The organism is Bacillus sp. 105MF (assembly GCF_000374885.1).
GTDB classification, from domain to species: domain Bacteria; phylum Bacillota; class Bacilli; order Bacillales; family Bacillaceae_G; genus Bacillus_A; species Bacillus_A pseudomycoides.
The window spans coordinates 173,014-288,356 of record NZ_KB895567.1 but is presented as its reverse complement, the minus strand read 5'-3'; the positions used below and the strand labels follow the sequence as shown (position 1 = coordinate 288,356).

At 35.6% G+C, this 115,343-nt stretch carries 117 protein-coding genes and 1 riboswitch (1 of these 118 running past the window's edge); of the genes, 86 read left to right on the top strand and 31 right to left on the bottom strand.

The window, feature by feature from the left end; translation table 11 throughout:
• On the top strand, positions 1–978 hold the 3' portion of the coding sequence (locus C564_RS0106740; RefSeq protein WP_018764807.1) for a glycoside hydrolase family 13 protein. 699 nt of this gene lie to the left of the window's left edge; only the last 978 of its 1,677 coding nucleotides appear in the window; its start codon lies beyond the left edge, outside the window; it ends in the stop codon at positions 976–978.
• Positions 979–1,019: 41 nt separating this feature from the next.
• Here C564_RS0106740 and C564_RS0106735 read toward each other — a convergent pair whose 3' ends face one another.
• Entirely contained in the window at positions 1,020–2,780 is a 1,761-nt protein-coding gene (locus tag C564_RS0106735) for an alpha-glycosidase (protein WP_018764806.1), read from the bottom strand.
• 317 nt (positions 2,781–3,097) lie between these two features.
• Between C564_RS0106735 and C564_RS0106730 the strand changes: the two genes are divergently transcribed.
• From C564_RS0106730 to malR, 4 genes are all read left to right on the top strand, one after another.
• Positions 3,098–4,357 carry a sugar ABC transporter substrate-binding protein gene (locus C564_RS0106730; protein ID WP_006095831.1) on the top strand — a complete coding sequence of 420 codons (1,260 nt, stop codon included), beginning with the start codon at positions 3,098–3,100 and terminating at the stop codon, positions 4,355–4,357.
• Positions 4,358–4,434: 77 nt separating this feature from the next.
• Positions 4,435–5,736 (top strand): sugar ABC transporter permease, encoded by a 1,302-nt coding sequence (locus C564_RS0106725; RefSeq protein ID WP_006095830.1) that lies wholly within the window; start codon positions 4,435–4,437, stop codon positions 5,734–5,736.
• On the top strand, positions 5,737–6,579 hold the full coding sequence (gene malD, locus C564_RS0106720) for a maltosaccharide ABC transporter permease MalD (protein ID WP_018764805.1): 843 nt from the start codon (positions 5,737–5,739) through the stop codon (positions 6,577–6,579). It begins immediately after the preceding gene.
• A gap of 276 nt (positions 6,580–6,855) precedes the next feature.
• On the top strand, positions 6,856–7,878 hold the full coding sequence (malR, locus tag C564_RS0106710; RefSeq protein WP_018764804.1) for a maltose operon transcriptional repressor MalR: 1,023 nt from the start codon (positions 6,856–6,858) through the stop codon (positions 7,876–7,878).
• 13 nt (positions 7,879–7,891) lie between these two features.
• Here the strand turns inward: malR and C564_RS0106705 are convergent, their stop codons facing one another.
• Both C564_RS0106705 and C564_RS0106700 read right to left on the bottom strand, forming a co-directional pair.
• A complete protein-coding gene (locus tag C564_RS0106705) occupies positions 7,892–9,055 on the bottom strand; it encodes an aminotransferase A (RefSeq protein ID WP_003199898.1) in 1,164 nt (387 codons plus the stop codon).
• Positions 9,056–9,155: 100 nt separating this feature from the next.
• Positions 9,156–9,356 (bottom strand): hypothetical protein, encoded by a 201-nt coding sequence (locus tag C564_RS0106700; protein WP_003199899.1) that lies wholly within the window; start codon positions 9,354–9,356, stop codon positions 9,156–9,158.
• A 310-nt stretch (positions 9,357–9,666) separates the two neighbouring features.
• On the opposite strand from C564_RS0106700, the gene C564_RS0106695 reads away from it, so the two are divergent.
• The gene (locus tag C564_RS0106695; RefSeq protein WP_003199900.1) at positions 9,667–10,941 is read left to right on the top strand and encodes a sensor histidine kinase; all 1,275 of its coding nucleotides are present in this window, start codon (positions 9,667–9,669) and stop codon (positions 10,939–10,941) included.
• 293 nt (positions 10,942–11,234) lie between these two features.
• Here C564_RS0106695 and C564_RS0106690 read toward each other — a convergent pair whose 3' ends face one another.
• Positions 11,235–11,978, bottom strand: coding sequence for a DUF3967 domain-containing protein (locus C564_RS0106690; RefSeq protein ID WP_018764803.1), 744 nt, complete (start codon positions 11,976–11,978; stop codon positions 11,235–11,237).
• A 239-nt stretch (positions 11,979–12,217) separates the two neighbouring features.
• On the opposite strand from C564_RS0106690, the gene nucA reads away from it, so the two are divergent.
• The gene (gene nucA, locus C564_RS0106685; protein ID WP_026008482.1) at positions 12,218–12,652 is read left to right on the top strand and encodes a DNA-entry nuclease; all 435 of its coding nucleotides are present in this window, start codon (positions 12,218–12,220) and stop codon (positions 12,650–12,652) included.
• Positions 12,653–12,670: 18 nt separating this feature from the next.
• A complete protein-coding gene (gene comJ, locus C564_RS0106680; protein WP_026008481.1) occupies positions 12,671–13,060 on the top strand; it encodes a competence protein ComJ in 390 nt (129 codons plus the stop codon).
• A 320-nt stretch (positions 13,061–13,380) separates the two neighbouring features.
• Here the strand turns inward: comJ and metE are convergent, their stop codons facing one another.
• The 3 genes from metE to C564_RS0106665 form a co-directional block, all read right to left on the bottom strand.
• On the bottom strand, positions 13,381–15,669 hold the full coding sequence (gene metE / locus C564_RS0106675) for a 5-methyltetrahydropteroyltriglutamate--homocysteine S-methyltransferase (protein ID WP_018764800.1): 2,289 nt from the start codon (positions 15,667–15,669) through the stop codon (positions 13,381–13,383).
• A gap of 129 nt (positions 15,670–15,798) precedes the next feature.
• A riboswitch (cobalamin riboswitch) is annotated at positions 15,799–15,987 on the bottom strand.
• A 273-nt stretch (positions 15,988–16,260) separates the two neighbouring features.
• A complete protein-coding gene (locus C564_RS0106670; protein WP_018764799.1) occupies positions 16,261–16,818 on the bottom strand; it encodes a PadR family transcriptional regulator in 558 nt (185 codons plus the stop codon).
• A 92-nt stretch (positions 16,819–16,910) separates the two neighbouring features.
• Positions 16,911–18,446 carry an MDR family MFS transporter gene (locus tag C564_RS0106665; protein WP_018764798.1) on the bottom strand — a complete coding sequence of 512 codons (1,536 nt, stop codon included), beginning with the start codon at positions 18,444–18,446 and terminating at the stop codon, positions 16,911–16,913.
• A gap of 564 nt (positions 18,447–19,010) precedes the next feature.
• Between C564_RS0106665 and C564_RS0106660 the strand changes: the two genes are divergently transcribed.
• Positions 19,011–19,526, top strand: a complete 516-nt coding sequence (locus C564_RS0106660; protein WP_026008480.1) for a hypothetical protein — start codon at positions 19,011–19,013, stop codon at positions 19,524–19,526.
• Between the two features lie 29 nt (positions 19,527–19,555).
• On the opposite strand, the gene C564_RS0106655 is transcribed toward C564_RS0106660, so the two are convergent.
• The gene (locus C564_RS0106655) at positions 19,556–19,789 is read right to left on the bottom strand and encodes a phage holin (RefSeq protein ID WP_003199911.1); all 234 of its coding nucleotides are present in this window, start codon (positions 19,787–19,789) and stop codon (positions 19,556–19,558) included.
• Between the two features lie 792 nt (positions 19,790–20,581).
• Between C564_RS0106655 and C564_RS0106645 the strand changes: the two genes are divergently transcribed.
• Together C564_RS0106645 and C564_RS0106640 are read left to right on the top strand one after the other, a co-directional pair.
• Positions 20,582–21,400: a peptidoglycan-N-acetylglucosamine deacetylase gene (locus tag C564_RS0106645; protein ID WP_018764795.1), complete on the top strand. Its 819-nt coding sequence runs from the start codon at positions 20,582–20,584 to the stop codon at positions 21,398–21,400.
• Positions 21,401–21,455: 55 nt separating this feature from the next.
• Positions 21,456–22,076, top strand: a complete 621-nt coding sequence (locus tag C564_RS0106640; RefSeq protein WP_050775696.1) for a YkyA family protein — start codon at positions 21,456–21,458, stop codon at positions 22,074–22,076.
• 30 nt (positions 22,077–22,106) lie between these two features.
• On the opposite strand, the gene C564_RS0106635 is transcribed toward C564_RS0106640, so the two are convergent.
• Entirely contained in the window at positions 22,107–22,565 is a 459-nt protein-coding gene (locus tag C564_RS0106635) for a YkyB family protein (RefSeq protein ID WP_018764794.1), read from the bottom strand.
• 179 nt (positions 22,566–22,744) lie between these two features.
• Between C564_RS0106635 and C564_RS0106630 the strand changes: the two genes are divergently transcribed.
• Positions 22,745–24,283 (top strand): Ppx/GppA family phosphatase, encoded by a 1,539-nt coding sequence (locus tag C564_RS0106630; protein ID WP_018764793.1) that lies wholly within the window; start codon positions 22,745–22,747, stop codon positions 24,281–24,283.
• 123 nt (positions 24,284–24,406) lie between these two features.
• Positions 24,407–26,506: an RNA degradosome polyphosphate kinase gene (locus C564_RS0106625; protein ID WP_371410353.1), complete on the top strand. Its 2,100-nt coding sequence runs from the start codon at positions 24,407–24,409 to the stop codon at positions 26,504–26,506.
• A 360-nt stretch (positions 26,507–26,866) separates the two neighbouring features.
• On the opposite strand, the gene C564_RS0106620 is transcribed toward C564_RS0106625, so the two are convergent.
• Entirely contained in the window at positions 26,867–27,088 is a 222-nt protein-coding gene (locus C564_RS0106620; RefSeq protein WP_003199917.1) for a hypothetical protein, read from the bottom strand.
• Between the two features lie 99 nt (positions 27,089–27,187).
• A complete protein-coding gene (locus tag C564_RS0106615) occupies positions 27,188–28,045 on the bottom strand; it encodes a metallophosphoesterase (protein WP_018764791.1) in 858 nt (285 codons plus the stop codon).
• A 458-nt stretch (positions 28,046–28,503) separates the two neighbouring features.
• On the opposite strand from C564_RS0106615, the gene fadH reads away from it, so the two are divergent.
• The 3 genes from fadH (at position 28,504) to C564_RS0106600 (ending at position 31,433) form a co-directional block, all read left to right on the top strand.
• The gene (gene fadH, locus C564_RS0106610; RefSeq protein ID WP_003199919.1) at positions 28,504–29,268 is read left to right on the top strand and encodes a 2,4-dienoyl-CoA reductase; all 765 of its coding nucleotides are present in this window, start codon (positions 28,504–28,506) and stop codon (positions 29,266–29,268) included.
• A gap of 264 nt (positions 29,269–29,532) precedes the next feature.
• Positions 29,533–30,750 (top strand): EAL domain-containing protein, encoded by a 1,218-nt coding sequence (locus tag C564_RS0106605; protein ID WP_003199920.1) that lies wholly within the window; start codon positions 29,533–29,535, stop codon positions 30,748–30,750.
• A 182-nt stretch (positions 30,751–30,932) separates the two neighbouring features.
• The gene (locus C564_RS0106600) at positions 30,933–31,433 is read left to right on the top strand and encodes a DUF3993 domain-containing protein (RefSeq protein WP_003199921.1); all 501 of its coding nucleotides are present in this window, start codon (positions 30,933–30,935) and stop codon (positions 31,431–31,433) included.
• A 12-nt stretch (positions 31,434–31,445) separates the two neighbouring features.
• On the opposite strand, the gene C564_RS0106595 is transcribed toward C564_RS0106600, so the two are convergent.
• Complete coding sequence (locus C564_RS0106595) at positions 31,446–31,688, bottom strand: glutaredoxin family protein (RefSeq protein ID WP_006095818.1); 243 nt, start codon at positions 31,686–31,688, stop codon at positions 31,446–31,448.
• A gap of 233 nt (positions 31,689–31,921) precedes the next feature.
• Here C564_RS0106595 and C564_RS0106590 point away from each other — a divergent pair, with 233 nt between their 5' ends.
• From C564_RS0106590 to C564_RS0106530, 12 genes are all read left to right on the top strand, one after another.
• Complete coding sequence (locus C564_RS0106590; RefSeq protein ID WP_000055151.1) at positions 31,922–32,158, top strand: YkuJ family protein; 237 nt, start codon at positions 31,922–31,924, stop codon at positions 32,156–32,158.
• 214 nt (positions 32,159–32,372) lie between these two features.
• Positions 32,373–32,522, top strand: coding sequence for a hypothetical protein (locus C564_RS36680; protein WP_042511459.1), 150 nt, complete (start codon positions 32,373–32,375; stop codon positions 32,520–32,522).
• A gap of 75 nt (positions 32,523–32,597) precedes the next feature.
• On the top strand, positions 32,598–33,116 hold the full coding sequence (locus C564_RS0106580) for a ribonuclease H-like YkuK family protein (protein ID WP_003199924.1): 519 nt from the start codon (positions 32,598–32,600) through the stop codon (positions 33,114–33,116).
• Positions 33,117–33,197: 81 nt separating this feature from the next.
• On the top strand, positions 33,198–33,389 hold the full coding sequence (gene abbA, locus C564_RS0106575) for an antirepressor AbbA (protein ID WP_018764790.1): 192 nt from the start codon (positions 33,198–33,200) through the stop codon (positions 33,387–33,389).
• A gap of 249 nt (positions 33,390–33,638) precedes the next feature.
• Positions 33,639–34,082: a cyclic-di-AMP-binding protein CbpB gene (gene cbpB / locus C564_RS0106570; RefSeq protein ID WP_003199926.1), complete on the top strand. Its 444-nt coding sequence runs from the start codon at positions 33,639–33,641 to the stop codon at positions 34,080–34,082.
• Positions 34,083–34,297: 215 nt separating this feature from the next.
• A complete protein-coding gene (locus C564_RS0106565; RefSeq protein ID WP_003199927.1) occupies positions 34,298–35,155 on the top strand; it encodes a LysR family transcriptional regulator in 858 nt (285 codons plus the stop codon).
• 71 nt (positions 35,156–35,226) lie between these two features.
• Complete coding sequence (gene dapD, locus C564_RS0106560; RefSeq protein ID WP_003199928.1) at positions 35,227–35,949, top strand: 2,3,4,5-tetrahydropyridine-2,6-dicarboxylate N-acetyltransferase; 723 nt, start codon at positions 35,227–35,229, stop codon at positions 35,947–35,949.
• Positions 35,950–36,103: 154 nt separating this feature from the next.
• The gene (locus C564_RS0106555) at positions 36,104–37,234 is read left to right on the top strand and encodes an N-acetyldiaminopimelate deacetylase (RefSeq protein WP_003199931.1); all 1,131 of its coding nucleotides are present in this window, start codon (positions 36,104–36,106) and stop codon (positions 37,232–37,234) included.
• A gap of 208 nt (positions 37,235–37,442) precedes the next feature.
• Positions 37,443–37,991 (top strand): peroxiredoxin, encoded by a 549-nt coding sequence (locus tag C564_RS0106550; RefSeq protein ID WP_003199933.1) that lies wholly within the window; start codon positions 37,443–37,445, stop codon positions 37,989–37,991.
• Between the two features lie 74 nt (positions 37,992–38,065).
• Positions 38,066–38,524, top strand: a complete 459-nt coding sequence (locus tag C564_RS0106545; protein WP_003208302.1) for a TlpA disulfide reductase family protein — start codon at positions 38,066–38,068, stop codon at positions 38,522–38,524.
• 351 nt (positions 38,525–38,875) lie between these two features.
• Positions 38,876–39,742 carry a cytochrome d ubiquinol oxidase subunit II gene (locus C564_RS0106535; protein WP_016116081.1) on the top strand — a complete coding sequence of 289 codons (867 nt, stop codon included), beginning with the start codon at positions 38,876–38,878 and terminating at the stop codon, positions 39,740–39,742.
• 87 nt (positions 39,743–39,829) lie between these two features.
• A complete protein-coding gene (locus tag C564_RS0106530) occupies positions 39,830–40,495 on the top strand; it encodes a potassium channel family protein (RefSeq protein ID WP_003199938.1) in 666 nt (221 codons plus the stop codon).
• 53 nt (positions 40,496–40,548) lie between these two features.
• On the opposite strand, the gene rnjA is transcribed toward C564_RS0106530, so the two are convergent.
• Both rnjA and C564_RS0106520 read right to left on the bottom strand, forming a co-directional pair.
• On the bottom strand, positions 40,549–42,216 hold the full coding sequence (rnjA, locus tag C564_RS0106525; RefSeq protein ID WP_003199940.1) for a ribonuclease J1: 1,668 nt from the start codon (positions 42,214–42,216) through the stop codon (positions 40,549–40,551).
• Between the two features lie 3 nt (positions 42,217–42,219).
• Complete coding sequence (locus tag C564_RS0106520; protein ID WP_003199941.1) at positions 42,220–42,432, bottom strand: DNA-dependent RNA polymerase subunit epsilon; 213 nt, start codon at positions 42,430–42,432, stop codon at positions 42,220–42,222.
• 594 nt (positions 42,433–43,026) lie between these two features.
• Between C564_RS0106520 and C564_RS0106515 the strand changes: the two genes are divergently transcribed.
• Positions 43,027–43,800 carry a Cof-type HAD-IIB family hydrolase gene (locus C564_RS0106515; protein ID WP_018764788.1) on the top strand — a complete coding sequence of 258 codons (774 nt, stop codon included), beginning with the start codon at positions 43,027–43,029 and terminating at the stop codon, positions 43,798–43,800.
• A 67-nt stretch (positions 43,801–43,867) separates the two neighbouring features.
• Here C564_RS0106515 and def read toward each other — a convergent pair whose 3' ends face one another.
• Positions 43,868–44,422 (bottom strand): peptide deformylase, encoded by a 555-nt coding sequence (def, locus tag C564_RS0106510; protein WP_003199945.1) that lies wholly within the window; start codon positions 44,420–44,422, stop codon positions 43,868–43,870.
• 192 nt (positions 44,423–44,614) lie between these two features.
• Positions 44,615–44,764: a YjcZ family sporulation protein gene (locus tag C564_RS0106505; protein ID WP_018764787.1), complete on the bottom strand. Its 150-nt coding sequence runs from the start codon at positions 44,762–44,764 to the stop codon at positions 44,615–44,617.
• 513 nt (positions 44,765–45,277) lie between these two features.
• Between C564_RS0106505 and pdhA the strand changes: the two genes are divergently transcribed.
• The 4 genes from pdhA (at position 45,278) to lpdA (ending at position 50,165) form a co-directional block, all read left to right on the top strand.
• Positions 45,278–46,393, top strand: a complete 1,116-nt coding sequence (gene pdhA, locus C564_RS0106500) for a pyruvate dehydrogenase E1 component subunit alpha (protein WP_000536894.1) — start codon at positions 45,278–45,280, stop codon at positions 46,391–46,393.
• Positions 46,394–46,396: 3 nt separating this feature from the next.
• A complete protein-coding gene (gene pdhB / locus C564_RS0106495) occupies positions 46,397–47,374 on the top strand; it encodes a pyruvate dehydrogenase complex E1 component subunit beta (RefSeq protein ID WP_003199951.1) in 978 nt (325 codons plus the stop codon).
• A gap of 92 nt (positions 47,375–47,466) precedes the next feature.
• Positions 47,467–48,747: a pyruvate dehydrogenase complex dihydrolipoyllysine-residue acetyltransferase gene (pdhC, locus tag C564_RS0106490; RefSeq protein WP_018764786.1), complete on the top strand. Its 1,281-nt coding sequence runs from the start codon at positions 47,467–47,469 to the stop codon at positions 48,745–48,747.
• 5 nt (positions 48,748–48,752) lie between these two features.
• Positions 48,753–50,165, top strand: a complete 1,413-nt coding sequence (gene lpdA / locus C564_RS0106485) for a dihydrolipoyl dehydrogenase (RefSeq protein ID WP_003208305.1) — start codon at positions 48,753–48,755, stop codon at positions 50,163–50,165.
• Positions 50,166–50,512: 347 nt separating this feature from the next.
• On the opposite strand, the gene C564_RS0106480 is transcribed toward lpdA, so the two are convergent.
• Complete coding sequence (locus C564_RS0106480) at positions 50,513–51,730, bottom strand: DHHW family protein (protein WP_018764785.1); 1,218 nt, start codon at positions 51,728–51,730, stop codon at positions 50,513–50,515.
• Positions 51,731–51,743: 13 nt separating this feature from the next.
• Positions 51,744–53,138: an MBOAT family O-acyltransferase gene (locus tag C564_RS0106475; RefSeq protein WP_018764784.1), complete on the bottom strand. Its 1,395-nt coding sequence runs from the start codon at positions 53,136–53,138 to the stop codon at positions 51,744–51,746.
• Between the two features lie 271 nt (positions 53,139–53,409).
• On the opposite strand from C564_RS0106475, the gene C564_RS36675 reads away from it, so the two are divergent.
• Positions 53,410–53,646: a hypothetical protein gene (locus C564_RS36675; protein WP_018764783.1), complete on the top strand. Its 237-nt coding sequence runs from the start codon at positions 53,410–53,412 to the stop codon at positions 53,644–53,646.
• Here the strand turns inward: C564_RS36675 and C564_RS0106465 are convergent.
• A complete protein-coding gene (locus C564_RS0106465; protein WP_018764782.1) occupies positions 53,643–54,035 on the bottom strand; it encodes a DUF1885 family protein in 393 nt (130 codons plus the stop codon). The two genes, C564_RS36675 and C564_RS0106465, sit on opposite strands and share 4 nt — an antisense overlap.
• Before the next feature lie 135 nt (positions 54,036–54,170).
• Here C564_RS0106465 and C564_RS0106460 point away from each other — a divergent pair, with 135 nt between their 5' ends.
• The 4 genes from C564_RS0106460 to C564_RS0106445 all read left to right on the top strand — a co-directional run bounded on the left by C564_RS0106460 (position 54,171) and on the right by C564_RS0106445 (position 55,175).
• Complete coding sequence (locus C564_RS0106460; protein WP_003199960.1) at positions 54,171–54,467, top strand: DUF3055 domain-containing protein; 297 nt, start codon at positions 54,171–54,173, stop codon at positions 54,465–54,467.
• Between the two features lie 193 nt (positions 54,468–54,660).
• On the top strand, positions 54,661–54,789 hold the full coding sequence (locus tag C564_RS0106455; protein ID WP_003199961.1) for a GapA-binding peptide SR1P: 129 nt from the start codon (positions 54,661–54,663) through the stop codon (positions 54,787–54,789).
• Between the two features lie 61 nt (positions 54,790–54,850).
• Entirely contained in the window at positions 54,851–54,982 is a 132-nt protein-coding gene (locus tag C564_RS0106450; protein WP_018764781.1) for a GapA-binding peptide SR1P, read from the top strand.
• A gap of 64 nt (positions 54,983–55,046) precedes the next feature.
• Complete coding sequence (locus tag C564_RS0106445; RefSeq protein ID WP_006095810.1) at positions 55,047–55,175, top strand: GapA-binding peptide SR1P; 129 nt, start codon at positions 55,047–55,049, stop codon at positions 55,173–55,175.
• Positions 55,176–55,210: 35 nt separating this feature from the next.
• Here the strand turns inward: C564_RS0106445 and C564_RS0106440 are convergent, their stop codons facing one another.
• Positions 55,211–56,041 carry a protein-glutamine gamma-glutamyltransferase gene (locus tag C564_RS0106440; RefSeq protein WP_003199676.1) on the bottom strand — a complete coding sequence of 277 codons (831 nt, stop codon included), beginning with the start codon at positions 56,039–56,041 and terminating at the stop codon, positions 55,211–55,213.
• 75 nt (positions 56,042–56,116) lie between these two features.
• The gene (locus C564_RS0106435; RefSeq protein ID WP_016116071.1) at positions 56,117–57,589 is read right to left on the bottom strand and encodes an aminotransferase class I/II-fold pyridoxal phosphate-dependent enzyme; all 1,473 of its coding nucleotides are present in this window, start codon (positions 57,587–57,589) and stop codon (positions 56,117–56,119) included.
• Between the two features lie 686 nt (positions 57,590–58,275).
• Here C564_RS0106435 and C564_RS0106430 point away from each other — a divergent pair.
• A complete protein-coding gene (locus tag C564_RS0106430; protein WP_003199680.1) occupies positions 58,276–58,545 on the top strand; it encodes a UPF0223 family protein in 270 nt (89 codons plus the stop codon).
• Positions 58,546–58,625: 80 nt separating this feature from the next.
• Here C564_RS0106430 and C564_RS0106425 read toward each other — a convergent pair whose 3' ends face one another.
• The gene (locus C564_RS0106425; RefSeq protein WP_018764780.1) at positions 58,626–59,252 is read right to left on the bottom strand and encodes a YktB family protein; all 627 of its coding nucleotides are present in this window, start codon (positions 59,250–59,252) and stop codon (positions 58,626–58,628) included.
• Between the two features lie 207 nt (positions 59,253–59,459).
• Between C564_RS0106425 and C564_RS0106420 the strand changes: the two genes are divergently transcribed.
• Positions 59,460–59,648: a hypothetical protein gene (locus C564_RS0106420; RefSeq protein WP_001250169.1), complete on the top strand. Its 189-nt coding sequence runs from the start codon at positions 59,460–59,462 to the stop codon at positions 59,646–59,648.
• 88 nt (positions 59,649–59,736) lie between these two features.
• Positions 59,737–60,528 (top strand): inositol monophosphatase family protein, encoded by a 792-nt coding sequence (locus tag C564_RS0106415; RefSeq protein WP_018764779.1) that lies wholly within the window; start codon positions 59,737–59,739, stop codon positions 60,526–60,528.
• 44 nt (positions 60,529–60,572) lie between these two features.
• Here the strand turns inward: C564_RS0106415 and C564_RS0106410 are convergent, their stop codons facing one another.
• On the bottom strand, positions 60,573–60,752 hold the full coding sequence (locus C564_RS0106410) for a DUF5325 family protein (protein WP_000400124.1): 180 nt from the start codon (positions 60,750–60,752) through the stop codon (positions 60,573–60,575).
• A gap of 140 nt (positions 60,753–60,892) precedes the next feature.
• Here C564_RS0106410 and typA point away from each other — a divergent pair, with 140 nt between their 5' ends.
• The 3 genes from typA (at position 60,893) to C564_RS0106395 (ending at position 63,579) form a co-directional block, all read left to right on the top strand.
• Positions 60,893–62,737 carry a translational GTPase TypA gene (typA, locus tag C564_RS0106405; protein WP_006095807.1) on the top strand — a complete coding sequence of 615 codons (1,845 nt, stop codon included), beginning with the start codon at positions 60,893–60,895 and terminating at the stop codon, positions 62,735–62,737.
• 249 nt (positions 62,738–62,986) lie between these two features.
• Positions 62,987–63,289 (top strand): YlaH-like family protein, encoded by a 303-nt coding sequence (locus C564_RS0106400; RefSeq protein ID WP_018764778.1) that lies wholly within the window; start codon positions 62,987–62,989, stop codon positions 63,287–63,289.
• A gap of 14 nt (positions 63,290–63,303) precedes the next feature.
• Positions 63,304–63,579, top strand: a complete 276-nt coding sequence (locus tag C564_RS0106395) for a hypothetical protein (RefSeq protein WP_018764777.1) — start codon at positions 63,304–63,306, stop codon at positions 63,577–63,579.
• 36 nt (positions 63,580–63,615) lie between these two features.
• On the opposite strand, the gene C564_RS0106390 is transcribed toward C564_RS0106395, so the two are convergent.
• Positions 63,616–63,816 (bottom strand): YlaI family protein, encoded by a 201-nt coding sequence (locus tag C564_RS0106390; RefSeq protein WP_016116066.1) that lies wholly within the window; start codon positions 63,814–63,816, stop codon positions 63,616–63,618.
• A 142-nt stretch (positions 63,817–63,958) separates the two neighbouring features.
• On the opposite strand from C564_RS0106390, the gene C564_RS0106385 reads away from it, so the two are divergent.
• Complete coding sequence (locus tag C564_RS0106385) at positions 63,959–64,414, top strand: pyridoxamine 5'-phosphate oxidase family protein (protein ID WP_003199697.1); 456 nt, start codon at positions 63,959–63,961, stop codon at positions 64,412–64,414.
• Between the two features lie 277 nt (positions 64,415–64,691).
• Positions 64,692–66,020, top strand: coding sequence for a PhoH family protein (locus C564_RS0106380; protein ID WP_018764776.1), 1,329 nt, complete (start codon positions 64,692–64,694; stop codon positions 66,018–66,020).
• Positions 66,021–66,151: 131 nt separating this feature from the next.
• Here C564_RS0106380 and C564_RS0106375 read toward each other — a convergent pair whose 3' ends face one another.
• A complete protein-coding gene (locus C564_RS0106375; RefSeq protein WP_006095802.1) occupies positions 66,152–66,649 on the bottom strand; it encodes a hypothetical protein in 498 nt (165 codons plus the stop codon).
• Between the two features lie 153 nt (positions 66,650–66,802).
• On the opposite strand from C564_RS0106375, the gene C564_RS0106370 reads away from it, so the two are divergent.
• From C564_RS0106370 to pyc, 3 genes are all read left to right on the top strand, one after another.
• A complete protein-coding gene (locus C564_RS0106370; protein ID WP_003199704.1) occupies positions 66,803–67,090 on the top strand; it encodes a YlaN family protein in 288 nt (95 codons plus the stop codon).
• Between the two features lie 123 nt (positions 67,091–67,213).
• A complete protein-coding gene (locus C564_RS0106365) occupies positions 67,214–68,392 on the top strand; it encodes an FtsW/RodA/SpoVE family cell cycle protein (RefSeq protein WP_018764775.1) in 1,179 nt (392 codons plus the stop codon).
• Positions 68,393–68,721: 329 nt separating this feature from the next.
• Entirely contained in the window at positions 68,722–72,168 is a 3,447-nt protein-coding gene (gene pyc / locus C564_RS0106360; RefSeq protein ID WP_018764774.1) for a pyruvate carboxylase, read from the top strand.
• A gap of 75 nt (positions 72,169–72,243) precedes the next feature.
• Here pyc and C564_RS0106355 read toward each other — a convergent pair whose 3' ends face one another.
• The gene (locus C564_RS0106355) at positions 72,244–73,191 is read right to left on the bottom strand and encodes a COX15/CtaA family protein (protein ID WP_018764773.1); all 948 of its coding nucleotides are present in this window, start codon (positions 73,189–73,191) and stop codon (positions 72,244–72,246) included.
• A 500-nt stretch (positions 73,192–73,691) separates the two neighbouring features.
• On the opposite strand from C564_RS0106355, the gene cyoE reads away from it, so the two are divergent.
• The 6 genes from cyoE to ctaG all read left to right on the top strand — a co-directional run bounded on the left by cyoE (position 73,692) and on the right by ctaG (position 79,614).
• Positions 73,692–74,615: a heme o synthase gene (cyoE, locus tag C564_RS0106350; protein WP_018764772.1), complete on the top strand. Its 924-nt coding sequence runs from the start codon at positions 73,692–73,694 to the stop codon at positions 74,613–74,615.
• A 96-nt stretch (positions 74,616–74,711) separates the two neighbouring features.
• Positions 74,712–75,761 carry a cytochrome c oxidase subunit II gene (gene coxB, locus C564_RS0106345; protein WP_018764771.1) on the top strand — a complete coding sequence of 350 codons (1,050 nt, stop codon included), beginning with the start codon at positions 74,712–74,714 and terminating at the stop codon, positions 75,759–75,761.
• Between the two features lie 60 nt (positions 75,762–75,821).
• On the top strand, positions 75,822–77,657 hold the full coding sequence (ctaD, locus tag C564_RS0106340) for a cytochrome c oxidase subunit I (RefSeq protein ID WP_179877643.1): 1,836 nt from the start codon (positions 75,822–75,824) through the stop codon (positions 77,655–77,657).
• Positions 77,657–78,280, top strand: a complete 624-nt coding sequence (ctaE, locus tag C564_RS0106335; protein ID WP_003199716.1) for a cytochrome c oxidase subunit III — start codon at positions 77,657–77,659, stop codon at positions 78,278–78,280. Before ctaD ends, ctaE begins: the two co-directional genes overlap by 1 nt.
• Positions 78,281–78,283: 3 nt before the next feature.
• Positions 78,284–78,622 carry a cytochrome c oxidase subunit IVB gene (gene ctaF, locus C564_RS0106330; protein WP_003199718.1) on the top strand — a complete coding sequence of 113 codons (339 nt, stop codon included), beginning with the start codon at positions 78,284–78,286 and terminating at the stop codon, positions 78,620–78,622.
• 86 nt (positions 78,623–78,708) lie between these two features.
• Entirely contained in the window at positions 78,709–79,614 is a 906-nt protein-coding gene (gene ctaG, locus C564_RS0106325; RefSeq protein ID WP_006095795.1) for a cytochrome c oxidase assembly factor CtaG, read from the top strand.
• Between the two features lie 32 nt (positions 79,615–79,646).
• On the opposite strand, the gene C564_RS0106320 is transcribed toward ctaG, so the two are convergent.
• Complete coding sequence (locus C564_RS0106320; RefSeq protein WP_018764769.1) at positions 79,647–80,012, bottom strand: YugN family protein; 366 nt, start codon at positions 80,010–80,012, stop codon at positions 79,647–79,649.
• Positions 80,013–80,217: 205 nt separating this feature from the next.
• Between C564_RS0106320 and C564_RS0106315 the strand changes: the two genes are divergently transcribed.
• The 6 genes from C564_RS0106315 to C564_RS0106290 all read left to right on the top strand — a co-directional run bounded on the left by C564_RS0106315 (position 80,218) and on the right by C564_RS0106290 (position 83,641).
• Positions 80,218–81,255, top strand: coding sequence for a CAP domain-containing protein (locus C564_RS0106315; protein ID WP_018764768.1), 1,038 nt, complete (start codon positions 80,218–80,220; stop codon positions 81,253–81,255).
• An 89-nt stretch (positions 81,256–81,344) separates the two neighbouring features.
• The gene (locus C564_RS0106310) at positions 81,345–81,758 is read left to right on the top strand and encodes a YlbD family protein (protein ID WP_006095793.1); all 414 of its coding nucleotides are present in this window, start codon (positions 81,345–81,347) and stop codon (positions 81,756–81,758) included.
• A gap of 11 nt (positions 81,759–81,769) precedes the next feature.
• Positions 81,770–82,015: a YlbE-like family protein gene (locus C564_RS0106305; protein WP_006095792.1), complete on the top strand. Its 246-nt coding sequence runs from the start codon at positions 81,770–81,772 to the stop codon at positions 82,013–82,015.
• A 77-nt stretch (positions 82,016–82,092) separates the two neighbouring features.
• Positions 82,093–82,665 (top strand): histidine phosphatase family protein, encoded by a 573-nt coding sequence (locus tag C564_RS0106300; protein ID WP_018764767.1) that lies wholly within the window; start codon positions 82,093–82,095, stop codon positions 82,663–82,665.
• Positions 82,666–82,784: 119 nt separating this feature from the next.
• Entirely contained in the window at positions 82,785–83,237 is a 453-nt protein-coding gene (locus C564_RS0106295) for a YlbF family regulator (protein ID WP_003199733.1), read from the top strand.
• Positions 83,238–83,374: 137 nt separating this feature from the next.
• Positions 83,375–83,641 carry a YlbG family protein gene (locus C564_RS0106290; RefSeq protein WP_016116052.1) on the top strand — a complete coding sequence of 89 codons (267 nt, stop codon included), beginning with the start codon at positions 83,375–83,377 and terminating at the stop codon, positions 83,639–83,641.
• A gap of 68 nt (positions 83,642–83,709) precedes the next feature.
• Here the strand turns inward: C564_RS0106290 and C564_RS0106285 are convergent, their stop codons facing one another.
• The gene (locus C564_RS0106285; protein WP_018764766.1) at positions 83,710–84,099 is read right to left on the bottom strand and encodes a DUF7147 family protein; all 390 of its coding nucleotides are present in this window, start codon (positions 84,097–84,099) and stop codon (positions 83,710–83,712) included.
• Positions 84,100–84,668: 569 nt separating this feature from the next.
• Here C564_RS0106285 and rsmD point away from each other — a divergent pair.
• Both rsmD and coaD read left to right on the top strand, forming a co-directional pair.
• On the top strand, positions 84,669–85,235 hold the full coding sequence (rsmD, locus tag C564_RS0106280) for a 16S rRNA (guanine(966)-N(2))-methyltransferase RsmD (RefSeq protein WP_003199738.1): 567 nt from the start codon (positions 84,669–84,671) through the stop codon (positions 85,233–85,235).
• The gene (gene coaD / locus C564_RS0106275; protein ID WP_018764765.1) at positions 85,232–85,723 is read left to right on the top strand and encodes a pantetheine-phosphate adenylyltransferase; all 492 of its coding nucleotides are present in this window, start codon (positions 85,232–85,234) and stop codon (positions 85,721–85,723) included. Before rsmD ends, coaD begins: the two co-directional genes overlap by 4 nt.
• Here coaD and ylbJ read toward each other — a convergent pair.
• Complete coding sequence (gene ylbJ, locus C564_RS0106270) at positions 85,715–86,947, bottom strand: sporulation integral membrane protein YlbJ (RefSeq protein ID WP_006095788.1); 1,233 nt, start codon at positions 86,945–86,947, stop codon at positions 85,715–85,717. The genes coaD and ylbJ overlap by 9 nt on opposite strands.
• Before the next feature lie 114 nt (positions 86,948–87,061).
• Between ylbJ and C564_RS0106265 the strand changes: the two genes are divergently transcribed.
• Positions 87,062–87,853, top strand: coding sequence for a patatin-like phospholipase family protein (locus C564_RS0106265; protein WP_016116047.1), 792 nt, complete (start codon positions 87,062–87,064; stop codon positions 87,851–87,853).
• Positions 87,846–88,871 (top strand): SepM family pheromone-processing serine protease, encoded by a 1,026-nt coding sequence (locus C564_RS0106260; protein WP_018764764.1) that lies wholly within the window; start codon positions 87,846–87,848, stop codon positions 88,869–88,871. The genes C564_RS0106265 and C564_RS0106260 overlap by 8 nt, the downstream gene beginning before the upstream one ends.
• A gap of 24 nt (positions 88,872–88,895) precedes the next feature.
• Here C564_RS0106260 and C564_RS0106255 read toward each other — a convergent pair whose 3' ends face one another.
• Positions 88,896–90,137 carry a nucleotidyltransferase gene (locus C564_RS0106255; RefSeq protein ID WP_081621450.1) on the bottom strand — a complete coding sequence of 414 codons (1,242 nt, stop codon included), beginning with the start codon at positions 90,135–90,137 and terminating at the stop codon, positions 88,896–88,898.
• 153 nt (positions 90,138–90,290) lie between these two features.
• Between C564_RS0106255 and C564_RS0106250 the strand changes: the two genes are divergently transcribed.
• The 3 genes from C564_RS0106250 (at position 90,291) to C564_RS0106240 (ending at position 91,678) form a co-directional block, all read left to right on the top strand.
• The gene (locus C564_RS0106250) at positions 90,291–90,791 is read left to right on the top strand and encodes a YceD family protein (protein WP_018764762.1); all 501 of its coding nucleotides are present in this window, start codon (positions 90,291–90,293) and stop codon (positions 90,789–90,791) included.
• 61 nt (positions 90,792–90,852) lie between these two features.
• Positions 90,853–91,026 (top strand): 50S ribosomal protein L32, encoded by a 174-nt coding sequence (rpmF, locus tag C564_RS0106245; RefSeq protein ID WP_001984764.1) that lies wholly within the window; start codon positions 90,853–90,855, stop codon positions 91,024–91,026.
• Between the two features lie 130 nt (positions 91,027–91,156).
• Positions 91,157–91,678: an RsfA family transcriptional regulator gene (locus tag C564_RS0106240; RefSeq protein WP_003199749.1), complete on the top strand. Its 522-nt coding sequence runs from the start codon at positions 91,157–91,159 to the stop codon at positions 91,676–91,678.
• A 28-nt stretch (positions 91,679–91,706) separates the two neighbouring features.
• On the opposite strand, the gene C564_RS0106235 is transcribed toward C564_RS0106240, so the two are convergent.
• Positions 91,707–92,180, bottom strand: coding sequence for an N-acetyltransferase (locus C564_RS0106235; protein WP_003199752.1), 474 nt, complete (start codon positions 92,178–92,180; stop codon positions 91,707–91,709).
• Positions 92,181–92,486: 306 nt separating this feature from the next.
• Here C564_RS0106235 and C564_RS0106230 point away from each other — a divergent pair, with 306 nt between their 5' ends.
• From C564_RS0106230 to sigG, 18 genes are all read left to right on the top strand, one after another.
• Complete coding sequence (locus C564_RS0106230; protein ID WP_026008477.1) at positions 92,487–93,374, top strand: 2-dehydropantoate 2-reductase; 888 nt, start codon at positions 92,487–92,489, stop codon at positions 93,372–93,374.
• A 79-nt stretch (positions 93,375–93,453) separates the two neighbouring features.
• The gene (gene bshC / locus C564_RS0106225) at positions 93,454–95,070 is read left to right on the top strand and encodes a bacillithiol biosynthesis cysteine-adding enzyme BshC (RefSeq protein ID WP_003199757.1); all 1,617 of its coding nucleotides are present in this window, start codon (positions 93,454–93,456) and stop codon (positions 95,068–95,070) included.
• 370 nt (positions 95,071–95,440) lie between these two features.
• The gene (gene rsmH / locus C564_RS0106220; protein ID WP_026008476.1) at positions 95,441–96,373 is read left to right on the top strand and encodes a 16S rRNA (cytosine(1402)-N(4))-methyltransferase RsmH; all 933 of its coding nucleotides are present in this window, start codon (positions 95,441–95,443) and stop codon (positions 96,371–96,373) included.
• Positions 96,374–96,388: 15 nt separating this feature from the next.
• Positions 96,389–96,757: a cell division protein FtsL gene (gene ftsL / locus C564_RS0106215; RefSeq protein WP_006095779.1), complete on the top strand. Its 369-nt coding sequence runs from the start codon at positions 96,389–96,391 to the stop codon at positions 96,755–96,757.
• Positions 96,758–96,778: 21 nt separating this feature from the next.
• The gene (locus C564_RS0106210) at positions 96,779–98,926 is read left to right on the top strand and encodes a penicillin-binding protein (protein WP_018764759.1); all 2,148 of its coding nucleotides are present in this window, start codon (positions 96,779–96,781) and stop codon (positions 98,924–98,926) included.
• Positions 98,927–99,026: 100 nt separating this feature from the next.
• Positions 99,027–100,943, top strand: a complete 1,917-nt coding sequence (locus tag C564_RS0106205) for a stage V sporulation protein D (RefSeq protein ID WP_003208238.1) — start codon at positions 99,027–99,029, stop codon at positions 100,941–100,943.
• 282 nt (positions 100,944–101,225) lie between these two features.
• Positions 101,226–102,701, top strand: a complete 1,476-nt coding sequence (locus C564_RS0106200) for a UDP-N-acetylmuramoyl-L-alanyl-D-glutamate--2,6-diaminopimelate ligase (protein ID WP_018764758.1) — start codon at positions 101,226–101,228, stop codon at positions 102,699–102,701.
• 22 nt (positions 102,702–102,723) lie between these two features.
• Positions 102,724–103,698: a phospho-N-acetylmuramoyl-pentapeptide-transferase gene (gene mraY, locus C564_RS0106195; protein WP_018764757.1), complete on the top strand. Its 975-nt coding sequence runs from the start codon at positions 102,724–102,726 to the stop codon at positions 103,696–103,698.
• A complete protein-coding gene (gene murD, locus C564_RS0106190; RefSeq protein ID WP_003199773.1) occupies positions 103,699–105,051 on the top strand; it encodes a UDP-N-acetylmuramoyl-L-alanine--D-glutamate ligase in 1,353 nt (450 codons plus the stop codon). It abuts the gene before it with no gap.
• A gap of 84 nt (positions 105,052–105,135) precedes the next feature.
• Complete coding sequence (spoVE, locus tag C564_RS0106185) at positions 105,136–106,233, top strand: stage V sporulation protein E (protein WP_018764756.1); 1,098 nt, start codon at positions 105,136–105,138, stop codon at positions 106,231–106,233.
• Between the two features lie 107 nt (positions 106,234–106,340).
• Positions 106,341–107,444, top strand: coding sequence for an undecaprenyldiphospho-muramoylpentapeptide beta-N-acetylglucosaminyltransferase (gene murG / locus C564_RS0106180; RefSeq protein ID WP_003199778.1), 1,104 nt, complete (start codon positions 106,341–106,343; stop codon positions 107,442–107,444).
• A gap of 50 nt (positions 107,445–107,494) precedes the next feature.
• Positions 107,495–108,400 (top strand): UDP-N-acetylmuramate dehydrogenase, encoded by a 906-nt coding sequence (gene murB / locus C564_RS0106175; protein ID WP_018764755.1) that lies wholly within the window; start codon positions 107,495–107,497, stop codon positions 108,398–108,400.
• 98 nt (positions 108,401–108,498) lie between these two features.
• The gene (locus tag C564_RS0106170; RefSeq protein ID WP_003199783.1) at positions 108,499–109,269 is read left to right on the top strand and encodes a cell division protein FtsQ/DivIB; all 771 of its coding nucleotides are present in this window, start codon (positions 108,499–108,501) and stop codon (positions 109,267–109,269) included.
• A 401-nt stretch (positions 109,270–109,670) separates the two neighbouring features.
• Positions 109,671–110,972: a cell division protein FtsA gene (ftsA, locus tag C564_RS0106160; protein ID WP_003199785.1), complete on the top strand. Its 1,302-nt coding sequence runs from the start codon at positions 109,671–109,673 to the stop codon at positions 110,970–110,972.
• A gap of 39 nt (positions 110,973–111,011) precedes the next feature.
• Positions 111,012–112,169, top strand: coding sequence for a cell division protein FtsZ (gene ftsZ, locus C564_RS0106155; protein ID WP_003199787.1), 1,158 nt, complete (start codon positions 111,012–111,014; stop codon positions 112,167–112,169).
• A 493-nt stretch (positions 112,170–112,662) separates the two neighbouring features.
• On the top strand, positions 112,663–113,580 hold the full coding sequence (gene spoIIGA / locus C564_RS0106150; RefSeq protein ID WP_018764754.1) for a sigma-E processing peptidase SpoIIGA: 918 nt from the start codon (positions 112,663–112,665) through the stop codon (positions 113,578–113,580).
• Positions 113,581–113,599: 19 nt separating this feature from the next.
• Positions 113,600–114,319 (top strand): RNA polymerase sporulation sigma factor SigE, encoded by a 720-nt coding sequence (gene sigE, locus C564_RS0106145; protein WP_003199790.1) that lies wholly within the window; start codon positions 113,600–113,602, stop codon positions 114,317–114,319.
• A gap of 194 nt (positions 114,320–114,513) precedes the next feature.
• Complete coding sequence (gene sigG / locus C564_RS0106140) at positions 114,514–115,293, top strand: RNA polymerase sporulation sigma factor SigG (protein WP_003199794.1); 780 nt, start codon at positions 114,514–114,516, stop codon at positions 115,291–115,293.
• Positions 115,294–115,343 lie beyond the last annotated feature (50 nt).

Here is a 115,343-nt window from a genome sequence, read left to right as displayed (position 1 = left end):
CATGCATACTTACATGAAATGAATCAGAAAGTATTGTCGAAATACGATATTATGACTGTTGGTGAAATGCCGGGTGTAACAACAGAGGAGGCTAAACTATATACAGCTGAAGAACGTCAAGAATTACAAATGGTATTTCAGTTTGAACATATGGATTTAGATTCTGGAAAAGGAGGAAAATGGGACGTAAAGCCATGCTCACTCTTAACGTTAAAGCGTAATCTAACAAAATGGCAGAAAGCGTTGGAACAAACAGGATGGAATAGTTTGTATTGGAACAATCATGACCAGCCCCGTGTTGTCTCACGCTTTGGTAACGATAAAACATACCGCATAGAATCAGCGAAAATGTTAGCGACGGTACTTCATATGATGAAAGGTACTCCTTATATTTACCAAGGAGAAGAAATTGGGATGACAAATGTTCACTTTGATTCGATTGATGAGTACCGAGATATTGAAACGCTGAATATGTACCGTGAAAAAGTAATAGAGCGTGGTGAAGATGAAGAAAAAGTAATGCAATCGATTTATATAAAAGGGCGAGATAATGCTAGAACACCAATGCAATGGGATGATGGAAAGCACGCTGGATTTACAGCTGGAGAACCATGGATTGCATTAAATTCTAATTATAAAGAAATTAATGTGACACAAGCGTTGCAGGATAAAAATTCTATTTTTTATTACTATAAAAAATTAATTGAACTTCGTAAAAAACATGAAATCATTGTGTATGGAACATATGATTTAATTTTTGAAGAACATCCATCTGTTTTTGCCTATATGCGGACATGGAAAGATGAGAAAGTACTTGTCATTGCGAACTTTACTGAGAATGAGTGTGTATTTGAAATGCCAGAAGAGGTAAATTATAATAGTTCAGAATTATTGATACACAATTATGATGTACAAAATGAAACAAGTAAGAGTATCGATTTACAGCCATATGAAGCGAGGGTATACAAGTTAAAATAATGAAAAGCCTTGGGTCAGAAATGACACAAGGCTTTTATATTTTACCATTTCAAAATTGAAAATCCATATGGTGGAAGTGCAACCTGTAATGAGTCTGCTTCTGCTGAAAATTCTTCGTTTGTATATAAATTTACAATTTTTTTACCGGTGATATCAAAAGGTATAGGAGCTGAAATTTCTTGGTTTGTTGGATTTAAAACAAAAAATATCGTTTCTTCTCCGTATGTTTTCGTATAAGAAATGTAACCTTGTTCATCGTTTGCTTCAATACATTGGAATAATCCATGTCCACCAAATGCTTTATATTGTCTTCGTAATGAAATTAATGTTTGTATATGCTTAAATAATACTGTATCTTGCTTATCTTCATCCCAGACCATACATTTCCGGCACCCAGGATCCATTCCGCCATCCATACCGATTTCATCACCGTAATAAACGCATGGTGAACCGATGAAAGAAAGATGGAATACATAAAGTAGTTTTACTTTATTTTTATTTCCTTTACAGGTTGTTAAAATTCTCGGTGTATCATGACTGTCTAATAGATGAAAAGCAGCTTTGTTTACGTTCATGGAATAAGAGTGAAGAGAAGCTGTAATTTGTTCCATAAATTCACTTGCCCCAATTGTTTCGTTTGCAAAGTAAGAATGCAGGGCATTTGTAATAGGATAGCTCATGACGGCATCGAATTGATCACCTTGTAACCATGGCTGAGCATCATGCCAAATCTCTCCTAAAATATAGACTTCAGGGTTAATTGCTTTTATTTCACTACGGAATTCTCTCCAAAAGCTATGATCAACTTCGTTTGCTACATCGAGGCGCCAGCCATCAATGTGAAACTCTCGTACCCAATAACGCCCTACTTTGAGTAAGTATTCTTTTACATCTGGATGGGCTGTATTTAATTTAGGCATATATGGTGTAAAGGCGAAGGTATCGTAGTTCGGAAGTGGCTCTGTTACAATTGGAAATTCGTGAATATGAAACCAGTTGGTATAGCGAGATTGCTTTCCTTTTTTGAGAACATCTTGAAATTTATCAAAGAAATATCCGCTATGATTAAAAACGGCATCTAGCATTACTTTTATACCTCGCTTGTGGCAGGCGTTAACAAGTTTTTTAAAAGTTTCCTTCGTCCCAAATTGCGGATCAATTTCCATGTAATCAATTGTGTCATATTTGTGATTAGAGTGTGCTGTAAAGATTGGAGTGAAGTAAATTCCGGAAATACCAAGTTTTACAAGGTAATCAAGGTGCTGGATAACTCCAGCGAAATTTCCGCCAAAAAAGTTAGTAGTTGTTGGATCAGTGCTCCCCCAAGGAAGAGTATCAGCTGGATTACATGAAGGATCTCCATTAGCAAAACGTTCTGGGAAAATTTGATACCACACTGTATCTTTTATCCATGAAGGAGTTCTAAAAACATCCTGTTCATGAATAAATGGAAAGCAAAAAAAGTTGCCAACATCATCATTGGGTGTTTCAGGGAAAAAGCCGCGTTCTGTATAGACGATCGTTTCTGTATTGTTTTTTAGTTCAAATCCATATCGTAAGCGCTTAAAGTTCGGTTCGATTGAAACGAACCAATAATCAAATAAATCTGTTGAGCCGCTCTTTTTCATCGGTATGTTTGCTGTGATCCACTTCCCATCTTGCCATTCATAAGGATCGCCATGAATGAGTGAGGCGATATCTACATCATTTTTTTTTGTGCGCAATCGAATATGGAGCGTTTTTTCATCGTAAGCGTATGCGTAATTATCTTTCGGTCTATGGTATATTGCTTCTTTAAACATATAGAAAATCCCCCTTTGATATCTCAATAAATAATAATATATTGCAAACGATTGCTTTTTATATAACTTCAATATTGCTTATAAGAGTAGTATTCATTTTATATAAAGTCAATGGATATAAAGAAAGACTTCATGAATTTTTTGAAAAATACATAAAGAAAATATTTGCAAAATATATAAAAGAATGTATAATGATAGACAAATAGCGCAAACGTTTTCATAGATTAGAAGATTGTTTGCGCTTCTATAAAACTTGTAAGTGCAAACGTTTTCATTTTAGTCGATTATTACATATATAACTTAGGGAGGTTTTGAGGGTGAAGAAAGCATTATCATTATTAACAGTTTCAGCTTTGACAATTGGTATGTTATCGGCATGTGGTCCGAAAGATTCAGGAAAAAAGGAAGCGAGTAAAGAGAAGAAAGATTATGACCTTCTTGTTTGGGAAGATCTTAAAAAAGGTCCTGCATTAGAACCAGCAGTAAAAAGCTTTGAAAAAAAATATAATGTAAAAGTAAAAGTGGCCGAAATTCAAATGACAGATCAAACAAAAAAACTACGTTTGGATGGTCCAGCAGGTACCGGACCTGATGTTGTAACATTACCGCATGATCATATTGGAAATGTTGTTACTGAAGGGTTAATTGATGAAGTAAAGGTTGATGATGCTGTAAAGAGCAAATTTACCGATTTATCTATAGAAGCTCAAACATATAAAGGGAAATTATATGGTTTGCCAAAGGCGATCGAAACACCTGTATTTATTTATAATAAAAAGCTTATGCCAAAGGCACCAGAAACAATGGATGAATTATATAATTTCTCGAAAGATTTCACAAAAGATGGTAAGTACGGATTTTTAGCACTAGGAGATAATTTATATTTTGCAAATGCATTTATGGCTGGTATGGGAGGGTATGTATTTGGTGAGAAAGATGGAAAACCGAATACAGCCGATATCGGATTAAATAGTAGTGGCGCGGTACAAGGGATGGAATATATTCAAAAATGGTACAAGGAGAACTTGTTCCCAAAAGGTATTATTGGTGAGTCTGGTGGGGCAGCTGCAGATGGATTGTTTAATGAAGGAAAAGCTGCATCCATTATGAATGGTCCATGGGCATTTCAAGCTATGGAGAAAAACGGAATTGATTATGGTGTAGCACCGATGCCAAAATTACCAAATGGTCAACCGATGAAAACTTTTGTTGGTGTAAAAGGATGGCATGTAACAAGCTTTTCAAAAAATAAAGATTTAGCAACGAAATTTGTTGATTGGGTAACAAATGAAGAAAATGCAAAAATTCGTTATGAAAAATCAAAAGAAATTCCGCCTGTAAAATCATTAATGGAAGATCCAATGATTAAAGACAGTGAAGCTGCAAAAGCAATAACGAAACAGGCTGAAACAGGTATTCCAATGCCGAATATTCCAGAAATGCAAGAAGTATGGGAGCCTGCAAGATTTGCATTAGAGTTACTTGCAGCTGGAAAACAAGAACCAAAACCAGCACTTGATGAAGCTGTGAAACAAATTAAAGGAAACATTGAAGCAAACCATAGTAAGCAAAAATAAGACGGAATTCGTATCTCTTATAAAGAAGGGATACGAATTCTCCTCCTTCCAAGGGGAAGAAAAAAGGGGGAAGAAATATGCAAGCATCCATTGAACCAATGCAAGAGGTAAATGGTTCAAAATACCGCAAAACAGCCGCGATGTTGTCAATCATTCCAGGCGTTGGTCAAATATACAATAAACAATATGTAAAAGCTCTTATCTTTCTTGTATTAACAGGTTCATTTATCGTAGCGTTTGCGGATTTGTTAAATATGGGATTGTGGGGAATTGTTACACTTGGTACAGAGGTTCCTCGGGATCATTCTATCTTTCTATTAGTAGAAGGTATTTTAGCACTAATTGTTATTGCGTTTGGACTAGGAATATATGCTTTTAATTTATATGATGCCTATCAAAATGGGAAAAAACGTGATATAGGAATACCGTTAAATTCTGTGAAAGAACAATACCGTAATTTATTAGATCAAGGTTTTCCATATTTGATGGTTTCTCCGGGATTTCTGTTATTGATTTTTGTAGTTGTGTTTCCAATTATTTTCGTATTCTTAATTGGATTTACAAACTATGATTTATATCATTCTCCACCAGCGAAATTAGTCGAGTGGGTTAGTTTTAAAAACTTTACTGATATTTTCACATTACCAATGTGGAGGGATACATTCTTAAGTGTATTCTCTTGGACTGTGATTTGGACATTTGTCGCGACTACTTTACAAGTAGCACTTGGAATTTTCTTAGCAATATTAGTGAATCAACCTGGTATTAAAGGGAAAGCAGTGATTCGTACAATTTTTATTTTACCGTGGGCAGTTCCAGCATTCGTATCCATCCTTGTCTTTGCTGGTATGTTCAATGAATCATTTGGAGCAATTAATAATCAAGTGTTAGCGCTATTTGGAATTGAAAAAATTGCTTGGATGACAGATCCATTTTGGGCAAAAATTGCTTTGATTTTTATTCAAACATGGCTTGGTTTTCCATTTATTTTTGCAATGACAACAGGTATACTGCAATCGATTCCAGGAGAATTGTATGAAGCTGCTACAGTAGATGGAGCAACGGCATGGCAACAATTTCGTAAAATTACATTGCCGCTTGTTCTATATGCAACAGCACCAATCTTAATTACACAATATACATTTAACTTTAATAATTTCAGTATTATTTACCTATTTAATGGCGGGGGGCCTGCTGTTTCGGGACAAAATGCAGGTGGAACAGATATTTTAATTTCCTGGATCTATAAATTAACAATGACATCAGCGCAATACGGAAAAGCAGCGGCACTTACGATGATTTTATCGTTAATTGTTATTTCTGTGGCGTTATGGCAATTTAAAAGAACAAAATCATTCCAAGAAGAGGATATGATGTAAATGAATATAAAACGACAGAAGATGTTACGTCTTTCATTAAGTTATTTCGTCATTTTCATAATGTGTGTCATTATTTTCTATCCATTACTATGGATTGTTGGTTCATCGTTTAATCCAGGAGATAGTTTATCAGGATCAAGTATTATTCCGAAAAATGCAACGTTAGATCATTATCGAGACCTACTTAATCTTGATAAGAGTAATTATTTACTTTGGTATAAAAATACACTGAAAGTCAGTGTATTAACGATGATTTTCTCGGTACTATCCATTAGTTTCACTGCTTATGCTTTTTCAAGGTATCGTTTTGTCGGAAGAAAGAATGGATTAATAACGTTTTTAATTCTACAAATGATACCGAACTTCTCAGCGTTAATCGCACTCTATGTATTAGCGCAGTTGACAGGATTAATTGATACGCATCTAGCATTAATTTTAATTTATGTGGGCGGAGCAATTCCAATGAATACGTGGCTTATGAAGGGTTACTTTGATACGATTCCAAAAGAATTAGATGAGTCGGCTCGTATGGACGGGGCAGGGCACTTCCGGATTTTTTGGCAAATTATTATGCCGCTCGCAAAACCAATTGTGGCAGTTGTAGCTTTATTTACCTTTATTGGTCCGTTTACAGATTTTATTTTAGCAAGTATCATTTTACGGACACCAGAAAACTATACATTAGCTGTTGGATTATATGAAATGGTAGCGAAGAAATTTGGTAATGAATTTACAACATTTGCAGCGGGTTCCGTATTAATTGCTATACCGATTTCAATTTTGTTCTTATCATTGCAAAAATATTTTATTTCTGGTTTAACAGCTGGAGGTACGAAAGGATGAAAATGGGACATTATGTCCCGTTTCTCTTTTTTAGGGAGAATTTCGATTCATATGACATTGTAAGGGGAAAGATGTGAAAAAAATAGTATATTATAGTATAGGAAAATAAGCTTGTATCCCTTACAATACATGAAGAGGGAGAATATTAGTTTACATTAATATAATTTTTTGAGGAATGAAATAAAGTAATGGCGGCTTTCGTTTTCTCCTACTATCTGTAGAACTGCAGGATAAAAATAGATATGAATGAAGAATTAGAAGAGAGGAGGAGATTTTATGACAGTTACAATTAAAGATGTAGCGAAAAAGGCAAATGTTGCACCTTCCACTGTTTCTCGTGTAATTGCTGATAATCCAAGTATAAGTGAAAAAACAAAGCGCCGTGTCCGTAAAGTAATGAGCGAACTAGGGTATCATCCAAATTTAAATGCGAGAAGCCTTGCGAATCAAACAACAAAAACAATCGGTCTTGTTATGCCGAGTTCTGCAAGTAAAGCATTTCAAAATCCATTTTTCCCAGAAGTAATTCGAGGGATTAGCTCGTTTGCACATGTCGAAGGTTATGCGTTGTATATGTCAACTGGTGAAACAGAAGAGGAGATTTTTAATGGCGTTGTGAAGATGGTACAGGGTCGTCAAATCGGCGGAATTATTCTTCTTTATTCACGTGAGAACGATCGTATTATTCAATATTTACATGAACAAAATTTCCCATTTGTTTTAATTGGAAAACCATACGAAAGAAAAGATGAAATTACATATGTAGATAATGATAACTATACAGCTGCAAGAGAAGTAGCGGAATACTTAATTTCACTTGGACATAAACAGATAGCGTTTATTGGCGGTGGTTCTGATTTACTTGTTACGAAAGATCGTTTAGCTGGAATGAGCGATGCTTTAAAACTAGCTGACATTATGTTGCCAGATGAATATATTTTACATTTTGATTTTTCAAGAGAGGGTGGTCAGCAGGCTGTAGAAGAGTTAATGGGACTTGAAAAGCCGCCGACGGCAATTATGGCAACAGATGATTTAATCGGTCTTGGGGTGTTAAGTGCGCTTGCCAAAAAAGGGCTTGCTGTACCAAAAGATGTTTCAATCGTGAGCTTTAATAATGCTTTATTATCTGAAATTGCGAGCCCACCGCTTACAACTGTTGATGTGAATATTTATCAATTAGGGTATGAGGCTGCAAAAGCGTTAGTTGATAAGGTGGAGCATTCCGAGTCCACTTCAAAATGCATTATTATTCCGCATAAGTTACTGAAGCGCCAAACTTGTGATCATTATGCGTAAAAAGCTAAGAGTGTCATCTCTTAGCTTTTTGTTTTAAAAATTCTTCTAAACGATCGCAGCCTTCTTTTAGTGTTTCCATACTATAAGCGTATGAAAGACGAATATACCCTTCACCATACTCTGAAAATGCTGTTCCTGGAACAACAGCGAGTCTAGCTTCTTTAACAAGATCAATGGCAAAATCAAATGATGAGGATGTAAGATTTCCAACGTATGGGAATAAATAAAAGGCACCAGTTGGTTTCTCAACAGTTAAGCCCATTTGAATCAGTCTGTTGTATACGTAATCACGGCGTTTTTTATATTGATGACGCATCATTCGCGGTGCATCTTTTGCTGCTGTTAACGCTTCGATTGCAGCGTATTGTGCGATTGAAGTTGCACATGTAACGTTGTATTGATGAACTTTCAAAATATGCCCTGCTAAATAGCTTGGAGCAAATAAAAGACCGATGCGCCAGCCTGTCATTGAATGTGATTTTGATAGTCCATTAATGACGATTGTTTTATCACGCATTTCTGGAAAATGAGCGATGGATGTATGACTATCTTCATATACAAGCTCACTATAAATTTCATCAGAAAGAACGAAAATGTTTTTATCTTTTAAAACAGATACAATATCTGTTAGTTCTTCTTTTGACAGTGTAACACCAGTCGGATTAGAAGGATAAGGTAAAACGATGCATCTTGTTTGATCTGTAATTGCATTTTGAATCGCTTCTGCTGTTAATCGAAATCCAGTTTCACGAACATCTACAAACACAGGGATTGCCCCGCACAGTCTAATAATGGGTTCATAGCCTGGATAAATAGGAGCTGGTAAAATAACTTCTGTTCCAGGTTCTAAAATAGTACGAAATGTAACATCGATCGCTTCACTAGCACCGATTGTAACGATGGTTTCGTTTTCAGGTGAATAGTGTAAATCGTAATTTTCCTTTAGAAAATGACAAGCTGCATTGCGTAATTCTAATAGGCCGGCGTTGTGTGTATAACTCGTATAGTTTTCTGTAATCGCTCGTTTAGCAGCTTCTTTGACTAAAGAAGGAGTTGGAAAATCGGGTTGTCCAATTGTTAAAGAAATGAGATTATCATAGTTTTGAATCATATTAGAGAATTGACGAATACCAGAAATTTGGATATCCTTCACTCTAGGATTAATGAATTGTTCCATTTTGTCTCCCTTTCTTCCGTTTACAAAATTTCTTTTATTTTATCATAAATTTTATATTTTCGCTTTGGAGCGCAAAAAAAAAGCCGCTTAAAGCGACTTTTTAATACCCATATTCCCAATCTATTTCATCTTCATTCCAAAGAACTGAAGAAACTTTTCCAAGGTGTACCACAGATTCATTCACAGCGCATGTACAATTTTCTTCCCCAGCTTTGTCTTGCAATTCTTCGTATACTGATTTATCCACATTTTCGAGAACGACCAAATTCTCCTCTTTTAAAACAAGCGTAGTTCCTGTCATAGTTATCATCCTCCTACTAAAATAATAATCACTTCTTTGTACACGTAGATAGTATGGATTATATGCTGTATGTTATTATAGTTGTCTGTTTATTGGACTATGTTTTATTTTATTTGTTAACCCGTATTCATTGTATACTGCATCATGGTAGTTTGGTACAGGGTTTACAATCATTTCGGAAAGTTGTAACATTTCTTAACGTTTATTCACAAATAATTTACAAATATGTTAAGAAAAATCTAAATTTTAAAACAAAAACAACTGTAAAATGATATAATCATATCAAAATACATATAGGGGATGAGAGGCTATGGAGCTAATTCGTGACTTAATGATCCAAGTCGCGATCATTATTTTGCCACTGTTTTTATATGAAGCGATTCGTCTAAACCGTTATCAAGATATGCTTCCAAAGCCCAATCGCTATTTTATTATGTTCTTATCTAGTATTACGCTCGTTCTCTCTATGACGTATCCGATTTGTTTTGTCGATGTTTGTAGTTACAATTTCCATGCGATTCCGATTATGAGTGCTTTTTTGTATGGTGGGATTGTAGGGATTATCCCAGCTTGTATTTTTATTGTATACGAATGGTTTTTGAATGGTTTACAGTGGTTTCGGATAATAGAAGTTTTATGTCTTGCAATCATTCCTTTCCTGCTATCAAAAAAGTGGTCTGTTTTTCCGAGAGAAAAAAAACTTATTGTGGCCCTTATTGTTTCATCTTTGTATGTTCTTGTCGGTTTAGTGTGTAGTATGTTTGGGATTTTACTGAGAGTAGGCTTTACGCCACCTATGTCGCATTTATATAGTGGATACATATTTGCTTCCTTTATTATGGTTATGACAATGGTATTTCAAGTGTATTTAACAGAGTATTTAAATGAAAATGCATTGTTACGTACAGAAATGCAAAAATCTGAAAAGTTAAACATTGTAAGCGAGCTAGCGGCAAGTGTAGCACATGAGGTGCGAAATCCCCTCACAGTTGTTCGAGGGTTTATTCAGCTATTAGAGAGTACAGAAGATATGAAGAATAAGGACTATATGCGTCTTGTACTAGCTGAGCTTGATCGGGCCGAACAAATTATTTCGGATTACTTAAATTTAGCTAGACCGCAAATTGAAAAAAAGGAACATATATGTTTATCAGCGCAGCTCATAGAAATGACTACTTTAATGTCTTCATTTGCGGCTATGCAAGGCGTTTATTTACAAGTTGAAATTTCTGAGAGCCTTTATACGATTGGTGATAAGACAAAGTTAAAGCAAGCGATTATGAATATCGTTAAAAATGGAATTGAAGCGATTCAAGAAAACAAAGGGTATTTAAAAGTAACCGCCATTCAAAAAGATGATGTGATTATAGTGCGAGTAAAAGATAGTGGCGTTGGAATGACGAAAGAACAGCTAGCAAGGCTGGGACAACCGTATTATTCATTAAAAGAAAAAGGAACGGGTCTAGGGCTTATGGTTACCTTTAGTATTTTACAAGCACATAATGGTACGCTGGAATATAAAAGCGAGAGTGGAAAAGGAACGGAAGCAATTATTACATTACCAGCAGTTAGAAATAAGGAATAAAAGTTACCGATATAAGGTAACTTTTTTATTTATCTATATAAATTCAAGTTGAAAAAACGACATAAACTCCTTCATTTTAGTTGGGAGAGAGGATCCAGCCATGCATAGAAGCGGTTAGAGCCTTTTCCTGCCCCATGCCAAGTAAAAATAGAAAGAGAAAACAACTAACGGTTACTTTTTCTGCTTCGCGTGAGCGACTTATATGTCGAAAAACTAAAATAGATTTATATACGTGAAAATGAAAGGCTTGAAAAGCTTCTACCTTGGATGATGAAAAGCTAACGATGAAGGTTTTATTCATTTGTTTTTTCTGGTTTGACTCGAATAAATAAATTTTTAAATGATTGAAATAAGCTTTGCTCCTTTGAGGCGGCGATTAGTCGTTTTGTTTCTTGAATTTCACGAATGACTTGCATAAGCTGTGTATCTCGATTGTTGTCTTTATTGTAAACGTGATTGACAAGCTTGTTCATTTTTTCTTCTTGCTTTGATTCACGCTTATACATATGATTCATCAATAAGTCCATTTTTTCTTTTTGTAGGGCATCTGTTTGAGCTGCGTGATCAATAAGCTCTTGCAGCATTTCTTCTTGTGTAGCTTCTTTTACATAAACTTGTTGCATTAATTCATCTAGTTTTTCATCTTTTAAGCGGTTTTGTGTAATTAAGGTAGAGTTTTGATGAATAATTGCTTCGTTTAATTGGGCGAGCATCTCAAGTTTTAACATGAATTCTTCAAAGTTTCGGTCTTCTTCTTTCGCATGTACTTCTTGATTTTGTTTTAACATCGGTACAGGTGGACTGTCTTTTTCTTTTAAAATGATAGGAATTGTTTCTGTAATATCTTCTTGTAAAGTGGCTGCTCGTTCGTGAATTGATTTTAAAAGCTTCATATCATCCATTTTATATATACGAGCATCAGCGGTTTTTGCAATCATATAACCATGTTGTTCTAAAAGTTGACTATATTTTCGAACTATGTGTTTCGGGATTCCTGTTTTATTTGTAACATCCTTCGTTTTATATGTCGCCTCCATAACATTTCCTCCCCAAAAAGTATCGTATATACAAATTCCATCTTTTATTTAGACTTCCTTTGAAAAAGAATGTCGGAAGTCTAGAAGTTTTCTACATGATTAGCGAAAAGTTGCATAAAAATGAATGTTTTTGGCGTAAAGGGGAGGAAGGGATAAAATAATGTCTGAAAACATATATGGAGGAAGTTTGTTATAATAGCCTAGGAAAAGAAATTGGGTCGAAAAACGGAGGTACATATATGAAACAATTAAAAGGCATTATCATTTCGATTATTGCTATTCTTTCTATTTTAGTTGCTGTCTATGAAGCGTTTATACCAACAGAACCAAAGAGTAAGAAAGAAGTTACATATGATCAATTTCTAGAATTTCCAAAAGAACGTTATCCAGAGACGGGGAAACATATTGCAGATGCGATTAAAGAAGGGCATTCTAAAGTATGTACGATTGATCGAAGTGGTGCAGCTGATAGAAGAAAGTTGTCTCTAGCTCCATATCCAGCAAAAAAAGGGTACGATCGTGATGAATGGCCAATGGCAATGTGCAAAGAAGGTGGAAAAGATGCGCATATTGAATATATTAACCCTGCTGATAATAGAGGCGCAGGTTCATGGGTGGGAAATAAGCTAGATAAGTACCCAGATGGGACACGTGTGAAGTTTGAGGTTAAGTAGTAGAAGGGAATGGTGCTTGTGGAATTAACAATTTCCTACTCACAATTAATCGTGATGAATTATGATGGGGAACAGCCTTATGTAGACTGGACGAATGAAGATTTTGAGAGGGGATACGCTGAAGCAGAAGGAGTAATTATTTTTGAGGCACTTTCTGATTATACCTGTGAAATCAAAGCAACAGTTGGGAAGCGTATTGAGAAAGAAGAGACAATGAGAACGATATCAGTCCCTTTTAGGGTGGGGCACGAAGGAGTTTTTGTAAGGAGTATTCTTTCTGACAAATTTCCCATTTCAATTCCAAAAGGTGATTATCTGTTGGTACTACAAGCAATACCGCTTGAGGAACCAACAGATGATGAATTGTACAAGATACAATATGAATTGTTTTTTGAAGAGAAAGAGTAAAAAAAAAAGGCCACGGTATCGTGGCTTTTTCTTTTAAACTTCGTTACAATGAAGAACGGAAGAAGGTGTAAATATACGCCAAGTTTGCGGCGTAATGTTATCATTTATTGGATCGGCTGCTTTTCAACATCGTGCGGATTAAGTGTGGTTATTCTATTTGTGTTTCTTTATATAGAAGAACTAGGAATTGATGATGTGAATAAATTAGCGTAATTGTCAGGAAGTTCATTTTATTTTTATTTGTACCACCTTGTTATTGGCGATGAACGCTAGTTGAAATATAGAATAAGGGTATCCTTTTAAAGGACACTCTTATTTCCTTATGCGTTTGTTTTTAGAAGAGAGCGGGCCTCTTTAGCAGCTTGAACCATATGCTCTAAAGCAGGTATAACTTCTTCTGTTCTTCTTGTTTTTAAACCACAGTCTGGGTTAATCCAGAAGTATTTTGGATCACATACTTTTAAGGATTGTTCTACAATTGTATACATTTCATTTTTACTTGGAACACGAGGGCTATGAATATCATAAACTCCTAAACCGATCCCTTTTTCATATGTTGTATGTTCTAATGTATGAATGAATTCGCCATGACTTCTTGATGTTTCGATAGAAATAACATCGGCATCTAATGCACGAATTGCATCTACGATATCTTCGAAGTTACTGTAACACATATGTGTGTGAATTTGTGTTTCATTCGCTACAGAAGAAGTTGCTAGAAGGAATGATTGAACAGCCCATGTAATATATGTGTTCCAATCTTTTTCTTTTAGCGGCATTCCTTCGCGAAGTGCTGGTTCATCGACTTGAATAACACGGATACCGGAAGATTCAAGCAATTTAATTTCATGACGAAGTGCTAATGCGATTTGGTAAGAAACTTCTTTTCGTGAAATATCATTCCGAACGAATGACCAGTTTAGAATGGTCACAGGACCTGTTAACATGCCTTTTACAACTTTATCTGTAAGGCCCTGGGCATATGCGGTTTCTTTAATTGTCATCCCATTAATAAAGGCAACATCACCATAGATTACAGGTGGTTTTACACAGCGGGAACCGTATGATTGAACCCAACCATTCTTAGTGAAAGAGAAACCAGCAAGTCTTTCGCCAAAGTATTCTACCATATCAGTTCGCTCAAATTCACCATGAACGAGCACATCAAGGCCGATTTCTTCTTGATATCGAATCCATTTTTCAGTTTCTTTTTCAATAAATTGTTCATATTGTTCATTTGTAATGTCACCGCTTCGCCATTGTTTACGCGTTTGACGAACTTCAGTAGTTTGCGGGAAGCTACCGATTGTTGTTGTTGGAAGTAGCGGTAACTGTAATGCTTCTTGTTGCAAAGCATAACGTTGTTCAAATGGAAGAGGACGAGAGAAATCTTCTTCTTTAAGAGTTGCTCTTGCTGTTTGTACATCTTCACGATTACGTGCAGCTGAAGATCGAATTGCTTCATGAGCGCTACGGTAAGTAGCTAATTCCGTACTAACACTTTCTGCACCCTCAGAAAGCGCGCGTTTAATAAGTGTAAGTTCTTCTAATTTTTGATTTGCAAATGCAAGGGCATCAAATAGTTCTGTTGATAAGTGTGTTTCTTCCGTTTTATCAATTGGAGTATGTAATAAGCTACATGAAGGCTGAACGATCCACTCTTTCGGTGTAATGTGATCTTGTAATGTTTTAAATAAAGAAAGGACTTCGTCAAGATCAGCTCTCCAAATGTTACGGCCATCTATACAACCGACTGCTAAAATTTTATCGGATGGGAATCCATACTCTAAAACTGTGTTTACATTACCTTCTTTACCGTGAACAAAGTCCAATCCAATGCCGGATACAGGGAATGTAATAATTTCTTCATAGTTCTCTTCTACACTATCAAAATAAGTTTGTAAGATAAGAATTGCATTTGGAACGCTTTTACGAATTGTCGCGTAAAGTTCTTTCGCCTCTGCTATTTCTTCTTTTGTTAAAGATGCAAAAATTGGTTCATCAATTTGGATGAATTTTGCACCAGCTTCGTGTAATTCAGTTAATAGCTGTACATAAGGAGCAACTAGTTGATTTAAAATAGTAGCAAATTGCTCTTGTTTATATCCTTTTGCTAATTTTAAGAATGTATAAGGTCCTAATATAACTGGTTTTCCATCAACGCCTAATTCTTGTTTTGCTTCTTCGTATAAGCGAAGTGGTCGATTGTCTTTTAAAGAAATCTCCAATCCTTCTTCATATTCTGGAACAATATAATGATAGTTTGTGTTAAACCATTTTGTCATTTCGGAAGCAACGTGATCTTTAGAGCCACGTGCCATTGCAAAATATACATCAAGATAAGAAGTGAACTCTGAAAAACGAGATGGAATAAAGCCAAGCATGTAGGCTGTGTCCAGCACATGATCATAATATGTAAAGTCGCCAATTGGAACTAAATTGATTCCTTTTTCTTGCTGAGCTTTCACATGTTGAAGACGAATTTCTTTCATTGTTGTTGAAAATTGCTGCTCATCAATCTTATTTGACCAAAAAGCTTCCAACGTTTTTTTCCATTCTCTGTGTAACCCAATTCGTGGATACCCTAAATTACTTGTTTGAATTGCCATTTAAAATTCCTCCCTAATTGAAAGTAAGCATTTCCGTTTACTCGGAAATGCATGTAACGAAAAGTATAAAGGTACAGAAAATAGCCCTCTCTTCTCGTTCATAACACCTAATCATCATCCGTGAGTCTATCAGTGTTGTTAAAATAGGCAGGTCTCCTGGCTTATGCTTCATATGACTTCTTTCACCTTCCCGTTTTCACAGTGGTATAGAAAAGAAGTCTCTGCACTTACAGTGGCGGGACCGCGTTGGAATTTCACCAAACTTCCCTTTTCAACACGAACTCAGAAATGTCGTGTACCTATTTTCCTTTTGAAAGGAATTTAACAAGCGAATATGATATTGAAACAAATTCTAACATAATTTTTTGAATTTTGTCTACTGTTTTAAAATAAGAATATTTATAAAATTATAATTTTCATCATTATGAAAATTATGATTTTATAAATGGGATGGAATCAAAGGTTCTATGTTTTTTTTCAACATGAATGATGAGGATTTATGTCTAAATAAGAGAGAAGAAATAATAAAGAGCATAAGGCGGTGGATGGTAGGGAGAATGATCAGTGAGGAAAATCCCCACTGATAAAGTGTCAATTTCCATTCATTCCTATTTCTGAAAGGCGACCAGCACTTGCATCTTTATGGAGTTCATTTAACCAACGTAATTCAACAGTAATATGGTCAATAACACTGTTTAAAATATAAAGCTGTGCACGCGGAACATTTTCCTTGCTATGTTCGTATATGGATTGCATCGTATGTAAATATTGAATTGTGTCATCTCTCTTTTTTTCTAAAATAGGAATGATTGTTTTTTCATCACCAAAGTGAGAGAAGGATAGTGCTGAATAGATTGGTTTATATATTTGGTTTTTTGCCTCGAATTGCTTTAAAAGCAGTGTGTGGAAAAATTCTCTTCCAGTTTCAGTTATATGGAAAATTGTCTTATCTGGTCGATTGGTATCTCGTACAACATTTGTAACCGCAATTGCCTCTTGTTTCTCCAATTGTTCAAAGGCGTAATAGAGGGATCCTTTTGCGTATTTAATATAACAATTCATTTGTCGTTCTTTCATTATATGCTGCACTTCATATGGATGTTTATCTCCTTCGAGTAGCAAGCCGAGAATGACTAATTTCATGCTCACGCTGTCTCAACTCCTGTAATATAAACTTTATACATATTATAAACGGTATATCTCTTTATCGAAAGAGATATACCGTTTCATTTTGGCGTGTATTAACTTACCTGTTTCTGTTTTTTCTTTGTTCCCGTTAAGAGACGTTCTTTACCCATCAGTATAATACAGATAATACTTAGAACAGCTGGGATAAGCGCCCAGCAAAATGTATCGGCAATAGATGTCCCAAGTGCTTGTTTAATTCCATCCAATATTTGAGGTGGAATTTTTTCAGTAGCATGTGGTGACAATAAAAAGCTTGTGTCTCCACCTGTTGGTACCATTTTTGCTAATTCTGGAGGGAAAACAGCTTTTAATTTATCAGTGAAAATCTGATTTTGAATCGTACCGAAAATTGTCACACCAAGAGTCATTCCAAGAGAACGGAAGAAAGAGTTTGTTGATGTAGCAGAGCCGCGATCTCTCATTTCTAAATTGTGAATAGAAGACATACTTAAAATAGAGAATGAGAAGCCAACTCCAAGCCCAGTTAGAATCATAAAGGTTGTTACGAGTGTACGTGATGTTTCTAGTGTTAATGTGCCAAGTGAATAAATCCCAAGTACAAAGAAAATTCCAGATACGATCATAATGTTACGGTAACTTGTTCGAGACGCCAATTGTCCACCTACTTGACTTCCGACTACAGAACCGACCATCATTGGTGTTAAAATTAATCCTGCATTAGATGCTGAACCGCCAAGAACGCCTTGGACAAAGATTGGAATGTAAACTGTACAAATAATAAAAGTTGCTCCATAGAAAAAGGCAACACCTTGGCTCGCTGCAAATAAGCGCTTTTTAAATAAATGGAAAGAAATAATTGGCTCTGTTGCTCGTCTTTCTACGAAGAAGAAGATAATAAGCATAATAGCAAAAGTAGCAAATAAGCCAAGAATCATATTAGAATTCCAAGCATATTCCTTACCACCAAGTTCTAGAGCAAACATTAAGCAAACAATGCTTATTACAAGTGTAATGGCACCAGCCCAATCGATTTTTTGTTTTCTATATTGTAGAGATTCTTTGTAGTACTTCGAGATGAAGAGGAAGGAAATAAGCCCTAATGGAATATTGATATAAAAGACCCAGTGCCAACTTATATAATCAGTAATATAAGCACCTAATAAAGGACCGAATACGCTTGATGTTCCAAAAACTGCTCCAAATAGTCCAGTCATTTTCCCTCGTTTTTCCGGCGGGAATATATCATACATGATTGTGAATGCAATTGGCATTAAAGCGCCGCCACCAATTCCTTGAATCGCTCTATAGATACTTAACTGTTCAATACTTGCTGCTGTACCGCAAAGAATAGAACCAAGCAAAAAGAGAAGCAATCCACCGATATAAAAACGTTTACGTCCATACATATCAGATAATTTCCCGAAAATCGGCATCCCTGCCATTGTTGCTACCATATAAGCTGATGTGACCCAAACAAATTTATCAAATCCTCCTAGGTCTCCAACAATTGTCGCCATGGCAGTGGCAACGATTGTATTATCCATTGCTGCCATTAAAATACCAAGTAACAATCCAGCAACAACAAACTTTGTTTTACTTACTTTGTTTTGAGATGCTTGTTCTTGCAAACATACCCCTCCTTTTATATAAGATCAACTGTTCTGTAGGAAAATCTTATTAGTAGTTCGTACTTTAGCATGTCTTTATGTATGACTATAATTTCACTATTCCTTTTATAAGAGAAGATAGTGCCATAAAGAATAGAAAGCATAAATCATATTATAGTCAAATTTGACTAAAAGGCAAATTTTTTTATTTTATCCCGCTATTTTGGGCAGTAATATTCCCACCTCAAGATTTAGCGAAAGCTCAGAGGTTAGGTGAGAGCTAATAATCAGTGGGGGATGAAGAAAATCTCTACTGAATTAAAGTTTCACTTTATAGCTTTTAATATTGAAGAAACAAAAGGAATCTAGCGAATGAAGGAGTGTATAGCTATTTAAAATGGTTTTTTAATCACGTCGTCGAATAAGATAAAGAAGAAAGATAAAAATGTTGAAGACGTGTATTTTTATTGGAATAAATAGGGGAATGTTTTAAGGTGAACGAATTGGAGAAGGGTAGTTTATTATTTAGGAGAGCAGAATAAATTTGTACAGATAATACCATCTGGAATGAGGTGAATTGTGATTGTGAAAATGTGGGGAATAAGTCTAGATAAAGAATTGTTTCCGTTGTCTTTACAACCTGTTATGTGGATGGAAGGTGGTTCTAAAGAAGTTATGAGCAAACAGTCTAATCCAAATGTAGCAGTAACATTACAAATTCGCAGTAAAAAAGAAAAGTGTTTTTCACAAGAAGTTGTTTATGATGTACATGAAATTCTTTTTATTCAATTAGAAGTTGAAAACATAGGAAGCGAAGAAATTTCTCGCGTAATCGTTAGTCATATGATTCGTGATCATTTTGCATATATCCCTAATACATTACAAACGAGTAAAGGGACGGGAGAGTTTTTATTCCAACTTGTAAGGTGGAGGATTGATGAATTACTACCAGGTGAAAAAGCTCAATTAATCTGTCAGGTGAAAGCATCACGTATACAAATCCCGTCTCATATTTTGTTACGTGCTACATACACATTTCAGCAGAAGGGCCGATTATATGGACCACTTCAAACAAAAGAAGCAATATTGATACAACAATAAAAAGGAGCCCCGGGAAGTGGGTTCCTTTTTTAATGCAAATTATGCTTCTTTAGTAATTCTTTTTGTTCCAGGCCTTTTTTTCCTACATAGTTATTTTTATATCCGAAGTATAAAATAAATAAGAAAGAAGCAACATTTATGATAGCATCAATTTGGTCATTTGTAATAAAAGAAAGCCCGAATGATTCAAATAATAGTTTTAATGATAAGAGAAATCCGGCTAAAAAACGAATGACGTCTGAAATATTTTCTCTTTGTAACATCTTTTTCTCCTTTCGGTAATGGATATATATTATATAAATACAAATTGAAAGACCGACATAAAACCTTTTTTTAGGTGGTAGAGAGCATTTGGCCATGCAGACTCTTTTCCTGCCCCATGCCAAGTTAAAACAAAGAGAGAAAACAAGTAGCGGTCACCTTTCGTTCTTCATAGCATCGATTTATATGTTGGAAAATCAAAATAGATATATACTATATATATGAAATAGAAAAGAAAATGAATACAAGTTTAAGAGAGAAAATGTACGAAAAATACGTACATTTTTGTTTTGTAAAAAAATATTATTGATATAGAAGCATACAGTATGATTAGTAATGCAAGATGTATAGATGCTCAATCCTTTTTGCTTTACTTATAATTTATATTATATAAAAGGTATTCAGTTATTATTTTAGACGGTAACTTATCCGGGAGAGCGAAAGTCATTAGAAGAGCTATGAAATAAAGTGAGAACTCAATCGTATAACATAGAGATTTAAAAAATAGAGAATTATAAAAGTTTTTTCGTAACAATTCCATCTCTTTTGTTACAAAAAAATGATATTTTGTAACAAAAGTCTTTAAAAATAGATTTAAACATCATATAATTGTAATGGATGTGTCAATACATTTTGCACAATGTTTTTTTATTTAAAAGTGTAGGGAAAACAATCTCTACACTTTTCCTTTTGAGGGAACAAAAAGAATATTTGTAAATTGTTGCAAGCAAACCTTTACACTGTGTAAAATGAACAAGAAAAGATTGATAGAAAGAGAGAAGGGGAATGGTAGAATGATAGACGTGAGGAGCCGACGATCACCTTTGATCAGGTGGCTAGTTATAATTGCTATTGCAATTAGTGCTATCGCGGCGGGGTTTTTCATATTTCAATCCTTTACATCACCTGCAAGAGCTGTAGCCACTCAGGTAAACCCAATCCAGCCTGCTAGTGAACAGGTAAAAGTTGAGTTGGATAAAAAAGCACCGGTGAAATTTAATGGGGAAGTACGCAAAGTTGCATACTTAACTTTTGATGATGGGCCGAGTGAATTTCAAAAAGAAATTTTAGATATCTTAAAGAAAAATGAAATAAAAGGAACATTTTTCATGATTGGTGGAAACATCCCTTCTCATACAGAGAGTGTGAAACGTTTAGTAAAGGAAGGACATTATCCAGGTGTTCATAGCATGACACATGATTATGCCAAACTGTATAAACAAGGACAGTTTGTAGAAGAGATGAAACAAGCGCAGAAAATTGTGAAAGATGTTACAGGGATGGAACCTAAGCTTGTTCGTTGCCCGTACGGAAGTATGCCAGGGCTTAATCAAGCATTGCGGGACCAAATGGCAACAGTAAATATGAAAGAATGGGACTGGACTATTGATTCTTTAGATTGGAAATTACCAGGGAATCCGAATGGTGTAGTACAAAATGTCATTTCAGGGGCTAAACAAGAACGTGAAGTCATTTTAATGCATGAAAAAAAACAAACTGTACAAGCATTGCAAACAATTATTGATGATCTTCGTAAAAAAGGGTATGAGTTTGAAGTGTATGAAGAAGCTGCTCATTTTCCATTAAATTTTTGGCATGATGATCGTATATAAGTAGGAGGAAAAAAAGTTGAAATATAATAAAATAGCAATTGTAGCGGCTTTATCTATGACATTATTAGCTGGTTGTTTCGGACCAAAACCAGAAGAGGAATTATATGTAGCATTTGAAAATGCTGCGAAGCAAGAAAAGCCAATGTTTGAAGACGCGAAAAAATTAGAGGCATTAGAAAAAGAAGGCCAAGCATTATACGGTCAAATCGTGCAAGAAGGAAAAGATAATAATCAAGCTGTGAAAGAAAAATTAGATCAAGCAATGAAAAATACAGCAGAACGTGGAAAAGTAATTGATAAAGAAAAAGAAGCATTAAACAAAGCACAAGAAGAAGTGAAATCAGTTGATAAATATGTGAAAAAAATCGAGAATGGTAAGTTAAAAGAACAAGCAGACAAAGTAAAGAATACTTACGAAAAACGATATGAGTCTTTTAAGAAGATGTATGACAACTATAGTAAATCATTAAAGTTAGAAAAAGAATTATTCACAATGCTTCAAGATAAAGGAGCAAAATTAAAAGATATTAGTGAGAAAGTAAAAACGGTGAACCAATCTTATAAAGATATTGATGCTGAAAAAGATAAGTTCAACGAATATACAAAATCATATAATACAGAAAAAGTAGCATTTTATAAACAAGCGAACATTAAAATAAAAGAAGAGAAGAAATAAAGCAGGTTGGCCATTATGGCCAAGCCTGCTTTATTTCTTTGTATACGTACGCCGATACCAAGGAATTGGTTCGCTTAATTTTTTTTCCTGTTTTAGCGCTTCCGGCCCAATAAAATCTTGAAGCGTTTTTTTTGCTACTGCTAAAGAAAGAGTTGTTTTGGGGTTTCTATAGGAAGATTCAAGGCTACCGAGATGTGGGAGAGTACTGAAATCATCTTTTGTAGGAGGGATATGGAAAAAATAGTCACCTAACCGAACGAGAACATCTGATTGTTGCTGACTAAAACGTGGATTCCTAGAGAAATGTAATCCTTCTTTTATTGCTTTCTTTTCACTAATTAAACGTTCTAAAGCAATCTTTTTCAACCAATATAAATATTTAGGATTTGTAGCAGCTTTGGCATGCCGGTTCACAATGAAAATAGATTGAGCTAATTGATCAATAGAATATTGTTTGTGTGATTGAGACTGTGGTTGTGAAGGTTTCATAGTGGGACCCCTTTCTAGTTTTTCAATATTATAGCATAAATAAAAGTAGTTTTTATTATATACAAAAAATGATTGTATACATTTTCAATATTAAAGCAATATTGTTACAAAAAACAACTATTTTGTATAATAGTGATAGGAATGCTTTCTAGAAAATTGATAATGAAAGAGTGAGAAGTGTGAAAGATATATTGAAACAGCAATATACCATTATTGATATTGGTTCAAATACAATGCGATTGGTGATTTATGAAAAACAAAATGGAGGCTTTTATAAGGAAGTTGAAAATACAAAGGTTGTTGCACGATTAAGAAATTATCTAATAGATGGTGTGTTAATACAAGAAGGGATGGATATACTGCTGCAAACATTACTTCAATTTCAAGAAAGTACAAGGTTTCACGGATTACATAATGTGCTTTGTGTTGCGACAGCAACAATTAGACAAGCAAAGAATCAAGAAGAAATAAAAAAACTTGTAGAAGGAAAAACTGATTTTGTGCTTAGGGTATTATCTGAATATGAAGAAGCACGCTATGGTTACTTAGCTGTGATGAATTCAACTTCTTTTACAGAAGGAGTTACTGTCGACATAGGTGGGGGAAGTACAGAGGTTACATATTTTCGGGACCGAGAAATTGTAGAATATTATAGCTTTCCTTTTGGAGCGCTTTCTTTAAAACAACAATTTATTCATCGTGAGACACCAACCAAAGAAGAATTAGAAGAATTAAGAAGATATCTATGGTATCAATTTCAAACGTTACCTTGGTTAAAGGAAAAAAGACTACCCCTTATTGCTATAGGTGGGAGTGCTCGAAATATGGTGAAAATTCATCAAAATGCAATTTCTTATCCGATAGCAGGTTTGCATTTATATAAAATGAAGGAAGCAGATATAAGGGATGTGAGAGAGGAACTAGAAAGTCTTTCTTTTACAGAATTACAGAAGTTAGATGGGTTAGCAAAAGATCGAGCTGATACAATTATTCCAGCGATAGAAGTATTTTATATGCTAACAAATATTATACAAGCCCCATCATTTGTATTAAGCAGAAAAGGGTTACGAGAAGGTGTTTTCTATGAGGAACTTACAAAAAAATTAGGTATTTCTTATTATCCAAATGTAGTAGAGGAAAGTTTACACTTATTGTCCTATGAATATGAAATGGATATGAAATTTGTCGTTCAACTTATTAAGCAAGGAACGTTAATTTGTACACAACTTGAAGAGTCTGAAATTATTTCTTTTTCAGAAAAAGATTGGGGTATATTTTATCAAGCTGCCAAAGTATTTAATATCGGGAAATACATAGATACAGAAGCAAGCCGTCTGCATACATTCTATTTATTGGCGAATAAAACAATCGACGGCATGATGCATAAAGAACGTATTAGACTTGCACTCATCGCATCTTATAAGTCGAAAATGCTATTTAAACAGCACTTAACACCATTTGAAGATTGGTTTAATAAGAGTGAACAGAAAAAAATTCGATTGTTAGGGGCAGTTTTACAATTTTCAGCTGCTTTAAATGTGAGACAAAGGGCGCTTATTGAAAAGATTAACGTGGAAAAAAATAAAGAGAAGCTTGTATTCCACATTGTTTGTAAACAATCAGCTTTAGCAGAAAAGGTACAAGCAGAAAAGCAGAAAAAGCAGTTAGAAAAAGCATTGAAGATGAATATTGATTTAATATTTGAAGAGGAATATTAAGTTGTACGGATGTCTTTACAAAAGTTTTACACTTCGATAAATTGGAATTTGTTACAATAAATGTAACTAAATTATATTGAAAAAGTTTCAAGGGAAGTGTGAGGGGAAATGGAATTGGAATTGATGAAGGAAAGCTCTATAAATTTGAATGATACTGCTTACTATAATAACCGTGAATTAAGCTGGCTTGCTTTTAATGAACGTGTGTTACAAGAGGCACAAGATGAAAGTAATCCACTTTTAGAAAGATTAAAGTTTATTAGTATTTTTAGTTCAAATTTGGATGAATTTTTTATGGTACGTGTTGCTGGATTAAAAGATCAAGTAAAAGCGGGCTTCAATCAACCAGAAAATAAGGCTGGATTAACACCCAAACAGCAGCTAAATAAAATTGCTACGAAAGCTCATGAATTGATGACAGTTCAGTATAATACATTTAAAAATACTGTGCTGCCAGCGCTTGGAATGGAAGGTATTGAGCCGTTAACATTTCAAGATTTAACGAAAGAGCAACGTGAGTTTATTGAAGAATATTTTGACGAACAAATTTTTCCAGTCTTAACACCTGTAGCGATAGATGCATATCGTCCGTTTCCGATGCTTTTAAATAAAAGTTTAAACTTAGCTACTATTCTCTATGATGAGAAACAGGTAGAGGAAGAGAACAGAACAAAGCTTGGTATTGTCCAAGTGCCTTCATTACTCGAGCGTTTTATTTTTTTGCCAAGTGAAGATCAAAAACATAAATTTATTTTATTAGAAGACGTAATTAGTAGTTTTACTCATAAATTATTTACAGGATATAAAGTATCCGCGATCACTCGTTTTCGTATTACGCGTAATGCGGATTTGACAATACATGAAGAGGGTGCACGTGATTTATTGAAAGTAATTGAAAAAGAGTTAAAAAAACGTAAGTGGGGGACGGCTGTTCGTTTAGAAATTGGAAAAGAACACGTAGATGAAAGAGTTTTAGCTTTATTATATGAAGTGTTAGAGGTAAAGGATGAAGATGTATATATGATGGAGGGACCATTAGATTTAACATGTTTATTTTCCTTATACAAAAAATTAGCACCTTTATATGAACATCTTGTTTATCCAGCTCTTATTCCGCAACCGCCTCAAGATTTAGACGATGAAGAAGATGTATTTGAGAAAGCAATTGAGCACGATATTTTATTGCATCATCCATTTGAATCTTTTCAGCCAGTTGTTGATTTTGTGCGTGATGCGGCAGATGACCCGAATGTGCTGGCTATAAAACAAACGTTATATCGTGTAAGTGGAGATTCTCCGATTATTCAGGCATTAAAGACCGCAGCGGAGAAAGGGAAACAAGTAACAGTGCTTGTTGAGTTAAAGGCTCGTTTTGATGAAGAAAATAATGTCCATTGGGCAAAGGAACTTGAACAAGCGGGTTGCCACGTTATTTATGGTGTAAGTCATTTGAAAACACATAGTAAAATTACACTTGTTGTACGAAGAAAAAACGGAAAAATTGAAAGATTTGTACATTTGGGGACAGGAAACTATAATGATGCGACTGCAAAGCTATATACAGATTTTGGCTATATTACATCCCGGAAAGATTTTGGAGTAGATGCAACAAATTTCTTTAATTATTTGAGCGGTTATACAACGAAACCTCATTTTCATCATTTGTCAGTGGCTCCTTTTGATATACGCCAGCAATTTATGGAGCTAATAGATGAAGAGATTCGCTATCATAAGCAATATGGTAATGGACACATTATTGCTAAGATGAATTCATTAACAGATAAACCGTTGATTCAAAAGTTGTATGAGGCATCGCAGGTTGGAGTGAAGGTGGAACTTATCGTGAGAGGAACATGTTGCTTACGCCCTGGTATTCAAAATGTAAGTGAAAATATTAGGGTGATTAGTCTCGTTGGACGCTACTTAGAACACAGCCGTATTTATTATTTCCATCATAATGGAGATGAAAAAATTTATTTATCTTCCGCTGACTGGATGACAAGGAATATGGAAAAGCGAGTAGAAATATCTTTTCCAATTCTAGGCCTTGAAATGAAGGCAAGAATAAACGCAATATTACAGCTTATTTTAGCAGATAATGTAAAAACGCGTGAACAAAACAAAGATGGTGAATACTATTATGTAATCAATAATAGTTCGCAAGAGATTGATAGCCAAGTGAAATTATTTAAGATGGCTTATCAAAATACTGATGTAGAGTAATGTTTTGTATATATGAAATAGTTAATAATAACTTATGAGTAAGTACCTAGTACTAAGATTATAAGGATATTATATATGAATACAAATTGAAAAAAACGACATAACTCCTTTTTTTAGGTGGGAGAGAGCATCCAGCTATGCATAGGAGCGGTCAATCCCACTTCCTGCCCCGTGCAACGGTAAAACAAAGAGAGAAAACGAATGCAGATCACTTTTTGTTCTGTATAGTAGCGGATTATATATTAAAAAATCAAAATGGATTCATATAGAAAAATGATCAAATAAAATTTCAATTAATAGAAATGAATGAAAAAAGCCTCTTATATAAATAAGGGGCTTTTTTCATAGTTTTTGTTTATATCAATAATAATACGGCTGGCATGGCCCTCCGTAACAAGGAAACGGTGTTGGCGGATATGGAGGATAGTAAGATGGTCTAGGACCGAATGCTAATGCTCCGCCAAGTAAGCCGCCAGCAAGTCCTGCTAAGAATGGAACGCCGAAGAAGGGGAAGAAGCGTGAGTCACTTACTGGGCCAATGGGTCCTGAACGAACTAGATAGGGCTGAGGATATGGGTACATGTAAAAACCTCCTTTATTGGACTCATTGTTATCATATGGTGAAAAAGCATGGATGAGCGAGTACAAGAAAGGATATATGAGAAAATAGGCAATTATAGGTTACAGGTGCTGAAGGGTGAATACTGTAATTTCAGGCCTGGACAAAAAACGAAATGGAACACGTGTCCTTCCAAGACCGCGATTTACATAAAGGAGTAATTCTTGAATATGATAAAATCCCTCAATGTAATGTTTTGCTAGTGCTGGGGTAATGATCGCTCCTAAAAAGGGAAGTTGTACTTGTCCACCATGACTATGTCCAGAAAGTTGGAGGTTTACTGGGAAGTTTGCAATTTTAGGTGCTATATCAGGTTCATGTACGAGCACAATTGTATATAGCTCTTTTTGCACATGGTGTAATGTTACCTCGATTTCTGGTTTGCCAAGAAGCATGTCATCGATTCCGAAAATAGAAATTTCACTATTATCGAATAAACGAATACGTTTTTCGGTATTTTGTAATACTTCAAAACCTGCATCACTCATAATTTGACTATAGTATTCGGTTCCATACCCACCATGATCATGGTTTCCATAGATTGCAAATTTACCAAAGGGTGCACGAATATTTCGCAAAATTGAAGAAACAAAAGGAGTTTCGCTATATGTTTGGTAGTCATCGATTAAATCACCAGTAAAAAGGACAATATCAGGCGCAGCACTATTTATTTTTGAAACGATTGTTGAAAGGTGCTGGAGAGAAAAATAGTACCCTAAATGTAAATCACTAAATTGGACGATTTTCATACTGTGAAAGTTTTTAGGAATAAGTGGAGAACGAAGGGTATGATGTGTGAAAGAAAGAAAGTTCGGCTCTATATATTTTGCATAGTAATAGCCGAGACCAGCTGTAATACAAGTATAGAGACAAGTGCGTATTCCTGTTTTTATAAAGTCTCTTCTCGTTATTTGTTTCATAGGAATATGAGCGAACCTATAGTATACAAAAGGAAGTTTATAAGATATACAGGCAAATCATTATAGGTCACTTGGCTCTCCTTTCCGTTTATTTCTTGTTCTAGAATTATATTTTGAGATATCGAAAAGTAGTATATATAAATACAAATTGAAAAACCGACAAAAACCTAATCTTTAGGTGGGAGAGAGCATCCGGCCATGCATAGAGGCAGTCAGATTTTTTTCCTGCCCCATGCTAAGTGAAAACAAAGAGAGAAAACCAGTGCGGGTCACTTTTTGTTCTGCATAGCAGTGGATTATATGTCGAAAAACCAAAATGGATTTATATAGATTATAAGAAATATGGCAATGAAAGTGATTTACTCATCTAAAGATATCAGAAAAATTTAAAAATATAAAGATTTCTATGAAATAAAGTGGTAAAATGAATATGTATTCATTTTTAGGGAGGGGAAATTTTGAAAGAAAAAGTAGCGATTATAACAGGTGGTTCAAGCGGAATGGGAAAAGGGATGGCAGCTCGTTTTGCAAAGGAAGGAGCACGCGTTGTTATTACAGGGCGTACACAAGAAAAGCTGGAAGAAGCGAAAAAGGAGATTGAGCAATTTTCAGGACAAGTATTGACAGTACAAATGGATGTTCGAAATATAGAAGATATAAAAAATATGATTGAATATGTTGATGAAAAATTTGGACGCATTGATATTTTAGTAAATAATGCAGCAGGTAATTTTATTTGCCCTGCGGAAGATTTATCGATTAATGGTTGGAATGCGGTTATTAATATTGTGCTTAACGGAACTTTTTATTGTAGTCAAGCAGTAGGGAAGTATTGGATTGAGAAGGGCATAAAAGGAAATATCATTAATATGGTAGCAACGTATGCATGGGATGCAGGACCGGGTGTCATTCATTCTGCTGCGGCGAAAGCAGGTGTGTTGGCAATGACAAAAACGCTTGCTGTTGAGTGGGGGCGTAAATATGGTATTCGCGTCAATGCAATTGCTCCTGGACCAATTGAACGAACAGGTGGTGCGGATAAATTATGGATTTCAGAAGAGGCAGCCAATCGTACACTGCAAAGCGTCCCGCTTGGTCGGCTTGGTACGCCAGAAGAAATTGCGGGTTTAGCTTTTTATTTATGCTCTGATGAGGCAGCGTACATAAATGGAACGTGTATGACAATGGATGGTGGACAGCATTTGCATCAGTATCCATTTTAAAGGGATTATATAAAGTGAAACGTGGGGATTACTGCCCATGAATGTGAGGTAAAATGTGACGGATTTGTGACATATGAAAGAAAAGTGTTTACAACAGGTTTTTTATAAGGTATATTTAAGACCTCTTTTTTCTTCATAGTAGAATTGCTAATTCCCCTTAGCATTTTACCCCTCTAATCCCTTCAGGAAAACTGAAGGGATTTTTTATTATTTTTCTATACATACCGTGTTATAATTTTTGAAAAGTAAAGGGAGGGAAACATTTTGGTAGATGCATTAGATGTGATGAGTAATTTAGATAAAGTCCTTCCTTATTATCAAGCTATTTTTAGTGCTGATGAGCATACAGTAATTGGATATGAGGTAGTAGGACGTATCCAAACGGAAGAAGGGATACAAAGTCTTTCTTCTTTTTTTCATGATGATTCCATTCCAGGTGAATTTCAACTAGAGGCGGATAATGTCATAGTAGAAAAAGCATTAGAACGTTACTTGGAAACAGATCAAAAATTTTTATTGTTTATACATCGGGGTGCGAACATATTAATGAATGATGAAGATGAAAGTTTACTTCATTTGCTGTTAATGTATGAAAAAAAAGGATTGAACTTAGGGAATATCGTTTTAGAAATAACAGAGCATGATTGTAAGGAAGATATAGAACAATTTAATCACTTACTTATGTATTACCGTACATATGGCATTCAAATTTCAATTAATAAAGTAGGGACAGGTACGAGTAATCTAGAACGAATTAGTGTGCTGGCACCTGATATTTTAAAGGTGGACTTAACGAATTTAAGACAAACTGCACTTTTACAATCTTATCAAGATATTTTATATTCTTTGTCTTTATTAGCAAGAAGAATTGGTGCGACATTATTATATGAAGAAATTGATGCTTTTTACCAACTGCAATACGCTTGGAAAAATGGTGGAAGATATTATCAAGGGGATTATTTAAAAAAATGTTTACCTGATTTTATTGAAGCGGATATTTTAAAAGAACGTCTTGGTAATGAATGTCATCAATTTATTCAACATGAAAAGAAAAAACTACAAAAAATTTATCAATTAACGGAAACATTGCGTAATCAAGTTGGGAATGTTTTATCTAAGCAGAAAAAGAATGAAGACGTTAATGATTGGTTATTGCATTTTAGTCAACATGTATCGCATTATAGTTTTCGAATCTTTATTTGTAATGAAGACGGCTTTCAGCAATCAGGAAACATTATGAAAAAAGATGGTGAATGGATTGTTATGCCAGAGTATTATATGAAAAATTGGAGCTGGCGTCCGTATTTTTTAGAAAATATAATGAAAATGAGATTTGAAAATAAAGCAAGACTCTCTGATTTATATGCAGATATAGAAACAGGAGAGATGGTACGAACGTTTTCCTTTCCAATTGACGATGAACATTTTTTATTTATTGATTTGTCCTATGAATTTTTATACGAAGAAGATGTTTTATTTTAATGCACGAAGCAATTCGTGCATTTTTTTGTTTGTTTTTAGCGTAAATTGGTAATAGTGAAAAAGATGGCAAAAATGCTGTCTATCATTGTAAAGATTTTACGAACGAAACCATCCCTTTCTTTACATAATCATTGTTACAATGAATACTACAAAGACAAGCTCTGTTAAAGGAAGGTGAAAAAATGAGAAAATATGGAATTTGGTTTGTTCTATTTTTATGTGTTGCCTTTCTAGTTGGGTATAGTGTTACAACGGTTCTTGGTAAAGAAGAAATAAAAGTGGATCGAAAAGAAGTGTTTACAACCATTCAAAAGGGATATGAGGTACAATTTTCAATTCGTGGGAAGCATTTATCAATGGGGAAGATGTATGATGCACTATCACCTTATTTTACAAATAACTTTCTTCAAGTTTTTACAGATGAAAATAGTAACGGTGACAAACAAAGTGGTGAACATTTACTTCCTACAAAAGAAGCTCCTTTTTCTTTTACTTCTCAAACAAAGTTAGCATTTGACGAAGAACATGGGCTTTTATACGTATATGAATGGGTGAAAAATGAACAATATCAAATTATCACGTTGCAAAAGGAAGAAGGGAAATGGAAATTAGCTGGTTATCATGAGAGTCAGGAGCTTTTAATAGAAATGAAAAAATTACAAGAGTTGAAAGAACAGGAATAGGTGAATCATTGCCTATTCCTGTTCTAGATTTAGTAACTGTTGTAATTTTTCAATTTGAAAACCAGAGACAACTTCCCCATCAATGACAACGGTTGGAGTTGAGTATGAGTTATAGTCATATAAAAGACGGTCGCGAGCAGCGGTATCCTTTTTGACATCAAATTCTTTGTATGTTATGTTGTTGTGTTTTAAGAATTCTTTTACAATGGTACATGGTGGACAATCTGGTTGTGTATAAACCTCTATTTTTTTCATTATAAATCCTCCTCTTTTTCTGCTTTTTATTATATTCCGCAGCTACAAAAACCGCAATAAAGGAAAAAAAAGATTTCCTTTCTGCTTTTTACTTCTTTTTTCGACAAATTTTAGTTGAGTTTCTCGTCAAGAAGCTTTATCCTAGAGTGTGGAACATTTTTTCTGTTATGACGGATAGAATGAGTATAGCTGTAAAACCTATTGGTAGGAAGATTAGAGAAAGGGGAGATTTCATGTCTCTACTCCAAGGAATTTTAACTCGACTTGTTAGTCTACAAGAACAAGCTGAAAGCGGTGAAGTAGCACAACGCTATTTTGAAGTGAACGGTGAACGCAAATGTAGCGTGAAATTTTTCGATAAAAGTGAAATGTATGAGTTAGAAGTGTATCAGCAAGGCGAAAAGCCACAAGTGTATCAATTCGATAACATTGATATGGTTGCAATTGAGATCTACGATATTATTTCTTGATACATACAAAAAAGGTACCGCGAGAAGCGGTACCTTTTTTGGTGATTTTAATAATAACTTCATTCTTCATTAATGGGTAGTAAGAGGATAAGGAATTAAAGAAGATATGTGGAGATAACGATTTGTAAAAGCTTGATGGAAGTTTCACTTTATATGTATAAGATTTTTTGGTTCTTCCTACACTGATATTAAAAGTTTGAAGGGAATGTGGAGTGTGGAACGATTACCAATTGTTGTTTGTCCAAAATGTCATATGTCATTTGAAATTGATCATGTGCTAACAGCTCAGTCTAATCAGAATGTAATTTATACTTGTCCAGCATGTAAGTATTCCATCCGAAATATAGAAACAAGTAAAGGATAATAAAGTCATATTTTCCTCTTTTGTCCCATACAATGAGAATGCAAAAAGTCTGTCTAATCGAAGGGACGTGACTATGTGGACGGTGAGCATCCATTTTATAATGTATCAGAGAGGAATATGAATTTTGAAACGGTTTTCTCACGCATCTGTAATTTTATTAAAAGAGATCCACGCAATTTATATCGACTGTCTATTGGAACTGATTCACAAGCACATCAAAAAGATACTCGTTTTATTACGGCAGTGCACATTCATCGTGTTGGGAAAGGAGCATGGGGATGTTTAAAACATAAAGCAGTACATAAAAGACCACCTACCTTACGTGAGAAAATATATTTAGAAACACAGTTTAGTCAAGAAGTCGCCTGTTTGTTTACACCGGAACATATAAGGCGGATATGGGAGATTTTACATCCATACGCTCATGAAGGAGCTGGATTTGTAATGGAAATTCACTTGGATATAGGAAATAATGGATTAACAAAAGAATTTATTTCGGATATGACAATGAAGGTGAAGGCGATGGGGCTGACTGCAAAAATTAAACCTGATGCTTATGCAGCTTTTAGTTATGCAAATCGATATACAAAGTAAAAAACTGAATTTTTTATCTATTAAACTAAGCGAATATTTTATATAATAAATAATAAGAAAAAAGCATAAGGAGAGGAGTATATGCAGACGGAAGTTACTTTAACAAACGAAGAAAAAAGCTTGCTGTTAGATATTTTATTTCGTCAAAACTACGCTACTGAAATTCTAGCTGTTGAGCTTGCAGATATTGAAATTGGTTTAAAAAAAGCTGATATTTCCCAATATAGAAGAATTACAAGGTTATTTAATCGATTAAAAAATGAAGGATACTAAGAGCTACCAGAAAGGTAGTCTTTTTTTTGTGTTCTATGGTAAAATGAACTGTGTATCATTATTTTTTATTGTAATAAATAAGGACAAAATAATAATATGAAAACGCTATCATAAGATATGAGTAGAAATGGGAAATAAAGTGACACTTTTAGCCGTGGATATGATTAACTTCGAACAGTAAGGTTCTTATGAATAGTCTATTGGAGATCATGTTAGCAGGAAAAAGGGAGAAAAAGTGGGGGATATAAAATGATTAGTATTCCGAAAGATGAGTTTCAACAAGTTCTTGTAAAGGATTTAATGATTTCATCAGAAAAAGTTGCACATGTTCAAATTGGAAATAGCTTAGAACATGCTTTACTTGTTCTTGTAAAGTCTGGATATTCTGCGATTCCTGTTTTAGATCCCATGTATAAATTGCATGGATTAATAAGTACTGCGATGATTTTGGATGGTATTTTAGGGTTAGAACGCATTGAATTTGAAAAGCTTGAGGATATGAAAGTGGAGAATGTAATGAAAAAGGACATTCCGAATCTTGGACTTGAAGATTCATTTGCTAAAGCGTTAGAAATGACAATTGATCATCCATTTATTTGTGCTGTAAACAATGACGGGTACTTTGAAGGAATTTTAACAAGGCGTGCTATTTTAAAATTGTTGAACAAAAAAGTAAGACAGTATAATCGATAAAGAAGGGTAAGCGACTTCGAATAAAAAAGAAGTCGCTTTTTTATCATGCGTCTCTTTTCCATTGTGTATAGGGAACAGCGTCAACAAGTATAAAAGGTTAAGTGAAATGTCAATTTATCCAAGCTTCTTGAAAATAAAAATTAAATATCGCATGTTAGAGAATAGTGCAACATATATATTGAGGTTAGATGTAAGATAAGGAAAGAGGGAGAAAGTTGCAAATTGATGATTTTCAAATGATGGTTGTTTTAGCACAGGAATCCAATATGAGAAAAGCTGCGGAGCGCTTATTCGTTTCACAACCTGCACTCAGTCAACGATTACAATCAATGGAAAAACAGTGGGGAATGAAATTTTTTATCCGTTCTCAAAAAGGCCTGACAATTACACCAGAAGGGGAAAAAGTGGCCAATTATGCGAAAGATATGTTGCAAAGGGAAGAGGCAATTAAAAGTGAATTAGCAATCTATCGTACGGAAACATATGGGACATTAAAGATAGCTGTGGCATCTGTGATTGGACAATATTGGTTACCACCTGTTTTAAAGCGGTTTGTACAAAAATATCCATTTGTTAAAATTTCCCTTTTCACAGGATGGAGTAGTGAAGTACAGAAGCAATTCTATGAAGGGGATGTTCATGTAGCTATACTACGAGGGAAACAAGAATATAAAGGGTATAAACAGCAATTATTTGAGGATGAGCTGTATTTAGTTGACACAGAAATTAAAGATATTTCTATGTTGAAAGATACAAACAGACCGTTTATACAATTTAAAAGCGATTCCACATACTATGGACAAATACAAAATTGGTGGTATAGTTTATTTTCTAATCCTCCTAAACGAACGATTGTAGTTGATCAAATTGAAACATGTAAGCAGCTCGTTTTAAATGGAATTGGTTATGCGCTGTTGCCTTCTACTGTGTTAAAAGAAGTAAGAGAAAAGACATATAAAACGCCTGTTCAATTGACTCGAGAAACGTGGTTATTGACAAGTGATTCTGCAAGGCAACTTAAGCAAGTGCAAGCATTTTTAGATATTATAGAAGAAATTCAAATGGAAAAATAAGATTATTGTCTTGCTAGTAGCTCTTTCGTTTGGTAGAGTAACATTATAAATGGATTTAGGAGGCAACAAGCATGAAAATGATGGATGCAAACGAAATTATTTCGTTTATTCAAAAAAGCGAGAAGAAAACTCCTGTAAAGGTATACATAAAAGGGGATTTAAAAGAAGTAACATTCCCTGAAACAGTACAAGCATTTGTAAATAAAAAATCTGGTGTTTTATTTGGAGAATGGTCTGAGATTAAGACAATTCTTGAAGACAATAAAAAGCACGTTGTAGATTACGTTGTTGAAAACGACCGTCGTAATTCTGCTATTCCAATGCTTGATTTAAAAGGTATTAAAGCTCGTATTGAACCAGGTGCAATTATTCGTGACCATGTTGAAATCGGTGATAATGCAGTTATTATGATGAATGCAACGATTAATATCGGTGCAGTAATCGGTGAAGGTTCAATGATTGATATGAATGCAGTGCTTGGCGGACGTGCTACAGTAGGTAAAAACTGTCACGTTGGTGCTGGGGCAGTACTTGCAGGTGTGATCGAACCACCTTCTGCAAAACCAGTTATCGTTGAAGATGACGTTGTAATTGGTGCAAATGTAGTTGTCCTAGAAGGTGTTACAGTTGGTAAAGGCGCGGTTGTTGCAGCAGGTGCAGTTGTAACGGAAGATGTACCGCCATATACAGTGGTTGCAGGAACACCAGCTCGTGTTATTAAAGAAATTGATGAGAAGACAAAAGCAAAAACAGAAATTAAACAAGAACTTCGTCAATTAAACCCAGAAAAATAAAGAACAAAAGCGTAAGGGCAAATAAGCTCTTACGCTTTTTATAAAGTGAAACTTTTACGGGCAGTTGATCACCCACCTAACTTCTTTGCTTTCGCTGAATTTTGAGTTGGAGGTCTTACTGCCCGCGAATAGCGAGATAAATGGTGGTGGAGACATGACAGTCAGTAAATTTGTACAAATTCGTAGGGATTTACATAAGATTCCGGAGTTAGGGTTTAAGGAATGGAAAACACAACAATATATTTTAGACTATATTTATACTCTTCCTAAGGAATATATTGAAGTTAAAACATGGAAAACGGGCGTAATCGTTAAAGTGAATGGCAGAAATCCAAGGAAAACGATTGGTTATCGTGCAGATATTGATGGTTTACCGATTTCAGAGGAAACTGGGTATGAATTCGCTTCTATTCATGAAGGAATGATGCATGCATGTGGTCATGATGTGCATGCTACAATCGGCTTAGGACTCTTAACAGCGGTTGTAAATGACAGGATAGATGATAACCTTGTAGTTATTTTTCAACCGGCGGAGGAAGGACCAGGTGGCGCTTTACCTATGTTAGGAAGCGAAGAACTACAAGAGTGGAAGCCTGATATCATTCTAGGTCTTCATATCGCACCAGAGTATCCAGTGGGGACAATCGCAACAAAAGAAGGATTACTATTTGCAAATACATCGGAACTATATATTGATTTAAAAGGAAAAGGTGGACATGCAGCATATCCACATACTGCGAACGATATGATCGTTGCGGCAAGTCATCTTGTTACACAGCTTCAATCGGTTGTTAGTCGTAATGTGAATCCACTTGATAGTGCGGTTATTACAATTGGTAAAATTACAGGTGGTACAGTCCAAAACATTATTGCAGAAAAGTCTCGCCTAGAAGGGACAATTCGAACACTATCAGTTGAATCGATGAGACGAGTGAAGAGCAGAATAGAAGCGATTGTCACAGGTATCGAAGCAGCATTTCAATGTGAAGCTGTTATTGATTATGGAGCAATGTATCATCAAGTATATAATCATGAAGAGTTAACGCAAGAGTTTATGATGTTTGCATCTGAGCAAACGAATATGAATGTTGTTACATGTACAGAGGCGATGACAGGAGAAGATTTCGGGTATATGCTTCGTGATATCCCAGGATTTATGTTTTGGCTTGGGGTAGACTCAGAATATGGTTTACATCATGCAAAGCTACAACCGAAAGAAGAGGCAATCGAACAAACCATTTCGTTTTTAAATCAATATGTAAAATGGAAAGGGAACAGGGGTTAAAGCCTGTTCTTTTTATGTGGAAAATTATAATTTATGATGCATTTTTTTTGTAATTCTAACACAATACTTTATAATGGTAGGTGGAGGAACAAGTTGTTAGTAAGTTATTTTATAATAATTATCAAATAAAATTGACTAAAAACTAATTCCTCTTATATAATACAAGAGTAGACAATATATGATAAAAAATTTACGGAGGTTGATACATATGGCAGAACGTATGGTAGCAAAACAAGCGCCACGCTTTGAAATGGACGCTGTTATGCCAAACAAAGAATTTGGTAAAGTAAGTCTTGAAGAGGTTATGAAACAGGACAAATGGACGGTACTTTTCTTCTATCCAATGGACTTCACTTTCGTATGTCCAACAGAAATTATCGCACTTTCTGATCGTTATGATGAGTTCGAAGATTTAGATGCAGAAGTAATTGGTGTATCTACTGATACAATTCACACTCACTTAGCTTGGATTAACACTGACCGTACGAAAAACGGTTTAGGTGAATTAAAATACCCTCTAGCTGCTGATACAAACCATGTAGTATCTCGTGACTACGGTGTATTACTTGAAGAAGAAGGTATCGCACTTCGTGGTTTATTCATCATTAGCCCAGAAGGCGAATTAATGTACCAAGTTGTACATCACAACAACATTGGCCGTGAAGTTGACGAAGTAATTCGTGTTCTTCAAGCTCTTCAAACTGGTGGACTTTGCCCAGCAAACTGGAAACCAGGTCAAGCAACTTTAAACGTTTAATTTTATTGTGAAATATAGCAGGGTCTAACAATATTTTGTTAGGCCTTTCTCTACATCCGTAAGGGGGGAAAATCATGAAATTACGTCAACCAATGCCTTCTTTAGACGGTGCAACAACAGTGTTAAATGGAGAAGTAGTACGTGAATCACTAATTGGCGAAAAGCCAACACTTATTCATTTCTGGTCAGTTAGTTGTCACTTATGTAAAGAAGCAATGCCAGATATTAATAAATTCCGTGATGAATATAAAGAGCAATTAAATGTTGTTGCAGTTCATATGCCACGTTCAGAAGAAGATTTAAATCTTGAGCAAGTGGAAGCAGTTGCAAAAGAGCACGGAATATCCCAACCGATTTTGGTGGATAACCAACACAAGATTGCCGATGCATTTGAAAATCAATATGTACCAGCGTATTATGTATTTGATAAAAATGGTGTGCTTCGTCATTTCCAAGCAGGTGGAAGTGGAATGAAAATGCTAACAAAACGAGTAAATCGTGTGTTAGATGAAGCGAAAAAAGAAGCTGAATAAGATGGGGAGCTTTCTCTTTACATGCTAGATGGCTTGGAAGGAGAAGTTTCTTTTGATATGTGCAAAGCCTCCTTTTCATTAGGAGGTTTTTGTTTTATTACGCTATTCATGGGTGGTAAGAGCTCCACCTCAACATGCAGCGAAAGTAAAGAAGGTAGGTGGGGGGGGAAACCTCCATTGATTAAAATTTCACTTTATAAATAGTAGGATAAATGAGAAATGGGACGTGTACATACTAATTTAGAAATAAAAATCTTACTGAAGGAAATGGAACTGTATGTTTTAGTTTACTTTTTATGCGATAAATGTGTAAAATCAATGTGATATATAGAAAAAAGGGTGGGGAATCAGGTGCAGATTGGCAGTGCAATCTTGTGTTTCTTTTTATACGCATATGTTATTATTGCAGCAGTTTATTTCGGGATAAGTTTTTACGCATATCGCTTAACGAATAAACGAGGATATGAAGAAACATATAAATGGGTGAAAGGTTATTTATCACCAGTATTAGAGATTATGAATGGATTCGTTCTTTTTTTATTTATTGGTCTAATTGCCTTTTCGACAAGTCTAGTTGGAAATAAGACAACATTATTTGTAATTGGTGTCACTATTTTTATGCTTTTAGGAATTCGAATAGGAAATGCTGTGTTTTGGAATGAAAGGAAAATTGACGGATGGACAGGTATGCTGATTCCAAGTATGTTAGCAGCTATTGTTACGAATATAGAACATGAATATAATCAGTTACATTTTTGGTTAATCATCGTATTAACAATTCTTTCTGTCCTGTATATAAGTACAGCATTTTTAACGTATTGCGCAAATGAAAAAGGTGATTTTAATGGGATTCGATTTTTTCGGAGTCGAGCGTTATTTTGGAGTGTTCCCACGATGTTAGTCATTGGAATCATTGCACTTGTTGTAAATGGATATAACTTTGCAGGATGGCAAGTGTTTTTAGAGACCTGGTGGATATTTATTATTTCATTTTGTGCATTTTTAGGAGCAACTCATTATTTATTTCATCAACAGCATTATAAATGGGCGCTCTTATTTGCTTTTACACAGCTCTTATTTGCCTTTTTTGGTCAAGAAACATTATTATTTGTGTTTCAAACGTTTAGTTCGTTTGGAAATATTTTTGTTTTTGGTATGCTCATTTGTATTATTGCATTTTATTTGCAGCAGTATTTCTATATACAAAAGCAAAAATAAGTATACGTTGATTACTAGTCTTTGTGGCGAATATAAAGTATGCTACAATAAAAGTAGACAGGACTTGATGTTATTGGAGGAATTCATGTGAGTGAGAAAGAGAAAGAATTTGCTGTCATCGGACTTGGACGTTTTGGAGGCAGTATTTGTCGTGAATTAGCTCAATTAGGTATGGAAGTAATGGCAATTGATTCTGATGAAGACAAGATAAATGAATTTGCAAATATTGCTTCGCATGCAGTGATTGCAGATTCAACAGATGAAATGGTCTTAAAGAGCCTTGGAATTCGCAATTTCGATCATGTAGTTGTTGCGATTGGTGACAATTTAAATGCGAGTATTTTAACGACTCTTATTTTAAAAGAATTAGGCGTAAAAAATATTACTGTTAAGGCTCAAAATGATTATCATGAAAAAGTGTTAACTAAAATAGGGGCAGATCATATTGTCCATCCTGAACGCGATATGGGAAAACGAATTGCGAATAATATTGCTTCAAGTAACGTATTAGATTACTTAGAGCTTTCAGATGAGCATAGTATTGTAGAAATTATCGCAAATAAAAAAATTGATGGCCACTCTTTAATTGAACTAGATATTCGTGCGAAGTTTGGATTAAACATTGTGGCAATTAAGCGAGGGAAGGAAGTTATTGTTTCTCCTCGAGCTACAGAAAATATTCAATCAGGAGATATTTTAATTGTAATTGGTCATGATGATGAAGTGAATCGCTTTAAGCACTTCTTACGATAGGATATAATGTGAAATAAAAAAGGACAATGCTCGCAGCAAGCATTGTCCTTTTTTTATATTTCCATAATGATTGGTAAAATCATTGGACGGCGTTTTGTTTTTTCATACAAGAATGGTGCTAATGTATCTGTAATCTCATTTTTAATTTCAGACCATTGTGTTGTCTTTCGCTCCATTACTTTTTCTAAATGAGTAGTAATTAAAGTTTGTGCATCGTTGATTAAATCGCTACTCTCACGCATATAAACGAATCCACGAGAGATAATATCAGGTCCTGCTGCAACTTTAAATTCTTTCATATCAATGCTGACAACTACGATAACAAGTCCTTCTTCAGAAAGAATACGACGGTCGCGTAATACAATGTTACCAATATCACCAATGCCGTTTCCATCAATATAAACAGAGCCGGATGGGATTTTTCCAGCAACGTTTGCTTCATCTGAACGTAAGGCAAGAACATCACCATTGTCCATAATGAAGCAATTTTCTTCTGGAATACCACAATCGTTTGCTAATTTCATATGCATACGTTGCATGCGAAATTCACCATGAATTGGCATAAAGTATTTAGGTTTAATGAGACGTAGCATTAACTTCTGTTCTTCTTGTCCACCATGTCCACTTGTGTGAATGTTTGAAAGTTTACCATGAATAACATCAGCACCAGCACGGTATAACATATTAATTGTACGGCTTACGCTAACGGTATTCCCTGGAATTGGTGAAGAAGAGAAAACAACTGTATCACCAGGGATAATTTGAATTTGACGATGTGTACCGTTAGCAATACGAGAGAGTGCTGCCATTGGTTCCCCTTGACTACCTGTGCATAAAATAACAACTTTATTAGCTGGTAGGCGATTTAGTTGAGACGCTTCTATAAATGTATCTTTTGGACAACGAATATAACCAAGATTATGACCAATCTCAATTGCTGCTTCCATGCTTCGGCCAAATACAGCTACTTTACGATTGTTTTCAACAGCAGCTTCTACAACTTGTTGTAAACGATGAATATTGGACGCGAAGGTTGCAAAGATAATACGTCCTTCCACTTTGCGGAAAATATCTTGAATGCTATCACCGACGCGGCGTTCAGACATTGTAAAGTTAGGTACTTCACTATTGGTACTATCAGATAAGAGACAAAGGACACCGTCTTTACCGATTTCTGCCATCTTCGTTAAATCTGCTGGTTCCCCTACTGGTGTGAAATCAAATTTAAAGTCTCCCGTATGAACAATTTGCCCTTGCGGTGTTTTCACAACAACTCCATATGAATCTGGAATACTGTGCGTCGTACGGAAGAAGGAAACAGATGTCTTTTTGAATTTAATAACATCGTCTTCTTGAATTTCGTAAAGTTTTGCTTTACGAAGTAATCCGTGCTCTTCTAACTTGTTTTTAATTAAGGCGATTGCCAATTTCCCACCATAAATTGGGATGTTCACTTGGCGTAATAAATAAGGGATTCCACCGATATGATCTTCGTGACCATGTGTGATAAATAACCCTTTAATTTTATCTTCGTTTCGTACAAAATAAGTGTAATCAGGAATCACGTAATCGATTCCGAGAAGTTCGTCTTCTGGAAATTTAATTCCAGCATCAATTATAATAATTTCATCTTGAAATTGGACAGCATATGTATTTTTGCCGATTTCACCGAGTCCACCAAGAGCAAAAACGGCCGCCTGATCATTTTTTAGGAATTTCATAAATTATACGATCTCCGTTAATGTTAAATCAGCATTTTGCTTTTCGTATTCAAGATGAGCGCCAGTAACAGATTGGACAAACTCAATATTATATGCGAACTTTTGTAATTTTGTACGAACGTCTCTTTCAGATTCCGCTTCTAAATATAAAACTTTTGTATTTTCACGTACTGGAACCTCAGTCATTTTTTCTTGATAGAATACTTTAAAAATCATTGGGAAAACCTCTCCTTGTCTATGTTTTGCATTATCTGTTACCTATTATAAAGCAAATAGTCATGATTTTCATGTTTTTTCGAATGAGAATGAAGAAAAAGCCCGAAATGGGCACGATTTAAGCCATGGTCTTTTTACGGACTAAATCGTTTAAATATCGTTTTAACTTTTTCTTCAGCTTCTTCAGCATGATTACTCCTTCCTTTCCTTATTTCAAACATGCATACTTATTTTTTGTTTAGTCAGTAGTAACTCTTCATCTCTACATACTAGGAAATCATAGAAGAGAAATGAGGGAAGTGCTGTCCGGATATTCAAGGGTTTTATTGGCTCGTGCAGATGTAATCTTATGTTACGTTTTTGGCTCTCACAGGCAGTATGCCCCCCAGTTATGAATATAGTATGAGATAGATTAGAAAAGAAAATTCATTCAAACAAACATCAATGTTCTTTTGATAGTATATGCATATTGTGCGAATAAGGTTAGGAAGTGAACGCTTTCTTCACAGATGTTTAATATGTTATACTTTTTTTTAGGATTTGAAAAGAAATAGTCAAGGTAGGAACATAGAAGGGCTAGAAAGGGTTTTGAAAATGAATGATAAAATCGTCTTTTTTGATATTGATGGAACATTACTAGATCATGATAAAAAAATTCCGCAATCTACAAGAGAAGCCGTGCGTATGTTGCAAGAAAAAGGAGTACATGTGGCAATTGCGACAGGGCGTGCGCCTTTCATGTTTGAAGATATTCGTAATGAACTTAATATTCATAATTATGTTAGTTTTAATGGCCAATATGTTGTATTTGAAGATGAGGTTATATTTAAAAATCCGCTACATTCTAATACGTTACATACATTTACAAGATTTGCAAAGCAAGAGGGATACCCGCTTGTTTATTTAGATCATAAGGATATGAAGGCAACAGTAGAATATCATGATTATGTAAAAGAAAGTTTCGGAAGTTTGGAGTTTGAACATCCAGTATATGAACCAGGTTTTTATGAAAATCGTGATATTTATCAAACGCTTCTTTTTTGCCAAGCAGGTGAAGAAGAAAAGTTTCTTCATGATTATCCAGATTTTCACTTTATTCGTTGGCATGCATATTCGATGGACATTATCCCAAATGGTGGTTCAAAAGCAAAGGGAATTGAAAAGTTTATTGAGAAATTAGGATTTAAACGTGAACAGGTCTATGCTTTTGGAGATGGGTTAAATGATTTAGAGATGATTGAAGCGGTAGGAACAGGTATTGTGATGGGGAATGGTCATGAGGATTTGAAAAAACTTGCTAATTATGTGACGAAAGATGTTAGTGAAGATGGGATTCTTCACGGCTTACAGTGGGCTCATTTATTGTAACAAAAGAGTGTGGGAACCATTTCATTATAAAAAAAGCAGGAGCTAAAGCTTCTGCTTTTTTGTTATTTTATCTTTCGAATGGTTTTGCATCATCAGGGGATGCAAAAGGGTTTTCTTGATTAATGTGGTCATAGAACATTACGCCGTTTAAATGATCAATTTCATGTTGAAATACAATCGCTGGCAACCCTTTTAAACGTAATTTTACTTCTTCACCATCGATAGTAGTCGCTTTAACTGTGATTCGTGTGTAACGCGGAACGTAGCCGGGAACTTCACGATCTACAGATAGGCACCCTTCGCCGCCCGATAAGTATGTACGTTCAACGGAGTGACTAATAATTTTTGGATTGAATAAAGCATAGCTGTATAATGTCTCATTTGTATCAGTAACATGAACAGCAATCATTCTTTTTGAAATGCCAATTTGTGGTGCAGCAATCCCGATTCCTGGACGTAAATTATATTTTTCAACCATTTCAGGGTGTTGACTGTTTATTACAAGTTCGATCATTTCTTTAAGAGTACGTATATCTTCTTCACTTGCTGGCAGAGGTACTTCTTCTGCTACTGCTCGTAGAATGGGATTTCCTTCACGAATTACATCATTCATTGTAAGCATTCACAATCTCTCCTTTCTCCTTTAGTCTACCAAAGGAGCTGAAAAAAGTCATGATAAAGTACATAGCCTCTATATATAATTGGAGCGAATTAAGAGTATGCCGGGTGCGGCACTTTCTTCATCAGAGTTCGTTTAGTAAAAAGAAAAGACGGCATAGCCGCCTGTTTCTTTCTATAGTTGTTTTGTTTTACATTAACGAATGCAAGCAGCACCAACGATAATTAAAAGGATAAACAATACAACGATTAAGGCAAAGCCGCGTCCGGATCCTCCTCCGCAAGAACCTCCATAGCCATAGGAAGGATATGAACAAGTTGGATAGCAATATGTGTATCCGTACATGAGATGACCTCCTTTATCATTTCCCGCTAACACTGCGGTTAGTATAATGTATGGGAGAGTGATAAGGAGTGTATAGACATTCGCCTAGAAAAGGAAGAAGCGATTGCATATTTTTGTTGTAAAGAGAGAAAAACTAAGAAGAATTAATCGTTTACATATTATTCTACGATGAAAAGATGGTTAAAAAGGGAATAATATAACAGTAGGTTATTGCTTACTAATACAGATGTGAAAATGAAAACACTTATGTACAGTGGAAACCTCAATGTTATTCATAAAAAAAAACGTAACCAAAGTAATTGACATCGTGATTAGAATAGTTGTAAACTAAAAAACGTGATCAAGATTGTATTAATATGTTTCTGAAAAAACATTAGTACAGATTGTTAGGTACACAAAATTATTCTCAACCGGCGAGGTTTCCTGTCGGTTTACATGGTTGCGTTTTCTTTCTAGCTAGTTGCTAGTGAAAGCGTTTCAGAATATGGTTCAAGAGAGGAAGAGGTGAACGGAATGGGTACTAAAACAAAAAAGACCCTATTTAATGTTGATGAGCAAATGAAAGCTATCGCAGCTCAATTTGAAACATTACAAATTTTAAATGAAAAAGGCGAAGTTGTGAATGAAGCAGCAATGCCTGAATTAACTGATGATCAATTAAAAGAATTAATGCGCCGTATGGTGTATACTCGCGTACTAGATCAACGTTCTATTTCTTTAAACCGTCAAGGACGTTTAGGTTTCTACGCACCAACAGCTGGACAAGAAGCTTCTCAATTAGCAAGTCATTTCGCACTTGAAGCAGAAGACTTCATCTTACCAGGATATCGTGACGTTCCACAATTAGTATGGCATGGTTTACCATTATACCAAGCATTCTTATTCTCTCGTGGACACTTCATGGGTAACCAAATGCCTGAAAATGTAAATGCACTTGCTCCACAAATCATCATCGGTGCGCAAATTATCCAAACTGCTGGTGTTGCGTTAGGTATGAAATTACGTGGTAAAAAATCTGTTGCAATTACTTACACAGGTGACGGCGGTGCTTCTCAAGGTGACTTCTACGAAGGTATGAACTTTGCAGGTGCATTCAAAGCTCCAGCAATCTTCGTTGTTCAAAACAACCGTTATGCAATTTCTACTCCAGTAGAAAAACAATCTGCAGCAAAAACTGTAGCGCAAAAAGCAGTAGCAGCAGGTATTTACGGAATTCAAGTAGACGGTATGGACCCATTAGCTGTATACGCAGCAACTGCTTTTGCTCGTGAGCGCGCAGTAAATGGCGAAGGTCCTACTTTAATCGAGACTTTAACATTCCGTTATGGTCCACATACAATGGCTGGTGATGACCCAACTCGTTACCGTACAAAAGATATCGAAAACGAATGGGAACAAAAAGATCCAATCGTACGCTTCCGTGCATTCTTAGAAAACAAAGGCCTATGGTCTCAAGAAGTAGAAGAAAAGGTAATCGAAGAAGCTAAAGAAGATATCAAACAAGCAATTGCTAAGGCTGACCAAGCTCCAAAACAAAAAGTAACTGATTTAATGGAAATCATGTACGAAAAAATGCCTTACAACTTAGCTGAACAATATGAAATTTACAAAGAAAAGGAGTCGAAGTAAGCCATGGCTCAAATGACAATGATTCAAGCGATCACTGATGCTTTACGCGTTGAAATGAAAAATGATCCTAACGTACTTGTGTTTGGTGAAGACGTTGGTGTAAACGGCGGTGTATTCCGTGCTACTGAAGGTTTACAAGCTGAATTCGGTGAAGACCGTGTAATGGATACTCCACTTGCAGAGTCCGGTATTGGTGGACTTGCAGTTGGACTTGCACTTGAAGGATTCCGTCCAGTTCCAGAAATCCAATTCTTCGGTTTCGTTTATGAAGTAATGGATTCAATTTCTGGTCAATTAGCTCGTATGCGTTACCGTTCTGGTGGACGTTGGACTGCTCCAGTAACAGTTCGTTCTCCATTCGGTGGTGGCGTTCATACTCCAGAACTACACGCTGATAGCTTAGAAGGATTAGTGGCTCAACAACCTGGTCTAAAAGTTGTTATTCCATCTACTCCATACGATGCAAAAGGTCTTTTAATCTCTGCGATTCGTGACAACGATCCAGTTATCTACTTAGAGCATATGAAATTGTACCGTTCATTCCGTCAAGAAGTACCAGAAGGCGAATACACAATTGACTTAGGTAAAGCTGATGTGAAACGCGAAGGTACAGATGTATCTGTTATCGCATATGGTGCGATGGTACACGCTGCATTAAAAGCTGCTGAAGAACTTGAAAAAGAAGGTATCTCTTTAGAGGTTGTTGACTTACGTACAGTTCAACCATTAGATATCGAAACAATCATTGCTTCTGTTGAAAAAACAGGCCGCGTAGTTGTTGTTCAAGAAGCTCAAAAACAAGCAGGTATTGCAGCAAACGTTGTAGCGGAAATTAACGACCGTGCAATCTTAAACTTAGAAGCTCCAGTTGTACGTGTTGCAGCTGCTGATACAGTATTCCCATTCTCTCAAGCTGAGAGCGTATGGTTACCAAACCATAAAGATATTGTTGAAGCTGTTAACAAAGTAATGAACTTCTAATTTTAGTTTTTCATGTGCAAAAGAAATCAGCACATGCTGATTTCTTTTGTGCTTATTCCATAATAATGATATGAATCAGGGGGCTGAATTCCGTGGCATTTGAATTTAAACTACCAGATATCGGTGAAGGTATCCACGAAGGTGAAATCGTAAAATGGTTTATTAAACCAGGCGATGAAGTAAACGAAGACGACGTACTTCTTGAAGTACAAAATGATAAAGCAGTTGTAGAGATCCCTTCTCCAGTTAAAGGTAAAGTACTTGAAGTACTTGTAGAAGAAGGTACAGTTGCAGTAGTAGGAGATACTTTAATTAAGTTTGATGCTCCTGGATACGAAAACCTTAAATTTAAAGGTGACGACCATGACGATGCTCCAAAAGCAGAGGAAGCAAAAGCAGAAGCTCCGGCAGCAGAAGCTACTCCAGCAGCAGCTGAAGAAGTAAACGAGCGCGTAATTGCTATGCCATCTGTACGTAAGTACGCTCGTGAAAAAGGTGTAGACATTCATAAAGTAGCTGGCTCTGGTAAAAATGGCCGCGTTGTAAAAGCTGACATCGATGCATTTGCAAATGGTGGACAAGCAGTAGTAGCAACTGAAGCTCCAGCAGTAGAAGCTCCAGCAGCAGCAAAAGAAGAAGCACCAAAAGCACAACCAATTCCAGCTGGTGAATACCCAGAAACTCGTGAGAAAATGAGCGGTATCCGTAAAGCGATTGCAAAAGCAATGGTTAACTCTAAACACACAGCTCCTCACGTAACATTAATGGACGAAGTAGATGTAACAGAACTTGTTGCTCATCGTAAAAAGTTCAAAGCTGTTGCAGCTGACAAAGGTATTAAATTAACTTACCTTCCATACGTTGTAAAAGCTTTAACATCTGCATTACGTGAATACCCAATGTTGAACACTTCTTTAGATGATGCATCTTCAGAAATCGTTCATAAACATTACTTCAACATCGGTATCGCAGCTGATACAGACAAAGGTCTATTGGTACCAGTTGTTAAAGATACAGATCGTAAATCTATCTTCACAATCTCTAACGAGATCAATGAGCTTGCTGGTAAAGCACGTGACGGTCGTCTAGCTCCAGCAGAAATGAAAGGTGCTTCTTGCACAATCACAAACATTGGTTCTGCAGGTGGACAATGGTTCACTCCAGTTATTAATCACCCGGAAGTAGCAATCCTTGGTATTGGCCGTATCGCTGAGAAACCAGTTGTGAAAAACGGTGAAATCGTTGCAGCTCCAGTATTAGCATTATCTCTAAGCTTTGACCATCGTTTAATTGACGGCGCAACTGCTCAAAAAGCATTAAACCAAATTAAACGTTTATTGAACGACCCACAATTATTAGTAATGGAGGCGTAATAACAATGGTAGTAGGAGATTTCCCAATTGAATTAGATACAGTCGTTGTTGGTGCAGGTCCTGGTGGATATGTTGCAGCAATTCGTGCAGCACAATTAGGTCAAAAGGTAGCAATTATTGAAAAAGCTAACCTTGGTGGCGTATGCTTAAACGTTGGATGTATTCCTTCTAAAGCATTAATCAATGCAGGTCATCGTTATGAGAATGCAAAACATTCTGATGACATGGGTATCATTGCTGAGAACGTAACAGTTGACTTCACAAAAGTTCAAGAATGGAAAAACGGCGTAGTTAAGAAATTAACTGGCGGTGTTGAAGGCCTTCTTAAAGGTAACAAAGTTGAAATCATTCGCGGTGAAGCTTACTTCGTAGATGCTAACACATTACGTGTAATGACTGAAGATGCAGCTCAAACTTATACGTTTAAAAATGCTGTTCTTGCAACTGGTTCTACACCAATCGAAATTCCTGGATTCAAATACTCTAAACGTGTTATCAACTCTACAGGTGCTTTAAGCTTACCTGAAATTCCTAAAAAGCTTGTTGTAATCGGCGGCGGTTACATCGGTATGGAATTAGGAACTGCATATGCTAACTTCGGTACTGAAGTTACTGTAGTAGAAGCTGGCGATGAAATTTTAGCTGGTTTCGAAAAAGCAATGAGCACAGTTGTTAAACGTGCTCTTCAGAAAAAAGGTAACGTAAACATCCATACAAAAGCTATGGCTAAAGGCGTTGAAGAAACTGAAAACGGCGTAAAAGTTAGCTTCGAAGTTAAAGGCGAAGTACAAACTGTAGAAGCAGATTATGTATTAGTAACTGTAGGTCGTCGTCCAAACACTCAAGAAATCGGTCTTGAGCAAGTTGGAGTTAAAATGACTGACCGCGGTATCATCGAAATCGATGAGCAATGCCGTACAAACGTACCAAACATCTATGCAATCGGTGATATCGTTCCTGGACCACCATTAGCTCACAAAGCTTCTTACGAAGGTAAAGTAGCTGTGGAAGCAATTAGTGGACATGCATCAGCTATCGATTACATCGGAATTCCTGCAGTATGCTTCACTGATCCAGAATTAGCATCTGTTGGTTACACTAAGAAACAAGCTCAAGAAGCTGGAATGGAAGTAGCGGTTTCTAAATTCCCATTCGCTGCAAACGGCCGTGCATTATCATTAAACAGCACAGACGGTTTCGTACAACTTGTAACTCGTAAAGAAGATGGTCTTCTTGTAGGTGCGCAAGTTGCAGGTGCAGGCGCTTCTGATATTATCTCTGAGATTGGTTTAGCTATCGAAGCTGGAATGACAGCAGAAGATATCGCTCAAACAATCCATGCTCACCCAACATTAGGTGAAATCACAATGGAAGCAGCGGAAGTTGCTCTTGGAATGCCAATTCACATTGTAAAATAATATGAAGTAGATAAAAAACCACTTTCTAGATATTAGAAGGTGGTTTTTTATTTTTTATGTTAGGTAAGCTATTTTAATCTCCATGCTGGAAGGAAATAAAGTTATTAGGATGAGATAGAGGATTGAATTGGGGGAAAGAATAATATTATTAATAGAAGTTACATTTTATCTTCCCATTCGTAGATAGTAGTGTAGTAACCCACATCTAATGAAAGCAAAGAAGCTGTCAAGATAAGTGATCTATAAAATCTAAGTTCTCGAGGACTGAATAAAATTTCAGTGTATTATAGAAAAAATAAAAACAACAAATAAGAGGTGATTCTTCGTCACCTCTTATTTGTTGTTTTTTATTGTTCGTTTTTAAATTGGTACATTTCTGGGCTTATACTAGAGTCATTATACAGGAATAGTATGACATCAGGATTTAATTCTTTTAGATCTTTTATTATATTTTTACTAGCTGCAAATCGTGGATCGATAAATGTTATTTGTTCAAAATGCTGAGCAAATAAGGGATATGTTGCATCAGCATAAGAATCTTTGATAACTACAGCATGTAATTTGTTTTTTGCTTTTGAATTTAGAATATTAATTTGTGCATAGTCTGTTTGATAGACCGCTGCATAATTTGGTGCAGGTTGTTTTTTATCCTTTGCAAAGAATTCTTTCATTGGTACTTTAGTTGCTTGCTCAGATATAGGCCCAATATATACGGTGTAATCATCCCAAGCATTTGGATTTTGCTTTAATTGTACATAAGGGATTTGTTCAGGAGTTTTTATTAAATTATACAGTTGTTTATTCCAACTTCCAATAAAATCTCCATTAGGTTTTTCAGTAATGAATTTATAATTATCTCGATTAACTTTATCATCTTTATATATCTTTGAGTGATCAGATATATAATTCATTGCATATTCATATCCATAAAACGCACCTTTCATATTCCAATGATGGTCTGTTTTAAAGTATAAACTTTCTAGCTGTTCACGGCTAAACTCTTTTTGGAAGAATGGCAGAACATCGATAACAGGAAAGTTTATATTATTTAATGCTTGTACAAGGTAATCGCGATGTTTTTGGTCATATCCACGATCTACGTATGGTGGATATCTATATGAAAATGTCGTTAGTTTACTTGGTGCTAACATAAAATAAAACTCAGTTTTTGGAAACTGATTTCTTAAATTATCTAATTCATTTACAGATTGCTTCATTTGTTCACGTTCGTCAGTTTTTGTTGGTTCAGATAAAATAAAACCATCGTTTGCAACATATTTTTGATTTATAAATGTTCGGTTGAAGTGCATTTGTAAATTTGTATATGTTTTAATAAAGAAATCTCGAACTGCAATATGATCTGTAAAGTGTAACTCGGTATCTTTGAAGTATTTTCCTGATTTTAAACCATCTTTAGTTAAGACAGGATCAATAGCTAGATCCCTATTTTCAAAATTAGAAAAGGTTTTTTTATCCAAGTAAATAATTTTTCCAGTCCATATACACATTCCGAAAATAATAATTAAAAATCCTGTAATTAATATACGGTTGTTTAAATTTTTCATAGCTACCCCTCCTTTAAAAGCGGAAGTAAATAAATGGATTATACGTTGCATTTGTTAAATACATCATAACGATTATTAGCACACTTAAATAATAAAGTGGAGATAAAATTACTATCCTTTTTGTTGAAAGCATAGTTTTCAGCCAAGAAAAAATTGGAGCTGAAGTAACAATTGCCAGGAGAAAAATTCCCCAATAGTTCATGACATAGAAGTAACTCTTAATGTCTGTTAATGGTCCATTTATTCCAAACATTGTTTGGAGAAATTCAAAACAGTAAGCAAAATTATCAGCTCGGAAGAAAACCCATCCAATGATTACTAAAAACATAACGTATACATGTTGGGCCGGGCGCCACATATTTTGTAACACTTTCTCAAAACCGACTTTTTCTAAAGCAATGAGACATCCGTAATAAATTCCCCAAATCATAAAGGTCCAACTAGCTCCATGCCAAAAACCTGTTAGTGCCCATACGATAAAAAGATTACGATAGACTTTCCAGCTGGATACTCGGTTTCCTCCAAGTGGAATATAGACATAATCGCGGAACCACGAACCAAGTGAAATGTGCCAACGACGCCAAAATTCAGAAATCGATTTTGAAATATATGGATAATTGAAATTCTCTAGAAAATCAAATCCAAACATTTTTCCTAATCCAATTGCCATATCACTATACCCAGAAAAATCAAAATAGATTTGTAGTGTATAAGCGATAGCACCAATCCAAGCGGTAGAAACACTCATGGTTGCTGGATCCATGGCGAAAATTTCATCGGCAATAGCGCCTAATTGATTAGCGATTAACACTTTTTTTCCTAATCCGATGATAAAACGTCGAACTCCTTCAGAGAATTTATCGGCATCAACTGTTCGGGTATGTAGTTGATGAGAAATTGTATTATAACGAACGATTGGCCCAGCAACTAATTGAGGGAAAACAGTAAAGTACAATGCGAGATCAAAAATATTACGCTGAGCATCTACTTTCTTCTTATATATATCAATGATATAACTCATAGCGTGGAAAGTAAAAAAGGAAATACCAATCGGCAATGGAATCTTTTCTAATACAATGTTTGTATGAAACATTGTATTTATATTATCGATTAAGAAATTAGCATATTTAAAATAACCTAAAATAGCTGTGTTTATAATAATAGCTAAAGTTAAGAGCATTTTTCTACTAAGTATAGTTGCTCTTTCTTTGGCAAGCCAAATACCAAACCAATAGTTTATAAAAATAGAAAAGAGCATGAGAAATACATATATTGGTTCTCCCCACGCATAAAATAATAAGCTAAATAATAGAAGAACAATATTTTGCAATTCTTTGCGAACAGTGTAATATACAAATAACACTGCAGGTAAAAACAAACATAAGAATAAGAGGTTACTAAATACCATTTATGTTAAGTCCTTTCTGTAAGTTTATAGGCAGTCAGTAAAATATTATATCACAATTATAGAAATATAAAGAGTTTAATCTTGCTATAATTATCTGTTTAATGGAAGTTCTTTGCTCTCATATGTAAAATCTTTTTTAAAAGAAGAAGCATCCTAGCTGTCCTTTAGATTTTGGACAGCTAGGATGCTTCTTACGTATATTATGTAATGATTTTTTTGAAATGCCCATATATATTGTAATAAACTAGGACATATGAAAGGGGGCAACGACTTGAAAATATCACTTGTTTCGATCTTTCATTTTATTATATGGGGCGGGTTTTCATTAGTGTTATTATTATCAAATCGTGATAAAGCACATTACAAAGTATTACTTTTTTTTATATTTTTTTATTTAGCTTATGTTATTGCACATTTTATGTTGCACTCCAGAAAAGAGGCAGTTTGTTGCACCATTGGAAATAGTATGTTCTTTTTTTTCATTAAATATCTCTTTTTCACAGGTTAGCGTTTATAAAAATACATTGTTCTTCCATTAAATAACCTTAATTCACCTTCTAATTTCTTGGCTAAAAAACGGCAGAATTCATTCGCTTTTCCTTTATCTCCAAATGTGGCAGTAGAAGGTAAGGAGATTTGAACGAAAGCTTGCTCGTTTTCTATTCCAACCCCCACATAAATAGAATTATATCGATTATGACTAGATTTTAGCTCAAGTGTAGTATCAGACGTATCAAGTATTTCGTATGGAAATGCCACGTTAGTATATGCATAGCTAACTTGCACACCGGTTTGGGAAGTAATTTCTTTATAATAACGAAAAAGTTGTTTTACATCTTCTAATGAGATAGCTTGTTGTTTAGATTTAGGTACAAGTTTAATAAATGCATGTTGCATAAAGATTTTCCTCCTGACGTAATATATATATTTATTTTAACACTGTTGTAAATTTTTTGACAATTAAAAAGGGATCATTCCTCGTTTTGTTTAATATATACAAGTAGAAAGTGTTGTGAAGAAAGGAGGGAGTAAATGTTTGAAAAATTGTATGATGAGCATGAAAGTGTGAAGGTACGATTTCTAGGATTTATGACACATGAGAACCGTTATGACTTTGGGGTCATTTATACAAATATGTTTTTTGGGAAACCTCTTGTCGTGTGCATGCAAACAGGGAGAGCAACTCTACTAGGACAAGATGATGTAGATAATGTTCAACATTTACAACAGGTCTTTAAATTACAATCGGAGGAGGAGGCGGATGATTTAGCACAGTTCTTTAAGTTTCTTGTACCACCTACTTCTTTACATGCTGAATATGAAGAATAAACAAATGGGAACAGTCGTACTTATTAAGATATGACTGTTTTTTTGTTATTGTCTCATACTAATGTAAAATAAAATTTTTAATGTGTTATACTAAAAACCTATTGACGTAAAAAGTATAACATATTAAAATGAAGACAGAAAGTTAAGCGGTTACAAAAGTTTTTGGGATTATAAACTTAGGGGGAAATAAAAAATGGGAACAATCGTATGTCAAGATTGTGAAAGTACAATTGCACACTTCGAGGATGAGAAAGTAACGGTACTTTACGGGAAATGTGAATTTTGCGGATGTGATCACAAGGAGCATACAAAAGCCCAATAATATATAGGAATCTTGCAGCTGAAAAAGTTTTTAGGACCATAAACTTAGGGGGAAATGAAAAATGGGAACAATCGTATGTCAAGTTTGTGAAGGAACAATTGCACACTTTGAAGATGAAAAAACAACAATACTTTATGGGAAATGTGGATCTCATTGTGAATGTGATCATAATGAACATACAAAAGCCCAGTAATATATAGGAAGTTTATGAATATAAAGATTTGAAACTATAAATGAAACTCAGGGGGAAATAAAAAATGGGAACAATTGTATGTCAAGCTTGTGAAGGAACAATCGCACACTTTGAAGATGAAAAAACAACAGTACTTTACGGGAAATGTGGATCTTGCGGATGTGATCACAAGGAGCATACAAAAGCCCAATAATTAAAAAGGCGCCTGCACATCTGCAGGCGCCTTTTTTAATAGATTGTAGTTGTATGACCAACCGTTGCAACAATTGCATCGTCCCTGATGGGAATAAATTTGAGTGTTGTTTGTAGATTATTAACAGAAGTATGTTGACTCATAAGACGGCTATCTATTCGTGTAATAAAATCTGTTAAATATGCTGAGATAAAGGCATAAGGAATTCTTCGTTCATTTAATAAATAAATGATTTGTTCTTTTGTTTGTACTCCTACACCGTGCCCATAAAAAAAGAAATTGCCTAAATAAATGGCATTCTCTCCTTGCCACTCAACCGAAGCTGGATTTACTTGTGGGTTTTTAAAGTAAACAAGATCGCCAGGAACGATATCCCCACCGGTTTTTGTCACCAGTTTTAAATCTTGATCATAATCCCATGTATATAGTAGAAGGTTTGCGAATAAGTGATTAAAGATTTGGTCATCATATAGAGCTAAAAGTGCTTTGTAAAAAATAATAATCATTGCTGTTGCACATTCTGTTCCGTATTTTTTTCCGTTTTTAAAAATATCTCGTATCGCGACGGAGGGTGGTACATTTGGGAGTAGTTGAAACCCTCCCAGTGGTGTCCTTTGCCAAAATTCAGGGTTACAATAGGACTCTTGGAATGTACGGAATTGAAGTCCGCTTTGAAAGAGTTCTAAGGCAGATGTAATAATATGAATTCGTAAATTTAGATCGAAAATGAGTTCATCAGCCGTTCGGAATGCATATACTTCTTGATTTCCAGCCATAATGGCTAATATTTGTTGTTTCTCAGTAGCGAACGGTTCGTTTTCACTCGTGATATAAGGATGTACAATAGAACGACCAATCACAATCATAACTGTATCCCCACCTATACGTTACATTCTTTAGTATGGTATGAGTAAAAGAAAAAATGGTGAAAAAAAAGCCTATCAAATGATAGGCTTATATTCTTTAATAACGCGTAATGTTTGTAATGTCATGTCTTCGGGACCTTGTACTGGCAGACCCGCTTCTAAATTTTTATGAATGTAATCTAAGTTTTCTTGTGTAATAATTTCACCTGGAGTAAAGATTGGAATCCCTGGTGGATAAACCATTACAAAATCAGCTATAATGCGGCCAGCAGCATTTTCAAATGGGATGACCTCTGTCTCTGAATAAAAAGCATCTCGAGGAGAGAGGGCAAGTACAGGGATTTCTGGAATTTCAACTTGTACTTGAACACCTTTGTCCGCTCTATCTTTAAATGTAGTTGCTAGTTTTTGTAAGGCCTGGATGAGAATGTTGGTTTCATCCTCTGTATCCCCTAATGTAACGAGGCATAAAATGTTATATAAGTCCGAAAGCTCGACTTCAATGTTGTAATGTTCTCTTAACCATAATTCTGCCTCATGACCTGTAATACCTAAATTTTTGACAGATACAATCAGTTTTGTTGGATCATAACTAAATGTTGCATCCGTACCTAACATTTCTTTACCAGGGCAGTATAGGTTTTCAATCTTATTTACAGTATTGCGGACATGTTCAGCTAACTGAATTGTTTTTGTGATTAATTCTTGTCCTTCAGTCGCAAGGCGTTTTCTGGCAACATCTAAAGAAGCCAATAGAATATAAGAAGTTGATGTTGTTGTAAGCATGCTAATAATAGATTGGACATGTTTTACATTCACAAGACCTTCTTTTACATTTAAAATAGAACTTTGTGTTAAGGATCCTCCTAATTTATGGACACTTGTTGCTGCCATATCTGCACCAGCTTGCATGGCTGACATCGGTAGTTCCTCATGAAAATGAATATGAACACCGTGAGCTTCATCTACTAATACAGGTATATCGTAGGAATGAGCTAATTTTACAATTTGTTGTAAGTCTGCAGCAAATCCGAAATACGTTGGGTTAATAACAAGTAATCCTTTTGCATCTGAATGCTCCTCAAGTGCTTTTTTTACAGATTGAATCGTAATCCCGTGTGAAATACCGAGCTTCGGATCAATTTCAGGATGAATGAAAATTGGTTTTGCACCTGAGAAAATAATGGCTGACATTACAGATTTATGAACGTTTCGTGGTACAAGGATTTTATCACCTGGGCCACAAACGCTCATCACCATTGTCATAATTGCACCGCTTGTTCCCTGGACGGAAAAGAAAGTATGATCTGCACCGAACGCAGTCGCTGCTAAGTCTTGAGCCTCTTTAATCATACCTTTTGGATGATGTAAATCATCGAGCGGCGCGATATTAATTAAATCAATTGCTAATGCATTATGCCCAATAAATTCGCGAAACATAGGATCCATTCCTTGTCCTTTTTTATGACCTGGGATATGGAATTGAATTGGATTTCGCTTACTGTGCTCTACTAAAGCGGTAAACAATGGTGTTTTGTATTGGGACAATCTATACACCCCTTCTTCTTCGTAATATTTATTATGAATTGTTTTATGTTTATCTTGTTCAATAAGAAAGTTATTTCCCTTGTATAGTTATATAACCGTCTATAAGAACTTGAATTGTTCTACTTACCATTCAAAAATTTTGTCATGGAAGCTTCACTTTATTTTCAATAAAACAAAAGCATTATATCACCAATGATTATATATGTATAGGGAAAATTATTATTTTTATTATATGCATAATTAGTAGTAAGTTTATTCTTTTATTCGTAGGTAGGAAGCTCTTGGCCCAAGGTTCAGAGAAAACGAAGAGATACGTCGAATCCTACAGATAGAGTTATATTTCATCCTATTAGTTGCAGTCAATAATATCTACCTCTTAAAAATCAGTGAAAGCAAAGAAATTAGGTGGGGGATAGAATGTACGTAAAAGCCCGATTGATCAGGGCTCATAATTAGTGAAGAATGCGAAAGAAATGATTGGAATTTCACTTTATCAGTGGTTCAGTTTCAAACAAGAAAGAAGACATATGTCTTTTATTGCTCTGTTGTCTTCAGTTATGAAGGGAGACAATTCCATAATAAAAGAGAAATAGTGTATAATGCAAAGTGGCTATAGCAAAGAAGGTTGAAAGTTTTATTTTTAAGGTAGCATAATGGTAGAAAATAAAAATGGATGAGGTGTACATATGGAATATCAATATCCACTTGATTATGATTGGTCAAATGATGAGATGATTGCAATCGTGACATTCTATGAGGCAATTGAAAAGGCATATGAAAAAGGTATTGTTAGAGAAGAATTGATGAGATTATATCGTCGTTTTAAAGAAATTGTACCGTCGAAAGCAGAAGAGAAGAAAATTGATAAAGAGTTTCAAGAGGTAAGTGGTTACTCTATATATCGGGCAATTCAAAAAGCGAAAGAAGTAGAAGAACAAAAGATTGTAAAAGTGTAAAAATATTTTGAAAATTTAAATTCAAAGTGCTATAATGGGATAACAACTAAAAACGGACAATGTACATTGTCCGTTTTCTACTATCGATTACAAATTTTATATAAAGGAAGGAGTGATTGCATCGTAGCTTCAACCTTTGTAAGAAATTGTTCATCAGTAAGTGTTGAAAATTCTTCTGGTGAGATGTGAATACCTACTAGTAACTCTGCTTTTTTTATAGTGGCTAAGCGTTCAATCATTTTTTGTAATTCATTTGCTTCAAGCATGTTATGCGGTTTTACACCTGGTTTAGTATGGTCAATGGACCAAACGAAGTCATTTGGTATATTTGTTTTTAAATCATTTAAATGTCCTAAGAAGGCATGAGCCGCTTCCACTTTCTGTGGACACTCATAGATTAAACCAAAGTATATGAAAGCGTGGGTTCCCCATAAACCGATTTGAAAATGTGGTAACATTTTATAACCGCGTTTATTTGTTGAAAAAGCAACCCAAGTATCGTTTGGTGGATTGACTTTACGACGTGCGTGTTTCGCTACATGATAGAAGAAAGCTTCACCAGTTTGTTCTGATAAATAATGAGAAAATTGTTCGCCTAGAGCTTCTAATTTAGGATGAATGTTTGTTTTAATAGCATTCATTCGCTCTTCAAGGCCATCAACAGAAAAGACTGCAAAGTCCTTTTCTTTAAATGTTTGTAATGTCATGACTGTTCCTCCAACTCCTAGTTTGTTTTTAATTTTAGCATAGCTTGTACTATTCATAAAAAAATCAGCATAAAAAATTTACGTAAAAAAATATAATTATGTTGCATAGATGATTTATCCAACATAATATAGTATAAAACAAAAAAATCAGAAAATTAAGTTAATTACAGTCCAAGGGCAGACGAATATTGGGAGGAGGCAATAAAAATGAGACAGGTGATTAATGCGTTAAAGAGAACAGATGCTGAAAAAAGAATTCCGGTGCTAAGATTGGAGTTAGATTATGAATTAGCAACGCTATACGATGCAATGATGGAAAATGATAATCAGAAAAAAGAAGAGTGCGTGCAAAAATTAGAAGTACTAAGACTTGAAATGATTCGTTTAGAAGCGTAATAATAGTATATGTATGAAAAATAAGTTGGTGCGAACCTTATAAAGGGTTCGTTTTTTCTGTGAACAGTATAGATCGGAGTGTTTAAACATGCAAGAGGTATGGAAAGAAATCGATACAAATGCAAAGCAGTGGATTCGAGAAGCTGGCGAGCGTTTAATGGCATCATTGCAAAAGACACTTATTGTAGAGACAAAATCAAATGCAGCTGATTTAGTAACAAATATGGATCGAGAAACAGAACAGTTCTTGATTGGGAAAATTAAACAAACATTCCCAGATCATTATATTTTAGGAGAAGAAGGGTATGGAGATGAGGTTGCTTCTTCGGATGGAGTTGTTTGGTTAATTGATCCAATTGATGGTACGATGAATTTTGTTCATCAAAAAAGAAACTTTGCGATTTCAATTGGCATTTATGAGAACGGTATCGGAAAAATCGGTCTCGTCTATGATCCGGTTCATGAAGAACTGTATCATGCTGTAAAAGGTGAAGGAGCTTTTTGTAATGGTACATCCATTCCTACTCTTGAGAAAAGTACAGTGGAGCATGGAATAATTGCGTTAAATGCAACTTGGCTCACTGATAATCCATTACTTAATATGGAGAAAATGATGCAGCTTGTGAAATTGGCAAGAGGGACACGATCATATGGATGTGCAGCGCTAGAAATGGTCTATGTTGCAACCGGAAGATTGGATGCTTACGTGACGCCACGATTATCTCCTTGGGATTTTGGCGGTGGAATGATTATTGTAGAAGAAGTTGGTGGTAAGGTGACGACATTTGCTGGCACTACTCTTTCTATCGTGGAAAAAAGCAGTGTATTAGTTGCGAAGCCGGGAGTATATGAAGAGCTACTACCATTTGTATCACAGTAACAAAAAAAGTAAGAGGCCAAGAAGTAGCTTCTTACTTTTTACTGTTACTGTGATTTGCGCATTTTGCGTTTTGTTATAAATCCATATCCAACTGTAACAAATGTGCCAATAATGCAAATAATAATACCGATGGGACTATTTTCAGCAATCATAATTCCAATGCCAATTAAGAAAATAACACCGATAATAGCCGTTAATAAAAAGCGATATTGAATGTGTTCCATATCTTCACCCTCCAATTTCATTTTACTTTCACAAAAGTAAGAATACAACTATATTTTCATTCTTGATTTTATTTTGATTGCCATTGTATCACCTTCGCTCTTATAATAGAGAAGGATTAAAAAGACACTAGGAGTTGGACATGTTGAAAAAACGACAAGATTTACGCAATATAGCAATTATCGCCCACGTTGACCATGGTAAAACAACACTTGTTGACCAATTATTACGTCAAGCGGGGACGTTCCGTGCAAATGAGCACGTAGAAGAGCGTGCAATGGATTCAAATGATTTAGAAAGAGAACGCGGTATTACCATTTTAGCGAAAAATACAGCGATTCACTATGAAGATAAACGAATTAACATTTTAGATACACCTGGACACGCTGACTTCGGTGGTGAAGTAGAGCGTATTATGAAAATGGTTGATGGTGTTTTACTTGTTGTTGATGCATACGAAGGTTGTATGCCTCAAACACGATTTGTTTTAAAGAAAGCATTAGAACAAAACTTAACTCCGATCGTGGTTGTAAACAAAATTGACCGTGACTTTGCTCGTCCTGATGAAGTGGTTGACGAAGTAATTGACTTATTCATTGAGCTTGGTGCAAACGAAGATCAATTAGAGTTCCCTGTTGTATTCGCATCAGCAATGAATGGAACAGCAAGCTTAGATTCAAACCCAGCAAATCAAGAAGAGAATATGAAATCATTATTTGACACAATCATTGAACATATTCCAGCACCAATTGATAATAGCGAAGAGCCACTTCAATTCCAAGTAGCACTTCTTGATTACAATGACTATGTTGGCCGTATTGGGGTTGGCCGTGTATTCCGCGGTACAATGAAAGTAGGACAACAAGTAGCATTAATGAAGGTTGACGGAAGTGTGAAACAATTCCGTGTAACTAAATTATTTGGTTACATTGGATTAAAACGCCAAGAAATTGAAGAAGCAAAAGCTGGAGACTTAGTAGCTGTTTCAGGTATGGAAGACATCAACGTTGGTGAAACAGTATGTCCAGTTGAGCATCAAGAGGCATTACCATTACTACGTATCGATGAGCCAACATTACAAATGACATTCCTTGTAAATAACAGTCCATTTGCAGGTCGTGAAGGTAAATATATTACATCTCGTAAAATTGAAGAGCGTCTTCGTGCACAGCTAGAAACAGATGTAAGCTTACGTGTAGATAACACAGATTCTCCTGATGCATGGATTGTATCTGGACGTGGAGAGTTACACTTATCAATCTTAATTGAGAACATGCGTCGTGAAGGATATGAATTACAAGTATCTAAACCAGAAGTAATTATTAAAGATGTTGATGGTGTAAGATGTGAGCCTGTAGAGCGTGTACAAATTGACGTGCCAGAAGAGTATACTGGTTCTATTATGGAGTCAATGGGTGCACGTAAAGGTGAAATGTTAGATATGGTGAATAACGGAAACGGTCAAGTTCGTCTTACGTTTATGGTTCCAGCACGTGGCCTAATTGGTTATACAACAGAGTTCTTAACTTTAACACGTGGTTACGGTATTTTAAACCATACATTCGATAGCTATCAGCCAGTACATGCTGGACAAGTTGGTGGACGTCGCCAAGGTGTTCTAGTTTCACTTGAAACAGGAAAAGCATCACAATACGGTATTATGCAAGTTGAAGACCGTGGTGTAATCTTCGTTGAACCAGGTACAGAAGTATATGCAGGTATGATTGTTGGGGAGCATACACGTGAGAATGATTTAACAGTTAACGTTGTAAAAATGAAACAACAAACTAACATTCGTTCTGCAACAAAAGACCAAACGTCAACAATGAAAAAACCTCGTATCATGACATTAGAAGAGTCATTAGAATACTTAAATGACGATGAGTACTGTGAAGTAACACCAGAATCAATCCGTCTTCGCAAAAAGATTCTTGATAAGAGCGAGCGCGAAAGAGCTGCTAAGAAAAAGAAATCTGTAGAAGCGTAAAAGATAAAGCTGCCTTTTCATTAAAAAGGCAGCTTTTTTAATTTATTTATTTTTCGAAAATTTAATCTTTTGTCTAGACAGTATTTTTTCTACAAGGTAATCTTATAGTAGACAACATAGAATTTAAAAATTAAGAAGTAAGACGCTGCTAGTTAGTTGAATGAATTTGGCCGATATGGATTATTTTCTATCTTTATTTTAGATAGGGGGATTTATATTCATCTTTGCTAGATGAAGGGGAGAAGTATAATGCTAGAGAGAATGTCATTTTTTGCAAAGTTATACAATGTAGATGTGAATCCAGAAGTAGGGATGTGGCAGCTTTACGGTACAATGATTATACTAAGTGCACTCGTATATAATTTAGGATTTGCTAGGAAGTTACCGTTACTAAAAAACATTGTGATTTATATATCCTTAGCAATTGGATGTACAGTTTTAACTTTTTTGGGAGTGTTTTTACCAGTAGGAGAAGGACTTGTTGTGACAGCGATTGTATTCGGTATTTATAGATTACGCTTACGCCAAGCAAAGCAACAAAGAGTGGGTTAAAGGGGGGATGTTTCATGCGTTCTGTACAAGATGCATTATATAATTGGCTAACAATTAAAACTGTCGCGGAAGCACGCCCGCATGATGCAGCTGCGCAAGAAACATATTTACTGTTTCATAACATGTTACATGAAGATCATCAATTAAGAGATATAACGGTGGAAAAAAAAGAAGATATGTATTTGGTTACATATGAACAAGAAGGAGAAAAACAATCTATAAGATTTCCGATAGAGCTTATAGATTGTTTCTTAGATCAAATGAAACGAGAGCCGGAGAAATATAAATAAGCCCTCATCTGAATGATTAAGGACTTATTTGATAGTTTACCACTCATCTTCTATAGTTTTATCACGATATAAGTGGAAATTTCCAGTTGCATGGCGTTCCATTGTACGTTCTGCAATACGTTCTGTGCATTCCATGCACATATATGTATGAATAGGACGGTTACGAAGCCTTTTGGCCATAGGATTTTCGTCATCTAACTCTTCTTTTTTATCACAAAGCATGCATTTGACTCTCATTTCGTCACCTCAATACAAATTCTATCGATATAAGTATATCATGTAAATTTGATATTTTTGAACTATAGGGGGAAAAAATAATATTTTCGCAATTCGAAAAATAAGTTATCATTAAGATAAATAAAATTTTGGAGGTGGAAATATGGCAAATGTAGTAGAACCTACATTGACAGATTCTTTAGTTCAATCTTTACGTGAAGGACGTATTATAACAATTGCAACAATTGATTTTGAAAAGGCTGTTCCGAATGTAAGTGCTATTTCATGGGTATATGCAATAAATGAGACAAGTATTCGATTTGCGATTGATCAACGCTCTCGTATTGCGGAAAATTTGCGCCATCATGCAGGGATTGTACTCACTGTAATGGCAAATGAATCTGTATTTTCCATTAGCGGTGAAGCAAAGATTTTAAAGGAGAGATTGGATGGCAGTCCACTCAAATTAACTGCAGTAGAAGTATCTGTTCAAGAAGTACGTGATGTTATGTTTTATGGAGCAAAGCTTGCTTCGGAACCAACATATGAAAAAACATATGATCCTCGTGCTGCTGAAACACTTGATAATCAAGTGTTAACGGCGATGAAAGAATTGTAGAAAAGTGGATGAACACTATGGTTGTTCATCCTTTTCTGCTATTTTAACCTGAGTGAATAAGGAATCTTTGCTGCATGTTAGAATATAAATTTTGACGAATGAATACGATACCTAGTTATGAATGAGAAAAATGATTAAAAAAAGTTTTAATTTATATGAATTTCGATTCTGCCTCGTTAATACATTACATATAATTATAACAATGGTTCGTCCATATCATGATTATGGATGAAACCCTTGTTCTACAAATTTAAAAGTGGAGTCAGGGGGTAACAGGTTGGATAAAATTTATGTGTTAGATACGAATGTACTTTTGCAGGATCCTTTATCTATTTTTTCTTTTGAAACAAATGAGGTAGTGATTCCAGCAGTTGTATTAGAAGAGGTTGATTCGAAAAAACGCTACATGGATGAAGTCGGACGAAATGCTCGTTATGTATCTAAATTGATAGATAAATTTCGCGAATTAGGAAAACTGCATGAGAGTATACCCCTTGAAAATGGAGGGACATTTCGTATTGAATTAAACCATCGCTCATTTGTTCAACTGCAAGATATTTTTGTTGAAAAAACAAACGATAATCGTATTTTAGCTGTTGCGAAAAATTTATTCTTAGAAGAGCAAGAGAAAGAGAATGGAAAGTCTGTCATTTTAGTAAGTAAAGATGTACTTGTGAGAGTAAAAGCAGATGCTCTTGGTTTACAAGCTGAAGATTATTTAAGTGATCGTGTAATTGAAGTAGAAAATATATATTCAGGTTTTTTAGAAGGTTACATATCAAAAGAACAGCTCAATTATTTTTATGAAAAAGGAGAATTTCCTTTATCGGAAATTGCAAATCATCCATTTTATCCAAATCAATTTATCGTGATGAAAGATGCATTAGGTGGTTCTAGCTCTGCACTTGGAATTGTTGATTATTCAGGGAAAAAAGTGAAGAAACTTATTTTTCATAATGAGCAAGTTTGGGGAATACGCCCACGGAATGTGCAGCAAATTATGGGATTAGAATTGTTGCTTCGTGAAGATATTCCACTCGTAACGTTAACAGGGAAAGCAGGAACTGGTAAAACATTACTCGCGTTAGCTGCTGGTCTTATGCAAACGGAGGATTTAGGATTGTACAAAAAACTCCTTGTTGCTCGGCCGATTGTTCCAGTTGGTAAGGATATCGGATATTTACCAGGAGAAAAAGAAGAAAAGTTAAGACCGTGGATGCAACCAATTTTCGATAATCTAGAGTATTTATTTAATACAAAAAAACCAGGCGAATTAGATGCGATTTTAGCGGGTATGGGTTCAATTGAAGTAGAGGCGCTTACTTATATACGAGGACGAAGTATTCCAGATCAATTTATTATTATTGATGAGGCGCAAAATTTAACGAAACATGAAGTGAAAACAATATTAACAAGGGTTGGAGAAAAAAGTAAAATTGTATTAATGGGAGATCCACAACAAATTGATCATCCTTACTTAGATGAATATAATAATGGTTTAACGTATGTTGTAGAGAAATTTAAAGAACAAAAAATTAGCGGACATGTAAAGTTTGTAAAAGGAGAGCGTTCTAATTTAGCACAACTAGCAGCGGACTTATTATAAAGTGAAACTTTAATCAGTGAGGGATTTCATCAGCCGAAGTCTAACTGTTTTGCTGTTGTTAAATTTTGAGGTGGGAATACTTCTGACCGCAAAGAGTGGAAAAAAAGGAGTGGCTTTTGCCTACTCCTTTTTTAAATAATTGTAAACTTACGGATATTTCGAATTGGATTGTTTATATTAGAGCCGTCACCAAAGTAAAGGTGGACAGGTCCATCTTCTCGTAATGGTTTTCCATCTTTTGAAAATCCAAGAATAACATTGTTTGCTTCTTCTAATGAAAGTGTGATTGAATCATGCAATGTGTGGATTTCAACATGTGTTGCTTCAGCTGTAATTTCAGCATTTTTGAAAAAGGGATGAAGTGGTATGCCAAACGTTCCTGTAATAAGCTGTTCCTTTTTAAATTTTTTTACGCTTTTTTGAATAGGTGGAAAAGCGGCACCATCACGGATTTCACGATCCCAATGTTCGGAAGTGTGTTTGAGATAGTCTTCTAATTCTGATTTTTCTTCTTTCGTTTCGGTGAAGTAAGTTGTTAAATCTACTTTTCGATCATCAAAAATCCAAACGCTTGGGTCAAGTGTGATCGGAAAGCGTACTTTTCCATTTATAAATAAAATTTCACTCATTGTTGTTCCCCCATTTGTATTATGCTCCCACTTTTCAGTATAATAGCATTAGACACGATTGTCACAAAAAATGTTTCTATTGCAATTTATTAAAACTATCGCTAATATTAATAGATAGGATAGAAGAGTAGGACGGAAACGGAGGGAATCAATTTGGCGTCTGAGACAGTAGCAAATCATCAGGAAAAGGCACTTGCCCTTCTAAAAGCGGATGCGGAGAAGATTTTAAGACTTATTAAGGTGCAAATGGACCACCTTACGATGCCGCAATGTCCATTATATGAAGAAGTGTTGGACACGCAAATGTTTGGACTATCCCGTGAAGTTGACTTTGCGGTTCGTCTTGGTCTTATTACAGAAGAGCAAGGGAAAGAAATGTTAGGAGAGCTCGAACGGGAATTATCAGCACTTCATGAAGCATTTACAAACAAACAACAATAAAGGGTTCAAATAAGGGGGCTCAAACTGACTAAGTTTGAGCTTTTTATTTGTATAATAAAGCAGGAAGAATTCCAATACATATGGAATACAACAATTAAACTGAAAACAGAAAGAGGATATTGAATGAAAAAAGTATGGAAGTCAATGGATTATTCATTATTGCTTCCTCTTGCTATTTTATGTGTACTGGGAGTTATAATGGTATACAGTTCTAGCTCTATTGTAGCAATTACAAGGCATGAAAAACCGGCCGATTTCTTTTTTAATAAGCAATTATTAGCTCTAGCTATTGGAACCGTAGGGTTAGGAATTATCGTTGCTATTCCGTACCACGTTTGGAGAAAACGAATTGTTTTGTTATTAATGATGACAGGTAGTATTGGATTGCTAGCGTTAGCATTATTGATTGGAAAGAAAGTAAATGGTGCGCAAGCATGGGTGCTTGGTATACAGCCCGCTGAATTTGTTAAAATTGCTATCATTATTGTACTCGCGCGTTTCTTTGCGAGAAGGCAAGAAACTGATACTTCAGTTTGGAAGGGATCAGCAGGTACGATTATGTTTATAGGATTAATATTGTTTTTAATTCGTAAACAAAATGATTTAGGAACAGTTTTGTTAATCATAGGTATTGTCGGAATTATGTTTCTTTGTTCAGGGATTCCGATTAACAAGTGGATAAAGCGTCTTGCATTAAGCACAATTGTATGGATTCCGCTTTTATACTTAGTTGGTAATTATGCATTGAAACCTTATCAAAAAGCACGTTTTGCGGTGTTTTTAAATCCATTTGATGATCCACAGGGTGATGGATTTCAGCTGGTGAATTCCTTTATTGGAATTGCTTCAGGTGGACTGAATGGTAGAGGACTTAGTAATAGTATACAAAAATTTGGGTATTTACCTGAGCCGCATACAGACTTTATTATGGCGATCATATCTGAGGAACTTGGTTTTGTCGGTGTAGCGATTGTTTTAATTAGTTTGTTACTTATTATTATTCGTGCATTGCGAATTGCTCAAAAGTGTAAGGATCCATTTGGAAGTTTAATTGCTATAGGTATTGCTAGCCTGTTTGGGGTGCAAACGTTTGTTAACATTGGTGGTATGTCTGGGCTAATGCCTCTTACTGGTGTGCCTTTGCCGTTTGTCAGTTATGGTGGTAGTTCTTTAATGGCGAATCTATTTGCAATGGGTATATTGTTGAACTTAGGGAGTTATGTGAAACGACAAGAGAAGCAACAAAAAGAAATATATGAGAAAAAACAACAAGGTGAGCCACATCTTGTTGTTGTGAAATAAAAAGGTTTTGTGTTTGATGACACAAAACCTTTTTATTATGTTGTTTTTTAATAAGTTATACTTTGTTTGGTTTAAATAACAATAGTGTGTCATAAATATTTTAATGTGTTATACAATAAAACTGTCAGAAAAAGAAGAGTTGTGCTATACTATTTTTGTGAAACAAATTGATCAGAAAACTTATCATTTGTTAAAAAATAAGGTATGATGTATAAAAATAAGGTGAAGCTTTCCGAGTATAGTTTAGAAAAGAAAGTGAAGAACTTCACGCTTTTAGAGCGTGTACCTATTTAATCTCTAAAGTGGTAGGAAAGTAGAGGGGGAAAATCATGACAAAGCTGCAACGTATTCAAAAAGTTTTAGTAGCTAACCGTGGAGAAATTGCAATTCGTGTATTCCGAGCTTGTTCAGAACTTGGATTAAATACAGTTGCAATTTATTCAAAAGAGGATAGCGGTTCTTACCATCGCTATAAAGCGGATGAATCTTATTTAGTGGGAGAAGGCAAAAAACCAATCGATGCTTACCTTGATATTGAAGGTATTATTGAGATTGCAAAAAGCAATCACGTGGATGCAATTCACCCTGGATATGGTTTCTTGTCAGAAAATATCCAATTTGCTAGACGTTGTGAAGAAGAAGGAATTATCTTTATCGGACCAAAGAGCAAACATTTAGATATGTTTGGAGATAAAGTAAAAGCAAGAACACAAGCGCAATTAGCAAATATTCCAGTTATTCCTGGCAGCGATGGACCTATTAATTCACTAGAAGAAGTTGAAGAGTTTGCTAAGAAGTATGATTACCCGATAATTATTAAAGCATCACTTGGTGGTGGTGGCCGCGGTATGCGTATTGTACGTAGCGGTGATGAATTAAAAGAATCTTATGATCGTGCAAAATCAGAAGCGAAAGCAGCTTTTGGTAATGATGAAGTGTATGTTGAAAAATTCGTTGAAAAACCTAAACATATAGAAGTTCAAATATTAGCAGATGAAGAAGGAAATGTTGTGCATTTATATGAGCGTGATTGCTCTGTACAACGTCGTCATCAAAAAGTAGTTGAAATTGCGCCAAGCGTGTCACTTTCAGATGATCTTCGTCATCGTATTTGTGAAGCAGCGGTACAGTTAACGAAAAATGTAAATTATTTAAATGCTGGTACGGTTGAGTTCCTTGTAAAAGGTGATGACTTTTATTTCATTGAAGTAAATCCACGTGTTCAAGTAGAACATACAATTACAGAGATGATTACAGGCATTGATATTGTTCAGTCACAAATTTTAATTGCAGATGGACACGCTTTACATAGCCCAATCGTAAGTATACCAAAACAAGAAGACGTTATTGTGCATGGTTATGCGATTCAATCTCGTGTAACAACAGAAGATCCGCTTAATAATTTTATGCCTGATACAGGGAAAATTATGGCGTATCGTTCTGGTGGTGGTTTTGGCGTTCGTCTTGACACAGGTAACAGTTTCCAAGGGGCTGTTATTACACCGTACTATGATTCATTACTTGTAAAAGTAACAACTTGGGCGCTTACATTTGAACAAGCGGCTGCGAAAATGGAGCGCAACTTAAAAGAGTTTCGTATTCGTGGGATTAAAACAAACATTCCATTCTTAGAGAATGTAGTAAAACATAAAAACTTCTTGTCAGGGGAATATGATACGTCATTTATTGATGCATCACCTGAACTGTTCGTGTTTCCAAAACGTAAAGACCGTGGAACAAAGATGTTAAGTTATGTTGGTACGGTAACAGTAAATGGTTTCCCAGGAGTAGGGAAGAAAGAGAAGCCAATTTTCCCAGATGCACGTATACCAAATGTAAAACATTATGAATCGATTCAAGATGGAACAAAACAAATTTTAGACGAACGCGGAGCGGATGGATTAGTAAAATGGGTGCAAGATCAAAAACGTGTACTTTTAACAGATACAACATTCCGAGATGCGCACCAATCATTACTTGCAACACGGATTCGTACAAAAGATTTAAACCAAATTGCTGAACCGACAGCTAGAATGTTACCGAATTTATTCTCAGCGGAAATGTGGGGCGGTGCAACGTTTGATGTTGCGTATCGTTTCTTAAAAGAAGATCCATGGGAACGATTATTAGAACTTCGTGAAAGAATGCCAAATGTTTTATTCCAAATGCTTCTTCGTTCATCAAATGCGGTTGGTTATAAAAACTATCCAGATAATTTAATTCAAAAATTTGTAGAATGTTCAGCGCAAGCTGGTATCGATGTATTCCGTATTTTTGATAGCTTAAACTGGGTGGAAGGTATGAGAGTTGCAATTGATGCTGTAAGAGAGAGTGGCAAAATTGCAGAGGCAACAATGTGTTATACAGGGGATATCCATGACCCAATGCGCAGTAAATATGACTTAAATTATTATAAAAACTTAGCGAAAGAATTGGAAGCGTCAGGAGCACATATTCTAGGTATTAAAGATATGGCTGGATTATTAAAACCAAATGCAGCCTATGATTTAGTTTCTGCTTTAAAAGAAACGGTATCGATTCCGATTCACCTTCATACGCATGATACAAGTGGAAATGGTGTTTTAACGTATACGAAAGCAATTGAAGCAGGTGTTGATATTGTCGATGTAGCTGTAAGCTCAATGGCAGGTCTAACATCACAACCAAGTGCAAATACGTTATATTATGCGCTAGGTGGAAATAAAAGACAACCAGATGTTAATGTGGATTCATTAGAAAAACTTTCACATTACTGGGAGGATGTTCGTAAATATTATGCACCATTTGAAAGTGGTATGAATGCACCTCATACAGAGGTATATATGCATGAAATGCCAGGTGGTCAATATAGTAACCTTCAACAACAAGCGAAAGCAGTTGGTTTAGGAGACCGATTTGATGAAGTGAAAGTGATGTATCGCCGTGTAAATGATATGTTTGGTGATATTGTAAAAGTAACACCATCATCAAAAGTTGTTGGCGACATGGCGCTATTTATGGTACAAAATCACCTTACAGAACAAGACATTTTTGAGCGTGGGCATTCTTTAGATTTCCCAGGTTCTGTTGTGGAAATGTTCTCTGGAGATCTTGGACAACCATATGGTGGCTTCCCGAAAGAATTACAAAAAATCATTTTAAAAGGGAAAGAGCCATTAACAGTAAGACCAGGGGAATTGTTAGAACCAGTGGACTTCGATGCTTTAAAAGAAGAGTTGTTCCATAAACTTGGACGTGAAGTAACGATTTTTGATGTTGTTGCATATGCATTATATCCAAAAGTATTTATGGATTATGAAAAAGTCGCTGGGCTTTATGGAAACGTGTCTGTACTCGATACGCCAACATTCTTCTATGGTATGAGGCTTGGTGAAGAAATTGGTGTGGAAATTGAACGTGGTAAAACATTAATGGTTAAATTAGTATCAATTGGTGAACCACAACCAGATGGGACACGTGTACTTTACTTTGAATTTAACGGGCAACCGCGTGAAATTGTTGTGAAAGATGAAGGTGTTAAATCAACAGTCGCGCAGCGTGTGAAAGGGAATCGTGAGAATCCAAATCATATTAGTGCAACAATGCCGGGAACGGTCATTAAAGTTGTTGTAAATGAAGGTGATGAAGTGAAAAAAGGCGATTCCATGGCAATTACAGAAGCGATGAAGATGGAAACGACGGTTCAGGCGCCATTCAATGGAAAAGTGAAGAAAGTATATGTAAAAGATGGAGATGCGATTCAAACAGGCGATTTACTTATTGAACTAGAACAATAATAATAAAGAAAAGAGTTGCTTGAAGGCAGCTCTTTTCTTTATATAAAAATAATAACTTGCCACAGTGGCAAGTTATTAAAACGATTGTTTATTTTGCGTTGTAGTTGATGGGTGTGCCTCTTTTGCATTTGCTGTGCTACGTGTACCTAACATGACTAAATAGCATAATACAGCAAAGAGACAAGAAATAAAGAGTGAATGTAACAATGCCATTGATAAACTTGCATTAGTATAAACGACTAAAATACCAACAACTGCTTGAAGTGTAACGAGAATAAATGAGATAATCCATCCCCAATATACAACCCGGTGCTGTTTATAGTGACGAATAGCAACAATCATTGCGTATAGGATCCAAGCAAATATTAATATTGCGGCAACCCTGTGTCCCATTTGAACCCATTCATGCAATTGAGTAGGCCATGGTCTGTTTTTACTACAAAGTGGAAAGTCTGGACAAGCTAAACTTGCACGCTCGTGACGTACTAAAGCTCCTGTATAGACGACAATATAACTGTAAATTGTTACACCGTAAATATGAAATTTCATTTTTTTGTCCATAATGAGAGAACGTGCATCGAATTTTTTGTCGATTTCAAAAATAAGGCACGTTAGTAAAATGACAGAAGCAAACGAAATTAAAGAAATACCAAAATGAATAGCTAATACAGCAGGTACTTGTCCCAAAACAACTGCGGCAGCTCCCATGAGTGCTTGTGCCACTAAAAATACGAAAGATAAAACAGCTAGCGTTTTTGTTTCACGTACATGTTTATAATATTTCCAGGATAGGATACAAAGAAGTGTAACGAGAATCCCTGCCGATCCGGATGTTAAGCGGTGACTTAGTTCAATAATCGTTTCCATTGATAGATTAGAGGGAACGAGTTCACCATTACAAAGTGGCCAGGATTTACCGCATCCTTGACCTGAACCTGTTTTTGTAACTAAAGCCCCTCCTAATAAAACCCCTAGTAAGTCGAGGCTTGTAATGACTGCTAACCATTTAATAAAGCGTTGCAATCTGTTTCACCATCTTTCTGTTATGAAGTTATTGCGAAATATTTTCATTCCATCAATTTTATAGAACAAAATGCGCTACAGTCCTATGATATATAAAAAATAATAAAATAGCAAAGAAATGGAGAGAGGGGATAAAGAGTTTGGAATAAGAAAAAAATGGGATTTTAATTACATATTTTAGGAGAAATTATTTCTATTATAAAAAGAAATGGGAAGAATATATGCTAAATATGACAAAATAGTTTATTATAGAAGGTAACCTCATGTTATGATTAGGAAGTAATGGGAGAAACTTTTTTGTTATCCGACACAAAAAGTTCACGTTTTCTTCACAAATTGTTAGGGAAATATGATTTAATATACTCGAGTATGAGCGTAGATTAGTAGTAGAGTGAGAAAACAACATTTCTACTGTAATAATATTGCTATATAGAAGCGTAATACTTTTGTAAAGTAAAGACGCGAAAGAAGGATGAAAGTTTTAAGAGGGGGTTGAAATGATGAACCATGCAACAAGTGAGCTGCATGATGAGTCAGCTATAACAAATGTGCCGGAAACAACACGTGTACAAGATTTATTAGCGCTCGTTAAGATGGGGATTGTAAACTCGAATACACTTACGGTATTTACAGGATTTTGGTTGGCTTTACACTTTAATGGATTAAATGCTGTTAACCATTTGGATAAAATGTTCTTTACAATTGTCGGCTCGGCTTTAATTATGGCAGGATCATGTAGCTTGAATAACTATATTGATCGGGATATCGATCACTTAATGGAACGGACAAAAAATCGTCCGACAGTAACAGGAAAATATAAATCTGGTTTTGCGTTAACATTAGGTATGACTTTATTGCTTCTTGGTTTTGTATTCTTGTTATTTACAACACCAATGGCAGCAATTATAGGTTTCATCGGTGCTTTCACATACGTTGTTTTGTATTCATTATGGACAAAACGAGCATATACACTAAATACAGTAGTAGGTAGTGTATCTGGAGCAGTTCCACCTTTAATTGGTTGGGCAGCAGTTGATCCTAGTTTAGATCATCCAATTGCTTGGATGCTATTTTTAATTATGTTTATTTGGCAAATCCCACATTTCCTCGCGTTAGCGATGAAACGTGTTGATGAATATCGAAATGCAGGTATTCCCATGCTTCCTGTTGTACATGGATTTGATATTACAAAACGTCAAATCATGATTTGGACAGTATGTTTATTACCATTACCATTTTATATGAGTGGACTGGGAGTAACATTTATGGTAATTGCAACATTGCTTAACATTGGATGGATCGTATTAGGATTCTATGGATTCCGTAAGAAGGATGACATAAAATGGTCCGTACAAATGTTTGTCTACTCCTTGAATTACTTGACAATCTTATTTGTGTCAATGATTGTAGTTACATTCTTCTAAGACAACGACATGAGGGGATTTCTTTACGTTGAGATTTACTTTACTTACTATAAATAAAGTACAATCTAATTCACAAAGAAAGTGGGGGTTGTTTGTATGAAGAAACAGTGGCGACTGCTTTCATTCGTTTCACTGCTGGCTTTACTGTTAGGGGGATGCGGTAAAGCCTTTCAATCTACTTTAATTCCGCAAGGTGAAGTAGCAAAAATGCAATATGATTTACTCTTGTTAGCAAGTGCAATTATGGTAGGTGTCGTACTTGTAGTTACTATTATTTTCTTGTATGTAATTGTGCGTTTCCGACAAAAGAAGGGTCAAGAAGATTATATCCCAAAGCAAGTTGAAGGAAATCACAAACTAGAAATTATATGGACAGTCATTCCGATTATTCTTTTGCTGATATTGGCTGTTCCAACTGTTACATATACATTCAAACTTGCTGATGTAAGTGCGATGGAGAAAAAGAATATTGATAAAGACACAATCGTTGTTGATGTAACAGCGAATCTTTATTGGTGGGAATTTTCTTATAAATCAGAAAAGATAGTAACTTCGCAAGACCTAGTTATCCCCACAGGTAAAAAAGTATATTTGAATTTGAAAGGTGCTGACATTAAACATTCGTTTTGGGTCCCATCTTTAGCTGGGAAAATGGATACGAATACGGATAATGTCAATAAAATGTGGTTAAAGGCAGATAAATCAGGAACTTATAATGGTTTTTGTACAGAATTTTGTGGCCCATCACATTCTTTAATGCAATTTAAAGTAAAGGCTCTTGATGAAAGCGAGTACAAAGATTGGATTGCTGATATGAAGAAACTTGATGGTAAGAAGGAAGTTTCTTCTCCAAAAGAACAAGAAGGTCAAGAAATATTCAACAAAAGCTGTATTGGTTGTCATGCAACTGGATCAAATGATAGTAGACCACCTTCTGCACGTATCGCACCAAACCTAGCAAACTTTGCTGATCGCGATATGGTTGCCGGCATTGCTGAAAATAATGAAGAAAACGTAAAAAAATGGTTAAAGGATCCTGAAAATATGAAGCCAGGAAATAAAATGACTGGTAAATATGGCAACTTAACGGACGGTCAAGTAGATGCATTAAATGCATATTTGAAAACGTTAAAAGTTGAGAAGTAAAGAGGGATTATTTGCGAAGGGGAGGTTGAAAACGTGAGTTCTGTAGCAAAAAAACAGGGGATGGGTGCTGTTGTATGGGATTATTTGACGACAGTAGACCATAAAAAAATTGCCATTCTCTATTTAATTGCAGGTGGATTGTTTTTTATCATTGGCGGAATAGAGGCATTATTTATCCGTCTTCAATTAGCGATTCCAAACAATGCTTTTCTTGTTGGGGATGCTTATAACCAAGTATTAACGATGCACGGTACAACAATGATTTTCCTCGCAGCTATGCCGCTCGTGTTTGCATTTATGAACGCCGCTGTACCACTTCAAATTGGGGCACGGGATGTGGCGTTTCCATTTTTAAATTCACTTGGATTTTGGTTATTTTTCTTCGGTGGAGTATTTTTAAACTTAAGTTGGTTTTTAGGAGGGGCACCTGATGCAGGGTGGACATCTTATGCATCGTTATCTCTTGCTTCTAAAGGACATGGTGTTGATTTTTATGTACTAGGGTTACAAATATCAGGTATAGGTACACTGATTGGTGGTATTAACTTCCTTGTCACAATTATTAATATGCGTGCACCTGGAATGACATATATGCGTATGCCAATGTTTACATGGACAACATTTGTAACTTCTTCACTTATTTTATTTGCTTTCCCACCATTAACAGTGGGATTGGCACTACTTATGTTAGATCGCTTATTTGGCACAAGTTTCTTTAACCCAGCTTTAGGGGGGAACACGATTATATGGGAACATTTATTCTGGATCTTCGGTCATCCAGAAGTGTATATTCTTATCCTTCCAGCTTTCGGAATATTCTCAGAAATTTTCGCTACATTCTCTAAAAAACGACTATTTGGTTACTCATCTATGGTATTTGCAACGGTGTTAATTGGATTTTTAGGATTTATGGTATGGGCGCATCATATGTTTACAGTTGGTCTTGGACCTGTTGCGAACGCTATTTTCTCAGTTGCAACAATGGCAATTGCAGTTCCGACTGGTATTAAAATATTTAACTGGCTCTTTACAATGTGGGGTGGAAGTATCAGGTTTACAACGCCAATGATGTGGGCTGTTGCTTTTATTCCATCATTTGTAATGGGTGGTGTAACAGGGGTCATGCTTGCCTCGGCTCCAGCTGACTATCAATTCCATGATAACTATTTCGTTGTAGCGCATTTTCACTACGTAATCGTTGGTGGAGTTGTATTTGGACTATTAGCAGGTGCACATTATTATTGGCCACTTATGTTTAACAAAGTATTAAATGAAACCTTGGGGAAAATAACATTTTGGTTGTTCTTTATCGGCTTCCATTTAACATTCTTTATCCAGCATTTCCTTGGTTTAATTGGTATGCCACGTCGCTACTTTACGTATTTACCAGGCCAAGGATTAGAAACGGGGAACTTAATTAGTTCGATTGGTGCTGTATTTATGGGGCTAGGAACGATCGTTCTGTTATTTAATGTTGTGAAAACATCGTTGTCTAAAGAGAAAGCTGGCCGCGATCCGTGGGATGCTCGTACATTAGAATGGACAATGCCTGCACCTACACCAGAATACAATTTTAAACAATTACCATTCGTTCGCGGATTAGATCCGTTCTGGATTGAAAAACGTGAAGGGAATAAAGAAATAACACCAGCAGAGCCTGTTAGTGATATTCATATGCCAAACCCTTCATTTTCACCATTTGTTATATCTCTTGGATTATTTATAGCAGCATTTGGTGCGATGTACATGCAAGGTGGGAAAGATAAGTTTTGGTTATTGGTTGCAATTATTGGACTTATCATTACATTTGGTGCAATGTTCTTACGTTCAGTAATTGATGATCATGGTTATCATATTCATAAAGAAGATTTAGATGATAAGGGGGGCACGGCGTAATGCATGTAGAGGAAAAATTAACAAATGAAACGTTTCCAGCAGAGCCTGAAAAAGCAACCCTTGAGGGGAAAAATAAGTTTGTTGGATTTTGGCTATTTCTTGGAGGCGAAACTGTATTGTTCGCTTCCTTATTTGGCACATATTTAGCGTTAAAAAATTCTACAAACGGTGGCCCCACTTCTCAAGAAATGTTTCAAATGCCACTTGTCTTTATTATGACGATGCTTTTGTTAACAAGTAGTTTAACAAGCGTGTATGCGATGTATCATATGAAGAACTTTAACTTTAAGCAAATGCAGCTTTGGTTACTTGTTACAGTACTATTAGGATTAGGGTTTTTAGGGTTTGAGATTTATGAATTTTATCATTATACACACGAATTCAAACATACGATGAGAAGTAGTGCATTTGGTTCAGCGTTTTATGCGCTTGTTGGAACTCATGGATTACACGTATTGTTCGGATTATTATGGATCTTAACATTAGTTTTTCGGAATGCGAAGCGCGGGCTGAATTTATATAATGCTCCAAAGTTTTACGTTGCATCTATTTACTGGCACTTTATTGATGTAGTATGGGTGTTTATTTTCACTGTAGTATACTTGATGGGAATGGTGGGATAAACAATGGCGATAAAGCAAACAAATACAAGTAACTCAAAAGTAGATCTTGTTTATCGTAGAAAAAAAAGTGCTGAGGAAATGAGACATCAAGTGATTACATTTGGTCTAATGATTTTCTTAACGATTGTAGCTTTTGTGGCAGTCGCTTATCCGAAAACATTTAGTCCTCTTTTCTCTGTACCATTTATTTTACTATTAGCTGTTGTTCAAGTAATATTTCAATTGTATTATTTCATGCATATGAGTCATAAGGGACATGAAGCAGCAACCTTTTTCTTATATTCTGGATTATTGATAGGGTTGTTAACCATTTTAGCTTTTATGACAATTGTTTGGGTTTAAAAAGTAAAGGATGGGGAGCTTGAAGTTATCTTCGCTCCCTTTTTCCTATGAGGGTAAGGAGTTCATATTGAAAGGGTGGGTGTAAAATGGGCAACTTATGGATATTTGGTTTTCAAGCTTTATGGAGCCCGATCTTTTTACTTTTTATGGTGTCTATCCTTATCTGTTACTTTCTTATTATCGGGCCGTATAGAAATCGGTTCGATAATGCAGAAAAGGTAAATAAAAAGCAAATGTTTTATTTTACGACTGGGATTATCCTGTTGTATCTTGTAAAAGGTGGGCCTATTGATTTACTTGGACATATTGTATTTAGTGCACATATGTTTGAAATGGCAGTGATGTACATCGCTGTACCACCATTATTGTTATTAGGGATTCCAGTTTGGTTATACACATATATTACCTCTTTCCGTTTTATCCAAGTGATATTGATTATGTTTACAAAACCGCTTATTGCTCTGTTTGTATTTAATGGATTATTTTCTATTTATCATTTGCCTGTTGTTTTTGATGCTGTAAAGCAAAATCAAGTTGCTCATCCTATTTTTCTTGCTGTTTTATTTTTTACAGCAATGATGATGTGGTGGCCTATGCTAAATCCATTACCGGAGTATCAAACATTAAGTGAAATAAAGAAAATTGGGTACATGTTTGCGAACGGTGTATTATTGACACCAGCTTGTGCGCTAATCATATTTGCTAGTGAATCGTTGTTTGCTACATATACGGATCCGAGTGCGTGGATGAAAGCGATGGAGCTCTGTGTACCTGCAGGAACATTGAGTGATTTAAACATAACCGGACCAGAATTTTTACATTGGATGCCGATTGTGCAAGATCAACAAACAGGCGGTATCATTATGAAAATTGTCCAGGAAATAGTGTATGGTACAATTATTGGCTATGTGTTTTTTAAATGGGCACGTAAAGAACGTAAAAAAGATGAGGAGCAACTACAGAAAGTGCCTCCTTATTTGCAACCAAAATAAAGAAGGTGTATCACATGGATACACCTTCTTTACTATTCTATAACTGCAAATTCCTTTAGTTTTTTTTCAATATTTTGCAAGAGTTGTTCGCTTTTTTGGATTACGTTTGCAGGGAAAACTTCATTTTCACCATATTCAACGCCATGTGGATAGTAATGTTTTCCTAACAATGGTGGAAGTAATTTAACTTGTGCATGGCGTCCTCCGATTTCCCCTTCTACCGCAAAGCCTTGTATCCGTAAATAATATACATCCTTCAATATTTCAAATTTATAGTCATATGTAACCCGCTCATAGTCCCACTGTCCAGCAAGTACAAAACGTTGATTTTGCATAACTTCCGTGAGCAGTGTAAAATCAATGGTCGCCCCTATAAGTTTTGAATTTGTAAATTGCATGGAATACCTCCTCATCTTTATTTGAAAACCTTTAATTTTATAATAGTATGAATAATGAGAAATCGCAATTCGTATTGAGAGAAAAGGGAGAATCACGGCTTTTTTTATTTAAATATGATATAGTGAAAATAGTGCGGTACACACAAAAGAGAAGACAGGCATTTGTGTATATCTCAATTTTATGTTTGACCAGGAGGTATATTGTTTGAAGAAATTATTACGTATCGTAATGATTACGGTTTTTATTTTAGCTATTGATTTATACGGGAAATTACTCGTTTCGCAATATATATTACAGCCATCTCATTCTAAGCAGGAACATAAGATTGTTAAGAAAAAGAAACAGATAAAAGAAGGATTTCCAGAGACAATCTCCCAATTAATAGGAGGGGATTCGGAAAGTTTATTAGCAAAATGGGGTGAGCCAGCTCGAATCGAACCTTCTGCGTATGGTTACGAATGGTGGATTTATAATCAAGATTTATCACAATATGTGCAGTTTGGTGTTGCAGAACATAAAATTGTAACAGCTTATGTTGCTGGTAATAAAGTGGATGTAGTTCCATTTCGTATGGATGAAAAATATGAAGATGTCTATAAAAAAAATCCATTCTCACATGAAATTTCTTTGAAAAAAGGAAGAAACAGCTACCAATTTGAATTATCTGATACTGAAATTGCAGAACAACCACTTGTTTCGATAGAAGAAGATGGTTGGGCGCAGTTATACTTTGACCGATTCACACATAAACTTGTCGGAATTCGGTATATGGATGATGAGACATTGCTTCGACAAAGGCCGTATCAGCTTGTTTATTCTGGAGAGTTAGGGGCGGAGCAGCCAATTACTCCAGAGAAAATGACACAAATAGAACATGGCAATATGCAACAAATTCTAGATTTGACGAATATTATTCGTAGTCGTCATCAACTACCGTTACTAACATGGGATCAACAAACAGCTGAAGTGGCTTTTGGGCATAGCAAGGATATGAAAGAGAATAATTATTTTTCGCATGATTCGCCGGAATTTGGGACTTTAGGAGATCGATTACAACGTGGTCAAGTCGCATTTCAACTTGCAGGTGAAAATATAGCAGCACAGCATACTGATGGGATCGCTGCAGTACAAGGTTGGTTGAATAGTGAAGGACATCGGAAAAACTTGCTAAATGAACAATTTACTGGACTAGGTGTTGGAGTCTTCGATAAATTTTATACTCAAAATTTCATTAGAAAATAGGAAAAGGTGCATGAATCGTTTAAAAATAGGCGAACCATGCGCCTTTTTTTTCTTACAATATAGTAGATACATCTGAAGAGGTGAGGATTATGACAAAAACAAAAGGACCGTTACATCCTTCTGTTCAACAGTTTAAAGAGTTTGTAAACCATCACCCTAAAATGGTTCATGAAGTTCGAAATGGTCAAAAAACATGGCAACAATTTTATGAGGAATGGTATTTACTTGGAGAACAAGATGAAATGTGGAAGGTGTATAAAGCAGATGGAGAAACGATTTCTTCTCCAGCTCAAGAAAACAATGATGAAAAAGCCGTCGATTTGATGGGACAAATGCTTTCTTTTTTAAAAAAATTAGATGCAGAGCAAATGCAGCAACATCTAGCTAATGTAACGAGTGCTATTGGGAGTGTGCAACAGGTTATTCAGCAATTTCAAGGGAATCGTACACAACCTGAGCAAAGAACTTCTGAAAACAATCCATTTTTCTTTCGAAAAGATTAGGAGGAAAGAGGATGAGGGCAGAGCTTATGGAATTTATAAAAGCTGATGAAGATTTAGGGCGTTATATTCGTGAACAACCCCATTGGTATCGAAAATTATCACGTAATCCGGAGGAAAAGGAGGCATTTGAATTAGCTGCTTTACAGTATTATAAAAAGACAATCCCGGACAAAGTTGCAAAATTTCAAAATCAATTGGCGGTTGCTTCTATTATGATTGACATGTTTCAATATATGAAGCAGCAAAATGCAACGTAATTGGATGGGAAAACTATGTCCGTCATGCGAAACTTTTGTTACAATAGAAAAGGATTATTGAAAAAAGGAGTTATAGCATGACGGAAATTTGTTTAGTACGACATGGACAAACTGATTGGAATTTTCAAGAGATTATTCAAGGGCGTGAAGACATTCCACTTAATGAAGTTGGGAAAAAGCAAGCAAGTCAAAGTGCAGCTGCGTTGCAATTGGACACATGGGATGTGATTATCAGCAGTCCCTTAATTAGAGCGCAGGAAACAGCTCAGATGATTAGTAACGCTGTTGGAATACATTCTATTCTTCTTGATGAGCGGTTTGTTGAACGGAATTTTGGCGAAGCTTCAGGGAAACCCGTTTCCACAGTTAGAGAGCTGATTGCAGAGGGAAATGTAGAAGGTATGGAGACAGATGAAGAGATTGTAAATCGTTGCTTTTCTGCATTGCAAGATGTTGCGCAAGTACATGCAGGTAAGCGCGTTATTATCGTTGCACATTCACATGCGATAAAAGCAATTTTAAATGCAATCTCCCCTGATGAAATTACATTTAAAACTCCATTGAAAAATGCCTGCATTAGTTATGTAAAAGAGGAAAATGGAAGCTGGGACGTGCTACGATATAATATCGCGGAGCATATTTGCGTATAAGAAATTATGACGGATGATGGTTTTCGGTAATCGGACTTTTTACTTTATATTCAGATGGGATATTCAAATTAGTAGTTCTGTTTTAAATGTGTTATGATGGATACTCGGAGGTGTCTCTCATGATTGTAGCGACGCTTGAAAGCGTAATGATATTAGACGAGGCAGAACAGCTTGCAAAAGCGATTGTCTGTTCAGATATAGCAAAGGGTTATCGAGAATGTTATAAGGCGTTACAGGAAGATTTGGAAGCTCAAACATTAATTAGTCAATTTACAGCAATGAAAGAGCGATATGAAGAAGTGCAACGCTTTGGAAAATATCATCCTGATTATACTTTCGTTTCGAAAAATATGCGAGAATTAAAACGTTCTGTAGATTTGCATGAAAAGATAGCTGCTTTTAAAAAAGCGGAAAATGCTTTGCAAAAACTATTAGATGAAGTCAGTGTAGCGATTGGTTCCGAAGTATCATCTGCTATTAAAGTTCCTACTGGAAATCCGTTTTTTGATGCAGGTGGATGCGGAGGCGGTTGTGGCTCTGGTGGAAGTTGTGGTTGTAAAAAAACGGGGTGATGTGCCCCGTTTTTTAGAATATGGAAGAAAACGTATACAGAATTCGTTTAACAATGTACTATAATTTCACAAATTTCTGATTGATGTTTATAAGATACAAGAATATGAGTATATAAAAGGAGAAGATGGAGAAGATTATGTTCGGGCAACGACAAAGTATGATTGTTTATTTACATTCATTGAAACATGCCAAGATTTTAAGGAAATATGGTAATATTCATTACATATCAAAGCGTTTGAAATATGCAGTTGTATATTGTGATATGGAACAAATAGAGCATATGATACAAAAGCTAAATAAACTTCCTTTTGTGAAAAAAATTGAGCAGTCATATCGCCCATTTCTTAAAACGGAATTTGAAAATTCACGTCCGGATCGCGCGAAAGAATACGACTATAGTTAAAGAGAAAGACCCCCACTATTTTGGTGGGGGTTTCTTTATTTTAATAAAAATACAATGAGTATAAATTGCTATTGCATTGGAGGAATGAAATGATTCATTCGTAAAATACCGATAAGGTGATTAAAATATAATTCTTTTTCTGGGAAAATTGTAGAAGGTTTTACAGTAAAAGAAGTAACGTTTTTTTCGATTTGTTCCGCTGTTTCCTCGAATAAAACGATTCGTTTACTTTTTGTACCTTCAAGTATAGGAATCCCTTCGCGGCATATATATAGCGGTTGGAAATTCCCAACCGTTGTAGGTTTAAGAACAACAACAAGTGAGCATACTTTTTTATCATTTTTTAAGGTTTCAAATTGTAACATATGTGATACACGATCTTTATTTGTCTTTGCAATCTCAAGTAATTCATATAAATCGGAGTAGCCTTCTCCTAGTTCAATAAAACGTTGAATCATATTATTTCCTCCTCTTTCTTTTACTGTATCACTTCGTTTTTAAAATGAAAAGCAGACAAAGAAAAAAAACCCTGCAAAGCAGGGCCCTTCTTATACTAGTATGTACTAGTAAGAAGGCAAAGGGAGAGGAGAAACCGGAGGAAGAACTTATGGGGAAACGTAAGTCTTCTCCGCGGTTGGCAACAACATCGAAGGTGATGTTGTTATATTTATTTATGTCCAATCTAAATGAAGATATACATAATGAATTTAAAATTTATCGTAGGCTTTGTATTTTTCTTTTTTTTATTTTATGATAGGATAAAAAAGATAAAGTGAAACTTGCGTTAGTAGAGAGGGATCTGACTCGCCAATAGCGAGATGAATATACATAAGGGATACTGGAAAGTTATCATGTAATGATGACTTTTTTAACGAAATAAATTAGTTTTTCTTTTAATAGATAGCGGATTTGTTTATCCTTTAATGGAAAAACACCCAAAAAACAGTGAGGTTTGATAGCGGTTAACCAAACGAATATGCGTTTGTAATAATCGCTCGATAGATTGAAATAAAGGTAGTGACAGCAAATGAGAGTAGTTTCTGGAAAATGTAAAGGGCATCCGCTTAAGGCTGTGCCAGGTAATACAACGCGACCGACAACAGATAAGGTAAAAGAAGCCATCTTTAATATGATTGGTCCTTATTTCGAAGGAGGAATTGCCCTCGATTTGTTTGGAGGTAGCGGAGGGCTTGGGATTGAAGCGCTTAGCAGAGGGGTTGACAAAGCCATTTTTGTTGATCGGGATAATAAAGCGGTGAAGGTTATTCATCAAAATTTAGAAAGCTGTAGAGTACATGACCAAGCTGAAGTGTATAGAAATGATGCAGAGCGCGCTTTGAAGGCGTTAATTAAACGTGAACTATCATTTGATCTCATACTGCTAGATCCACCATACAAAGATCAAAAAATCATTTCATTAATTAGTGTTATGGACCAACACGGATTATTGAACGAAGATGGATTGATTATGGCAGAACATGGGGATGATGTAGTCTTACCGGAAGCAATAGGGGGACTTGTAAAGGTAAGAGCAGAAAATTATGGTATGACAGCGATTTCTATTTATAAGCATGAAGGTGAGGGGACCGAATGACAAGCATAGCAATTTCTTCAGGGAGTTTTGATCCGATAACTCTTGGGCATTTGGATATTATTAAAAGAGGCGCAAAGGTGTTTGACGAAGTATATGTTGTCGTTTTAAACAATTCTTCCAAGAAACCGTTCTTTTCAGTAGAAGAGCGCCTAGAGCTAATTCGAGAAGCAACAAAAGATATTCCAAACGTAAAAGTTGATTCGCATAGCGGACTGTTAGTTGAATATGCAAAAATGCGTAATGCAAACGCAATTTTACGTGGTTTACGTGCAGTTTCTGATTTTGAATATGAGATGCAAATTACATCGATGAATCGTAAGTTAGACGAAAATATTGAAACCTTTTTTATTATGACAAATAATCAATATTCATTTTTAAGTTCGAGCATTGTGAAGGAAGTGGCTCGTTATGGTGGAAATGTAGCTGGCCTTGTTCCTTCTGTTGTAGAGCACGCTTTAAAAGAAAAGTTTCAAACCCCGTTAAGATGAACGGGGTTTTTCTTTGTTTATTATGCGTAAGAATAATAAAATAACATATAGATATAAACAAAATAGTGTAAAAGTAGGACCGTAGCGAAGCAATATTTCCCAAGTCTTTGCAAGAATAGAAGCATGGTTTGATAAAAAAACAGGGATATCTTGTTGATTTGGTGAAAAAGAATGTAATTTTTCATAAAGTGGTACCCAAAATATAAAAGTGTAAATTGGGGCGAGAATACTTTGGATAATTCTTGCAAAGAAATAGGGTTTAAAGCGAATATCAGTTTCGGCTAAAATACTCGCTACCTGAGCTTGGATAGAAAGGCCGCTAAATGCAAGGATAAAGCTCGTTACCATTGCTTGTTCAAGAATTGTAGTCTGATTGGTTTGGCTGATCATTTGGCTACCTAGTGTCATTTCAAAAAGTCCTGATAGGATGGGAATGCTAAAGTGTGGTGACAGTTGGAAGAATTTTAAAATATGTTGCATAATAAAAGCTAGTGCTGCCGTGAGTTGGAAGACAGTAATCATTTTATTTAAAACGGAGAATAAAATAATAAATCCACCAATCATGAGTAAAGTTTGAATAGAGGAGATAATAGCATCACCAAGTAGTTTTCCAATTGGTCTGTTCTCTTGTAAACGCGTCTCGTGGAGAATTGAAAAAGCGTGTTGTAAGGGACGTTTTTGAATGGATTGTTTTTCTTGTATGTAAGTATTGTTGTTTCCATAAAAACGCATAAGTAATCCGACAGTAAGGTTGCTAACATAATGTGCAGCAGCTAGTATGAAACCTAATTTAGGATTGTTAAAAAAGCCAATAGAAACAGCTCCAAAAATAAATAATGGATTTGAAGAGTTGGTAAATGATACGAGTCGTTCCGCTTCTATTTGCGTTAGCTGATTACTTTTCCGGAGTCTTGCGCTTAATTTGGCGCCCGCAGGGAAGCCGGAGGCCATTCCCATTGCCCAAACAAATCCGCCAATACCAGGCACACGAAAGAGCGGGCGCATAAGCGGTTCTAATATAATACCGATAAACTTTACAACACCTATACTAATTAAAAGCTCCGCAACGATAAAAAAAGGTAGTAGTGAAGGAAAGACAACTTCCCACCATATATTTAATCCGCGAATAGAAGATTGCAAAGCGGCTTGGGGGTGAAGTACGAGAGAAAATGTTAGAAATATCATCGTTATGGTGAGAAAAGCTGTTTTCCATTTTTCATACATTTTAACGTAGCCCCCTTTGTCCCAAAAAACGTTCATTTCAGTATACGTGGATACATGGTGAATTTAGACCATAAGTATGAAAAAGAGGATGAAAAAATTTAAAGGGTGAGAGAAATGAATGAACCAAAAATAGGCTTAGCTCTTGGATCTGGAGGTGCGAAAGGCTTTGCGCATGTCGGGGTGATTAAAGTGTTACGAGAGGCGAATATTCCCATTCATATGATTGCTGGAAGTAGTATGGGGGCGTTAATTGGGACATTTTATGCAGCGAGTTGCAACGTGGAGAGACTCTATCGAATGGCCACATTATTTAAACGAAAATACTATTTGGATTTTACTGTACCGAAAATGGGATTTATTTCTGGAAAACGGGTAAAAGATATGATTAAAATGTTTACATATAATAAAAATTTAGAAGAGTTAGATATCCCAACTGCAGTTGTGGCCACTGACATTTTAAAGGGGGAAAAAGTTGTATTTACAAGCGGTTCTATTGCTGATGCGGTGAGGGCGAGTATTTCTGTGCCAGGAGTGTTTGTACCTGAAAAAATAGATGGTCGTTTATTAGTGGATGGCGGAGTGATTGATCGCATCCCTGTATCCGTTGTTAAAGACTTAGGAGCTGATATTGTAATTGCTGTAGATGTATCTCCTATTAAGGTGAACGGAGAAGTTACATCCATTTATGATGTTATCATGCAGAGTATTGAGATTATGCAGCATGAACTTGTTGTTAATCGGCAAATTGCTTCAGACTTAATGATGCGCCCGGCAGTAGAACAGTTTAGTTCTCGTGCTTTTACCAATATCGAAGACATTATTCGAGTTGGAGAAGAAGAGGCCGAAAAACACATTCAGAAAATTTACTTATTAATTGAGCAGTGGAAGGAGAAAAATAATGTTTAAGCGTTTTCGTTTTATATATGCAATTTTAATTGGCGTTATATTAGCAATGTTGCTTGTCTATGTACGTCTACCATATTATGTAACAAAACCAGGTATGGCGGCGAAATTAGAACCATATGTACAAGTTGATGGTGGGAAGAAAGAGTCAGGTGATTTTATGCTCGTGACCGTTTCGATGGGGCCTGCGAATGTTGTAAATCTAATAGCTGCCCAATTTAATAAATATAATCACATTTCTAAAGCAGAGGAGATTTTGCAAAAAGGTGAGAGTGATGAAGAATATCAATTCCGCCAAGCGTATGCAATGAAAGATTCTCAAAACGCAGCCATTTATAATGCGTATAAGCGAGCAAATCGTTCAGTTTCCTTTCAAAACAAAGGGGTTTTAGTTGCTGGGATTGCGAAAAATATGTCCGCTGAAGGGAAATTAAAACTTGGGGATATAATTGTCGCTGTTGACGGTCAGCCTTTTGAAGCGATAGACCAATTTATTGCATATATGTCAGGTAAAAAAGAAGGGGATGTAGTAAATATTGAGTATATTCGTGGGGGGAAACGTTCTACAGAAAAACTAACGCTAAAACAAATTCCTGATGGCAAGGGACGTGTTGGTATTGGAGTTTCCATTGTTACTGAAAGGGACTTAGTAGTAGATCCAAGGGTGAAAATTGATTCACATGAAATTGGGGGACCATCAGCAGGATTAATGTTTACATTGGAAATCTATAATCAATTGACTGAAGAGGATATGACAAAAGGTCATGAGATTGCTGGAACGGGAACCATTAATGAAAAGGGAGAAGTTGGTCCGATTGGTGGTATTCAACAAAAAGTTGTAGCTGCTAGTGATGCGGGTGCAGAAATATTCTTTGCTCCAAATGAAAAAGGGGCAAAGAAATCGAATTATAAAGAAGCGCTTGAAGCAGCGAAAGATATAAAAACAAAGATGAAAATTGTACCAGTAGATACATTAGATGATGCGCTAGCATATTTAGAAAAAATGTCAGAAAAAAAGTAAACCTCTCGCCCTAGAGAGGTTTTTTTATAAAAAATTATTCGTTGTTTCATCATACCGAATAGGATGCTGAGTTATATCCTTTTGTATACATTTTGTACGTAAAGGTTCTTGTAGCACTGAAAAATAAACAGCATTTGCTTTGCGCTCTATATCTAGAACGGGATGTTGAAATGTTTTCGTATGAGTAAGAAGCGGGAGTCCTAGATTTTTTTTGTGTTTCGAAATATAAGTTTGTCCTTTTTGTGACATACCAAGTAAACGGATATATGGTGCATGTTGCTGTATATGTGCCTTTTCCATTTCTTCTTTTGTTGTATTTGTTAAAATATGTGTACATACCCGTTGTAATCTAGTCCATGTATAACGTTTTGTTTTTAATGCCTCCATGAAAGTAAGAAATGAAGAGGTATTATGTATTTTTGATAAAATACGATGCTCCAATCCTTCCTCTACCTCATATATATGTTGTAAATCCTTGGAAGACATTGTCAAAAGTCTATATTTAAAAAATGGGAAATACTCCTCCCAACAATGCAGTGTATGATACGTTTGTTTATAGCTTTCTAAAAAAGATGCGGTACAATTGGGTACAAATGGATAAATGGTTGTGAATGAATCATTTTCACTAAATAATTGTTTGCGAATGCTAGTCGCACTTGCAATATGGTTATCTTGAAAGGTTTCGTCATGGTAATGAGATGCGAACCTTTCAATGGTATGTGCATGAATGGAACTTTTCTGAGAAAGAATCGCTTCAATGTAATGTAAGCCTAATATATTATTTGGCTGGGACATATCAACAGTATTGACGTCCGATAAGATGTGTGAGAAGGCTTGAGAAGTTGCTTTGGCATAGCTGTTTCCAGCATCCATAAATTGCTGCACAAGTTGATTGAAAGTATCTTTTTCCTTTTGGCGTAAAGAAATGGTATTATAGAAGTTTTGAACCTCTCCATCCTCACTGCCGAAGCAAATTTCAGAAACGCCAAGGGCATCTAAAATAGAAATAGCACCGTTAGCAAATGTTTCGGCTTTTTGTGTTGCGAATGTATAAGGGAGTTCAACAACAAGATCTATACCACCGGCTAGAGCCATCTTGGTTCGGAACCATTTTGATAAGAGAGCTGGTTCACCACGTTGTAAAAATGATCCGCTCATGACAGCGATTGTAATGTCGGACTGTGTTAACTTTTTTGTTTGTTGCACATGATAAGCATGACCGTTATGAAAGGGGTTATATTCAACAATAATACCGCTTGCCTTTATGATAATCTCTCCTTTCGATGTAGCATCTTTTCTAAAAACATGATAATCTATATATTATTTCCTATAATGACTTCATTATAGTGTAAAGAAAAAACATTGACAAATATAAAATGGCTAGCTATAATTTTGTTTGTTGCCTTGAGGTGATATGATATGAAATGGTCCATCCATCAATTAAACAAATTGAGACATAAAGGATTGGCATTGGATGAGATGGTAGATGTAAGTGAGCTAAAAGAAGTCGAGAAAGAAATTCGAGAAATTAATCCTGTCCATGTAACAGGTAGAGTTGATTTTGGCTCCAGTAAGTTTACGTTTCATCTACATATAACTGGAAGCATGGTTTTACCATGTTCTCGCTCTTTAGTAGATGTAACATTACCATTTGACATTAAAACAACTGAGGTGTTCCAAACTTCAGAAGAAGAGTATGAAACGGAAGCGGAAATCCATTACTTAGAAGGAGAAGTACTTGACTTACTCCCAATAATCAAGGAAAATATACTTTTGGAGATTCCAATGCAAATTTTCAGTGATGATGTTTCCGGTGGAGCACCAACGCAAGGTCAAGACTGGCAAGTGATTTCGGAAGAAAGCAAAGAAAAGCCTGTTGATCCAAGGTTAGCAGGACTTGCGAAGTTTTTTGACAAATAATCGGAAGACTGGTTCAGGCCTTCATATGAAAATAACTATTTCTTTTAAGGAGGTGGGAAGAATGGCTGTACCTTTTAGAAGAACTTCTAAAACAGTAAAAAGAAAGCGTCGTACGCATTTCAAATTATCAGTACCTGGTATGGTAGAGTGCCCAAGCTGTGGTGAAGCGAAATTAGCTCACCGTGTATGTAAAGCATGCGGTACTTACAAAGGTAAAGAAGTAATCAGCAAGTAATTGTGGAAATAAACGCAGAAGATATTCTTCTGCGTTTATTTTTTTTTGTATTATTCTTTATATGTTGGTATTCTATCTTTTCTAGTAACTGCATATGTTTAATAAAAAATGCATAAGGAGGACTAGAGGAATGGCGACAACAAGACAAGATGCATGGACTGATGATGAAGATTTACTTCTGGCAGAAGTGGTACTCCGGCATATTCGTGAAGGAGGAACCCAGCTTTCCGCATTTAAAGAGGTAGGTAGACATTTATCTCGTACACCTGCAGCATGCGGATTTAGGTGGAATTCTTACGTTAGAAAGCAGTATAAAGAACGTATTGAAGAGGCAAAACAAATTCGTAAGGTAGAGAATTATGTAGTAAGGCAACCAAAAGTGGTGGAGTTTTCTCCTACATCAATTACATTAGACGATGTTATTAACTTCTTACAAAAATATAAAGATGAAAAAGAATTAAAAGAATTACACCAAAAAATTGAATTGTTACAAAAGGAAAAGGAATGGCTTCTTGAGCGTGTATCTGTATATGAAGAAGAGTATCGTACTTTGCTTGATTATATTGATCGAAAAAGAAGTGTGATGGTACTAGAAACAAAAGAAAGAGATACCATTTATGAGCATGAAACATTAGAAAAGGTGAAAAAATAAAAACAGCTGAATAACAGCTGTTTTTATTTTATGCGGATTCTTCATTTGTAACCGCATTCAAATTAGCTTCTGGATGCCAAATGTAAAATTCGCCATCAGTGGTTGATATTTGCCCGAAGTTTAGTTTCTCCCAAAATGCAGCGGATTGAATACGAGCTGTTGTTTTGATTGGAAATTGTAGTTGTTTTGCATAATTAACAAGCATTTGACCAAAACCTTGTTTTTGAAAGTTTGGTAACACTTCAAGTTTAGAGAGTTCTACGTAAGATCCAGTAATCTCAAGATTTGATTCACCATGTCTCCTCATGTACAAGCTCATACGTGCGATAAGGGATCCGCCGTAATAAATGCCGTAAAATGGGGACTCACTATCATTTTCAATAATATTTGCTTGTAACTCTTCAAACATGGAGAGTTCTTGAGCGCCACAGCCCTTAAATTTTTTAAATTCGTCTAACGTTTTATAATTGATGAGCAAGCGCTCAACTTTTGGGAATGTCATTACAACACATCCTTTTCTCGTTTTGTAAAATAAAGAAAAGTATAAATATTTTCAATAATATTATAACTTATTTTTTCATTTTTATGAAGGAAATAGAATATTTCTTTCAGTATTTTTTTTGAGGATTTGCTACACTAGTCGTATGAAGGGAATTTATATATATTTATGAAATGTACTTTTAGTTGTTGAAATATAAATAAGATATACTCAATGTTAGGATGAGTTATAGAGGGGAGGTAATCAGAAGGCTTCTAATTGATTACAGGATATCTTTCTTCTTTGTATTCGTTAGGAGATTCTGAGGGGATAGAGATGAAGATTGGGATTGTTGGTCCGGGAGCTATTGGTCTTCTTTTTGCATTTTATTTAAAAAAGAACAAACAGGATGTTACATTATTTACAAGAACGGTAGAACAAACTGAAAAGTTAATGCAGGAGGGAATAAGCTGTATTCGTAAGGGAAGAAAGGAAACGGTATTTCCAAATGTTACGCCATTAGAGAGTATTGTAGGTGAACAAATGGACTATACGTTTATTGCTGTAAAACAATATCATTTAGCGAATATACTTCCTTTCATAAAAGAACAAAGGCAGATTATCTTTTTGCAAAATGGAATGTCTCATCTGGATATATTACACGAAATAAAGTGTGAAAATGTAGCGGTGGGGATTGTGGAGCATGGGGCAAAAAAAGAAAATGAATACACAGTGCACCATACAGGAGTAGGGGTTACGAAATTTGGAGTAGTAAATGGTGATTGGTCTCAATTTGGGGCACTATTGGATTGTTTTTCCTCAAAGTATTTTTCGGTGCAAGTAGAAGAAGATTGGAAACAAACAATGAGTTATAAACTTGTAATAAATGCCTGCATTAATCCACTAACGGCTTTATTTGGTATACAAAACGGAGAATTACTATCGAATCCTTTTTTTTATAAAGTGATGGAGCAAATATTTCAGGAGGTCATGTTCCTTGTAGGGGAGGAAAAAAAAGAAGAGATGTGGCAAATGGTTTGTCATGTATGTGAAACAACATCCAGTAATACATCCTCTATGTTAGCTGACGTAAAAGAGAATCGGGAAACGGAAATTGATGCTATTATTGGCTATGCGATAGAAGAAGCTAGGAAACAGCGAAAGCAAGTTCCCACACTGCAATTTTTATACAATTCAATAAAGGGATTAGAAGTATAAGAGATATTCTTTGCTTTTACATCAAACATTGACTACAATTTGGATTGGTGAGAGAACAGGATAGGAAAGGAAGAATTATATGGAGATAAAAGAAATCTCTGTTCCACTACAAGGTGTTGTGGCGGACTATATGAAGGGTAGAAAAGAAGTGCAGGCATTCTTCGATTATCCGTTGACAGAAGATGGATTCGGGCGGCGTCTGTATGATTTACGTGATAAGAAGTTTTTCCGTCAAGACTTAGTGGCACATTTATTGGAATATAATACTAATTTACGTGCTGGAGAGCATACTCTTCGGAATATAGAGGCGCTAGCGGATGAAAATACATATGTTGTTGTTGGAGGACAACAAGCAGGACTATTAACAGGACCTCTTTATACTGTGCATAAAATTATTTCGATTTTACAGCTTGCAAAAGAAAAAGAAGCAACTTTAGGAGTTCGTGTAGTTCCTGTTTTTTGGATTGCTGGTGAAGACCACGATATCGATGAAATTAATCATATGTTTGTAACGAAAAATAAAAAAATAAAAAAGACGATTTTCCATGATCGTCATCCAAAAAAGGCAAGTGCATCTGAATCTGATCTTTCAATAGAAGACTGTAGAAAGTGGATTGAAGAAATTTTCAAAACATATCCGGAAACGAATTTTACAAAGGATGTATTACAGTTTGTTGAAGATGCTTTGCAGAATTCTCGTACATATGTAGATTTCTTTGCGCATCTTATTATGAAATTATTTGTAGATTCAGGATTGATTCTCGTTGATTCCCATCATCCAGCGTTAAGAAAGTTAGAAGTTTCTTTTTTTAAACAAATACTAAGTCGATATAAAGAAGTGCAAATGAGTCTTCAAAAACAACAGCAATTAGTAAAGGAACAAGGATATAAACCGATTATTGAAACAAAATCAAATGCAGTGCACATATTTATGCAAATTGATGAAGAGCGTGTGTTGTTAGAAGAAGAGAATGGGAAATTTGTTGGAAAAGATGGTATTTATTCATTTTCGTATGAAGAGTTGATAGCGGAAATGGAAAAAAGTCCGGAACGATTTAGTAATAATGTTGTAACAAGACCACTTATGCAAGAATATATATTTCCGACATTAGCGTTTATTGGAGGGCCTGGTGAAATTGCTTACTGGAGTGAATTGCAGCAAGTATTTCATGTGCTTGGTTTTCAGATGCCTCCTGTTGTTCCAAGACTCACAATTAGTTATATGGAACGCGATATTATAACAGATTTACATGATTTACAATTACAAGAGAGTGATCCATTTGTAAATGACATAGATATGCTACGTGAAGAGTGGCTTTCTAACCAAATAGAAGAACCAATTGACAATCAGTTTATAGAAGCGACAGAGAAAATGATGGATGTTCATACTTCTTTACAACAGTTTGTAAAAAAAATAGACCCAGGATTGCAGCAATTCGCTGAGAAAAATGAGCGGAAAATTAAAGAGCAAATTGAGTTGCTAGAAAGAATGTTAAAGCGAAATGTTGAGAAAAAACATGAAGTAGAGCTGAATAAATTTCGCCGTTTACAATACGCGCTCCGTCCGCTAGGTGCTCCGCAAGAACGGGTATGGAATATATGTTATTATTTAAATCAGTTTGGATTAGATTTTGTTGAACGAGTAATGAAGCAATCGTACTCTTGGAACGGGAACCATCATATTATAAAACTATAAAATCTTGCTCTTAGGAGCAGGATTTTATTTTTTGCACGTGGAATTAACTGTAAAGTGATTTTTTCTGAATTATCTAACAGGACGTTCGAGAGTATGATATTTATAATAAAGCACATGTACATGACAAAATAGAACAAAATGTAAACGTATTATTGTGTTTTTCGACATGTTTTTATTTAATTTCCCGCAAAAAATGATAAAATTTAGTATATAATAAAGTGAAACTGCGATTTGTGGATATTAGATTTCCACTGACGCCAAGTTGGATGTGACATATTTTCGTAGCATTAATTTCCCGACATATTGGGTGGTTTATTAGGAAGAAAAAGAGACATTCAACGTAATTATTTTGCAAAAAGTAGGTGCAACAATGTTTAAACACGTAACAGTTCTTTTAAAAGAAACAGTAGATGGTTTGGATATAAAACCAGGTGGTACATATGTCGATTGTACGCTAGGTGGTGGAGGACATAGTTCCTATTTATTATCCCAGCTAATGGAAGGGGGAAAATTAATTGCATTTGATCAAGATGAAATTGCGATTCAAAATGCAAAAGAAAGATTTTCTTCTTATGGTGATCAATTTATAACAGTGAAGAGTAATTTTCGCTATTTGTCAGAAAAGCTACATGAATTAGGAATAACAGAAGTAGACGGAATTTTATTTGATTTAGGTGTTTCATCCCCACAATTAGATACACCAGAACGTGGTTTTAGCTATCATCATGATGCGCCCTTAGATATGCGGATGGATCAAGATGCCCCATTAACGGCATATGATGTTGTAAACAACTGGTCATATGAACAACTCGTAAGAATCTTTTTCCAATATGGTGAAGAGAAGTTTTCAAAGCAAATTGCAAGGAAAATCGAAGCGTACCGCGAGAATAAGGCGATTGAAACGACAGGAGAGTTAGTAGAGCTAATTAAAGAAGGAATTCCTGCTCCAGCTCGTAGAACGGGTGGACATCCTGCAAAACGAGTGTTCCAAGCGATTCGAATTGCTGTAAATGATGAGTTGAAAGTATTCGAGGAGGCACTGGAATCTGCGATTGAAATGGTTAAGCCAGGTGGAAGAATTAGTGTTATTACGTTCCATTCATTAGAAGATCGTATTTGTAAAACAACATTTAAACGAAATAGTACAACACCACAGCTTCCTCCAGGGTTACCAATTATCCCTGATGAGTTTAAGCCGAAACTAAAGCTCATTACAAGAAAACCGATTTTACCTTCTGATGAAGAGTTAGAAGAAAATAATCGAGCGCGTTCTGCGAAGTTACGAATCGCTGAAAAACGATAAAAAGGAGAGAGAGGTATGACAAATTTAGCTGTAAAGTATAAACAACAACAAGTGCAAGAACAAGTGCAAGTACAATCTCAAGCTCCGCAGCAAAATGTACAACCAAAAGCGAAAACAAAAATTACAAGAATTGAAAAATTGTTGTATGTGGCTTTTATTGGCTTTTTATTATATGCTTGTGTGGCTTTTATTGGAAATAAAGCAGGCTTGTACCAAGTTGATGCGGAAGCAGCAAAAATAGAGAATGAAATTGTGGAAAAACAAAAAACAAACCAAGAATTACAAGCTGAAGTGGAAAAGTTAAGTCGCTATGAGCGTATCGCAGAAATCGCAAAAAAACACGGGCTAGAAATTAATGCGAATAATGTGAAAGGTTTACATTAATATAGTAGGTGTGAAGAAAATATGAAGATGAATATGAACAAAATTCATACCAATAAAGGAGCAGGTTACTTTATGATATTTTTCCTCCTGCTCTTTTTGCTGTTGTTAGCCCGATTCTTTTATATTCAAGCGACAGGAACAGTACATGGTCAAGACTTAAAGAAACTTGCACAAGACAAGCATAATAAAAATGGCGTACTTGAAGCGAATCGTGGAACGATTTATGATCAAAATGGACATGTGTTAGCGCAAGATGCGAACTCATACAAGATTGTTGCGAAACTAAAAGGTGAAAAACCTGTAAAAGATAAAGAGGATGCTGCAAAGAAAATTGCAGGTGTACTTGGGACAGGTGAAGATGAAATTTTAGCCACTTTAAACAAAGATAAGAGTCAGGTAGAGTTCGGAGCGCTGGGAAAGAACTTGACGAAAGAGAAGAAAGAGCAACTAGCAAGTCTTAACATACAAGGTATTTCATTTGTTACAGAAAAAGCTAGAGTGTATCCAAATGGGGATTTCGCATCTTACGTGTTAGGTTATGCAAAACCTGATGATAAAGGAATTGCGGAGGGGAAATTTGGATTAGAAGAGAGTTTAGATAAGTATTTACGTGCATCTAATGGAAGTGTAGCATATACAGGAGATCGTAATGGTGTTTCTCTCGATGGTGGAAAGCAAAATGTAAAGCCACCGAAAAATGGAGAAAATGTGTATTTAACAATTGATCAACGGATTCAAGGTTTTTTAGAAGATGCGATGAAAGCAGCTGATCAGCACTATGAACCTTCTATGCTAATTGGATTGGTTGCAGATCCGAAAACAGGAAAAATACTAGGAATGTCTAGTCGACCTAGCTATGACCCAAATAAGGGTGATATTCAATACTATCTTAATGATCCAATCGCAAATGCGTATGAGCCGGGGTCTACGATGAAAATTTTCACATTAGCTGCGGCGATTAATGAAGGTGTATATAATGGTCAAGAATATTACCAGTCAGGTACGTATCCAGTTGGAAACCGTAAAATAAAAGATCATAACAATGGTGCAGGTTGGGGATCTATTACATTTGATGAAGGGGTTGAGCGTTCTTCTAACGTTGCATTTGCAATTTTAGGAGATCAAAAACTTGGTCCAGATCGTTTCCGTCAATATATTCACAAATTTGGATTGGATGAAAAGACTGGCATTGATTTACCTAAAGAAGGAAAAAATACAATTGTATTTGACCAGCAGATTCAACAGGTAACAACAGCATTCGGACAAGGCTCTACTGTAACACCGATGCAACTTGTACAAGCTGCAACCGCAATCGCAAATGGTGGGAAAATGATGAAACCTTATACCATCGATCGAATTGTAGATCCACTAACGAATAAAGTGGAATTAGAGCATAAACCAGAAGAAGTGGGGCAACCAGTTACAAAAGAAACAGCAGAACAAGTAAGACAATTATTAGAACGCGTTGTTACCTCACCAAAAGGAACAGGGAATGCGTATAAAATCGATGGATACTCTGTTGGTGGTAAAACAGGAACAGCACAAATTCCGGATGGAAAAGGTGGATATATGACTGGAAAAGAAAACTATATTTTCTCATTCCTTGGTATGGCACCAATGGACGATCCGCAATTAATTGTTTACTTTGCAATTAAGCAGCCGAAATTAAAAGATAATGAATACGGGGCACAACCTCTCGCGGAAATGTTTAAATCTGTAACGAAAAATAGTTTAGAGTATTTGAAAATTAAACCGAATCAAGTGAAAGATTCGAAGAAATATGTGAAAGAGCAACAGGCGGTTGTTCCAGAGGTAACCGGAAAAACAATGGAAGAGGCAAAAACAACATTAGAAAAAGCCAAATTCCGTCCGATTATAGTAGGTGAAGGAAAAGTAAAACAACAGGTACCAAAAGCGACTGAAAAAACATTGAAGGGCGATCGAGTCTTCTTAGTAGGAGATAAACCGTTGATGCCAAATATACAAGGATGGGCACTTCGGGATGTAATGAATTTAGCGAAAACGTTAAATCTTAATTTGAAGCCATCTGGTACAGGATATGTGACAGAACAAAGTGTGGCGGAAGGAACGCCGTTACAAGCAGGTACGGAATTAGCTGTAACACTTGTACCACCGCTTGAGCCACAGCAAGAGGCAGAAAAGCCATAGAATGTTCTAGGTGCATAATGTAAGAAGTCCAAGAGGTTCTATTCGAATAGGTACAAGCATATATTGGAACAAGCTAGGCGTAAAGGAGGCTTGTTCCAATATGCGTGTATCGAATGTAACAGTTAGAAAGCGACTTATTTTTATACTTATATCAGGTATACTCATTTTTACAATTATTGATATTCGTCTTGGATACGTACAGTTTTTTCTTGGGAATATGTTAACAGATCGTGCAAAGGATTCGTGGAGTCGTAATATTACTTTCGAACCTGAACGAGGAAAAATTTTAGATCGAAATGGTGTGGAGCTTGCAACGAATAAAAGTGCACCAACTGTCTTTGTTGTACCAAGGCAAATTGAAAAACCAGCAGAGACTGCAGAGAAGTTAGCTGCAGTTTTAGGTGTGGAAAAAGAGGAAATTTATAAACGGGTTACAAAAAAAGAGTCCATTGTAAGATTGGATAAGGGCGGAAGGAAAATTTCTCATGATAAAGCAAAGGAAGTACGTGCTTTAAGTTTAAAAGGTGTTTATATTGCTGAAGATTCCATTCGGTATTATCCGTTCGGAAAATATTTATCCCATGTACTAGGGTTTGCTGGTAGTGACAATCAGGGGCTTATGGGACTTGAGTCGTATTATGATAAAGAGCTAAATGGTGATAAAGGGCATGTGCGCTTTTTTGCAGATGCGAAAGGGCAAAGGATGCCGAATGTTGGAGATGATTTCAAAAAACCAGAGGCAGGCTTAGATTTAAAATTAACAATCGATTCTCGAATCAATACGATTATAGAGAGAGAAATGAATATCGCAGATTCTACGTATAATCCAGATGGTATGATCGCAATCGCGATGAACCCGAAAAATGGTGAAATTTTAGGAATGTCAAGTCGCCCAAGTTTCGATCCCGCGGATTTTCAGAGTGTTTCACCAGAAGTGTTTAATCGAAACTTGCCTGTATGGAGTACATATGAGCCGGGATCGACTTTTAAAATCATTACACTTGCGGCTGCTTTAAATGAAAAATTAGTAGACTTGGAGAAAGATACGTTTTATGATGATGGAGCAGCTGAAGTTGGAGGCGCTAGGCTACGTTGTTGGAAAGCTGGTGGCCACGGTAGTCAAACGTTTTTAGAAGTTGTTCAAAATTCTTGTAACCCAGGTTTTATTGAGCTTGGGGACCGCCTTGGAAAAGAAAAGTTATTCCAATACATTCGTGATTTTGGTTTTGGACAGAAGACAGGGATTGACTTGCAAGGAGAAGGAAAAGGGATTTTATTCAACTTAGATAAGGTTGGTCCGGTTGAACAGGCGACGACTTCTTTTGGGCAAGGGGTTTCTGTTACACCGATCCAACAAGTTGCTGCGGTAGCGGCAGCTGTAAATGGTGGGACATTATACCAGCCGTATATTGCGAAAGAATTTGTTGATCCATCGAATAATCAAGTTGTAAGAAAGAAAACACCGGTCGAGAAAAGAAAAGTTATTTCCAAGGAAACATCGGAAAAAGTTCGTTATGCGTTAGAAAATGTTGTAGCGAAAGGTTCTGGTAAAGGTGCATATATTGATGGTTATCGTGTTGGTGGAAAAACAGGAACTGCCCAAAAAGTAAAAGACGGAAAATATTTAGATAATAATTATATTGTATCTTTTATTGGGTTTGCTCCAGCAGATGACCCACAAATCGTTGTGTATGTTGCGGTGGATAATCCAAAAGGAGTTACTCAATTTGGTGGTGTTGTTGCTGCGCCAATTGTAGGAAATATTCTTCGTGATGTGCTTCCTGTGATGGGAGTAGAGCCACGCAAGGAGCAGGTTGAAAGGGAATATAAATGGGGCGATACACCTACAATAGAAGTTCCGGATTTAATCGGGATGAAGAAAAAAGATTTGCAAACGCAGCTTGTAGATTTGCAGCTCGATGTAAGTGGTGAGGGAGACAAAGTAATTAAACAATCACCAGAAGCTGGTGCCAAAGTAAAGGAAGGATCAAAAATTAGGATTTACTTTGGTAATTAAAAGTCAGAGATTGTGTTTTGTGATACAATTGGTGGAAGTTGAGTTAATATATAATCTCTGTTTTCATAGAAATTTATTTTCTATGAAAACAGATTATATTGCTCTTGAACATAAAAAATAAAGAATTTATCAGCTGAGGTATTATATGATGCACTGATAAACGAGTCTGATTTTTCGGGCTCTCAGCAAATGCTTCCTTCTTCAATTTTTAGCGAATGAAGGATAGGAAGAATTACTTATTAAGTAAGAGATAAATAAACAATGTAGAGAGGGTTTAGTGAAATGAAGTTGCACACACTTGTATCATGTTTGCATGATTTTCCAGTTGTTCCAAAAGAAAATCCAGAAATTACATCCATTGAAGCAGATTCACGTAAAGTGACAAATGGAAGCTTATTTGTATGTATGAAAGGGTATACGGTTGATAGCCATGATTTTGCTAAGCAAGCAGCCGCGCAAGGTGCGGCTGCTATTGTTGCGGAAAGACCGATTGATGTTGACGTTCCAGTTGTACTTGTGAAAAATACCTATCGTTCTTTAGCGGTTTTAGCTGATTATTTTTACGGACAGCCAACGCATAAATTACACTTGATTGGGATTACAGGTACAAATGGAAAGACAACAACATCGCATATTATGGATGAAATTATGCGGGCACACGGTCATAAAACAGGGCTAATTGGAACAATTAATATGAAAATCGGTGATGAAACATTCGAGGTGAAAAATACAACGCCAGATGCACTGACACTTCAGCAAACGTTTCGCCGTATGGTTGAGCAAAATGTAAATAGCGCAGTAATGGAAGTTTCTTCACATGCATTAAGTCTTGGCCGTGTACACGGTTGTGATTATGATGTAGCTGTATTTACAAATTTAACACAAGATCATTTAGATTATCATAAAACGATGGAAGAATATAAGCATGCAAAAGGCTTTCTTTTTGCTCAGCTTGGTAATAGCTATCATCATAACCGTGAAAAGTACGCTGTGTTAAACAGTGATGATCCAGCAGCAGAGGAGTATATGAGAAGTACTGCGGCTACGGTTATTACGTATGGAATTGATACACATAGTGATATTATGGCAAAAGATATTGTGATGACGAGTGGTGGAACAACATTTACCCTTGTTACGCCAAGTGAAAGTGTAAATATTACGATGAAGTTAATTGGAAAGTTTAACGTATACAATGTTTTAGCAGCAATAGCCGCTACTCTTGTGTCTGGTGTAACTTTGCAAACGATTATTCATGTTGTGACGAATTTAACTGGAGTTCCAGGCCGCTTTGAAGTTGTGGACGGGGGACAGGATTATACAGTTATTGTCGATTATGCACATACTCCAGATAGTTTAGAAAATGTGTTAACAACAGCGAAACAATTTGCAAAAGGGAATGTGTATTGTATTGTTGGTTGCGGCGGTGATCGTGATCGGACGAAAAGGCCAATTATGGCTGGTGTCGCTACAGAATATGCAACACACGCAATCTTGACTTCAGATAACCCAAGAAGTGAAGATCCACAAGCGATTTTGGATGATATGTTAGCAGGTGCAAAAGGAAATAATTATGAAGTCATTGTTGATCGAAAAGAAGCGATTTTCCATGGGGTTTCAGAAGCGAAGGCAGAAGATATTATTATCATTGCTGGAAAAGGGCATGAAACGTATCAAATTATTGGCAAAGAAGTACATCATTTTGACGATCGTGAAATTGCGAAAGAGGCAATCACTGAGCGTTTAAACAACAAAGAGTAACAACATGAGAGGGGGACTACATGTGCTTGAACAAGGTTTATTAGTAACGGCTGGGGTAGCTTTCTTAATTTCTGTTGCCCTTTCGCCATTGTTTATTCCAATTTTACGTAGGTTAAAGTTTGGGCAAAGTATTCGTGATGAAGGGCCAAAATCACATCAAAAGAAATCGGGAACACCAACGATGGGTGGTATTGTTATTTATGTGTCTATGATGGTGACAACACTTATCATGGCAATTAAATTTAAACATTTAAATGCGGAAGTATCATTATTATTATTAGTTACATTTGGTTATGGATTGATTGGTTTTTTAGATGACTATATAAAAGTTGTTAAAAAAAGAAATCTTGGTTTAACATCAAAACAAAAATTAATCGGTCAGCTAGTTATTGCAATTGCATTTTTTGTAATTGCAAAAGGGCAGGGATTTGATACACATTTAATGATTCCAGGAACCGAAATTAAATTTGATTTACACTGGGCATATTTTATCCTTGTGCTATTTATGCTTATTGGTGGATCAAATGCAGTCAATTTAACAGATGGTTTAGATGGATTGTTATCAGGAACAGCCGCAATTGCATTTGGAGCATTTGGCATTATTGCAGTTGCTCAAGATCAATATGCCGTAGCTATTTTCTGTATGGCAGTTGTAGGAGCGGTACTTGGATTCTTAGTGTTTAATGCAAATCCAGCTAAAGTGTTTATGGGAGATACAGGTTCTCTTGCTTTAGGTGGTGCAATAGCTGCCGTAGCTATTTTATTAAAGCAAGAATTATTACTTGTTGTAATTGGCGGCGTATTTGTAATGGAAACTTTGTCTGTTATTATTCAAGTTATTTCATTTAAGACGACAGGAAAACGTGTTTTTAAAATGAGTCCACTGCATCATCATTACGAATTATGTGGCTGGTCAGAATGGCGTGTTGTTGTAACATTCTGGTCTGTAGGATTTTTATTGGCAGTATTAGGAATTTATATCGGGGTGTGGATGTAATTGAAAACTGTAACTGACTATCAAAATAAAAATATTCTTGTATTAGGTATTGCAAAAAGTGGCTATGCAGCAGCAACTTTATTAAAAAGCTTAGGTGCAAATGTTATTGTAAATGACGGAAAACCGTTAGCAAATAATGTATTAGCTGCAGAATTGCAAGCAAAAGGAATGGACGTTGTATGCGGTGGTCATCCACTAGAGTTGTTAGAAAGAAATATTTCACTTGTTGTAAAAAATCCAGGGATTCCATATTCCAATCCACTACTGGTTGCAGCGAAAGAAAAACAGATTCCAATTGTGACAGAAGTGGAGCTTGCATATCGTATTTCAGAAGCACCGTTTGTTGGAATTACGGGGTCAAATGGAAAAACAACAACGACAACACTAACGTTTGAAATGTTGAAAGAAGGACAAAAACATCCTGTTATTGCTGGAAACATAGGTACCGTAGCATGTGAAGTCGCGCAGGCAGCGAAAGAAAATGAAGTAGTTGTTACAGAACTTTCATCATTCCAGCTAATGGGAGTGGAAACATTCCAGCCTAAAATTGCAGCATTTTTAAATCTGTTCGAGGCTCACTTAGATTATCATGGTACAAAAAAAGAGTATGGTTTAGCAAAAGCGAATATTTTTAAAAGCCAAACTGAAGCTGATTATAGTGTAATTAATGCTGATGATGTAGATGTAATGGCGTTATCAGCAAATAGTAAAGGACAAAAAGTATTATTTTCGGCTACTAAGGTAATTGAAGATGGTGCATGTATTAAAGACGGTGCTCTTTATTTTAAAGGTGAGAAAATCGTTGAAGTTCAAGATATCGTTTTACCGGGTAAACATAATTTAGAAAATATTCTAGCTGCTATGAGTATTGCTAAATTGCTAGGGGTAGAAAATGAGGCAATTATTGCCGTATTAAAACGCTTTACAGGTGTAAAACATCGTTTAGAATATGTAACAACAATTAATAATCGTAAGTTTTATAATGATTCAAAAGCAACAAACATGTTAGCAACAGAAAAGGCGCTATCAGCATTTACGCAGCCTGTTATTTTGTTAGCAGGTGGGCTTGATCGAGGAAATGAATTCGATGATTTAATTCCATATTTTGAACATGTAAAAGCGATATTAACATATGGACAAACAGCACCTAAGTTAGTAAGGGCAGCTGAAAAAGCAGGGATAGATATTATTGAAAGTGTCGATAATTTAGAAGAGGCTGTAGAAAGAGCGTATTCTCATTCTACAGATGGAGATGTAATTCTTCTTTCGCCAGCTTGTGCAAGCTGGGATCAATTTAAAACATTTGAAGAAAGAGGAGACATTTTTATACAAGCTGTGCATAAACTTATATAAAGTAAACAAAACATCAGTAGGCTAACACCTACTGATGTTTTGTTACATAGAAGAAAAAAGCTTCTTCAAAAAAGGTGGTGCTCATTGCCAATGAAGAAAACGCCTGATTTTATTTTAATTATCGTAACACTTTTGTTGTTAACAATTGGAATGATTATGGTCTACAGTGCAAGTGCTGTCTGGGCTTCCTATAAGATGGGGGATTCATTCTTTTTTGCAAAACGACAGCTATTATTTGCGGTACTTGGTGTAGCTGCCATGTTTTTTATTATGAAAATTGACTACTGGACATGGCGTACTTATTCGAAAGTGATTTTGCTCATTTGTTTTATCCTTCTCATTCTTGTCTTAATCCCTGGAGTTGGACTTGTTCGAGGGGGAGCGCGAAGCTGGATTGGGATTGGAGCATTTTCGATTCAACCGTCAGAATTTATGAAATTTGCGATGATTATTTTTTTAGCTAAATTTTTAGCGGAAAGACAAAAATTGATTACATCTTTTAAAAAGGGGCTACTTCCAGCACTTGGTTTTGTATTTGTTGCATTTGGAATGATTATGTTACAACCAGATCTTGGAACAGGAACAGTAATGGTTGGGACATGTATCATAATGATTTTTGTTTCAGGAGCACGCATTTTTCATTTTGCAATGCTAGGGCTAATAGGAGTAGCGGGATTTGTTGGATTAATTGCATCGGCACCATATCGAATGAAACGTATTACGTCTTATTTGGATCCGTGGTCAGACCCACTTGGGAGTGGATTTCAGATTATTCAATCGTTACTTGCGATTGGCCCCGGTGGTTTGTTTGGGCTAGGACTTGGACAAAGTAGACAAAAATTTCTTTATTTACCCGAGCCGCAAACAGATTTTATTTTTGCGATTTTATCCGAAGAATTAGGTTTTATTGGTGGGTCGTTTGTGTTATTATTATTTAGTCTGTTATTATGGCGTGGGATTCGTATAGCATTAGGAGCGCCTGATTTATATGGTACGTTTTTGGCAGTAGGTATTGTGGCGATGATTGCGATTCAAGTGATGATTAATGTTGGTGTTGTAACAGGACTAATGCCTGTTACAGGAATTACTTTGCCATTTTTAAGTTATGGTGGGTCGAGTTTGACCTTAATGCTAATGGCAGTTGGCGTATTATTGAATATAAGTCGTCATTCTCGCTACTAAACCCTGTTTATAAGACAGGGTTTTTCGTGTGTAGAAAACGGAAAATATATTATAAATATATGAATATATAAAATTGAATTTAGAACAGAGAAGCGGAGGAATTTGTAGTGCGAGTATTAGTTAGTGGTGGTGGCACGGGAGGTCATATATATCCAGCTCTTGCGTTAATTAGAGAAATAAAAAAACTACATCCTGAAGCAAGATTTCTATACATTGGTACGGAAAATGGATTAGAAAGTACAATTGTTCCAAAAGCAGGGATACCATTTCAATCGATTGTCATTAGTGGATTTAAACGGAAAATATCCCTTGATAATGTAAAAACAGTGATGCGTTTTCTAAAAGGTGTACAAGATAGTAAACGATATATTCGTCGCTTCAATCCAGATGTTGTAATTGGTACAGGAGGCTATGTATGTGGTCCAGTCGTTTATGCGGCGGCGAAATTAGGGATTCCTACAATTGTACATGAACAAAATAGTGTACCTGGTGTAACCAATAAATTTTTAAGTCGCTATGTGGATAAGGTAGCTGTTTGTTTTGAAGCGGCATCTGAACATTTTCCAAAGTCGAAAGTTGTCATGACAGGAAATCCGCGTGCATCAGAAGTAATGAACCAAAATGGCATGAAAGGGAAGCGTTCTGTTGGATTATCTCTTTCTAAAAAATCTGTGCTTATTTTTGGTGGAAGTCGCGGGGCAAGACCGATTAATGATGCGTTTGTGGCAGCAATTGAACAATTTGGTAACAAAAATTATGAAGTATTGTATATCACAGGTGAAGTGCATTATGATAAAGTCATGGAGGCTATAAAACAAAAAGGGAATCCGGATAATGTAATCATTAAACCGTTTATTCATAATATGCCAGAGGTACTTACTGGTGTGGATCTTGTCGTTTCACGTGCTGGTGCTACAACATTAGCAGAGTTAACAGCGTTAGGAAAACCAAGTATTTTAATTCCGAGTCCTTATGTGACAAATAATCATCAAGAGAAAAACGCGAGATCTGTTGTCGATAAGGGAGCAGCAAAAATGCTTCTTGAAAAAGATTTAACTGCTGAAGCTCTTCTTCATGATATTGATGAAATTCTATTAAATACACAAACATTACAAAACATGAAACTAGCTGCTACGCAGTTAGGAATTCCGGATGCAGCAAATAAGTTATTTGAAGTGATGAAAAAACTTGTACAAAATAACGTTAGGTGAATGCCCTGCATACTACTGTAATACGGAGATTTAATATGGGGGAGATCATCATGAAACAATTAGCAAAGGAACTTATCGAAGCAGAAGTTGGTAAAGTGTTAGAAAATGAAGCGTTAGCTCGTTATACAACTATGAAAATAGGTGGGCCAGCTGATATTCTAATCGTGCCAAGTAGTGTTGCTGGTGTGGAGAATACTTTAGATCTAGTAAAGAAATATAACACAAAGTGGACAGCAATTGGACGTGGTTCTAATCTTCTAGTATCTGATAAAGGTATTGAAGGTGTTGTAATTCGTTTAGGAGAAGGATTAGATCACTTAGAAGTAGAAGGAACTACTGTACGAGTTGGAGGAGGATATCCTCTTATTAAGTTGTCAACACTACTTAGTCGCCAAGGTCTAGCTGGATTAGAGTTTGCTAGTGGTATCCCAGGAAGTGTCGGTGGAGCAGTATATATGAATGCCGGTGCACATAAATCAGATATGTCAGAAATTTTGATGAGCGCGCGTATTATGTTTGAAGATGGTACAATGAAGTGGTTAACAAAAGAAGAGATGGGATTTTCTTATCGTACTTCTGTTTTACAAACAAAGCGTCCTGGCATTGTAGTAGAAGCAAAATTGCAGTTGAAAGAAGGAAATCGTGAAGAAATAGTTGGTGTAATGCAAAAGAATAAAGACTATCGTCGTGAAACTCAGCCATGGAATCATCCTTGTGCCGGTAGTATATTTAGAAATCCACTACCAAATTTCGCTGGAGATTTAGTCGAAAAGGCAGGTCTACGTGGTCATCAAATTGGCGGTGCGAAAATTTCCGAAATGCATGGAAACTTTATTGTCAATGCAGGATCTGCATCAGCACAAGATGTGCTGGATTTAATTGCATTTGTCAAAAAAACAATTAAAGAAAAATTTGGTGTAGATATGTATACAGAAGTGGAAATTATCGGAAGATAGCTGTTGTTTGTTCCGCTCATTATCATTTATGGTATAATAAGAAGATAAGAACGGCATGCGTAACATGCCGTTCTTTATGTTACATAGGGGGATCGTACATGAAAAATAGTAAAGTGATTAAACTACAAGATCGTGTACCAAAACTAAAGAATCAAAAAAAGAAGAATAAAAAACCTGTCAATCAGAGATTAATTTTATATGTATCGATTTTATTTTTATTAGTACTTTTTTTAATTTATTTTCGGTCTCCACTTAGTAATATAAAAAAGATAAGTGTTCTAGGAAATCATTATATGACAGATGAACAAGTCATGAAGGAATCTGGAGTTACATATGACACGAGTTATTTTCGAGTGACAGCACATAAGGCTGAAGAGAATTTAACAAAACGAAATGAAATTAAGAAAGTAAATGTCAAAAAACGTTTTCCAAATAAAATTGACATTCACATTGAAGAGTATGTAACGATAGGTTATATAAACAAAGGTGGAAAGTTACAGCCACTTCTAGAAAATGGTAAAACACTTGACGTGCTTCCGAACGGGAAATTACCTGTCGCAGCTCCGATTTTTGAACCATTTAAAGAAGAGAAAATGAAAGAGTTAATTGAAGAGCTAGAAAAATTAACTCCGACTATTCTCAGATCTATTTCTGAAATTCATTATGCTCCAACGAATTCAAATGAAGACCATCTTACTTTGTATATGAATGAAGGTTATGAAGTGAGTACAACTATACAAGATTTTGCGAAGCGTATGGAAGCATATCCACTTATTATAAAAAATATAGAGTCGGGTAGAAAAGCCCTAATTGATTTAGAAGTTGGCGCATACTTTAAATATTTAGATAATGAAGAAAAAAAGCAGTAGAGTAGTAGTTTTATTTCTTTTCAAATACAATAACGACAAGTGTGTTTTTCTATGTGTAAATTTCATTACAATTATGATTAATTTGGTGAAAAATAACTAGATTTTCTTCGATTCATGCTAGGATTGGTACAAGTTTAGCTTTTCTATGAGTACATCTTAGTGTAGACTTATATTTGGCGATAATCTTTGCATTTGAAATCGAGTTATTTCAAAGATAAAGCAGTCATTCACAGATTACTGTGATTGCAATAAGTGAATGTTAAATAAAAATAAGAAAAATATAGGGTTAAAAAAGGGAAACGCATAAAGACGTTGAATATTTTTCTTATAAATAGTAAAGCTGCGATTGTTGTTCCATATATTGACCTGTATGGTATAAATAAAGAAGGAGGTGCCAAAGAATGAACAGCAATGAAATATATGTTAGTCTTGACATCGGTACATCCAATGTTAAAGTCATCATTGGTGAAATGGTTAATGATGGTTTAAACATTATTGGTGTTGGAAACGTAAAATCAAATGGTTTGAAAAAGGGCTCCATAGTTGACATAGACGAAACTGTTCGATCAATCAAAAAAGCAATTGAACAAGCTGAGCGTATGGTAGGAATTCACATTGAACAAGTTGTTGTAGGTGTGAATGCAAATCAGGTGCAGCTTCTTCCTTGTCACGGAGTTGTCGCTGTTTCAAATGAAGATCGTGAAATTGGAAATGAAGATGTCTTACGCGTTCTGGATGCAGCACAAGTTGTATCAATTGCTCCTGAACGTGAATTTATTGATGTGGTGCCTCGACAATTCATAGTAGACGGTCTTGATGAGATTAACGATCCACGCGGGATGATTGGTGTAAGATTAGAAATGGAAGGCACGTTAATTACAGGCTCAAGAACGTTATTACATAATTTACTACGTTGTGTGGAAAAAGCGGGCCTTGAAATTGTTGATATTTGTCTGCAACCTTTAGCAGCTGCAACGGTTGCTTTATCTTCTGATGAGAAAAATAGAGGTGTAGCCCTTGTTGATATTGGCGGAGGATCTACAACCTTATCGATTTTTCAAGATGGAGAGTTACAAGCAACAAGTGTATTGCCTTTAGGTGGAGATCATATAACGAAGGATATCGCTATAGGACTTAAAACTTCAACTGAAAGTGCGGATCAAATTAAGCTGAAATATGGACATGCTTTTTATGATACTGCATCTGAAGAAGAAGTGTTTACGGTTCCTATTATGGGAAGCGATCAAACAGAACAATATTCACAACTAGAGTTATCTGATATTATTGAGGCACGTGTAGAGGAAATCTTGATGTTTGTTCAAGAAGAGGTCCGGAAGCTAGGAGTAAAACAAGTAGCGTCTGGTTATGTACTTACTGGTGGGATTGCTTCTATGCCGGGTGTTCTTGATCTTGCATATGATATTTTACATGAAAATGTTCGTATAGCCACTCCAGATTATATTGGCGTTCGTGAACCACAGTATACAATTGGAGTCGGATTAATTAAACATTCTTATCAAAAAGCGAAATTGCGCGGAAAAAATGTTCAGGAAAAGGAAGAGCATTTTGAACCTGTACCAGCACCAATGCCGGTACAGCAGCAACCTGTAAAACAAACAACGCGTAAGCAAAGCAAAAATAATGAAGACAATGAGCGTATGATGTCAAAAGTAAAACGTGTATTCCGCTATTTATGGGATTAAAATTGCACACGAAAAATGAGGTTCTAGGGGGATTTCGACATGTTAGAGTTTGATACTACTCAAGATCAATTAGCGAGCATAAAAGTTATCGGTGTCGGCGGTGGCGGAAATAACGCTGTAAACCGTATGATTGAGCACGGTGTACAAGGTGTGGATTTCATTGCTGTGAACACTGATGCGCAAGCATTAAATTTATCAAAAGCTGAAACGAAAATGCAAATTGGCGGAAAATTAACGCGTGGACTTGGTGCCGGCGCAAATCCTGAGGTAGGGAAAAAAGCCGCTGAAGAAAGTAAAGAACAAATCCAAGAAGCACTTCGTGGTGCAGATATGGTCTTTGTAACAGCTGGTATGGGCGGTGGAACTGGTACGGGTGCAGCTCCAGTTATTGCACAAATCGCAAAAGAACTAGGCGCGTTAACAGTTGGTGTTGTAACACGTCCATTTACATTCGAAGGTCGCAAACGTGCGACGCAAGCTATATCTGGGATTACAGCATTTAAAGATAATGTAGATACAATCATTGTTATACCGAATGATCGTATTTTAGAAATTGTAGATAAAAATACACCAATGCTTGAAGCGTTCCGCGAAGCGGATAACGTATTACGACAAGGTGTACAAGGTATTTCCGATTTAATTGCTACACCTGGTCTCATTAACTTAGACTTTGCAGACGTAAAAACAATTATGTCTAATAAAGGTTCTGCATTAATGGGTATTGGTGTTGGAACTGGTGAAAACCGTGCAGCAGAAGCAGCAAAACGTGCAATTTCTAGTCCGTTATTAGAAACATCTATCGATGGTGCACAAGGTGTTCTTATGAATATTACTGGGGGCACAAACTTAAGTTTATATGAAGTGCAAGAAGCGGCAGATATCGTTGCTTCAGCTTCAGATCCAGAAGTGAATATGATTTTCGGTTCTGTAATTAATGAGAGTTTAAAAGATGAAATTGTTGTTACTGTAATTGCAACTGGTTTTGATGATAGTGTTACAGTTCAGCCGCCAAAAACATTTGTACGTTCAACGGCGACTACAAATCACGCGCAACAGCAACAACCAACAGCACAGCCACAAAAACAACGTGAAGTAAAACGCGAAGTGAAACGTGAAGAGTCTATTGTACATGATCGTAATACAGATTCAGATGATATCGATATTCCAGCATTTTTACGTAACCGTCGTAGACGATAAAAAAGAAAGGAGCCTCAGGGCTCCTTTCTTTTTTATTACACAACCTTAAATATTTTAAAATAAAAAAACTTATCTCGCTATTCATAAATATATAAATTCATTTTGATTTTTCAACGTACAAGTCGCTGTTACGAAGAACAAAAGGTGACCAGCACTCGTTTCTCTCTTTGTTTTAACTTGCATATGGCAGGAAAAGGATTAATCTGACCGCTTCTATGCATGGCCGGATGCATTCTTTCACTTAAAAAGAAAGGTTTTATGTCGTTTTTTCAATTTGTATTTATATAGTAAGACCATCATCTAAATTATAGAAAGTAAGAAAAATAGATGAAGGGAACCGAAGAATTTATTATTAGAAAGCTCACAATATATACCTCACGACAGATTATGTCTAGAAACCACAAAATAACAAAAAAACCCCTCCGCAAATTGACACACTTTCCTATTGGATATGCTTTATACTAGTCTCAACTTAAAAAAAGAGGTGAATTGTTTGGTTGTTTACGCCGACGTTGTTTGGTTGTTAAACGCCTGCATTGATTTTCTTTTGCTTTTATTAACAGCAACTGTGTTGAAAAAGAAGATCAAAAGATGGAGGCTTGTGCTAGGGACATTTATTGGTTCTACAATTGTTATTTTTGCCTTTACTCCTTTTGCTTCTATGATGACACACCCAATTATGAAATTATTGTATTCGTTACTTATTGTGTATACAGCATTTGGATTTTCTACTTTTAGAGATTATACACAGATTGTTTTTACCTTTTATTTTGTAACATTTATGGTAGGAGGAGGATTAATTGGAACTCATTTTTTCCTACAAACGAATGACATGGTAGATGGATTAGTTCAGGCGAAAGCAATGTCTTATGGTGATCCAGTAAGTTGGATGTTTGTGATTTTAGGATTTCCGATTATTTATTACTTTTCAAAAAAACGTATTGAAAATGTGGAAGTGACTAAGATTCATTATGACCAAATTGTACAAGTGAATATTAGATTAGTTGAAAATGAAATTAAACTAGATGGCTTGATTGATAGTGGAAATCAGCTTCATGACCCTATAACAAAAACACCGGTAATGATTATGCATATTTCATCATTAGAGCATTGTTTACCAACATGGTTAATAGAACAAATTTATTCCAAAACAGAGATTCCACAAATACCAGAAAATGATTCAGGTTGGGCAACGAGACTACGTTTAATTCCTTTTCGAGCAGTAGGAGTTGATCATCAATTTTTATGGGCAATTAAGCCAGATGTTGTTCAAATTTATCATGAAGGAAGCAATATGGTCGTAAATAAAGTATTAATCGGCTTAAATACACAGCAATTATCTACAAATGGAGAGTATCAATGTATTATACATCCGAAAATGTTGATATCACCAAAAGTGACAATTGCTTAATTATGAGAGGCGGGAGAATATGACGAAAATAAAATTTTATTTCACATATCTTTGGTATAAAGTATTGCTGAAACTTGGAATTAAGACTGATGAAATTTACTATATCGGTGGAAGTGAGGCATTGCCACCGCCTTTAACAAAAGAGGAAGAAGAAGTACTCCTCAATAAATTGCCAAAAGGTGATCAAGCAGCACGGTCATTACTTATTGAGCGTAACTTACGGCTTGTTGTGTATATAGCACGTAAATTTGAAAATACAGGAATTAATATTGAGGATTTGATTAGTATTGGAACAATTGGTCTTATTAAAGCTGTGAATACATTTAACCCTGAAAAGAAAATAAAATTAGCGACTTATGCATCACGTTGTATAGAAAATGAAATTTTAATGCATCTACGTAGAAATAATAAAAATCGTTCAGAAGTGTCATTTGATGAGCCATTAAATATTGATTGGGATGGGAATGAATTGTTACTATCAGATGTTCTTGGTACGGATGATGATATTATTACAAAAGATTTAGAGGCTAATGTAGACAGACATCTTCTTAAGAAAGCACTACACCAACTGAATGATCGTGAAAAACAAATTATGGAACTCCGTTTTGGACTTGCAGGGGGAGAAGAAAAAACACAAAAAGATGTGGCAGATATGCTAGGGATTTCACAGTCTTATATTTCTCGACTTGAAAAGAGAATTATAAAAAGGCTTCGAAAAGAATTTAATAAAATGGTATAAAGTGACGTTGTTAAAAGGTTAGATCATCAAGGAGATTGTACAAAACCAATCGGTATTCCGATTGGTTTTGTTGTATTTCCGAGTAAAGCACGAATGATATTTTTATTAAAAGTGACAGAAAAACGGTATGCATAAAATTCCCTCCAAAGGAGATACTTTACACTGTACAGCAACTCCCGATAGGAGGGAACACTTTGACGAGAAACAAAGTAGAAATTTGCGGTGTTGATACAGCTAAACTTCCAGTACTAAAAAATGAAGAGATGCGTAAATTATTTCGAGAAATGCAAAGTGGAGAGATAAGCGCAAGAGAGAAATTAGTAAATGGAAACTTACGTCTTGTACTGAGCGTCATTCAGCGATTTAACAACAGAGGAGAATTTGTTGATGATTTATTTCAAGTCGGCTGCATTGGACTTATGAAATCCATTGATAACTTTGACTTAAGCCAAAATGTTAAATTTTCAACATATGCTGTGCCAATGATTATTGGAGAAATTCGTAGATATTTGCGTGATAACAATCCAATTCGCGTCTCTCGTTCGTTGCGAGATATTGCGTATAAAGCATTACAGGTAAGAGAAAAGCTAATTGCTGAAAATTCAAAAGAACCAACGGCGATGGATATTGCAAAAGTACTTGAAGTGACACATGAAGAAATCGTTTTTGCACTTGATGCCATTCAAGATCCAGTATCACTATTTGAACCAATCTATAATGATGGGGGCGATCCTATTTTTGTGATGGATCAACTGAGTGATGATAAACAAAGGGACGAGCAATGGGTGGAAGAATTGGCGTTGAAAGAAGGAATGAAACGATTGAATGATCGCGAAAAAATGATTATCCGAAAACGTTTTTTTCAAGGGAAAACACAAATGGAAGTTGCCGAAGAAATTGGGATTTCTCAAGCGCAAGTATCACGCCTTGAAAAATCAGCAATTAAACAAATGAATAAAACAATTCAAGGATAAGGTCTCATCATTTACGATGAGATCTTTTTATGTTGCGTGCCCCGAGATTC

What these genes read in the sequence shown, in the direction of transcription:
- C564_RS0106390 (WP_016116066.1), bottom strand. Translation starts at nt 63,816, where the DNA reads ATGAGAGTCAAATGCATGCTTTGTGATAAAAAAGAAGAGTTAGATGAC.
- ylbJ (WP_006095788.1), bottom strand. Translation starts at nt 86,947, where the DNA reads ATGTATGAAAAATGGAAAACAGCTTTTCTCACCATAACGATGATATTT.
- ftsA (WP_003199785.1), top strand. Translation starts at nt 109,671, where the DNA reads ATGAACAGCAATGAAATATATGTTAGTCTTGACATCGGTACATCCAAT.
- C564_RS0106385 (WP_003199697.1), top strand. Translation starts at nt 63,959, where the DNA reads ATGGCAAATGTAGTAGAACCTACATTGACAGATTCTTTAGTTCAATCT.
- C564_RS0106425 (WP_018764780.1), bottom strand. Translation starts at nt 59,252, where the DNA reads ATGACATTACAAACATTTAAAGAAAAGGACTTTGCAGTCTTTTCTGTT.
- C564_RS0106400 (WP_018764778.1), top strand. Translation starts at nt 62,987, where the DNA reads ATGCTAGAGAGAATGTCATTTTTTGCAAAGTTATACAATGTAGATGTG.
- malR (WP_018764804.1), top strand. Translation starts at nt 6,856, where the DNA reads ATGACAGTTACAATTAAAGATGTAGCGAAAAAGGCAAATGTTGCACCT.
- nucA (WP_026008482.1), top strand. Translation starts at nt 12,218, where the DNA reads ATGAAACAATTAAAAGGCATTATCATTTCGATTATTGCTATTCTTTCT.
- abbA (WP_018764790.1), top strand. Translation starts at nt 33,198, where the DNA reads ATGCAGACGGAAGTTACTTTAACAAACGAAGAAAAAAGCTTGCTGTTA.
- def (WP_003199945.1), bottom strand. Translation starts at nt 44,422, where the DNA reads ATGCTTACAATGAATGATGTAATTCGTGAAGGAAATCCCATTCTACGA.
- C564_RS0106250 (WP_018764762.1), top strand. Translation starts at nt 90,291, where the DNA reads ATGAAATGGTCCATCCATCAATTAAACAAATTGAGACATAAAGGATTG.
- C564_RS0106310 (WP_006095793.1), top strand. Translation starts at nt 81,345, where the DNA reads ATGACAAAAACAAAAGGACCGTTACATCCTTCTGTTCAACAGTTTAAA.
- ftsL (WP_006095779.1), top strand. Translation starts at nt 96,389, where the DNA reads ATGACAAATTTAGCTGTAAAGTATAAACAACAACAAGTGCAAGAACAA.
- C564_RS0106550 (WP_003199933.1), top strand. Translation starts at nt 37,443, where the DNA reads ATGGCAGAACGTATGGTAGCAAAACAAGCGCCACGCTTTGAAATGGAC.
- C564_RS0106690 (WP_018764803.1), bottom strand. Translation starts at nt 11,978, where the DNA reads ATGGAGGCGACATATAAAACGAAGGATGTTACAAATAAAACAGGAATC.
- C564_RS0106645 (WP_018764795.1), top strand. Translation starts at nt 20,582, where the DNA reads ATGATAGACGTGAGGAGCCGACGATCACCTTTGATCAGGTGGCTAGTT.
- C564_RS0106705 (WP_003199898.1), bottom strand. Translation starts at nt 9,055, where the DNA reads ATGGAACAATTCATTAATCCTAGAGTGAAGGATATCCAAATTTCTGGT.
- C564_RS0106505 (WP_018764787.1), bottom strand. Translation starts at nt 44,764, where the DNA reads ATGTACGGATACACATATTGCTATCCAACTTGTTCATATCCTTCCTAT.
- C564_RS0106595 (WP_006095818.1), bottom strand. Translation starts at nt 31,688, where the DNA reads ATGAAAAAAATAGAGGTTTATACACAACCAGATTGTCCACCATGTACC.
- C564_RS0106625 (WP_371410353.1), top strand. Translation starts at nt 24,407, where the DNA reads ATGAAGGAAAGCTCTATAAATTTGAATGATACTGCTTACTATAATAAC.
- C564_RS0106545 (WP_003208302.1), top strand. Translation starts at nt 38,066, where the DNA reads ATGAAATTACGTCAACCAATGCCTTCTTTAGACGGTGCAACAACAGTG.
- C564_RS0106455 (WP_003199961.1), top strand. Translation starts at nt 54,661, where the DNA reads ATGGGAACAATCGTATGTCAAGATTGTGAAAGTACAATTGCACACTTC.
- C564_RS0106200 (WP_018764758.1), top strand. Translation starts at nt 101,226, where the DNA reads ATGAAGTTGCACACACTTGTATCATGTTTGCATGATTTTCCAGTTGTT.
- ctaG (WP_006095795.1), top strand. Translation starts at nt 78,709, where the DNA reads ATGGGCAACTTATGGATATTTGGTTTTCAAGCTTTATGGAGCCCGATC.
- C564_RS0106295 (WP_003199733.1), top strand. Translation starts at nt 82,785, where the DNA reads ATGATTGTAGCGACGCTTGAAAGCGTAATGATATTAGACGAGGCAGAA.
- C564_RS0106555 (WP_003199931.1), top strand. Translation starts at nt 36,104, where the DNA reads ATGACAGTCAGTAAATTTGTACAAATTCGTAGGGATTTACATAAGATT.
- dapD (WP_003199928.1), top strand. Translation starts at nt 35,227, where the DNA reads ATGAAAATGATGGATGCAAACGAAATTATTTCGTTTATTCAAAAAAGC.
- C564_RS0106300 (WP_018764767.1), top strand. Translation starts at nt 82,093, where the DNA reads ATGACGGAAATTTGTTTAGTACGACATGGACAAACTGATTGGAATTTT.
- C564_RS0106460 (WP_003199960.1), top strand. Translation starts at nt 54,171, where the DNA reads ATGTTTGAAAAATTGTATGATGAGCATGAAAGTGTGAAGGTACGATTT.
- metE (WP_018764800.1), bottom strand. Translation starts at nt 15,669, where the DNA reads ATGGCAATTCAAACAAGTAATTTAGGGTATCCACGAATTGGGTTACAC.
- C564_RS0106655 (WP_003199911.1), bottom strand. Translation starts at nt 19,789, where the DNA reads ATGTTACAAAGAGAAAATATTTCAGACGTCATTCGTTTTTTAGCCGGA.
- C564_RS0106375 (WP_006095802.1), bottom strand. Translation starts at nt 66,649, where the DNA reads ATGAGTGAAATTTTATTTATAAATGGAAAAGTACGCTTTCCGATCACA.
- C564_RS0106445 (WP_006095810.1), top strand. Translation starts at nt 55,047, where the DNA reads ATGGGAACAATTGTATGTCAAGCTTGTGAAGGAACAATCGCACACTTT.
- rpmF (WP_001984764.1), top strand. Translation starts at nt 90,853, where the DNA reads ATGGCTGTACCTTTTAGAAGAACTTCTAAAACAGTAAAAAGAAAGCGT.
- C564_RS0106265 (WP_016116047.1), top strand. Translation starts at nt 87,062, where the DNA reads ATGAATGAACCAAAAATAGGCTTAGCTCTTGGATCTGGAGGTGCGAAA.
- C564_RS0106700 (WP_003199899.1), bottom strand. Translation starts at nt 9,356, where the DNA reads ATGACAGGAACTACGCTTGTTTTAAAAGAGGAGAATTTGGTCGTTCTC.
- rsmH (WP_026008476.1), top strand. Translation starts at nt 95,441, where the DNA reads ATGTTTAAACACGTAACAGTTCTTTTAAAAGAAACAGTAGATGGTTTG.
- ctaF (WP_003199718.1), top strand. Translation starts at nt 78,284, where the DNA reads ATGGCGATAAAGCAAACAAATACAAGTAACTCAAAAGTAGATCTTGTT.
- cyoE (WP_018764772.1), top strand. Translation starts at nt 73,692, where the DNA reads ATGAACCATGCAACAAGTGAGCTGCATGATGAGTCAGCTATAACAAAT.
- C564_RS0106420 (WP_001250169.1), top strand. Translation starts at nt 59,460, where the DNA reads ATGAGACAGGTGATTAATGCGTTAAAGAGAACAGATGCTGAAAAAAGA.
- C564_RS0106475 (WP_018764784.1), bottom strand. Translation starts at nt 53,138, where the DNA reads ATGGTATTTAGTAACCTCTTATTCTTATGTTTGTTTTTACCTGCAGTG.
- C564_RS0106520 (WP_003199941.1), bottom strand. Translation starts at nt 42,432, where the DNA reads ATGATTTTTAAAGTATTCTATCAAGAAAAAATGACTGAGGTTCCAGTA.
- coxB (WP_018764771.1), top strand. Translation starts at nt 74,712, where the DNA reads ATGAAGAAACAGTGGCGACTGCTTTCATTCGTTTCACTGCTGGCTTTA.
- typA (WP_006095807.1), top strand. Translation starts at nt 60,893, where the DNA reads ATGTTGAAAAAACGACAAGATTTACGCAATATAGCAATTATCGCCCAC.
- ftsZ (WP_003199787.1), top strand. Translation starts at nt 111,012, where the DNA reads ATGTTAGAGTTTGATACTACTCAAGATCAATTAGCGAGCATAAAAGTT.
- ctaD (WP_179877643.1), top strand. Translation starts at nt 75,822, where the DNA reads ATGGGTGCTGTTGTATGGGATTATTTGACGACAGTAGACCATAAAAAA.
- pdhB (WP_003199951.1), top strand. Translation starts at nt 46,397, where the DNA reads ATGGCTCAAATGACAATGATTCAAGCGATCACTGATGCTTTACGCGTT.
- C564_RS0106600 (WP_003199921.1), top strand. Translation starts at nt 30,933, where the DNA reads ATGAGAAAATATGGAATTTGGTTTGTTCTATTTTTATGTGTTGCCTTT.
- C564_RS0106305 (WP_006095792.1), top strand. Translation starts at nt 81,770, where the DNA reads ATGAGGGCAGAGCTTATGGAATTTATAAAAGCTGATGAAGATTTAGGG.
- C564_RS0106640 (WP_050775696.1), top strand. Translation starts at nt 21,456, where the DNA reads ATGACATTATTAGCTGGTTGTTTCGGACCAAAACCAGAAGAGGAATTA.
- C564_RS0106285 (WP_018764766.1), bottom strand. Translation starts at nt 84,099, where the DNA reads ATGATTCAACGTTTTATTGAACTAGGAGAAGGCTACTCCGATTTATAT.
- C564_RS0106210 (WP_018764759.1), top strand. Translation starts at nt 96,779, where the DNA reads ATGAAGATGAATATGAACAAAATTCATACCAATAAAGGAGCAGGTTAC.
- C564_RS0106170 (WP_003199783.1), top strand. Translation starts at nt 108,499, where the DNA reads ATGAAAAATAGTAAAGTGATTAAACTACAAGATCGTGTACCAAAACTA.
- C564_RS0106260 (WP_018764764.1), top strand. Translation starts at nt 87,846, where the DNA reads ATGTTTAAGCGTTTTCGTTTTATATATGCAATTTTAATTGGCGTTATA.
- C564_RS0106635 (WP_018764794.1), bottom strand. Translation starts at nt 22,565, where the DNA reads ATGAAACCTTCACAACCACAGTCTCAATCACACAAACAATATTCTATT.
- C564_RS0106235 (WP_003199752.1), bottom strand. Translation starts at nt 92,180, where the DNA reads ATGACATTCCCAAAAGTTGAGCGCTTGCTCATCAATTATAAAACGTTA.
- C564_RS0106395 (WP_018764777.1), top strand. Translation starts at nt 63,304, where the DNA reads ATGCGTTCTGTACAAGATGCATTATATAATTGGCTAACAATTAAAACT.
- C564_RS0106725 (WP_006095830.1), top strand. Translation starts at nt 4,435, where the DNA reads ATGCAAGCATCCATTGAACCAATGCAAGAGGTAAATGGTTCAAAATAC.
- cbpB (WP_003199926.1), top strand. Translation starts at nt 33,639, where the DNA reads ATGATTAGTATTCCGAAAGATGAGTTTCAACAAGTTCTTGTAAAGGAT.
- C564_RS0106205 (WP_003208238.1), top strand. Translation starts at nt 99,027, where the DNA reads ATGCGTGTATCGAATGTAACAGTTAGAAAGCGACTTATTTTTATACTT.
- coaD (WP_018764765.1), top strand. Translation starts at nt 85,232, where the DNA reads ATGACAAGCATAGCAATTTCTTCAGGGAGTTTTGATCCGATAACTCTT.
- C564_RS0106320 (WP_018764769.1), bottom strand. Translation starts at nt 80,012, where the DNA reads ATGCAATTTACAAATTCAAAACTTATAGGGGCGACCATTGATTTTACA.
- C564_RS0106695 (WP_003199900.1), top strand. Translation starts at nt 9,667, where the DNA reads ATGGAGCTAATTCGTGACTTAATGATCCAAGTCGCGATCATTATTTTG.
- C564_RS0106365 (WP_018764775.1), top strand. Translation starts at nt 67,214, where the DNA reads ATGAAAAAAGTATGGAAGTCAATGGATTATTCATTATTGCTTCCTCTT.
- bshC (WP_003199757.1), top strand. Translation starts at nt 93,454, where the DNA reads ATGGAGATAAAAGAAATCTCTGTTCCACTACAAGGTGTTGTGGCGGAC.
- rnjA (WP_003199940.1), bottom strand. Translation starts at nt 42,216, where the DNA reads ATGAAATTCCTAAAAAATGATCAGGCGGCCGTTTTTGCTCTTGGTGGA.
- C564_RS0106410 (WP_000400124.1), bottom strand. Translation starts at nt 60,752, where the DNA reads ATGGAACACATTCAATATCGCTTTTTATTAACGGCTATTATCGGTGTT.
- malD (WP_018764805.1), top strand. Translation starts at nt 5,737, where the DNA reads ATGAATATAAAACGACAGAAGATGTTACGTCTTTCATTAAGTTATTTC.
- sigE (WP_003199790.1), top strand. Translation starts at nt 113,600, where the DNA reads ATGACGAAAATAAAATTTTATTTCACATATCTTTGGTATAAAGTATTG.
- C564_RS0106620 (WP_003199917.1), bottom strand. Translation starts at nt 27,088, where the DNA reads ATGTACCCATATCCTCAGCCCTATCTAGTTCGTTCAGGACCCATTGGC.
- C564_RS0106465 (WP_018764782.1), bottom strand. Translation starts at nt 54,035, where the DNA reads ATGCAACATGCATTTATTAAACTTGTACCTAAATCTAAACAACAAGCT.
- C564_RS0106480 (WP_018764785.1), bottom strand. Translation starts at nt 51,730, where the DNA reads ATGAAAAATTTAAACAACCGTATATTAATTACAGGATTTTTAATTATT.
- pdhA (WP_000536894.1), top strand. Translation starts at nt 45,278, where the DNA reads ATGGGTACTAAAACAAAAAAGACCCTATTTAATGTTGATGAGCAAATG.
- C564_RS0106590 (WP_000055151.1), top strand. Translation starts at nt 31,922, where the DNA reads ATGTCTCTACTCCAAGGAATTTTAACTCGACTTGTTAGTCTACAAGAA.
- C564_RS0106430 (WP_003199680.1), top strand. Translation starts at nt 58,276, where the DNA reads ATGGAATATCAATATCCACTTGATTATGATTGGTCAAATGATGAGATG.
- C564_RS0106615 (WP_018764791.1), bottom strand. Translation starts at nt 28,045, where the DNA reads ATGAAACAAATAACGAGAAGAGACTTTATAAAAACAGGAATACGCACT.
- C564_RS0106290 (WP_016116052.1), top strand. Translation starts at nt 83,375, where the DNA reads ATGTTCGGGCAACGACAAAGTATGATTGTTTATTTACATTCATTGAAA.
- C564_RS0106240 (WP_003199749.1), top strand. Translation starts at nt 91,157, where the DNA reads ATGGCGACAACAAGACAAGATGCATGGACTGATGATGAAGATTTACTT.
- C564_RS0106450 (WP_018764781.1), top strand. Translation starts at nt 54,851, where the DNA reads ATGGGAACAATCGTATGTCAAGTTTGTGAAGGAACAATTGCACACTTT.
- C564_RS0106735 (WP_018764806.1), bottom strand. Translation starts at nt 2,780, where the DNA reads ATGTTTAAAGAAGCAATATACCATAGACCGAAAGATAATTACGCATAC.
- C564_RS0106440 (WP_003199676.1), bottom strand. Translation starts at nt 56,041, where the DNA reads ATGATTGTGATTGGTCGTTCTATTGTACATCCTTATATCACGAGTGAA.
- murB (WP_018764755.1), top strand. Translation starts at nt 107,495, where the DNA reads ATGAAACAATTAGCAAAGGAACTTATCGAAGCAGAAGTTGGTAAAGTG.
- C564_RS0106515 (WP_018764788.1), top strand. Translation starts at nt 43,027, where the DNA reads ATGAATGATAAAATCGTCTTTTTTGATATTGATGGAACATTACTAGAT.
- ctaE (WP_003199716.1), top strand. Translation starts at nt 77,657, where the DNA reads ATGCATGTAGAGGAAAAATTAACAAATGAAACGTTTCCAGCAGAGCCT.
- pyc (WP_018764774.1), top strand. Translation starts at nt 68,722, where the DNA reads ATGACAAAGCTGCAACGTATTCAAAAAGTTTTAGTAGCTAACCGTGGA.
- rsmD (WP_003199738.1), top strand. Translation starts at nt 84,669, where the DNA reads ATGAGAGTAGTTTCTGGAAAATGTAAAGGGCATCCGCTTAAGGCTGTG.
- C564_RS0106415 (WP_018764779.1), top strand. Translation starts at nt 59,737, where the DNA reads ATGCAAGAGGTATGGAAAGAAATCGATACAAATGCAAAGCAGTGGATT.
- lpdA (WP_003208305.1), top strand. Translation starts at nt 48,753, where the DNA reads ATGGTAGTAGGAGATTTCCCAATTGAATTAGATACAGTCGTTGTTGGT.